Source organism: Bradyrhizobium sp. CCBAU 45389 (assembly GCF_028128625.1).
Lineage (GTDB): Bacteria > Pseudomonadota > Alphaproteobacteria > Rhizobiales > Xanthobacteraceae > Bradyrhizobium > Bradyrhizobium liaoningense_B.
The window spans coordinates 114804-229829 of sequence record NZ_LBIY01000096.1 but is presented as its reverse complement, the minus strand read 5'-3'; the positions used below and the strand labels follow the sequence as shown (position 1 = coordinate 229829).

The following is a 115026-nucleotide window of genomic DNA, read 5'->3' as shown; positions in this document are numbered from 1 at the left end:
CCCGTTCCTGCTCGGCACCGACGAGCAAGGGCGCGACGTGTTCTCCGCCATCCTCTACGGCATGCGCATCTCGCTCGCCGTGGGCGTCGCCGGCGTGATCTTCGCCGGCGCACTCGGCATCGCGCTCGGCCTGATCGCCGGCTATTTCGGTGGCGCCGTCGACGGCGTCATCATGCGGATCGCCGACGTGCAGCTCACCTTCCCCGCCATCCTGATCGCGCTGCTGGTCAACGGCATCGCGAAATCGATCCTCGGCAACCGGCTGGACGCCACCAGCATGCTATTCGTGCTGGTGATCTCGATCGGCCTGAGCTTCTGGGTCGGCTATGCGCGGACCGTTCGCGGCTCGGTGATGGTCGAGAAGAACAAGGACTACGTCGCCGCCGCGCAGCTCATCGGCCTGCCCGCGCCGAAGATCATGCTGCGGCACGTGCTGCCGAACACGATGGGCCCGATCCTGGTCATCGCCACGATCAACCTCGCGCTCGCCATCATCACCGAGGCGACGCTGTCCTTCCTCGGCGTCGGCCTGCCCGACACCATGCCCTCGCTCGGCACGCTGATCCGGATCGGCAACAATTATCTGTTCGCCGGCGAATGGTGGATCGTCGCCTTCCCTGGGCTCGCGCTGGCCGCGCTGATCCTGTCGATCAACCTGCTCGGCGACTGGCTGCGCGACGCGCTCAACCCGAAGCTTCGATGAGTACGCCTCGCCCATGACCGAACCCGTTCTCTCCGTGCGTAACCTTCAGGTCGAGTTCGCCTCCCGCCGCGGCACGCTGCGCGCCATCAACGACGTCTCCTTCGACATCGCCAAGGGCGAGGTGCTCGGGGTGGTCGGCGAATCCGGCGCCGGCAAATCCGTCACCGGCCTTGCGGTCATCGGCCTGATCGATCCGCCCGGCCGCATCTCCGGCGGCGAGATCCGCCTCGCGGGCACGCGTATCGACAACCTGCCGCCCGAGGAGATGCGCCGTATCAGGGGCAAGCGCATCGGGATGATCTTCCAGGATCCCCTGACATCGCTCAATCCGCTGTACAAGGTCGGCGACCAGATCGTCGAGACGATCCGCACCCACCTCAATCTGTCTGAATCTGCTGCGCGCCGCCGCGCCATCGACCTGCTCGCCGAGGTCGGTATCCCCGCACCGGAAAAGCGCATCGACGGCTATCCGCACGAATTCTCCGGCGGCATGCGCCAGCGCGTGGTGATTGCGCTCGCGATCTGCGCCGAGCCGGAGCTGATCATCGCGGACGAACCGACCACCGCGCTCGACGTCTCCGTGCAGGCCCAGATCATCTCGCTGATCAAGCGGCTCGGACGCGACCACGGCACTGCCGTGATGCTGGTGACCCACGACATGGGCGTGATCGCCGAGACCTCGGACCGAGTCGCGGTGATGTATGCCGGCCGCGTCGCCGAGATCGGCCCGGTGCAGGACGTCGTGAAGAACCCGCTGCATCCCTATGCCAAGGGCTTGATGGGCGCGATCCCTACGCTTGCCGGCGAGGACAAGCGCCTGGTGCAGATTCCCGGCTCGATGCCGCGCCTGTCGGCGATTCCACGCGGCTGCTCGTTCAATCCGCGCTGCGCCTTCGCTTTCGATCGTTGCCGCGTCGAGCGGCCGGAGCCGCTGCCGCGCGGCGCGCAATCGGTCGCCTGCCATCTCTATGACACCGTGCCGGCGGAGAGCGCGGCATGAGCACGCCCTTCGTCCAGGCCACAAATCTGCGCCGCGTGTTCGACGTCTCGAAGCCATGGCTCAACCGCGTGCTCGAAGGCGGCCACCTCGAATACCTCAAGGCGGTCGATGGCGTCACCTTCGACATCAGGAAGGGCGAGACCTTTGCGCTGGTCGGCGAGTCCGGCTCGGGCAAGACCACGGTGGCGCGGATGGTGGTCGGTCTGCTGCCGCCGAGCTCCGGCGACGTGCTGATCGACGGAATCTCGATGGGCGATCCCAGGCAGGCACCCGCGCGGCGAAAGCTGCGCCGCCGCATCCAGATGATCTTCCAGGACCCCTATGCGAGCTTGAACCCGCGCTTCCGTGTCGATGCCATCATCTCCGAGCCGATCCGCGCCTTCGACCTGATCCAGGGCGAGCGCGATATCCAGGCCCGTGTCGGCGAGCTGCTCAGCCTCGTCGGCCTGCATCCCGACGACCGGCTGAAATTTCCGCACGAATTCTCCGGCGGCCAGCGCCAGCGCATCGCGATCGCACGCGCGCTCGCCTCCGACGCCGAATTCATCGTCTGCGACGAGCCGACCTCGGCGCTCGACGTCTCCGTGCAGGCGCAGATCCTCAATCTGATGCGCGACCTCCAGGACAAGTTCGGCCTGACCTACATGTTCATCAGCCACAACCTCGCCGTGGTCCGCCACATGGCGAGCCGCGTCGGCGTGATGTATCTCGGCCGCATCGTCGAGATCGCGGAGGGACGCGAGCTGTTTTCCCGCCCGCGCATGCCCTACACCAAGATGCTGCTGGGCGCCGTGCCGGATCTCGCGATGAGCGGCCGCCAGCGCATTCCGGTCAAGGGCGAGATCCCGAACCCGATCAATCCACCGCCCGGCTGCGCCTTCAATCCGCGCTGCCCGCTGGCGTTCGATCTCTGCCGCAAGGAAACGCCGGAACTGATCGACGGCGTCGCCTGCCACGCAGTCAACACCGCGCCGGTCCCGGCGTGACGCGCGCGTGCCATGCAGCCTGCGCATTGGCGGCACGGCATCGGCTGTGATCAATTGCGCGCGCCGCAAATAAGGTAGCGAAAGTCCGATGGCCAGCAACGTCAATCCCGATCCCTTCACGACGCGTCCCGAGATCGAGGGCACGTTCGGCGTCGTCGCCACCACGCACTGGATCGCGACGGCCGTGGGCATGGGCATTTTGGAAAAGGGCGGCAATGCCTTCGATGCCGGCGTTGCGACTGCCTTCACGCTTCAGGTCGTCGAGCCGCATCTGAACGGCCCCGGCGGCGACGTGCCAATCATCGTCCACGACGTCAAGCGCGGCCGCACCGAGGTGATCTGCGGCCAGGGCCCTGCGCCGGCGCGTGCGACCATCGCGCATTACAAGAGCGAAGGTCTCGACATGGTGCCGGGCACCGGCCTGCTCGCGGCCTGTGTTCCCGGGACCTTCGAATCCTGGATGATGCTGCTGCGCGATTACGGCACCATGCGCGTGCGCGACGTGCTGGAACCCGCGATCGCCTACGCCCGCGACGGCTATCCGCTGGTCGAGCGCGCCTGTGCCACCATCCAGACCGTCGAGCAGCTGTTCCGCAAGCACTGGCCGACCTCGGCCGCGGTCTATTTGCCAAACGGCGAGGTGCCGAAGCCCGGCACGCTGTTCACCAACAAGACGCTGGCGGCCACCTACGCCCGGATCCTGAACGAGGCCGAGAGCGGCGGCGGAGGCCGCGATGCCGAGATCGAGCGTGCGCGCAAGGCCTGGTCGCAAGGCTTCGTCGCCGAAGCGATCGACAAGTTCTGCCGCACGCAAGAGGTGATGGACGTCAGCGGCTCGCCGCATCGCGGCGTGCTCACAGCCGACGACATGGCGCGCTGGCAGCCGACGGTCGAGGCGCCGCTGACCTACGACTACGGCCGCTATACCGTCTGCAAGGCCGGCGTCTGGAGCCAGGGCCCGGTGACGCTGCAGCAGCTCGCGCTGCTGAAGGGCTTTGCGCTCGACGGGCTCGACCCGACCGGGCCCGAGTTCATCCATCTCCAGATCGAGTGCGCGAAACTCGCTTTCGCCGACCGCGAAAAATTCTACGGCGATCCCAAATTCAGCGAGATCCCGATCGCGACGCTGCTGTCGGATGCCTATAACAACGAGCGCCGCAAGCTAGTCACCGAGAAGGCTTCGCTCGATCTCCGGCCCGGCGCGGTCGAGGGCTTCGGCGGCGTGGTCAAGCTGCGCCGCGCTGAGGGCCAACGCGAGGCCGTTGGCGCACTCGGCGCCGGTGAACCAACCGTCGGGCGCTTCGGCGAGGTGCGCGGCGACACCGTGCATTTCGACATCATCGACAAGGCCGGCAACATGGTGTCCTCGACGCCTTCAGGGGGCTGGCTGCAATCCTCGCCTGTCATTCCCGAGCTGGGCTTCTGCCTCGGCAGCCGCGCACAAATGTTCGATTTGGAGGAGAACCAACCGGGCTCGCTCGCGCCGGGCAAGCGGCCGCGCACGACGCTGTCGCCGACCATGGCGCTGCGCGACGGCGAGCCCTACCTCGCCTGGGGTTCGCCCGGCGGCGATCAGCAGGACCAGTGGATCACGCAATTCTTCCTGCGCCACGTCCATTGCAATCTCAATCTCCAGGAGGCGATAGACGCGCCGGCCTGGCATTCCGAGCACTTCCCGATTTCGTTCTGGCCGCGCACCGCGCGCCCCGGCGTGCTCGTGGTCGAGAACCGCGTGCCGAAGGCGACGATCGAAAACTTGCGCGAGCGTGGGCATATCGTCGAGGTCGGCCCCGACTGGTCGGAAGGCCGCCTCACCGCGGCCTCGCGCGTCGGGGTACGCCGCCGCGCCGCCGCCAATCCGCGCGGCATGCAGGGCTACGCCGCGGGACGCTGAAGGCAGCACATGACCTGGTCGATCATCGCGCGAGACCCTGCCACCGGCCAGTTCGGCATCGCGGTTGCGACCCGCTTCTTCGCCGTCGGCGCGCGCGTGCCCTATATCGCGGCCGGGCTCGGCGCCATCGCGACCCAGGCCTTCGTCAATCCCTATTACGGCATCGACGGCGTCAAGCTGCTGCGTGAAGGCCTCAACGTCCACGACGTGCTCGCTGCGCTGCTCGCGACCGACGACGGCCGCGAGAGCCGCCAGGTCCACATCATGGACGCCAGCGGCGAAATCGCGGCGCATACCGGGCGTGACTGCGTCGACTGGTGCGGCCACATCGCGGGCAGCGGCTTCTCGATCGCCGGCAACATGCTCGCCGGCGCCGACGTGCTCGACGAGACCGCGAAGACCTACATCGCCAATGACAGCCTGCCCTTCCCGCGCCGCCTGCTTGCGGCGATGCGCGCAGGCGAAGCCGCCGGCGGCGACAAGCGCGGCAAGCAATCGGCTGCGCTGCTGATCCACGGCGAAGAGGAATGGCCGGCGCTGGATATTCGAGCCGACGACCATCCCGATCCGCTCGGCGAGCTCGAACGGCTCGAGCGCGTCAGCCACGAGCTCTGGGTTCACTTCCGCCCGTCCATGCCGACGCGGCAGAACCCGGCCGGCAACACCGATCGCAGCGTCATCGACGCCAGCATCGCAGCGGCACGGGCAAGCCAAGCATGAGCGCAAGTCCTCTCATCGAGATCAAGGACCTGCGCATCCGCTTCCACGGCGACGACGGCCGCATCACCCACGCCGTCGACAGCGTCGACCTCAGCGTCGCCAATGGCGCCACGCTCGGCCTCGTCGGCGAATCCGGCTGCGGCAAGAGTGTGACCTCGCTGGCAATCATGGGCCTGCTGCCGAAGCAGAGCGCGGAAATATCAGGCGCGATCCGCTTCGACGGTTTTGACCTGCTGAAGACCCCGGACCAGACGTTGCGCGATCTGCGCGGCAACCGGCTGGCGATGATCTTCCAGGAGCCGATGACCTCGCTCAATCCGAGTTTTACGATCGGCGACCAGATCATCGAGACGATCCTGCGTCACCGCGGCGGCTCACGAAAGAGCGCGCGGGAGCGGGCGATCGACCTCCTGCGCCGCGTCCACATCCCTTCGCCCGAGCGGCGCATCGACGAATACCCGCACAAGCTCTCCGGCGGCATGCGCCAGCGCGTGATGATCGCGATGGCGCTGGCCTGCGATCCGCGCCTCCTGATCGCGGACGAGCCGACCACCGCGCTTGATGTCACCCTGCAGGCCCAGATCCTGGAGCTGATGCGCGAGCTGAAGGCGGCGAGCGGCGCCGCCATCATCCTGATCACCCATGATCTCGGCGTCGTCGCCGAGGTCTGCGACGAGGTCGCGGTGATGTATGCCGGCGAGATCGTGGAGCGCGCGCCGGTGGATGAGCTGTTCTCCGCGCCACAGCATCCTTACACCGTGGGCCTGCTCGGCTCGATCCCGCGGCTCGACCACCGCGCCGAGCAGCTGGCGACGATCGAAGGCATGGTGCCGAACATGGCGCAGCCGCCCGCCGGCTGCCGCTTCGCCGCCCGCTGTCCCTTCGTGCTGGATGCCTGCACCAAGGCGCCGCCGCCGCTGGTCGAAATCAGCGTTGGTCACCTCTCGCGCTGCATCCGCGCGCCGCTCGAACTCCTGGTCTCGTGATGGCGCTCCTCGAAGTCGAAGGCCTGGTCAAGCATTTCGTCGCCGAGCGCTCGCTGTTCGGCCGGGCGCTGGCCCATGTCAAAGCCGTTGATGGTGTGTCCTTCTCGCTGGAAGCCGGCAAGACGCTGGCCCTGGTCGGCGAATCCGGCTGCGGCAAGTCCACCGTCAGCCGCCTCGTTCTGCGGCTGATCGAGCCCGATGCGGGCACAGTGCGCTTCAACGGTCGCGATCTCCTCTCGCTGGATGCCGACGCGCTCCGAAAATTCCGCCGCGAGGCGCAGATCATCTTCCAGGATCCCTACGCCTCGCTCAATCCGCGCATGACGGTCGGCCAGATCCTGACCGAGCCGCTGGCGCTGCACGATCTGGTGCCGCCCGCACAGCGGCGCGAGCGGGTTGCGGAAATCCTGCGGCTGGTCGGCCTCGAGCCGCGGCTCGAGCGGCGCTATCCGCATGAATTCTCCGGCGGCCAGCGCCAGCGCATCGCCATTGCCCGCGCGCTCGCGGTCGAACCGAAGCTCATCATCTGCGACGAGCCGGTCTCGGCGCTCGACGTCTCGATCCGCTCGCAGATCCTCAACCTGCTCCGCGAGCTCCAGGACCGGCTCGGCCTCGCCTACATCTTCGTCTCGCACGACCTCGCCGTGGTCAAGCACATCGCCGACCACGTCGCGGTGATGAATCTCGGCCAGATCGTCGAGACTGCGGAGGCCGACGCGCTGTTCGCCGCGCCGCGCCACCCCTATAGCCGCGCGCTGCTGTCCGCGATCCCCGTGCCCAAACCGCGGGCAAAGCGCAGCCGGATTGTGCTGCAGGGAGAGATTCCCAGCGCGCTCAATCCACCGCCGGGATGCCGCTTCCACACCCGCTGCCCCTATGTGGTCGACCGCTGCCGCAGCGAAATGCCTCAGCTCGTTGCGGATGGCATCGGACATGCAACGGCCTGCCACCGAACGTCGGACCTGCCGTCCTCGGCGGCGATCGTGCCGACGGACGGCGGCTTCTCGCCGGCTCTTGAAAAATTGGTCGCCGCCTTCAGCGGCGGCCCGGAAGCAGCACGCAGCGGCGGGGTTAGTTCGTAAAGGACGAGACCCGGCAGCCATAAAACAGAGGTTGAGAGCGATGAGCTTCATGCGTTTGACCATCCTGGCGTCGGCCCTGCTGACGTCGCTCGTGGGCACGGCCCAAAGCCAGGTCCAAGCCCAGACCACGCTTCGCATCGGGATCGCCGAAGACCCCGATATTCTCGATCCCAGCATCGGCCGCACCTATGTCGGCCGCATCGTGTTCTCGGCCTTCTGCGACAAGCTGTTCGACATCGACGAGAAGCTCAACATCGTGCCGCAGCTCGCGCTGTCCCACGAGACGTCGGCCGACGGCAAGGAGATGACGATCAAGCTCCGGCCGGGGGTCAAATTCCACGACGGCGAACCGCTGGATGCGGAAGCTGCAAAGTTCTCCCTCGAGCGCCACATGACGCTGCCGACCTCGTTCCGCAAGTCGGAGCTCGCCAGCGTCGACCACGTCGAGGTGGTCGATCCCCTCACCATCAAGCTGGTGCTGAAGACTCCCTACTCGCCCCTGATCGCCCAGCTCACCGACCGTTCCGGCATGATGGTCTCGCCGAAGGCGGCCAAGGAAGCCGGCGACAAGTTCGGCCTGCATCCGGTCTGCGCCGGCCCCTACAAGTTCGTCGAGCGCGTCCAGCAGGACCGCATGGTCTTCGAGAAATTCGCCGACTACTGGAACAAGGACAACATCCATATCGACCGCGTCGTGTTCCAGCCGATCATCGACTCGACCGTGCGGCTTGCCAACCTGAAATCCGGTGCGCTCGACCTGATTGAACGCGTGCTCGCGACCGACATCAAGGACGTTCGCGCCGATCCCAAGCTGGTGCTGTCGACGGCCCCCGAGCTCGGCTATCAAGGCCTGACCATCAACATCGGCAACGACAAGGCCAAGGGGCCGCTCAGCCAATCGGCGAAGGTGCGCCAGGCGCTCAGCCTGTCGATCGATCGCGAGGCGATCAACCAGGTCGTGTTCAACGGCGAGTTCACGCCGGGCAATCAGTGGGTCAGCCCGACGCACCCCTATTATCAGAAAGCGTTTCCCATTCAGGGCCGCGACATCGCCAAGGCCAAGGCGCTGCTGAAGGAAGCCGGCGTCAGCCTGCCCATCACCGTCGACTACATGGTCCCCAAGGGCACCGAATATGAGGCCGTCGCCCAGGTCGTGCAGTCCATGGCCGCGGAAGCCGGTTTCGACATCAAGATTCGCGCCGTCGAATTCGCGACCACCTTCAAGCAGGCACAGGCCGGCGAATTCCAGGTGTTCCAGATCAACTGGAGCGGCCGCATCGATCCCGATGGCAACTCCTACATCTTCATGCGCAGCAAGGCGCCGCAGAACGACGGAGGCTATTCGAACCCCGAGGCCGACAAGCTGCTGGAAGAAGGACGCGCGACATCCAACGTCGAGGAACGCGAGGCGATCTACGCCAAGCTGACCAAGACCCTGCTCGACGACCTTCCTATCATCTACATCTATCACCGCACGCTGTTGATCGCGCACACCAAGAAGCTGGAGGGCTACCGGCAGATGCCCGACGGACTGGTCCGCGTGGTCGGGTTGAAGTTCAAGTGATCCCGACAGCGCCCACGAAACGATCGGCATCATGCTGAACTTCCTCGCCCGCCGCATCGCGCAGATCGTGCCGACACTGTTCTTCGTGTCGGTGCTGATCTTCTCGCTGCAGCAATTGCTGCCGGGCGATCCCGCGCTGGTGATGGCCGGCGAGGAGCGCGATCCCGCCGTGATCGAGCAGATCCGCCAGCAATACAAGCTCGATCAGCCAATCCCCGTGCAATACGTCTATTGGCTCAAGGGCGTGCTGACAGGCAATTTCGGCGAGTCGCTGCGCAACAAGATGCCGGTGCGCGAGCTGATCGCGCAGAAGCTGCCGGTGACGCTGCAGCTCGGCTCGATGGCGATCCTGATCGCGTTCTGCATCGGCATTCCCGCGGGCATCGTCTCCGCGGTGAAGAAAGGCACGGCCTGGGACTATGGCGCCAATCTGTTCGCGCTGTGGGGCATCTCGACGCCGAACTTCTGGCTCGGGATCATGCTGATCTTCCTGTTCTCGATCGAGCTCGGCTGGCTGCCGCCCTCGGGCTACGTGCCGCTCACTGAGAACTGGCGCGCGAGCTTGGCTGCCACCATCATGCCGGCCTTCGTTCTCGGCAACGCGATCTCCGCGATCCTGATGCGGCATACCCGCAGCGCGATGCTCCAGGTGCTGGAAAGCGACTATGTCCGCACCGCGCGTGCCAAGGGCCTGTCGGAGCGCTCCGTCATCCTCAAGCACGCGATGCGCAATGCGCTGACGCCCGTGATCACGCTCGGCGCTCTCGAGCTCGGCACGCTCTTGTCGGGCGCCGTGCTGACCGAGCAGATCTTCTCCATTCCCGGCTTCGGCAAGCTGATCGTCGACGCCGTCTTCAATCGCGACTATGCGGTCGTGCAGGGAGTCGTGCTCGTTACGGCCACCGTCTACATCACGCTGAACCTCGTTGCCGACGTCGCCTATGTCCTCGTCAATCCGCGGCTGCGGGGCTAGCGCCATGACCGACGCCGCGCTGCCCACTGCCCCCTCCACCACGCAAGCCTATGAGCTCGACAGCCCGGCGCGCCGCGCGCGGCGGCGGCTGTTCAAGCGCAAGGCCGCCGTGTTCGGGCTTGTCGTGATCACGATGTTCATCGCGCTCGCAGTGCTTGCGCCCATCGTCGTGCCCTACGACCCCATCGCGACGAGCTGGAGCCTGGTGCGCAAGCCACCGACCGCGGCGCACTGGTTCGGCACCGACGAGCTCGGCCGCGACATCCTCAGCCGCGTCGTCTACGGCGCGCGCGCCTCCCTGCTCGCAGGCCTGATCTCGGTCGCGATCGCGCTCGGCATCGGCGTGCCGCTCGGGCTCCTTGCCGGCTATCGCGGCGGCTTCACCGACGCGCTGATCAGCCGCATCACCGATGCGATGCTGGCCTGCCCGTTCCTGATCCTGGCGATCGCACTCGCCGCGTTCCTCGGTCCGAGCCTCGGCAATGCCATGATTGCGATCGGCATCTCGGCAACCCCGATCTTCATCCGGCTGACCCGCGGCCAGGTGCTGAGCGTCAAGGCCGAAGATTATGTCGAGGCCGCACGTGCGCTCGGCAACCCGCCCTGGCGGATCGCGTTCTCGCACATCCTGCCGAACATCCTGCCCTCGCTGCTGGTGCAGGCGACACTGTCGATCGCCGCCGCCATCATCGCCGAGGCCGCGCTGTCGTTCCTCGGCCTCGGCCAGCAGCCGCCGGCGCCGTCCTGGGGCAGCATGCTCAATGCGGCACAACGCTTCCTGACCCAGGCGCCGTGGATGGCGATCTGGCCGGGGCTTGCGATCTTCCTCGTGGTTCTGTCGCTGAACCTGCTCGGCGACGGTCTGCGCGACGCCCTCGACCCAAGGCAGCGCTAGATCACCACCTCTCGCAACACCCTTCGGCAATCCATCTCGTATTCGAGATCGACCACCGGCGGCCGGGCGAAATGCCAGGTCAGGCCGGAGCGCAGCGCGCCGCGGCGGACGAGCTCGTCGACCAGCGCGTGGTGGAAGTCGTGCACGGAATAGGCCTGCACGCCGGTCGTGTCCTTCCAGCTGAAGCCGAAGGCCGCCATCCGGTTTTCCATCTGCGACGTCGTGGTGAAGCGCACCTTCTCGCGTAGGCCCCCCGGACTGAGGTCACGATAGCGCACCGTGCGCTCGACATAGGTGCCACTGCCCTCGCGCGCCTCGGCACCGCCGGCGATGACGAAGCTCGGCGCGTTCGACCGCGTCGGGCGCGTGAACGAGAACGCGTAGAACGACGGCTCGGTTGGCGGATCGATCTCGGGACAGACATTGCTGCGCGCCACGGGATTGGTGGTGCCGTCGAAGATGCCCCATTCGGACAACGTCTTCACATAGTGCAGATTGAACGCGCGAAAGCCCTCTTCGCTAAAGGCGGCGGGCGAGCGCAGCTCGCAGGCACAGAACGCCGTCAACGGACGCCCCGCCTCCTGGATGAACTTCGCCGCAAGTGCAAATCCTTCCGCCAGCGGCACCAGGCGATCGAACCGGACGCGCTCGATCTCATAGCCCTCGTCCGCGGCCACACCGGCCGAATACTGGAACACGGACGGGATGAAACGATAATTGCCGGCGGAGAATTCGCGCGTCATGACGGGCTCCTATTCCAGTTGCATGCGAATGCCCTTGGCGCCGTTGAGCAGGCGCTTCAGGTGAAAACCGGCCAGCGGATCGTCGGCATGCATGCCGACCAGCGCCGCAAAGGCCGGCATCGCGGCGGCATCGCCGGCCTCCATCTTGGCGAAGGCCTCGGAATATTGCGCCGTCGCCGGCGCTTCGAACCTTTGCTGCGGCAGCGGTTCGAACGCACGCAGCGGCTCGCTGCGTCCGCGCAGCATCAGCTCCCCCACCGGACGGCCATGGAAATTTTCGGCTTCCTTCGCCACGCTGGCACTGACGCAGATGCGCGTTCCCAGATGCTTGTTCGCAGCCTCCAGGCGCGCCGCTATATTGATCGTATCGCCATAGGCCGTGTAGTCGAAGAAGCGGTTGCCGCCGAAATTGCCGACCAGCGCCGGGCCGGCATGGGCCCCGATGCGGGTTGTCCCGAAATTCACGCCCTTCGCCCTCCAACGCGCGGAAAAATCCTCCGCCCAGGCGTCGAGATCATGCGCACAGGCGACTGCGCGCGTCGCATAGTCCGGCTGGTCACCGGGGGCATTGAACAGCACCTGGATCGCATCGCCAATGATCTTGGCGACCGTTCCTTCATGCGCGAAGACGATCTCGGTCATGCCGCCGACATATTCGTTGAGGAGCTGGCCGAGCGTCTGCGGAGGCGCCGTCTCGACCAGCGAAGTGAAGCCGGTGATGTCGGTGAAGAGGGTGGCGACATCGCGCCACTGCACCTCCATGCCGTCGCCTTCGACATCCGCCGCCAGGCGTCTTGCGATCTCCGGCGAGAAGAAGCGCGACAGCGAGGCGTGGGCGCGCTCGGCTTCCATTTGACGCCGCCGCACGTCGCGCAGCATCTCCACATGGCGGATGGTTTTCTGGATCGTGGTTTCCAGATCGGCGAAGTCGATGGGCTTGGTCAGGAAGTCGAACGCGCCGCGGTTCATCGCGGTACGGATGTTGCTCATATCGCCATAGGCCGAGACGATGATGGTCGACTTCTTCTCCTCGGCCTCCTGGAGCTTCGCCAGCAGCGAAAGACCGTCCATCCGCGGCATGTTGATATCGGAGACCACCATGTCGATGTGCGGATTCTGCTCCAGCGCCTCGAGCGCCTCGATGCCGTCGCGGGCGAACATGAGGGCGAGCTGCCCGTCGCGGATCTGCCTGCGGAATTTTTGCAGGATCAGCGCCTCGAGGTCCGGCTCGTCATCGACGAAGAGGATGGTCGCAGTCATGCGGCTTGCTCGAGCCTCGTATCGATCTCCTGGCGCAGCAGCGCAAAATCAATCGGCTTGGTGAGAAGCCCGTGGGCGCCCCTTTCGATCGCCTTGCGGCGCGTCTCGGCGTCGCCATAGGCGGTGATCATGATGACGGGAACGTGCGGATAGTCGGCACGCACCTTCGGCAGCAGGTCGAGCCCGCTCATGCCGGGCATGTTGATGTCGGACAGGATCAGGATCAGCGAGGGATCGCGGACCTCGGCGGCACGCCTCAGTGCGTCGGCCGCGGAGGGCGCAAACTCCATCTGGAAACGGCCGGCACGCAGATCGCGCCGGAAGTGCTGTCTGAACAGCGGCTCGACGTCGGGCTCGTCATCGACAACCAGGATATAAACGTTCAAGTCTTGCCTCCGGAAGTGTCGTCCGCTGCCATCGTCCGCGGCAGCGTGATGATGAATTCGGTGAATACACCGGGCTCGGTCCTCACGTCGATGGTGCCGCCGTGCTGTTTCACCACGATGTCGTGGCTCATGGACAGGCCGAGCCCGGTGCCTTCACCGGCCGGCTTGGTCGTGAAGAACGGGTTGAACAGCTTCTCCTTCACCTCGGGCGGAATTCCGGTGCCATTGTCGCGGATCCGGATCTCCACCTTGTCGCCGAGGCTTCGGGTCGCGGCGCTCAGGGTCGGCTCAAAACCTTGCGCCGCGCCCTCCTTGCGCTTGGCCGCGGCATAGAAGCCGTTCGAGATCAGGTTGAGGAAAACGCGCGTGATCTCCTGCGGATAGATGTCCACCATGCCAGCGGCGGGGTCGAACGCGCGTTCGAGCGTGACGTTGAAGGCTGGCCTTTCGGCGCGCGCGCCATGATAGGCAAGATTGAGGCTCTCCTCCACGACCGCATTGATATCGACGGGCCGATGTTCGCCAGATCCCTGGCGCGAATGCAGCAGCATGTTCCTGACGATGGAATCGGCGCGCTTGCCGTGCTGCACGACCTTCTCGAGATTGCCCTTGAGCATTGCAGTCAGCTCGTCGACCTCCTCCTTGATCTTGTCGTCGAGCGTAGCGGTTTGCAGAACCTCGTTGAGCTCGTCGATCAGCTCGGTCGACACTGATGAGAAATTATTGACGAAGTTGAGCGGGTTCTTGATCTCATGGGCAATGCCGGCCGTGAGCTGACCGAGCGAAGCCAACTTTTCGGTCTGGATCAGGCGGCCCTGCGCGGCGCGCAGGTCCTCGAGCGAACGCGACAGCTCATCCGTGCGGTCACGCAATTCGTTGAGCAGGCGCGCATTTTCCATGGCGATCACTGCCTGCGCCGCAAAATTCGTCACCAACTCGATTTGCTTGCTGGAGAAAGCAAGAGGCCGCTGACGGTAGATCAGAAGGGCACCGATCAGGTCCCCGTCCTTGAGCATGGGAACGCCAACCAGTGTCCGCGCTCCCGCGCGTAGCGCCAGTATTGGGCCGTCGTATCCGGGAGGCGTCTCGAAGAAGTCCGGCTCCATCCTCGTATCGACGACATGCACCGTTTCCCTGGTCCGAACGATGCGGCCAATGACGGTGTTCGGAGCCGGCCGTGTCGGCTTCTGGTAGATCTCGTCCTTCAGCTCGGCCGGGACGCCGTGCATCGCGATGGCGCGGAACGTGTCTCCCTCGCGCAGATAAAGCGACCCGAACTCAGCCTGGCAGATACGAGTGGCGTTCTCTAACATGATGCGAAATACCGGCTCCAGCTGTCCGGGGGAGATGGAGATGACCTGAAGCACTTCGGACGTTGCGGTCTGCTGTTGCAACGATTCGCTCAATTCCGCCGTGCGCTGCTCGACCTTCCTCTCCAAATCCGCATAGGATTCCTGCAGGCGCGCGCCCATGTCGTTGAACTGGTCCGCGAGTCCCTCGAGCTCGTCGCCGGTCTTGATCGAGATGCGTTGCGCGAAATCGCCGCTGCCGATCCGCTCGGCGCCGCTGCGCAGCGCCTGGATCGGCCCGACCATGCGGCGCGCCAGGAATATCCCGGCCAGCACCGCGAAGATCGACGCAGCGAGCAGCACGATCGCGAGCCGCTGCAACGCGGCATAGAGCGCCGCATAGGCTTCCTCGACCGGAAGCTCGACGAACATGGTCCAATGCAGCGGTGCGATCGGGGCCGACGCTGTCAGCACCTTCTGACCCTGGACGTTGCGCGCTTCGGATAGCGCGTCGGTGATGGCACCATCGCCGGCCAGCGCAGCCCGCACCTGAGCCAAGTTCGACATATCGGTGTTGCGCAGGACGAGGCTGATGTCGGGATGCGCGATCAGGCGCCCTTCCGGGCCGACCACATAGGCATGACCGTGCTCGCCGACCTTGATCTGGGACACGACGTCCCAGATCAGCTTGAGATTGACCTCCGCGATGCTGACGCCGGCATCCTTGCGGGCGCCGGCCAGCGCCAGCGTCATATAGGGCTCGGAGTCCCTGCGGAAATACACCGGCCCGTAATAGACCTTGCGCGCGACCGCCTCGGTGAATTTTGGATCGGCCGACAGGTCGAGCCCGCTGTCGATCGCGTCCATCGCCAGCCGCGAGACCCGCAATCGCTCCTTGCCGGTCGAATCCACCTGGGCGAGCTCGGTGATCGCAGGCACCTGGCGCAAGAGCCGCAGTGCGTCGAACCGGCGCTGCTCGATCGAGCCCGCAGACCAGGGCAGCTGCGTGGTCCAGCCGAGCTGGCTCTCGATCTCCTTGACGAACTGGCCGATCTTGGCCGCCGCCGCCTCGGCCTGCTCATGCTGAACCCGGATCAGCGAGGCCTTGTGCTCGCGATAATAGAAGAACACCTCGAACAGCCCGTTGGCCAGCAGCGCGACCGCGACGACCGCCACGAACAGCGCGACATATTTGGCGAACAGCCGGGTCCTGATCCCCCGCCCGGCCGCTTCGCCGGACACGACGCCATTCGAGGCCGCGGGCGGCGACATCCTGGCTTGCGGTGTGTCGGGATTGAGGGAGAGGGTCATCCCGCGGAAACTAGCAAGAAGACCCGACCTTGTCTCTCGCCTGCGCGGCCGAGGGCCCAGTCCAATGACTGCAGCCGCCTGACGGGGCCGGGCCGGGACCTAACGAAAAAGGGCGGCAGCGGACCCGCCGCTGCCGCCCTCCGATTTGGCTTGCTTGCGGCCTCAGGTCGGGCGCAGCGCCTTGGTCCCGAGGTCGATCTCGTTGACCTGCTTGTTCCGCTCGGAGTCGGCCGCCGCGCGATGGTCGGTCGCCAGCACCACGTAGACCGCGGGCAGCACGAACAGCGTGAACAGCGTGCCGATCGACATGCCGGCTACGACGACCAGACCGATCGAGAAGCGGCTGGCCGCACCGGCGCCGGTCGCGGTCAGCAGCGGAATCAGGCCGGTCACCATCGCGGCCGTGGTCATCAGGATCGGCCGCAGGCGGATGCGGGCCGACATCTCGATGGCCGAACGGCGATCGAGCCGCTCCTTGACCTGGAGCTCATTGGCGAACTCCACCATCAGGATGCCGTGCTTGGTGATCAGGCCGACCAGAGTCAGTAGACCGACCTGGGTGTAGATGTTCATGGTCGCCACGCCGAAGAACAGCGGGATCAGCGCGCCGACGATCGCCATCGGCACCGAGATCATGATCACGAACGGATCGCGCAGGCTCTCGAACTGCGCCGCCAGCACCAGGAAGATGATGATCAGCGCGAAACCGAAGGTGATCGCGAGCTGGTTACCCTCCTGCACGTACTGCCGGCTGTCAGCCAGATAGTCGTGGCTGAAGCCGGCTGGCAGCTTCTTGGCCTCGCCTTCGAGGAAGTCGACCGCTGCACCCACCGTCACGCCCGGCATCGGCACGGCCGAGAACGTCGCCGAGTTGAGCTGGTTGTAGTGCGTCAGCGAATTCGGGTCGGTCGTGGTCTTGATCGAGACCACCGTCGACAGCGGAAGCTGCTGGCCGGTGTTCGTCGTCACGTAATAGCCGCCGAGCGATTCCGGCGACAGCCGCTGGCCGCGCGGTACCTGCGGAATCACCTGGTAGGATCGGCCCTCGAGGTTGAAGCGGTTGATATAGTTGCCGCCGAGCAGCACCGCGAGCGTAGAGCCGAGGTTCTGCATGTTGACGCCGAGATCCTGCGCCTTGCTACGGTCGATCGTGATCTTCACGTTAGGCTGGTTGTAGGCGAGGTCGCTGTCGGAGACGATGAACATGCCGCTCTTGCGCGCAGAGTCCTTCAGCTTCTCCATCTGCTCAAAGACGGTCTGGTAGCTCGCAGTCGAGTTAATGACCATCTGCACCGGCAGACCGCCCGGACCACCCGGCAACGGCGGCAGGTTGAATGCAAAGGCCTGCACGCCCTCGATCTTGGAAAGCTCGGCCTGCACCAGCGGCTTCAAGGCGATCGACGAGCGCTTGCGCTCCTCCCACGGCTTGAGCAGCATGCCGGCGATGCCGCCCTGCGGGCCGTTGATGCCGTTCAGCACGAAGCGCAGGTCAGTCTCGGGGAATTTCTGGAATTCCTTGTCGAGCTTGTCGCCGTAATAATCGACATAGTCGATGTTGGCGTATTTCGGTGCCTTGGTCACCGCGAACACGATGCCCTGGTCTTCCTCCGGCGCCAGCTCCTTCGAGGTGTGCATATAGAGGAAGCCGACCAGGCCGAGGATCGTGATCGCGAACAGGCCGGTGATCGCCTTGTAGTCGAGCGAGCGGTCGAGCCTGCGGCCGTACCAGCGCGTCAGCGCGCCGAACACCTTGTTGACGAGCTTGGCGAAGCGGCCCTCCTCGGTGTTTTTCAGCAATACCGAGCACATCATCGGCGACAGCGTCAGCGCGATCACGCCCGACACGATCACCGAGCCGGCGAGCGTGAAAGCGAATTCGCGGAACAGCGAGCCGGTCAGGCCACCGAGGAAACCGATCGGGGCGTACACCGCGGCGAGCGTGATCGTCATCGAGATCACGGGGCCGACGATCTCGCGCGCGCCTTCCATCGCCGCCTGTACCGGTGTCTTCCCCTCTTCCAGATGGCGGTGGATGTTCTCCACCACCACGATGGCGTCGTCGACCACGAGGCCGATCGCGAGCACCATCGCGAGCAAGGTCAGCAGGTTGAAGCTGAAGCCCAGCGCCAGCATCAAGGTACAGACGCCGATCATCGACAGCGGAATGGTGACGACCGGGATGATGACCGAGCGCAGCGAGGCCAGGAACAGGAAGATCACCACGATCACGATGATCACGGCTTCGCCCAGCGTCTTCTCCACCTCGTCGATCGAGGATTGGATGAACTTGGTCGAGTCGTAGGCGACTTTCATCTTCATCGAGGGCGGCAGATTGCGCTCGAGCTCGGGGAACAGCGCCCGCACGCCCTTGACCAGCGTCAGCGGATTGCCTTGCGGCGTCGCGTTCACACCAATGAAGATCGCATGCTCGCCGTTGAAGGCGACGCTCGCGTCGGTACTTTGCGCGGCAAGCTCGACTGTCGCGATGTCCTCCATCCGCACAAAGCCACCGTCCTTGGCCTTGACGATCATCTTCCTGAACTGGTTGACGTCGGTGAGGCTGGTGTTGGTCGAGATGTTGGAAACGATCAGATAGCCCTTGGTCTGCCCCGCCGCGGACTGGAAGTTGTTGGCGGTGATCGCGGCCGCGACATCGGCCGGCGACACGTTGCGGCCGGCCATCTTCATGGGATCAAGCCACAGCCGCATCGCAAAGGTCTGGCCGCCGAGAATATCGGCGGAGGCCACGCCGTCGACCGTCGACAGCACCGGCTGCACCACGCGCGTCAGGTAATCCGAGATCGCCGAGCCCGACAGCTCCTCGGAGGAGAAGCCGAGATACATCACGGCCGTGGTCTGGCCCGTGGTCTTGGTAACGATCGGGTCGTTGGATTCCTTCGGGATCAGGTACTTGACCGAGTTCGTCTTCGCCAGCACCTCGGTGAGCGCCTGGTTCGGATCGAAGTTCAGCTTGATGTACACCTGGATCGTCGAGGTGCCGAGCACCGAGGACGAGGTCATGTAGTCCACGCCTTCGGCGGAGGCGACGGCCTGCTCGATCGGCGTGGTGATGAAGCCCTGGATCAGGTCGGCGGACGCGCCGGGATAGACGGTCGTGATGTTGATGACCGTGTTCGACAGTTTCGGATATTGCCGGATCGGCAGCACCATCGCCGCGCGCAGGCCGATCAGCAGGATCAGCAGGCTGACGACGACCGACAGAACCGGGCGCTTGATGAAAATATCGGTAAAGGCCATCGCGGCGATCTCGATTTCTTTGTCTCAAGATGCGTGATCCGGCCGGGCCGGATCACGCGAGGATGTTGTCAGTAGCGCGGCGGCTGCGCCGGGACCTGCGGAGCCGGGTCGGTCGAAATCGCGACCGCCGCGCCCGATTGCAGCTTCAGCTGGCCGACGGCGACGACCTTGTCGCCTGCCTTCAGGCCCTTGACGATCTCGACGCGACCTTCGACCCGGTTGCCGGTCTGCACGAAGGTGCGCACCGCGGACAGGCTGGTCTTGCCGTCCTCTTCCTTCTTCTCGGTGATCACGAACACTGAGTCGCCGTACAGCGTGTAGTCGACCGCCGTTTCCGGAACGGTGATCACCGCCGGCTTGTCCGGCAGCACCACCGTCGTGGTCACGAACATGCCAGGCTTCAGGATCTTCTCGGGATTGGCGATCGTCGCCTGCACCCGGATGTTGCGGGTGTCGGTCGCGATCTGCGGCTCGATCGTGGTGATCTTGCCTTCGAAGGTGCGGCCCGGATAGGCGTCGACCTTCAGCCGAACGGTCTGGCCGACCTTGAGGCTGCCGGAATCCTTTTCGGTCACCGTGAAGTTGGCCCACAGCTCCGACAGGTCGGTCAATGAGACGATCGCGGTGCCGGCCGTGAGATACTGGCCGACCTCGACCTTGCGGACGCCGAGATCGCCGGAGAACGGTGCGCGCACCAGCTTCTGCGAAATCAGCGCCTCGGTCTTGGCAATGCCCGCCTGCGCCTGGTCGTAAGCGGCCTGCGCCTGGTCGACGGTCGCCTGCGGACCGAACTGGCGCGAGGCGAGCTGCTTGGCGCGGTCGAGCGAGAGCTGCGCGACGGTCGCCTGCGCCTTGTAATTGGCGAGGTCGCCCTGCTCCGGCATATCGAAGAACTGCACCAGCGGCGTACCGGCTTCGACACGCGTACCCGGCTCGAACTTGATCTCGGTGACGCGACCGTTGACGTCGGCACTGACGTCGACCTGGTGCACGGCGACGAGGCTGCCCACCGCGGTGAGCAGGTTCGGCACCATCTCCGACTTCGCCTCGGCCGCGCTGACTGCCGTCGGCGGCGGCTTGTTGTTGGCGAAGAACTGCTTGATCATCTGGCCGCGGAAGTAATTGAACCAGACGAGACCACCGACGAGCGCGGCGAGCAGCGTGCCGACGATGATGAACCACAGCACCGGCCGGACCGGACGCTTGGGAGCCTTGTTATCGATCGGTTCGCCCGAAATCTTGTGTTCGGCTACGATGTTCATGTCATGCACTTTCTGCAATCGCCGTCTTGCCCGCATCCGCGGCCTGATCGCGGCTCAAATGCGAAGCAATTGCGGCGTCGTTAAGTCCGATACCTCTCAGGAGAAACTCACAGAGCTGCCGCTCCAGCTCGTTCGCCTTGCCATAAGCGAGACAGGGCGCAGCCGGCAGCCTGGTCAGTGCCGCCGTCATCACCGCATGATGTGCGAACCAGAACAGGTTGAGCGGATCACCGGCGCAGGGTCGAGCGTCACCGCTGGCCACCGCACGCTCGAGCGAGGCGAGGAAGACCGCCCCGATCAGCTTCTCGATTTTGGCATATAGCAGACGGGCGAATTCGCCATCGTCCAAATGGCTCGTGGCCATCAGTCGCAGGCGCTGCGCTTCTTCCTGGTCAGGACCGTCGGCGATGTGGAGGAAGTGCTGGACCATGCCGCGGATCAGCTCGACCAGGGTGGCCGTCGACGGTTCCCGCTCGAGCAACTCGATGAGCGCCGGGTCCGCCTCGCATTCGTCGCTGAGGATTTCGGCGTACAGCGCCGCCTTGGACGGGAAATGCTTGAACAGCAGCGCCTCGGAAATGGCAGCAGCGGCCGCCACGCTCTTCGTCGTGGTGCCGTTATATCCGTGGCGGGCAAAGCAGCGTTTCGCGGCACCGAGGATCAACTGACGCCTCAGGTCGCTCGTCATACGCAATGAGCTCATGATTAGTGAGTAAGCACTCACCCACGCAAAAGTCAAGCACTATGCTGCATCGCAACCTGCGTGCGGTGTGAAATTAGTGGAAATTGATCCAGCCTGCACGGATCGCGTGCAGGACCTCCGAAACGGGGGAATGGGCAGACCGCCTAGATCGGCTGGAAGCCGAGGTCTGCGCGGATCCGGTTGACAATGTAGGTCCCGTCCCGGGTCGGCAGAATTCGCTCCAGATTGGCGCTGTCGATCTTCACATTGGCAAATCGCGGGCCCGCCGACACGTCGTGAACGGCCCTCGCGAAGGCCTCGACTTCGGCCATGGTCGAGATCGACTGGCTGTCCTTGATGCCGCAGGCCCTGGCGACGCCGACGAGGTCGGCAGCGGCCGAGGTGTGGCTGGTCTGGCCGCCGGTCTCGCCATAAGCCTCGTTGTCGAGCACTGCGATCGAGAGATTGGCCGGCTTCTGCAGGCCGATGGTGGCAAGGCTGCCCAGGCCCATCAGCATCTCGCCGTCGCCGGTGATCACCAGCACCGGCAGCTTCGGCTGCGCCAGCGCCAGACCCAGCCCGATCATTGCGGCGCCGCCCATGCCGCCCCAGAGATAGAAGTTGCGGGCATGGTCGCCGGCCGCGCACATGTCGTTGGTGGAGGCGCCTAAGCCGCCGATCGCGACCACGTCCTTGCGGTCCGCAAGCAGGGTGGAGACCACCTGGCGGCGGTCGAGGAGGTTGGCCTTGCTCATTTGGTGAAAACCTTGGCGCCGATCAGGCGCTGCGACAGAAGGACGGCGGTGGGCGTGAGCGCGTTGTAGGCTTGTGAGGCGGCGGCTTCGAGCACTGCGGGAACTTCAGCCGCGTGCGAGGCGCGCAGCACCTGAACGCCCGAGAGCTCGAACACGCCCTGCGTGGTCGACCCCATCGGCACCTGCCACGGATTGAACTCGCCCCACTCGCCGCGCATGGTCACGAGCGTGAGGAAGGGAAAGCGCAGGATCGGGATCAGCGACAGCATGTTGATGCAATTGCCGACGCCGCTCGACTGCATCAGCAGCACGCCGCGCTGGCCTCCGGCCCAGGCGCCGGCGAGCAGCGCGACGCCCTCCTCCTCCGTCGTCAGCGCAATGCCGCGCATGGTGGAGGAGTCCAGCACGCGCTGGATCAGTTTCGAATGACCGGCATCGGGCACGTAAGGCACCTGCCGGACGTCGAAGCGTTGCAAGGTCGCGAAAATATCGTCGGGCCAGTTCGGCACCGTGTCGGCAGCGTCAGCGCGTGCGTGCATTTTCCTGTCCGGTCGGCTAGCAAGGTGCAAAGACTGTAGACGCATGCATGCGCCGACCAGAACAACAAAAACGGCATAACGGCTTTAACCGGCGAGTATAACGGGATGAACGCAGATGCGAAGGAGCTGGCGGCAAGCTTCGATCTCGAGAAGCTGACGCCTGAATTCTACGACAACCCCTATCCGACTTATCGTGCACTGCGGGAGAACGAGCCGGTCAAGCGCCTGCCGAACGGCACCGTGTTCCTGACCCGCTACGACGACCTCGTCACCACCTACAAGAACACGAAATCGTTCAGCTCGGACAAGAAGCGCGAGTTCGCACCGAAATACGGCGACACCCCGCTCTACGAGCACCACACCACCAGCCTCGTCTTCAACGATCCGCCCTCGCATACGCGCGTGCGCCGTCTGATCATGGGCGCGCTGTCGCCGCGCGCGATCGCGGGGATGGAGGGCGATCTCATCAAGCTGGTCGATGGCCTGCTCGATGCCATCGCCGCCAAGGGCGCTTGCGAGCTGATCGAGGACTTCGCCGCCTCGATTCCCATCGAGGTGATCGGCAATCTGCTCGACGTGCCCCATGACGAACGCGGGCCGCTGCGCGACTGGTCGCTGGCGATCCTGGGCGCACTCGAACCCGTGGTGTCGACGGACGCCGCCGCGCGCGGCAACAAGGCGGTGACGGACTTCCTCGCCTATCTCGAAACACTGGTGGCACGGCGGCGCGCAAAGCCGGGCAATCCCGAGCGCGACGTGCTGACGCGGCTGATCCAAGGAGAAGAAAACGGCGAGCGGCTGACCGAGAAGGAGCTGCTGCACAATTGCATCTTCCTGCTCAATGCCGGCCACGAGACCACGACCAACCTGATCGGCAACGGCCTCGTCGCGCTCGACCGCAATCCGGACCAGAAGCAGCGCCTGATCGACAATCCCGACATGATCAAGACCGGGGTCGAAGAGATGCTGCGCTACGAGAGCTCGAACCAGCTCGGCAACCGCATGACCACGGAAAAGGTCGAGCTCGGCGGCGTCATGCTCGAGGCCGGCACGTCGGTGACGCTGTGCATTGGTGCTGCCAACCGCGACCCCGCGCAGTTTCCCGACCCCGAGCGTTTCGACATCGCGCGGACGCCGAACCGGCATCTTGCTTTCGCCACCGGCGCGCATCAATGCGCCGGCATGGCGCTGGCGCGGCTGGAAGGGGCCATTGCGATCTCGCGCTTCCTGGCGCGCTTCCCGAACTATGCCGTCAGCGGCCAGCCGGTACGGGGCGGACGGGTGCGGTTCCGCGGCTTTTTGAGAGTGCCGTGCGCGCTTGGCTGAGGGCCCAAAACAAAAATGTCGAAAACAACCCCATGCACAGTAGAAGCCGGATCGGTGAACGACGCCCTGTGATTCCACAGAACCATCTGACGTTTCGGGCAAATCGGGCCGCGCCACGCCATCGGCGCAGGGAGGCTTCCAAGGCGGCCGGCTGATACCCAAATCAAGCTGAAGGCGGCCGGTGCAGTCGGACGACGCGCCCGCGCGCAGCAATGGAGTGACGGCAGATGAGCTCGTCGGTCATTGATTTCATCGCAACGGAAGCACGCTTTGGGGCCCAAAATTACGCACCGATCGGGGTCGTCCTGTCGCGCGGCGAAGGTGTCTGGGTCTGGGATACCGAAGGCAACCGTTATCTCGATTGCCTCTCGGCCTATTCGGCGGTCAGCCAGGGCCACTGCCACCCCAAGATCCTGGCGGCGATGGTCGAACAGGCACACAGGCTGACGCTTACCTCGAGGGCTTTCCACAACGACCAGCTCGCCTTGTTCTACGAGGAGATCGCGGCGCTCACCGGCTCCCACAAGGTGCTGCCGATGAACAGCGGCGCGGAGGCGGTCGAAAGCGCCATCAAGTCGGTCCGCAAATGGGGCTACGAGGTGAAGGGTGTGCCGGACGGCCAGGCCGAGATTATCGTCTGCGCCAACAATTTCCACGGACGCACGCTGGGCATCGTCGGCTTTTCGACCGACCCCGAGACACATGGACACTTTGGGCCGTTCGCGCCGGGCTTCAGGATCATCCCGTTCGGCGACGCCGCGGCGCTGGAGCAGGCCATCACGCCAAACACGGTCGCCTTCCTGGTCGAGCCGATCCAGGGCGAAGCCGGTGTCGTCATTCCTCCAGCCGGCTATTTCACGAAAGTGCGGGAGCTCTGCACCGCCAACAACGTGATGCTGGTGCTCGACGAGATCCAGACCGGGCTCGGCCGCACCGGCAAGCTGCTCGCCGAACAGCACGAGGGGATAGAGGCGGACGTGACGCTGCTCGGCAAGGCCCTGTCCGGCGGCTTCTATCCGGTGTCGGCCGTGCTCTCGAACAACGACGTGCTCGGGACTTTAAGACCCGGGCAGCATGGTTCGACCTTCGGCGGCAACCCGCTTGCCTGCGCGGTGGCGCGCGCGGCGATGCGCGTGCTGGTCGAGGAAGGCATGATAGAGAACGCGGCGAGGCAAGGCGCGCGCTTTCTGGACGGCTTGAAAGACATCCGCGCCAATACCATCCGCGAGGTGCGCGGGCGCGGCTTGATGCTGGCGGTCGAGCTGCATCCCGAGGCTGGCCGCGCCCGCCGCTACTGCGAGGCGCTTCAGGGCAAGGGCATCCTCGCCAAGGATACCCATGAGCAAACGATCCGCATCGCTCCGCCGCTGGTGATCTCCAGCGACCAGGTCGACTGGGCGCTGGAGCGGCTCGCCACCACCCTGACGCAGGATTTCTCCTGAAGCTGCCTGGTGCGTGGAACCTATCGGGACGACGGACGTTTTGGTCCGCGAATGAGCAGCGCCGTGCCCGGCGCAGCAAGCGCCGAGGCCGGAGGCGTTGAGCTGCGCGGATCGGGAGAAATGCTCATGAGACTCACTCTTTCAGTCATCAAAGCTGACGTTGGCTCCGTTGGCGGGCATACGAAACCGTCTTCACGCATGATCGCGACTGTCGAGGGCGAGGTTGCCAAGGCGATCTGCAATGGCCTGCTGATCGACGGCTTCATCTGCCACACCGGCGACGACATTGCGATCATCATGACGCACACACGGGGCGAAGGAAGCTCCGAGGTCCATCAACTCGCCTGGAAGACGTTCCTCGCGGCCACCTCGGTCGCGAAAACCTCCGGGCTCTATGGCGCTGGCCAGGATCTTCTCGCCGACGCGCCTTCCGGGAACATTCGCGGCGCCGGCCCAGGCGTCGCCGAGCTCAGCTTCGACCACAGCCTCTCCGGCGTGCGGCCTGCGGAGTCCTTCATGGTGTTCGCGGCCGACAAATGCGGCCCCGGCGCCTACAACCTGCCGCTCTATCTCGCCTTTGCCGACCCCATGTACTGCGCCGGGCTGATGCTGCCTCCGATGATCAAGGGATTCCGTTTCCATGTCATCGACATGGACAACACAGCCGGCGACAGCCTGATCGAGCTCGACGCACCCGCCGACAGCTACCACATTGCCGCCCTGCTTCGCGACAACGAGCGCTTCGGCATCGATCGCATCATTTCTCGAACCCATGGCGAGGTCGTCGCGGCCGTTTCGGCACAGCGCCTCCACGCGATCGCAGGCAAGTACACCGGCAAGGATGATCCAGTCGCGATCGTCAGGAACCAGGGGATTTTTCCCGCTCCGGAGGAAATAGTCTCACCGTTCGCCAAGGCGCACTTCGTCGGCGGCGATGCACGCGGCTCGCATGTGATGCCGCTCATGCCGGTGCCACTCAACACGCCCGTTACCGGCATGTACTGCCTGCCGATCGTTTCTTGCGTCGGCTTTTCGATCGACAGGGAAGGCCGCTTTGCCGAGTCCTACACCGATTTCTTCGACAACCCGGCGTGGGATGAGGTCCGCCGGCGCGCCCAGCGCAAGGCCATCGAGATGCGCAGCCAAGGCTGGTCTGGCGCCGCCATGCTACCCTATTCCGAACTGGAATATGGCGGCTTCCGCGACACCGTGTCCGGACTGCTGAAGCGTTTTAGACTGCGCGAGGACCGCAAGCCGGAAGCGGCCGAGTAGCGACCGCCTCCAATCAGAAGCTGGAGCGACGTTCACCGTTCAATCGACAGATGCAGGCGCTCTGACGACATGCCGATCCGGGAGGTGGATATGGCCAAAAAACGCATCGGCATTCTCACGGGCGGCGGCGACGTCGCCGGCCTCAATGCAGTCATCAAGAGCGTGACTTATCGCGGCAGTGAGGACGACATCGAGGTTGTCGGCCTGCGCCGTGGTTGGGAGGCCCTCACGCACCTGAACCTCGACGACCCAAACAGCAGGTCCCACTACGTCATCCCGCTGAACCGTGAAAACACTCGAACCATCGACCGGCGCGGCGGCACCGTGCTGCACTCGAGCCGCGTCAATCCCTCCAAAATACAAAAGCTGCCCGATCATCTCGTCGGCAATGATGTTCCAGTCACGCTGAGCACCAATGGCGGCATCGCGGCAAAGACGTGGGACCTCACCAGCCGGGTGCTCGCTAACCTTTCGGGACTTGGCATCGAACACCTGATCGCCATCGGCGGCGACGACACGCTCAGTTATGCGGCCAAGCTCAACGAACTCGGCGTCAAGATCATCGCCATCCCGAAGACGATGGATAATGACGTCCGCAACACCGAGTACTGCGTCGGCTTCTCGACCGCGATCACCCGCGCCAGCGATGCCATCCAGCGGCAGCGCACCACCGTCGGCTCGCATGAGCGAATTGGCATTTTCCGCGTCTTTGGCCGCGATGCCGGATTTACGGCACTCTACACCGCGTATGCGACCTCGATACGATGCGTCATACCCGAGTATAAGGTCGACCTCGACAAGCTGATCCAGTTGCTCATCGCGGACAAGCGCGCCAATCCAAGCAACTACGCGCTGATCGTGCTCAGCGAGGGAGCTCAGTGGGAAGGCTACAAGCTGCGGGAATACGGCGAGCCTGACGCCTACGGTCACCGCAAGAAGGCCAACGTGGCGGAATCGCTTGCCGACGAGATCAAGCAGCGCACCGGCGAGGAGACGATCATCTCCGATCTCACCTACGATCTGCGATCGGGCGATCCGGACTTCATCGACAAGCTTGTGGCCCTGACTTTCGGCAACATGGCCTATGATGCCATGCTGGAAGGCAAGACCGGCCTCATGTCGGCGCTGGTCGAGGGCCGCTACGACCTCGTGCCCATCCCCGACGCCAAGCTCGGGCCGCGCAAATTGGACGTTGCGAGCAGCTACAACACGGAGCGCTACCGCCCCATCTACGCCAACAAGCAGGGGCTGCCGATCTTTCTCAACCGCGCGTCCTAGCGTGCCGGACCGGGCGCGCCGGAGCGGCTCGCCACCACCTGACGCAGAATCTTTGAGGCCGCCTGCGTCGGAAGATCGCAAGGCCGGCCGTGGCCAACAACGAACGATTCCGCCAGCTGCGCGTTGAAATTCGTGGGCGATTACGAGCTGGGAGCTACGATCATGCTTCCGCGTGGCGTTTGCCTGACGGCTGTTTTAGTTGGTGCCTCGATGCTGACGGCGAGCATTGGTGTGCTCGCCCAGGGACCCGGCCAGGGACATGGAAGAGGCGGGCCACCCGGCCCAGCCGCAGCGCCGGCGGCACGTCCGGCAGCACCACCGGCCATGGCCCGTCCGGCGGCGCCGCCACCGATGGCACGTCCCGCCGCGCCACCCGCCATGGCACGTCCGGCGGCGCCGCCACCCATGGCACGTCCCGCGCCGCACATTGCCTCACCGCCACCGCGCCCGACCCCACATTTCGCTGCACCGCCACCGCGGGCGGCCCCGCACGTGGCAGCGCCGCGGCCTGAATTCCATCGGGCGCCGGCAGCACCACAACGCCCGGCCATGGCACCCCGGCCGACGCCACACATCGCCGCCCCCTCGGCCGCCCCCTCGCGGCCCGGCGGACCGCCGGCCGCGAGCGAGCGGCTGTCGCGGCGGGATCAGATCGAACAGCGCGCACAACAGCGCCAGCAGCAAGTCCAGCAGCGCCAGGAGATGGTACAGCAGCGGCAGCGCGAGATGCTGTCGCGGCAGACCACGGAACGCCAGACCCGCATCGATCGCCTGCAGCAGCGCGTGCAGCAAGTCCAGGCGCAGAAACCGGAAGGCGCGCGGGCGTTGCGCGAGCAGCAACGGACGCTCCAGACGCAGAACCGCTTGCTCGCACGTGAGCAGCGCGCGCAGCAAAGCGACCTGGCGCGCCAGCAGCGGCTTGGTCTCCTGGCTCCGGCCGGGCGGACGGCAGCCGTTGCGGCCGCTGCCCAGGCCGCCCAGCGCGGGCGGTTTGCCGAGCGCTTCCGCGAGCAGGCCCCTGCGCAAGCCCAGGCGGCGCTCACCACCCGCCAGAGCGGCTGGGCTCCCCGGCAGGCCTGGCGTCACCGCCATCGCGCGGTGTTCGTGGCCTGGCTTGGGCCGGTGTTCTGGCCTTATGCCTATTCCGACATTTTCGACTACACGTTCTGGTCCTATGCCTACGAGCCCGGCTATTGGGCGTACGCGTATGACGACTTCGTCGACACCGTGTTCTGGGGTGGTGACGGCGCTTATTCCGCCTACGCCAGCATCAACCCGTATGACTACCCGCAAGCCGGCGGCGGCCGCGTTCGCCAGCGCGCCGGCGCGAGTCCGCAAACGCTGCAGCAATTGTGCGGCACACCGGACAAGGGCGTGACGGCCTGGCCGCTGGCTGACATCGCGCGGGCCGTACGGCCGACACCGGAGCAACGCGCCCTGCTCGACGAATTGAAGACCGCTGCGACCAACGCTGCCGGTGTGTTCAAGGATTCCTGTGCGGAGACCTATGCACTGACCCCGCCCGGCCGCCTGCGCGCGATGATGAACCGCGTCAGCGCGACGCTGGAGGCCGTCAAGATCGTGCGGCCGGCGCTGGAGAATTTTTACAACTCGCTCAGTGACGAGCAGCAGGCCAGCTTCAACGCGCTCGGTCCCAATGTCGGCGAGCGCTCGCCGCAGCAGCAAGCCAGTGCCCAAGCCAATGCCGACGGCTGTGGCGATCCGAAATCCGGCCTGACCCAGCTGCCGATCCAGAGGATCGACGCTGTGCTCCACCCCGCCGGCAAGCAGAAGGAGGCGCTCGACCGCCTCAGTGAAGCGACAGCCAAGGGCGTCGAAGGCCTGCAGGCGGCCTGCCCGAACGATGTGCCGCTGACGCCGGTGGGACGGCTGGAGGCGATGCAGCACCGGCTCGAGGCGATGCTGACGGCCGCCAAGCTGGTTGAGCCCGCGCTGGACGAGTTCTATGCCACGCTGAGCAGCGAGCAGAAGGCGCGCTTCAACACGCTGCAACAGGTCGCAGGACCGTGAGGACGTGGCGTTCTCTCGTTGCAATTTGCGCAGCGGTCGAACGAAACGGGGTGACTAAGACCTCCAGTTCGTGACGCGCCAGTAGCAAAATACGCGATTAGAACAGGAGGATGGCGCACCCTGCGCCCGGAACTTGATTTAGCGCAAGAAGCTGAGGCGAATTCGGGGCTAAGCTTTCAAAGCTTCTCAATCGGTCACTTTGTGGGTCACAGCAATGATCATTGAGCGCTTAAGCCAAGAGCACCGCAATATCGAGAAACTGCTCGCCATCCTTGAGCGGGAGCTTCAGGTTTTCGACCTGGGCGACCGCCCCGATTATGAGGTTATTGGCGCGGTCATTAGCTATTTCGAACTTTACCCCGAGGTCTACCACCATCCTCAGGAAGACCTGGTCTTCGCCAAGTTGAAAATTCGCGATCCCGGTGCGGCTGCGAAGATCGGTGATCTCGCTCGCGAACACCAGAAAGGGGCCGAACTTTTGCGCCGCGTCGCTCGTGAGATTGACAATGTTCTTGCGGGCCGCGAACTCCTTCGGCAAGACGTGCATGCCATCGTTCACGATTTCATCGAGCACGAGCGACGCCACATCACCATGGAAGATCGCGATTTCTTTCCCGCTGCCGTGAAGGCTCTCGAGCCTCAAGATTGGACGGAGATCGCTTCGGCTATGTCCAATCCTGAGGATCCGCTGTTTAGCGAGGCAGCCGAAGAGACGTTCGACGCGCTACGGGTACGCATCCTGCAGTTGGAACAAGAAGCCGAAGCCGAACGGCACTAATCAAGCTCATCCGCATTGTGCTGATCGGATTCAATGTCCGAAAGGTCAAAACGTCGCTCCAATCGCCGCTTGGTCACTTCCGGTGTACCAGACGGGCCGGCCCCGCAACCATGAGCGTAGGGTTGGAATACCAGGAGAAGTCAATGATGACTGACGATCAAGTCAATCTCGTCGTTCGGCACCTCTGCGCGCAATTGCATTTGGCGCTCCGATTGAAGGACAGCGAGGCCCATCCACCAAACGCCAAGGATATTGGATTCAATCCTGCCTCTGTAAGAACCATATTGCTGACTGGATTGCGTTCGGCGGGTGTCACGATCAACCACGAGGTAGTCGCGGCGGGCGAAGAGCCGCCGTGGTCCTAAACGCAGAATGCGAGACAGAAGTTCGCGCCAACGTCTGAGTTGGTCAAAAGCGCCACTGTTTTGGCCCCTACTCCTATCGCGCCCGCAATCGAGTTGGACGTTCTTCAACAGGATCAAGCAATGTCGTCGGGTGGCGACGCGTTATGACAAGCTTGCCGCCAATCATCTCGCCTTCGTCCAACTCGCTTCGATCAGACTATGGCTCGGCGCTAATGAGTCACGCCTTAGTCGTCCTGCTTCAAGGCTCGACGAGACCATGCATGTCTCTCCCGCGCACTCTCTGTAAGGGTGCAGCGGCACGCAACCCAAACGACAGCCTCGTTTCTGACGTCACACGGAAATCGTCGTCGGCCCAGCATCATTCGTGTTTGTGGTCGCGTTGCATTGCTGGAAGTGAGACGACAACGCAAGATCGGCCAGATGCTCCCAGTATTCTGCTTCCGCGAGCAGCTTCCACTTGTTCATGCTGTTGTACGCGGCCTGTTGGCGGCACAGTGAGCTCATCGCACGCAAGCGTCGCACCTTATCCACTGCGAACCTCCCTTTGCGCTTGCTTGCTTGCAAGCGCATTTGTGTTGTCACAGCTTCGCAGATCGAATTGGCGAGTGATAGCCCGGTGTTTGACGGTAAATCGATGATAGCGCAATCGTCTGACTTTTCACCGAACAGTCCAGCCCGAAAAAATTTGACCTCGAAACTAGTTTGGCCGGCACATTGAATTGCAGGATCGTCCCCGGCGCACCGCAATAAACGCGCCGGTGACTTCGGCGAAGCTCGCCAGCCTTGTCACGCCGATCACAGCAATGGCCCCGACGGTTGCACGTCGGGGCCATTCAAGATCAACAGGTATGGGTACATCCGCCGTGCCTGCTGATCGTTGATGCCGCTGATTACCGCATCCGATCTGGCACAGACTGTGGCGCGGCTGCGGCATCGGAATGATGATATTCTGCCTGAAAGCTGATGGCAGTCCACCTCATCATTGGTGGTACTCCCACCAGCTCGCTGCTTCGCCAGCGTCGTCGAGGGGCCATAGGGCCGCAGCCGTGGTAACGCTACACCACCGTCCTGTGACGCGCGATGCAGGTGCGCAGCACATCGTCCATCGGCTTGCCCCACCAGTCGTTGGAGAAGATCTCGATCTCCGAATAGCCGGCAAAGCCCTGCGCTTCGACCGCCTTGCGCGCCGATTTGATGTCGATGACGCCGTCGCCCATCATGCCGCGGTCGTTGAGAATGTCCTTCGTCGGCACCAGCCAGTCGCAGACATGGAACGCAAGCAGGCGATCCTTGCCGGCGCGCTCGATCTGGCCCATCAGCTCCGGGTCCCACCAGATGTGATAGACGTCGAGCGCGACGCCGAGCATGCCGCTGCGGCCGGGATCGAGCCGGTCGCAGATGTCGAGTGCCTGCTTTGTCGTGTTCACGCAGGCGCGGTCGGCGGCATAGGCCGGATGCAACGGCTCGATGGCCAGCGGCAGCTTTGCCTGCCTCGCGTAGTCGAGCATCTCGGCGAGCGCTTCCTCGACCTGCCCGCGCGCAGCCACGATGTCCTTCGACGCCTCGCTGCCGGGCCGCGAATATTGCGGCAGGCCACCGACAACGAGAACGATGCAAGGCGCGCCCAGCGCCTTGGCCTCATCGACGCAGCGCCGGTTGTCGTCACGCACCTCGCTCCGGCGCGAGGTATCAGAGGTGAACATGCCGCCGCGGCAATAGCCTGAGAGATCGAGACCGGCCTCGCGCACCGCGCGCGCGGCGCGATCGAGGCCGACGGCGGCGACCTGGTCGCGCCAGGGATCGATGGCGCGGATGCCGTGCCTTGCACAGGCGTCGATGATCTCGACGAGGTCACCCTGCTTGCGGACGGTCGCCGTGTTCAGCGACAGCCAGCGATGGTCGGACGAGAAATCGCGCATCAGGATTCGATACCGTGGGTGGCGAGCACGGTCTTCATCCGCTGCGTCGCGAGTTCGGGATTGGCGAGCAGGCCGGCCTTGTCGGCGAGGCGGAACAGCTCGGCCAGATGCAACGTGGAGCGCGTGCTCTCCTGACCGCCGACCATGGTGAAATGATCCTGGTGGCCGTTGAGATACGCCATGAACACCACGCCGGTTTTGTAGAAGCGCGTCGGCGCCTTGAAGATGTGGCGCGACAGCGGCACCGTCGGCCCCAGCACGTCGTGGAAGCCGGCTTCGTCGCCGGCAGCTAACCGCGACAGCGCATAGGACGCCGCCGGCGCGATCGCATCGAAGATGCCGAGCAGCGCGTGCGAAAAACCTTCTTCGTCGCCGGCGATCAGCTCCGCATAGTTGAAGTCGTCGCCGGTATACATCTTGATGCGCTTGTCGAGGCGACGGCGCATGTCGATCTCGCGCTGTTTGTCGAGCAGCGAGACTTTTACGCCGTCGACCTTGGCGGCGTTGCCGTTGATGATGGCGACAGCCGTGTCCATCGCCTTGTCGAGATCCTTGGTGCCCCAATAGCCCGTCAGCGCCGGATCGAACATGTCGCCCAGCCAGTGGATGATCACGGGCTGCGCTACCCCCGACAGCACGCGGTCATAGACTTTTGCGTAGTCATCGGCATTGCGGCCGAGCTTGGCGAGCGCGCGCGAGGCCATCAGGATGATGCGGCCGCCGACCTTCTCGACCGCCGAGACCTGCTCCTCATAGGCGCGGATCACGTCGTCGAGGTTCCTGGCATCCTCGACCGCGAGATGATCCGTGCCTGCGCCGGAGAACACCAGCGCGTTGCGCCGCTTTGCGGCGGCGACCGAACGCGTGATCAGCTCCAGCGAGGTCGGCCAGTCCAGCCCCATGCCGCGCTGCGCAGTGTCCATGGCTTCGGCAACGCCAAGGCCGAGGTCCCAGACGTGTTCGCGGAAGGCGATGGTCTTGTCCCAGTCGACGGCGACCGAAAGCCAGGGATCGTTGTCCGCGAAGGGATCGGCCACCGTATGCACGGCCGAGAAGGCGATGCGGTTCAGCGGGCCCTCGAGCTTTGCAGGAAACGTGCGCGAAGCCGCGAGCCGATAGGTCTCGATCGAGCGATCGGCCTTCGGCAGCTTGAGCGACAATGACGATATCGGCTGGACGGGCTTGTTCATTTTAGACCTCTCCCCGTCATTGCGAGGAGCGAAGCGACGAAGCGATCCAGAGTCTTTCCGCAGAGACAGCCTGGATTGCTTCGCTTCGCTCGCAATGACGAAATCGTAAGCATCGAATTCTCAGACCTTGATCGGGGCGACGTCGATCCAGCGGCGCTCCTTCCAGCTCTTCAGCGCGCATTCGGCGAGCTGCACGCCCTTGGCGCCTTCGAGCAGGGTGAACTTGTAGGGCGCATCCTCGTAGACGTGGCGGATGAACATCTCCCACTGCTCCTTGAAGCCGTTGTCGTAGGTGACGTTATCGGGCAGTTTCTGCCAGTCGCCGTAGAAATCATGCAGCCGCTTCTCGTCGGGATTCCACACCGGCCTCGGGGTCGCCTGCCGCGCCTGGATCATGCAGTCGGTGAGGCCCGCGACCGCCGAGCCGAGCGTGCCGTCGACCTGGAAGGTGACGAGATCGTCGCGATAGACGCGCGTCACCCAGGACATGTTGATGTGAGCGATGATGCCGCCTTCGAGCTGGAAGGTCGCGTAGGCGGAATCGTCCGCGGTCGCCTTGTACTTCTTGTTCTGCTCGTCAAAGCGTTCGGGAATGTCGGTGTTGCCGATGCAGACCACGCTCTGGACATTGCCGAACAGGTTGTCGAGCACGTAGCGCCAGTGGCAGACCATATCGAGGATGATGCCGCCGCCGTCCTCGTCGCGATAGTTCCAGGACGGCCGCTGCGCTTCCTGCCAGCCGCCTTCGAACACCCAATAGCCGAACTCACCGCGCACCGAGAGGATGCGGCCGAAGAAACCGGAGTCGCGCAGGAAGGCGATCTTCTTCAGGCCGGGCAGGAACAGCTTGTCCTGCACCGTGCCGTGCTTGACGCCCTTGGCATTGGCGAGCTTCACGACCTCGACGGCTTCCTCGAAATTCGTCGCGATCGGCTTCTCGCAATAGACGTGCTTGCCGGCATTGATGGCCTGGGTCAGCAGGCCCGGGCGGGCCTGCGTGGTCGCGGCGTCGAAGAACATGGTGTCGTTCTTGTCGGCGAGCGCGGCGTCGAGATCGGTGGTCCAGCGCGTGATGTTGTAGCGCTTGGCGAGCGCCTCGACCTTTTCGGCGCTGCGGCCGACCAGGATCGGATCAGGCATGATGCGGTCGCCATTCTTCAGGCGGACGCCGCCCTGGTCGCGGATCGCGACGATCGAGCGGATCAGATGCTGGTTGAGCCCCATGCGGCCGGTGACGCCGTTCATGATGAGGCCGAGGCGTTGGGTGGTCATGCCAGATACTCCTGAAGTGATGTTGGCTGTTCGAGCGGGCGGAGCGCCGACCAGTCCGGATGGACCGACGTCGCAAAGCCCACTGTGTTGAGCGATCCCGTCAGGAGATCGCCGTTGTGAATCCTGAGGCGGATGCCCTGCCCGGCATCAGCATAGAGATCGGGATGCGCGGCGGCGAAGGCCGCAGCTTCGGCGGCCGGCGTGTCGCCAAAACCGTCGACATAGTGGTGGCCGTTGCGCTCGGCATGCGTGACGCCAATGAAGGCGCCGAGCGCCAGATCCTGCTGCAGGGCGAGCCCGGGCTGACAAGTCAGGTCTTCGCCCGTGACGAAGCACTCCGCTCCGTCATCGTCCAGCTTGGCGATGCGGGTGAAGTTCACGATCGACTTATAGATGCCTTTGCAGGATTTCGAGGAGACGCCGCTGTAACCCAGCTTGTAGGCGGCCGGCCAGGCATCATAGGAATCGTCCGCCTCGTCGATGATCAAACCGCGCCGACGCAAGGCTTCGCCAAGCGGCGATTGACGCGTCACGTCGCGCGGCATGGGCTGCTCGATATAGAGCAGTTTGCGAAAGATCGGCGCCAGGGCGTTGTCGCGCTCCAGCCGGTTGGCCAGCGCAGCAAGCGCCGTCAGGTCCGCATATTGCTCATTGCCGTCAAGCGTGACCTTGTAGTCGTAAGGGAGCGTCGCCAGCTCCCGGCCGATACGGATCAGCCGGGTGGCATCCGCCTCGGGATCGCCGCCGAGCTTCAGCTTGAAATAGCGCGCACCGGCATTTTCCTTCGGATCGGCCAGGCCACCGTCTCCCTCGACCTTGTCGTCGAGGCCGACGGTGTGGCGAATCGCAACGCGTTCCGACCGATACTGATTGGCGAGACCGAGAAATCGCGTGATATCGCCATCATTCAAGTCAGGCGACAGCCGCGCATCGATGCCGGCGATGTTGCCGGCCATGCCGTCAAAGAAATTGGTCTCGGCGGCGCGGAGCAGCGCATCGAGGATCGCCTTGTCGATTTCCGCGGGACCATAAGCGGCGGCAAGCGGCGGAATGTTGTTTTTTGCGCAAGCCGCGACCTGGGCGCCGATGCATGAAGCGTGCAGACCGAACGCCGTCTGGAATCCGCTTTGCGCCAGATAAAGCCCGCGCGCAATCTGAAGCGACCGTCGCAAGCCGTCGACCGTCTGCGCCGGCGACAGCTCCGGCCGCTTGTCGAACCATTTCGGCACCAGCAGCTCGGCGCTGGCACCGACCGCAACGTCCCTGCCCTCGACCTCGATCTCGACCCGCACGAACAGCTGCGGCGTCGCGTTGATCGTGACAGCACCAAAGCGGAACGGCCGCGCGAAATGCACGGGACGTTCGAAGAAGGCGATGTCTCGCAGCTTCAGGCGCGGCGCCATGGTTCTAGTCCAGCGAACCTTGCGAGAAGAAATGCTTGCGGATGCGTTGCACCAGCTCGGTGAAGACAGGATCGGCCATCACGTCGAGCGAGCGCGGGCGCGGCAGCGGCACGTCGTAGATCGCGGCGACCGCGCCGGGCCGCTCGGTCATGACCAGCACGCGGTCGGCGAGGAACACGGCCTCGGGAATCGAGTGCGTGATCAGCAGCACTGTCTTCTTCGTCTCACGCTGGATCCGCATCAATTCGACGTTCATGCGCTCGCGCGTCAACGCATCGAGCGCGCCGAACGGCTCGTCCATCAGCATGATCCTGGGGTCATGCACCAGCGCGCGGCAGATCGAGGCCCGCTGCTGCATGCCGCCGGAAAGCTGCCAGGGCAGCTTCTTCTCGAAGCCTTCGAGGCCGACCAGTTTCAACAGCTGCTTGGCACGATCGAGATATTCCTGCCGCGGCAGCCGCTTCATGTCGATCGGCAGCATCACGTTGTTGAGGATGTTGCGCCAGGGCAAGAGCAGCGCGTTCTGGAACACGATGCCGACATTGCCGTGCGGCGTCGTCACCTTCTCGCCCTCGACCAGGATCTCGCCCGATGTCGGCGGCAACAGGCCCGAGATCAGCTTGAGCAGCGTGGACTTGCCGCAGCCGCTTGGGCCGACCACGACGAAGAACTCGCCGTCATTGATGTGGAAATCGAGCGGCCGCAGCGACGGCACGTCGCCGTCGCGCGTCCGGTAGGTTTTCGACACGCCTGACAGCTTGATGCCCGACGCATCGCCGGCCCGGTCGCTCACCAGTCTCAGATGCGCGGCCGGCTGCACGGTTTCGCTCACGACTTTCGCTGGTTTCACGAGCCACTCTTCGGCAGATAGTCGTTGGTGTAGAAGGCCTTCGGGTTCTCCTTGGCCTTGGCGTCGAGCCCGCCATATTCGACCAGCAGATTGACCGTCTCGGTCATGTTCTGGTCGGTGACCTGGAACGGCCGCTTGGCCTTGGTCTCCGCGGTCCGGTATAGCGGAATGGTCAGCTCAAAGCCCTGCGTCAGCGTGTCGATCTTGCCGCCCTTCGGGTTGGCATCGAGGATCGATTGCGCAGCCGCCTTCGGCTCCTTCTCGGCGGCCTCGACCGCCTTGGTCGTTGCCGACATGAAGCGGCGGACGAGGTCGGCATTGGCCTTCACGTAGTCGGCGTTGGCGATGATGCCCGAGGAGACCATGTTGATGCCGTAGTCGGCGAACTTGATCGGGTAGACGTCCTTGCCGGTGGCGTCCTTGATCTTCATCGACTGGTCCATGACGTAGCCGAGCAGCAGATCAGCCTGGCCATTGATGACGGCGTTGAGCTTGGTCTGGCCGTCGCCGGCCACGGTCTGGAAGTCGCTCTCCTTGAGGCCGGTCTTCTTCAGGAACAACGGCCAGATCTGGGTCATGGAATCGGCCGGCGTGATCGCCACCGTCTTGCCCTTGATGTCCTCGGGCTTCTTGATGTTCTTGTCGACGAAGCCCATCGCGGACATCGGGCTCGTTTGCAACAGCACACCGGTCGCGACCACCGGCGCGCCCTTGATGGCGGCGCGCATCATGGTGGGCACGTCGACATAGCCGAAATCGGCGGTCTTGGCGGCCACCGCCTGCGTGGTCGCAGCCGAGCCGCGGCCCTCCTGGATCTCGAGGTCGATGCCCTCGGCCGCGTAGATGCCCTTGGCCTTGCCGTAATAGAACGGCGCGTGCTCGCCATAGACGTACCAGTTCAGCATCAGCACGACCTTGTCGGCTGCCTGCGCCGGCATGGCCGCGAATACCATCAGCGCCGCTGAGACAGCCCCAATCAACCTCTTCATCGTCACTCTCCCTTGCCTTTGTTGCGTCGGCCTTTGTTGGCCGTTCGTTGCTTTGGTTATGCTGCGAAAATCACGTCCTCGCGCTGGCTGACATGCCAGGGAATGACCAGCTTCTCTATCCTGTCGACGATCCAGAACAGGATCACGCCGAGCAGTGCGAGGATCACCAGCGCGGCGAACATCGTCGGCAGGTCGAACGTGCCGATCGAGCGCTGCATCACGTAGCCGATGCCGGAATTGGACCCGACGAACTCGCCAACGACGGCGCCGACCACGGCGAGCGTCACGGAGACTTTCAGGCCCGAGAAGATCGCCGGCAGCGCATGCGGCAGGTTCACCGCGCGGAACACCTGCAGGCGGCTGCCCTGCATGGCGCGGGCGAGATCGACCATGTCGGGGTCGACCGACTTGAAGCCCTGCACGGCGGAGACGACCACCGGGAAGAAGCCGAGCAGGAAGGCGGAAATGACTTTGGGAATGATGCCGAAGCCGAACCACACCACGAACAGCGGCGCGATCGCGATCTTCGGCACGGATTGCGAGAACACCAGCAGCGGATAGACGTAGCTCTCCACCGTCTTCGAGCCCGCGATCAGCATCGCGACGGGGATGCCGAACAGCGCCGACAGCAGGAAGCCGCAGACGGTCGCGTAGGTTGTCGGCCAGGACTGGCGCAGCAGCTCCGGCCATTCGGTGCGCAGCACGGCGAGAACATCGCCCGGCGACGGGATCTGGTAGGCGGGAATCCTGAACAGCCGGATTGCGAGATCCCAGGCGACAACGATGAAGACGAGGAACAAGAACGGCCGAACCCAGGCCGCATTCAGCAATTTGGAGATCGCATTCTGTGGCTTCGGCTCGGCCAATTTTCACTCCCGGCAGTCTTCTTCGTTGTGGGGAGAAATTAACTCGTTGGATAAATACTGTCTAGGGGTTTCCCTGTGACGTTTTGCGCCGGGGGCTCGGGGATCGGGTCGGGAACACGGAGCGTAATGTCTCGTGTCCCGGACGCGACGCAGCGCGCAGCGGTGCGGCGCAGAGCCGGGACCCAGAGGCCGCATGCTCTGCAGTTGCATGGGCCCCGGCTCTGCAGCGCATCACTTACGTGCTGCGCTGCGTCCGGGGCACGAGACCGCTACACCGCCTGCACCACCGCGCTGCGCGACTTCGGCGCCTTGGCGATCTCGAACAGCTCCGCGGAACGTCCCGTCAGTGCGGCGAGCACGAGGCCCCCCATGTGCGCGAGACGCTCGTCCTTGGCCTTCTTGTCCAGCAGGTCGCGGCCGAAGATCACGCTGAGGGTCGCCGAGTTCGAGAGATAGAAGAAGCTGAGCGCCGCAATGGAGATGTAGAGCTGCACCGGATCGACCGCGACCTGGAAGTCGCCGGACTCGACGCCGCGCCGCACCACGGTGCGGATCATCTCGACGAAGGGCGAGTGCATCGACTTGACCTTGGTCGATTTCTTCAGGTGCTTTGCGCGCGCGAGGTTCTCGGTCTGGAGCAGCGACAGGAACTCGGGATTGCGCAGGAAGTAATTCCAGGTGAACTCGATCAGGCGCCGGATCGCCTCGGGCGGCTCGAGATGTTCGAGATCGAGCCCGCGTTCCTCGCTGCGGATCTTGTCATAGGCGCCTTCGAGCACCGCCAGATAGAGCTCGTCCTTGTTGCCGACGTGATAGTACAGCATGCGCTTGTTGGCGCCGGCCTTGGCCGCGATGCGGTCGACACGGGCGCCGGCGAGCCCGTGGGCGGAAAACTCCTGCTTGGCGGCTTCGAGAATGCGCAGCCGCATCCCCTCGGGATCGCGCTGCCATTTCAGAGTTCGCTTTGCCTTTGCCAAACCGGGTGCTCGCTGGGTGCTGTCGGTATGCCATGTACCACGCGGGTGGGCGTTTGAGAATGTCTCGTGCCCCGGACGCAGCGCAGCGCTACTTCAGCGGTGCGCTGCAGAGCCGGGGCCCATGTCTCCAAGCGAGAAGTCGCCGCCTTCTGGGTCCCGGCTCTGCGGAGCGTCACTGCGTGCCGCACCGCGTCCGGGACACGAGAGCTTCGTAGGGTGGGCAAAGGCGCGCTTGCGCCGTGCCCACGTCTTCCCATCAAATAGGCAAGACGTGGGCACGCTTCCGCCTTCGCTCTTCGAGCTACGGCGGACAAGTCGCTTTGCCCACCCTACGGGAGTCTTCGAGAGGAGAGAACGGCGTCCTCAATCCACCGGCTTGGGCGAACGCTCCAGCAGCACGGTCTGGATCCCGCAGGTGCCGTTCCGCACCGTCATGATCCGCGTGCCCGGTTTGCGGCCGTTGCGGACCTCGGTGACGTCGAGGCCGGCCGCGATCAGGCGGGCGCGGGTGGCGTCGATGTCGGGGACGCGCCAGCTCAGGCCCCAGAGGCGATCGTGCGCGGCATCGCCGCCCGCGACGGGCCGGCGTACCACCTCGACGATGAGGTCGCCGCAGCGGAAGAACATCAGCTGGCCCCAATCCTGGTGGGAGCGGTCGAGCGCGAGGCCGAGCCCGAGCCGTGCGCCGTAGAGCGCGGCGGCGCGCTCGGAATCCTCCGTGGTGATCACGACATGGTCGAGCCCGTCGATCGGCGCGACGTCGGTCGCAACCGATTTTGGGCGCTCCTCGGCGAGCTCGAGGAAGAACATGCGCACGCCGCGCGTCAGCTCCGTCGCGGCCCGGGTGCGCTTCCAGTGCAGGACGGCATCGGTCGCGGCATCGCTGCTTTCGACCTCGGCGACCGGATCGGGCCTCAAGGCCACCCGCTCCAGCCGCCGGTGCATCTTGGCCATGTCCGCGACACGAAAGCACAGGCTGGCGAGCACGCCCTCCTGGTCGTCGAGCAGCGCACGCATGCGGTCGGCGGTGACGCTGAAGCCGTTCGGCGCCATCAGCTCGATCGTCATGTTTTCGAGCGTGAACAGCACCCGGTCCGCACCGTCACCCGAGTTCTGCCAGGCCGGCGCACGGGCGAGCAGCGTCTGATACGCCGCCCTGGCCGCACCGATATCCCTGACCAGAACGACGATGTGATCGAGGCCGGTGATCATGTTCCCTCCTCCGCAACGGGCCGGAACCGAAACGCCCAAGATAAAGACCTTGGAGGTCGTTGGCTCCGCCCGGGCAGCTCGCCCAGCCACGGTCGTATTCCGCCCCCAGGCCGACCTCAAGCGTCTATCGCCATGACTTTGCGAATATTTTGGCTCCCGCGGAAGCGGTGCTAAGGTAAGCAGCCGGTCGGGACCACACAGCGCATCACGGACAACCAATGCAGGCTCTCTTTATCGGACAGACCTATATCGACGTCGTCTTCATCACCGACCACATGCCGACCGGCGACGAGAAGCACGTGGCGACCGACTACGCGGTTTCCTTCGGCGGCAATGCCGTGACGGCGGCGTTCTGCTGCGCCAAGCTCGGCATCGTGCCGGATCTGATCGCGACCGCCGCCAATGACTGGCTGGGGCGCATGTTCCAGGACATGTGCGCGAAATACGCGATCTCGCTGCATGCGCGGAAGGTGAACCAGTCCTCGCTGTCCTTCATCATGCCCAAGGACGGCAAGCGCGCCATCGTCCGCTGCCGCGACGATTCCCACATCCATCCCTTCCCGATCCTCAACCTCGGCAATTGCCGGGCGCTGCATATCGACGGCCATCAGCCCGATGCCGCGATCCACTACGCAAAAGTCTGCCGCGAGGCCGGCATCCTGACCTCGCTCGACGGCGGCGGCCTGCGCACCAACACGCATGAGCTGCTGGAATTCATCGACGTCGCCATCGTCGCCGAGCGGCTGTGCGAGCAGATGGACCTGACGCCGGAGAAGATGCTGGATTATTTGAAGAGCCGCGGCTGCAAGATCGGCGGCGTCACCATGGGTGAGAAGGGCTTGCTCTGGTACAACGAGACGGGCGCGGTGGAGATCATGCCGGCGATGCCGATCCCGCGCGAGCGCGTGATCGACACCAACGGCGCCGGCGACGTGTTCCACGGCGCCTACGTCTATTCCTACCTCGCCCATCCCGGCAAAAGCTGGCGCGAGCACTTCGATTTCGCGCGCGCCGCCTCGACCTACAAGATCCAGCGCCTCGGCAACGAGGCGGGCCTGCCGACACTCGTCGACATCGCCAAGGTCAGGCACGAGTTCGAGGTCAGGGTCTAGACTCACATGGGGCGCGTCTTCGTCGCCGGCAGCATCAACATGGACGTGGTGGCGACGGCCGATCGCCACCCACGCGTCGGCGAGACCGTCGCAGGGCGTCAGGTGCTGTATTTTCCGGGCGGCAAGGGAGCGAACCAGGCGGTCGCGGCATCGCGGTTAGGGGCGCGGACGACGCTGATCGGGCGGCTGGGCAAGGATGCGTTCGGCGCGGAGCTGAGGGCCTTCCTCGGCGCTCAGGGCATCGACCTCGGCTATATCAAGGAGACGGCGGAGGCCCACACCGGCACCGCCATCATCACGGTGGCGGACGCCGATAACACCATCGTCGTCATCCCCGGCAGCAATGCCCTGGTCGGCGCGGATGACGTCAGCGTCGTGCCGCTATTGAAAGGCGACGTCGCGGTCAGCCAGTTCGAGATCCCGCTGCCGACCATCGCCGCCTTCTTCCGGCGCGCGCGCGACGCGGGCGCCGTGACCGTGCTCAACCCGGCGCCGGCACAGAAGATGTCGAGCGAGCTGCTGGCGCTGGTCGATATTCTCGTGCTGAACGAGACCGAGCTCGGCTTCCTCGCCGGCGCGGAGCTGTCCGAGAGTGACGAGGCCGCGCGCATCATCGAGGTTGCGCGAAAACTTCAGGCGCGCGCGGACCAGATCATCTGCGTCACACTCGGCAAGCGCGGCGTGCTGGCGCTGGCGGGACGCGAGGAGATTGCGGTGCCCGGCCGCGCGGTGAAGGCGATCGACACGACCGGCGCCGGCGATTGCTTTGTGGGCGCGCTGGCGGCGCAGCTCGCCGAGGGCACGGCCTTGAGAGCCGCCCTCACCTTCGCCAACGCCGCAGCCTCGATCAGCGTGCAGCGCATGGGCGCCGGGCCGTCGATGCCGACGGCCGCGGAGGTTGCGGCGGCTTTATAGGGCGAGGCGCTTCCTTCGCCTCTCCCCGCCTGCGGCAGGGCTATCGCAGATGGCTTCTTGGTGACGGCCAGAGCAAGCGCCTCGTCCTTCGAGACGACCGCTTCGCGGTCTCCTCAGGATGAGGCTAGGCAGCATTGCCCCCGTTGAAATTGCTGCCGCGCACTCCGCCCTCATCCTGAGGGCCCGCCATCGGCGGGCGTCTCGAAGGATGCGCTGCGGGCGAGCTATCCGCCACGCATCTTCATATGCGATAGCCCTGCCGCAAGCGGGGCGAGGGAGAAGAACGTCACGCCAGCGCGCTCTTCAGGTCGAAGCTTTCGTCCGCGGCCTGCTCCGGCGTGATCGAGCGATCCATCGCCTGCAGCCGGCGGCCGAACATGTGATCGCCGGCGCGGTTGATGGACTCGATGCCGAGCAGCCTGTCGCCGTGATAGCAGAACGCGGAAAACGCCTTCTTCGCGGGATCGCCGCGCAGCACGACGCGGTCATAGCCGGTGGTGAGGCCGGCGATCTGGAGCTTGTCGTCGCCCTGGTCGCTCCAGAACCAGGGATGGCTGTCGTACGGTTTCTTGTCGCCGGTCAGCCGCGCGGCGAGGCAGCGGGCGTGGTCGGTGGCGTTCTGCACCGATTCCAGCCGCAGCGAGCTACCGAAGCGAGGACTTGCGAACAGCGCGCAGTCGCCGATCGCTGAGATATCGGGGTCAACCGTCGACAGATATTCGTCGACGATGATGCCGGCGGCGACGGGGAGCCCCGCTTCGGCCGCGAGCTCGATATTCGGCAGCACGCCGACGCCGACCACGACGAGGTCGGCGGGCAGATGCCGGCCGTCGCTCAAGGACACGCCGGTGACCTTGCCGCCCTCCGCTTCGATGGAGGTCGCCTGCACGCCCAGATGGATGCGGATGCCGGCCTCGCGATGGCGTTCCTGGAAATATTCCGAGACCTCGGCCGTTACCGCGCGCGCCATCACGCGCGGGGCGAGCTCGAGCACATCGACCTCGAGACCCTTGATCCGCGCGGTGGAGGCGAATTCGAGGCCGATGAAACCGGCACCGATGATCACCACCCGCTTTTTCGACGGCATGATCTGCCTGAGTGACTCGCTGTCGTCGAGGATGCGCAGATATTTCACATCGGGCAGATTGGCGTTGGGCAGATCGAGCAGCCGGTTGCGCGCGCCGGTGGCCAGCACGATGTGGCCGTAAGGCAACGTTTCGCCGGACGCGAGCAGCACCTTGTGCCCGGCGCGGTCGATCGACACCGCGCGGCCCGCGACCAGCTCGATCTTCTGGTCCTGGTAGAATTTTTCGGGGCGGAACATCAGGCTCTCCGGCCCGGCCGAGCCCTTGATGTAGCCCTTGGACAGCGGCGGCCGCTGGTAAGGCAGATGCGCCTCGTCATTGATCAGGCAGATGCGCTCGGAAAAGCCCGCCTGGCGCAGGGATGCCGCGACCTGGTAGCCGCCATGGCCGGCACCGACGATGATCACCGGGCCAGTCATCGGAGCAGCCCATTTCCGGAGACACGAGCGTGACCCATGTCGTCTCCTCTCTTGCTGATTTTGGTTTGCTGGCCTTTCGAGGAGCCGGCGCTCGTGTCCGTCCCTTGGCGAAGGCGGGGCCATTTGAGCCTATCGTTCCGCCCGGCGCAAGAGCGGCCGGGGATTGTCTCCCCTCGCCTTCTGCGATTTAGTCGCACGAACCACCTCATGCCGGGGATATTCCAGATGCCAGCACCCGTCTCAAAGCCCGACGATCCCGCCCTGCTGCGGATCGACGGCCCGATTGCAACCATCACGCTCAACCGCCCCACAGCGTTCAACTCGATCAACCTTCCGATCGCGCAGAAGCTCGAGCAGCTCGCGGCCTATGTCGAAGGCGACGACGCCATCCGGGTTCTGGTGATCGAGGGCGAAGGCCGCGCCTTCTCGGCGGGTGGCGATCTGCAGACGATTGGCGCCGCGGCCGAGGCCAACACGGTGACACCCGTCGTCGGCGAGCTGCTCAAGCACTATCACGCCTTCATCGAGATCATCAGGCGCATGCCGAAGATCTCATTGTCCAGCGTCCACGGCTCGGCCGCCGGTGCCGGCATGGGCCTCGCCTTCGTCACCGACCTCTGCATCGCCGCCGACGACGCCAAGTTCACGCCGGCCTATGCCAAGATCGGCGTGTCGCCGGATGGCGGCTCTACGGTCGGGATCGTCGGCACGGTCGGCTCGCGCCGTGCGCTGCAGATCTTTCTCGCCGAGGACAATTTTACCGCGCAGCAGGCCTATGAATGGGGCCTCGTCGCCAAGACCGTTCCTGCAACCGAGCTGAAGGCGGCCACGCGACAGCTCGCCGAGCGGCTGGCGCAGAACCCGCCGGCGGCCATCGCCGGCACTAAGTCGCTGGTCTATGCGGCCGCTACCACGCCCGTAAAACAGCAGCTCGATGCCGAGGAGCACAAGATCATCATGGCGATGAACACGGAGGCGTTCCGCACTGCCGTGAAGAAGTTCACGAGCAAGTCGAAGTGACGACGCCCGCGCGCACGTTCTACGGCCTTCGCCACGGGGCGACCGACTGGAATCGCGAGGGACGCTTCCAGGGTCGCACCGACAATCCGCTGAATGAGGACGGCCTGCGGCAGGCGCACGAAGCCGTGGAGATGCTGCGCGGGGCCGGCATCAGCCGGATCGTCGCAAGCCCGCTGGTCCGCGCGGCGCGAACGGCCGAGATCATCGCGGCCGCGATCGCGGTGCCGCTCGCAATCGACGACGGCATCATCGAGTTCGATTTCGGCAGCTTCGAGGGCCTTCCCGTCCGCGACCTCATGATCAAGCACGGCGTCAAATCGGCGACGGGCCTCGTCTCGATCCTGCCGGCCGACGGCGAAAACTGGGACGCCATGGCCAGACGCTCGCTGGCCTGTGTCTCGGCGTGGCTCGCGCGTCATCCTGACGACAACCTCCTGTTCGTCTGCCACGACGCCGTGATGCAGGGCATGGCGAACGTGCTGTGCGGCAGCTACTTCAAGAATAGCCACGGCATACCGTTCCGCTACGTGCACGAAAACGAGCGATGGCGCGTCGAACAAGTCGCTATTGCGGACAGATATAGCCCGTCCCCGCCGGCGACTTGAAGCAGCCGACCGATTCCGGGAGCACGTGCCGCGGCAGCCACAGCACCACGCTCGGGAAATAGATCGCAAACGCGATCGTCGCCAGGAACACCACATAGATCGGCAAGGCCGCGCGCAGCGCCTTGGCAAAGCTGATGCCGACGAATTTCGAGGCCATCAGCAAGACGAGCCCATAGGGCGGCGTGATCAGGCCGAAGGCGAGCGTTGCGATCAGCACCACGCCCATGTGCACGGCGTTGATGTCACCGGCCTCCGTCAGCGCGTTGACCAGCGGCATGAAGATGATGATGGTCGGGACCGGCTCGATGAAGTCGCCGACCACGGTGAACAACAGCACCATCAGCAGCATGATCAGATGCGGATCGTTGCCGGCGATGGAGGTGATCCACTCGGCGATATAGGTCGCGCCGCGCAAGTACGCGAGCATCCAGCCGAACGCATTGGCGGCGCCGATCGTGATCAGCGGCAGCGAGAAGATCAGGCCGGCGAGGCAGAAATCGTACGGGATCTTCCTGAAGTGACCGCGGTTGAGCGCGGGGATCACGACCAGGATGATCCAGACCACGGCGACGACGCCGGCTTCCGTCGGCGTGAACCAGCCGGTGAGGATGCCGCCCAGCAGGATCACCGGGATCATCAGCGGCAGGGCCGCATCGCCCGCCGCGAACACCACCTGCCGGAGCGGCGCGCGCGGCTTGCGCAGGCCGGACGGGCCGAAGAAATAGCAATAGATCATCAGGCCGAAGCCAATCATCAGGCCGGGCACGACACCCGCCATGAACAGACCGGCGATCGAGACGTTGCCGACGGCACCGTAGACCACCGCCGTGATGCTCGGCGGCACCAGCGCCGCGATGGTCGAGGCGGAGGCGATGATGGCGGCGATGAAGGCGGGCTCGTAGCCCTCGCGCTTCATCGGGCCGCCCAGCGCGCGGCTCATCACCGCGACGTCGGCGGTGGTCGAGCCCGACATCTCCGAGAAGAACATGCTGAAGACGACCACGACCTGCGACAGCCCGCCCCTGATGTGCCCGACCAGCGACACCGACAGGTTCGCGATCCGCACCACCACATTGGCCGAGCTCATGAGCTCGCCGACCAAGAGGAAGAACGGGATCGCCAGCAGCGCCTCGGAATCGACGCCGTCGAAGATCTTCTGGATGATCGCGGCGAGCGAGACATCGGACAGGATCGCGCCGATGAAGACGCCGGCCATCAGCGAGAACGGCACGGGCACGCCGAGATAGCCGAACGACAGGAAGCAGATCGACATCAATGCCAGGACGACGGGTGCGCTCACGGCTGCGCCCTCATCTGTGCCTCGGAGAGACCCGGCGCAGCATCTTCCTCGGGCGGCTCGGGGTGGTCAAAGCCGTTGCGCAGGCCGTTGACGAGCTGCTCGATGGTAAACAGCCCGATCAGCACGCCCGAGAGCGGGATGATCGCATAAAGCGAGGCGATCGGCGTGCCCGACGGCAGACGGAAGCTGCCGAAGCCACGCAGATAGTTCTGGTAGCCGTACCAGATCAGGCAGAAGGCGACGCCGAGCACGACGAGGCGGATGATGACCTCGACGATCAGCCGCGGCCTTCCGTGCATCGCCTCGGAGATCGCGGTGAGATAGAGGTGGTCGTTGCGCCGGGTCGCCGCCGCCGTGCCGATGAAGATCGCGTAGATGAAGAGCGTCGAGGTGACTTCCTGCAGCCATAGCCAGGGATGGCCGATGGTGCGGGTGACGATGTCGGCGGTGACCGACAGCGAGAAGCCGAAGCACAGCACGCCGCAGAGGATCATCAGCGCAAGCTCGAGCCAATCGAGCGCGCGCCATTTCAGGTGGCGTTGCCGTTGAACCAACAGTTTGTCGGAAATCGACATTCAATTCCCCCGTCGTCCCAAAGCTATCGGACGCGACAGCTGGGAAGCTGCCGATCGTGCTCGGCCTGCATGGTTCGAGACGCCCGCTTTGGCGGGCTCCTCACCATGAGGGTTTAGAATCTCGCCGCGAAGCACGACCTCATCCTGAGGGCCCGCCGCAGGCGGGCGTCTCGAAGGATGGCCGCGGGCGGCCCTAGTTGATCGACCGGATCAGATTCTTGATCTTCTCGGCGTGCGGGCCGAGATCCTTGGCGAGCTTGTCGAGATAGGGATCGGCGACCGCCGTAAAGCTCTTCTTGTCGACGTTGTCGACGATCTTCACGCCCATCTTCTTCAGCTTCTCGGCCGCGGTGCGTTCGAGCTCGAACGCCTTGGCCGGCTCCTTGGAGCTGATCTCGTTGGCCGCGGTCTGCACCCACTGCTTCTGCTCGGCCGAGAGGCTCTGCCAGAGCTTGTCGGAGATGAACACCAGCGCGTTGTTGGCCTCGTGCTCGGTGATGTTGAGCACAGGCGCGACCTCGTAATGCTTGTTGACGAGGTAGACGTTGATGCTGTTCTCGGCGACGTCGACGACGCCGGTCTGCAGGCTGGTGTAGACGCTGCCGAACGGCATGTGCACGGTCTGGGCACCATAGGCCGGGAACATGGTGTCCTCGGTCGCGGTCGCCTGCACGCGGACCTTCAGGCTCTTGACGTCGCCGACATTGTGGATCTCCTTCTTGGAGTACATGTGGCGCACGCCCTGCGAGCCGGTCGCGATGACGTGCAGGCCCTGCGTGGTCTCGTCGATCATGGTCTTGAGCGCTTCGAACACTTTCGGATCGGCCAGCCCCTTGATCACATGGTTCTCGTCGCGGAACAGGAAGTGCAGCGACATCACGCCGGCCTGCGGCGAGATGGTCGCGGTGTTGGCTGAGGAGATGATGGCGAACTCGACATCGCCGGCCTTCACGAGCTGAAGCACCTGCGGCTCCTGCCCGAGCTGTGCGCCGGGATACTGGTCGATGATCATGGTGCCCTTGCTCAATTCCTTGAGCTTGTCGGCGAAGAGGTCACCGGCGATGGAATAGCCGGTGTTGCGCGGCTGGTCGTAGGCGAAGCGATAATGCTTCACCTCCTGCGCCCCCGCTCCCGTGACGAACAGCACGGCGGCCGCACCCGCCAACCCATGTAAGAATCTTGGCATGGATCGCGCAATCATCGTTTCCCCCTGTTTTATCGCCCGCCGCTTGTGCGGTCTGAGCGTTCGTTCGCTTGCTATCAGCCCTTCTCGGCCTTCCCAGTCCTCTGCATGAAATCGAAGTCGCAGCCCTCGTCGGCCTGCATGATGGTCTCGTTGAACAGCCAGGCGTAGCCGCGCCGTGCCTCCTCGGGCGCAGCGGCCGGCTTCGAGGCGGCGCGCCGACGCTCCAGCTCGGCGGCGTCGACCAGCAGCTCGATGCTGCGCTTGGCAACATCGAGGCGGATCATGTCGCCGTTCTTCACCAGCGCCAGCGGTCCGCCGACGGCGGATTCCGGGGTGATGTGCAGCACGATGGTGCCGAACGCGGTGCCGCTCATGCGCGCATCCGAAATGCGCACCATGTCCTTGGTGCCGCCGCGCGCGAGCTTCTTCGGGATCGGCAGATAGCCCGCCTCGGGCATGCCGGGCGCGCCCTTCGGGCCGGCATTGCGCAGCACCAGCACGTCGTCGGCGGTGACGTCGAGGTAGGGATCGTCGACCCGCAAGGTCATGTCCTCGACGGATTCGAACACCACCGCGCGCCCGGTGTGCTGCAGCAGTTTTGGACTCGCGGCCGATTGCTTGATGACCGCGCCGCGCGGCGCGAGATTGCCGTGCAGGATGGCAAGGCCGCCTTCCTTCTTGATCGGATTGTCGCGCGGACGGATGGCGTCCTGGCCGGGCACGTCCTCGGCATTCGCCGCGACCTCGCGCAGCGTCTGGCCGGAGATGGTCTTCGCATCGAGATCAATGAGGTCGCCGAGCTGCGCGAGCAGCTTCGGCACGCCACCGGCGTGATGGAAATGCTCCATATAGTGCTCGCCTGACGGCTTGAGGTCGACCAGCACCGGCACCTCGCGGCCGATCTGGTCGAACGCGCCGAGATCGAGCCGGTGCGGCGAGCGATGCGCCATCGCGGTCAGATGGATCAGGCCGTTGGTCGAGCCGCCGATGGCCTGGAGCACGACCTGTGCGTTCTTGAAGGACGCCGGCGTCAGGAGTTCGCTCGGCTTCGGCCCCTTGGTCTTGGCCATCTCGGCGGCGACCTTGCCACTGGCTTCAGCCAATCGAAAACGCTCGGCATGCGGCGCGGGGATCGTCGCGCTCATCGGCAGCGACAGGCCCATCGCTTCGATCATGCAGGCCATGGTCGAAGCCGTGCCCATCACCATGCAGGTGCCGACGGATGGCGCGAGACGCCCGTTCACCGCCTCGATCTCGGCATCGTCCATGTCGCCGGCGCGATATTTCGCCCAGAGACGGCGGCAATCGGTGCAGGCCCCCAGCACCTCGCCCTTGTGATGGCCGACCACCATCGGCCCGACGGGGATCACCACCGTCGGCAGGTCCGCGCTGATCGCCGCCATCACCTGCGCGGGAAGCGTCTTGTCGCAGCCGCCGATCACGATCACCGCATCCATCGGCTGGGCCCGGATCATCTCCTCGGTATCCATCGCCATCAGGTTGCGCAGATACATCGAGGTCGGATGCGCAAAGCTCTCGGCGATCGAGATGGTCGGGAACACGAACGGCATGGCGCCCGACAGCATCACGCCGCGCTTGGCGGCCTCGATGATCTGCGGGACGTTGCCGTGACAGGGATTGTAGTCGCTATAGGTGTTGGTGATGCCGACGATCGGACGCTCCAGCGCATCGTCGGAATAGCCCATGGCCTTGATGAACGCCTTGCGCAGGAACAGCGAGAAGCCGGCATCGCCGTAGCTCGTCAGACCCTTGCGCAACCCACTCGTCATCACGTCACTCCTTCCAGGTTACCATTGTGGTACAGCCTGCCCTCCGATTGTCAATAAGATTGGTCCAGATTGTCGCAGTTTCAGCCTGAGAGCCCTGCATGCGGCACAAATTATTGACAATCCATCGCCTCCCTGCTCCACAGGACGGACCGGCCATGCGCCGGGAGGCTGAGGGCATGTCCGACATTCGCACCGCAGACGCCATGACGGTCCGGCGCGACGACCTTGATGACGTCGTCGCACGGCTGGAGGAGGACATCATCTTCGGCCGCCTCGCGCCCGGCGCGCGCCTCACCGAGGACGCGCTGATGTCGCGCTACGGCACGTCAAGGCACTTCGTGCGGCAGGCGCTGGTGGATGCGGAGCGGCGCGGCATCGTCCGCCGCGAGAAGAATGTCGGCGCCACCGTACGGTTCTACTCGGCCGAGGAGGTGCGGCAGATCTACGAGGTCAGGGAGATGCTGACCCGTCAGGCCGCGCTGATGATCCCCCTGCCCGCTCCTCAAGGTCTGATTGATGAGCTGACCGCGCTGCAACGGCAATATTGCGCCAAGGCCGACGTACAGGACCTGCGCGGCATCCACGAGGCGAACGACGCGTTCCACCTCGCGCTGTTCTCGGCCTGCGGCAATCCCTATCTGGTACGCTCGCTGCAGGACTACATGAACCTGACGCTGCCGATGCGCGCGAAGAACCTCGCCGACCGCGAGGGCCTCGCGCAATCGCGCCGCCAGCACGAGCTGATGATCGAGCTGTTGAAGGGCCGCGACAGCTGGGCGCTCGCGCAGCTCTGCGTCGATCACATGCAGTTCAGCAAGTCGGATTATCTGGCGCGGATTGCTGGCGACAGCTAGCGCTGGCGCATGCGCCTGTTGGCCCGCCGGCCCTGCAACGGCCGATGCGGAGAAGAATGAACCACGCGTGAGCGACGGAACCCGGCGGAACTCATCCAATATAATCTTCTGGTAGATGAAGACCAATCACGCAACCAATTAACGGGTTGTTAGAGGACTCTATTTCAAATGGTTTCTGAAACACATAACAACCATGCCGGGTTCCATTTCCCGGAACAGTCCGATGAATGTACCTGGTTTCCTGATCGCAGTGGCCTTCGGCGCAGCATTCTTCGCGGCGGAGTATGCGTGGTACTACCAGCCCGATTTCATCAACCCGGACGCCCTGATCAGCATGTTCTCCTCGGAACATATGAAAGCGCGCGCAGCCGTCAAACATGCGCTGATCGATCCGGACTCGGCCAAATTCAGTACATTGCATTCAGTCGAGGCCGGCGCGGCGAGGTATGTTTGCGGCGGCGTCAAGGCGAGGGACAAGTTCGGCCAGTCTGTCGATGTCGCTTTCGTCTATACCGTGGCCATTGATTTTGCCCGCATCGATGACGACGGACGGATCACGCATCAGCGTTCGGGATACAGACCCTGTCCCACCGAAGAGGACAAGGTCGCGCAGCAGCGGCCGGGTGTGTCGCCCGGCGTGGCGGCGGTCGTCAAAACCATTCAGAAGGCCGCCCCCGACGTGCAGACGTCGGTTGCCCCCGCCCTGACGAAGCCTGCAGCTTCAGCGGGCGGATCGTCATCCGGCGGCACGATAGAGCAGCAGGTCCGCGAGCTCGCCGCCAAGACCGTTCCGCCTGATGCTGCAAATGGACAGCCAAATTCGCCCGCGAACCGAGGGGCTGCCAAGGAGAGCGAGTGGCAAGCCGATCGGCCGCCGGCCGCGTGGCCCACATTCCCTCCGGATCACGCATTGGCGAGATCAACCCGGAAACGAAGCCCGTCGGAAGCACTGGCCCTGGCGAAGGACGTCGAGGACCGCTGGAAGAAGGCGGAGTCATCGGCCGACAGCTCGGCGCGTCCGTCACCGGAAGACATCAACGAGGCCTGCCGCGCACTGCTCACGATCGATTCGAAGCACGCCGACTATCCAAAAGCGTGGGCTGCGTTTGCGCGACTGCAAAAGATGAGTCGTGACATCGCCCGCGGCTGATGTCGGCCGACGCGCTTCGCTCGCCGGGCGCGCAAAGGACCGTTCAATACCGTCTCAGCAGCCCGCGCTCCACGCTGTTATCGCCATAGTCGGCGCAGGCCTGCTCCGGATTCCTGATCAAGTCGGTCCGCACCTGCCTGAATGTCCTTCTGGCGGCCTCGGCCACCTCTGGGCGGAATTTTCCGGGATCGTAGCTCTCGCCATCAAAGGCCTTGATGGCCGCAGCATAGGCATCGATCATCGCCATCGCGGCATCCGGGCTGCCGAGAAGCCGGGCGCCGAGTTGAACGCTGCCGGCACCATCGACCTCATAGCCGGTGCATCGCTGCTCCAGCACCGCGGATGCCGTGACGAGCTGATCGAGAAACGTCGCTTCGGCCTGGCTGAGCGCTGCGGCTTGCGCCGGCGCTGATACCAGCAATGCGACAGCTGGCAGTTTGATTTTCATGCTCGGCCGATCATGTGGATCGATCAGGCCCGCCCCTGACGACCCATGACAAGGCCGTACACAAACAGGAGGATGATTGCACCGACCACGCTTCCGATGAAGCCGGCGCCCTCCCCGAACCGGTACCATCCCACGGCCTGACCGAGCCAGGTCGCAACGAACGCGCCCACAATTCCCAGGACCGTCGTCAAAATGAACCCTGTGGGCTCGGATTTGTCGCCGGGCATGATGAACTTCGCGACCAATCCTACGATAAATCCGATGATGATCGTCCAAAGGATACCCATGTCCATCGCTCCATTCGGTCAATTCGAAACATCAAACGTCTGAAGGAATGTCGTTTGATGGGCCAGACGACGCCGGGAATGACGTTGATCTAGATCAATGGGCGGAAGCGGCCGAGCCGAAAGCTGCAGGCCGCTCTTGCTGTGTGAGACGGCGCTCGACGAGCGCTGCAACGCGAAACGGGTCAGTGCATGGCGATCATCGGCGAGATCACGCACACGACGACCTATCGCTATGCAAAGCCGGTGACGTTCGGCACGCACCGGGCCATGTTCTTGCCGCGGCGCGGCGCCTCGACCCGGCTGCTTCGCTGGTCCGCTTCGACCAGTCTGCCATCAAAGGTGCATTGGGTGACCGACGCCCGCTCCAATGCCGTCACCGTGATGGACTTCAGCGAGCCCGGCAGCGAGCTGACCTTCACGTTCAAGGTTCGCGGCATCTATTTCGGCATCAAGGGGCTGGAGACGTTTCCGCTGGAGCCGCGGGCCGAGGAAGTCCCCGTGCAGTACACGCCGGATGAGTGGACCGATCTTGCAGGATATTTGCGTCCGCATGCCGACGATCCAGACGGCAGCCATGCGGCATGGACCAAGAGCTTCGTTGCCGGCGATCAGGACCGGACCGCCGACCTGCTGCGCCGGATGCTGGGCCTGTTTCGCAGCGAGTTCAGCTATCGCGGAAGAGAGGCGGAAGGCACCCAGTCCCCTGGCGAGACGCTGCGCACGAAATCCGGCACCTGCCGCGACTTTGCCTGGCTCATGATCGAGACGTTGCGCCGACTCGGCTTTGCCGCGCGCTTCGTCAGCGGCTATCTCTATGACGCATCGCTCGACGGCAGCGCAGTGGGGATGACCGGCTCCGGCGCCACCCATGCATGGGTGCAGGTGTTCCTGCCCGGCGCCGGCTGGCTCGATTACGATCCGACCAACAGCCTGAGCGCCGGCTTCGACCTCATCCCGGTGGCCATAGCGCGGCATCCAGGGCAGGCCGTGCCGCTGGCCGGCTCGTGGTTCGGCGATTCCGGCGACTACCTCGGCATGTCGATCAATGTCGCCGTTCGCAAGCTCGGCGAAATGCTCGATCCTTCGGACGGATAGGCCGCAGGCGCGGCGGTCGCTGACCATGGTGTCTCATCGCAACAACACAAAGGGACATGGGCTGCTCGGCGCCGTTGCCGTCCCATTCGAGATTCTGAAAGACAGGGTCAGGCAGCTTTACGAGGGCGACACATTCGGCTGCATCAGATTTCGCTACGCCTTGCTCACGCTCGATATCGTCACGGTTCTGTTCATCATCGCGACCTCGTTCCTGCCTCGCAACAGGACCGTCGAGGCGCTCGATGTCGTGTTCGGCCTGCTGATCCTTGCGGATTTCTCGGCACGGATGATCATCAGCCGTCAGCCGCTGCGCGAGCTCACGCGGCTTTCGACCTGGACCGACATCGTCGTCATCATTTCGTTCCTCGCGCCGCTCGCCGGAGAAGCCGGCGGATTCCTGCGTGCGTTCCGGACATTGCGGCTGTTGCGCGACTACCAGATGGTGGCGCGGCTGAGGGCCGACAGCGCCTTCTTTCGACGGAACGAGGAAGTGGTCTTTGCGGTCGCGAATCTCGGCGTGTTCATTTTCGTGATGACCGGGGTCGTCTACGAGACCCAGAGGTCCCACAACCAGCAGATCGCCAACTATGCCGACGCACTCTACTTCACGGTCACCGCGCTGACCACGACCGGTTTCGGCGACATCACCCTGCCCGGCACGGTCGGGCGACTGATCACCGTCGTCATCATGATCTTCGGCGTGACCCTGTTCCTGAATCTCGCCAAGGCCCTGCTCGCGCCCTCCAAGGTGCGCTTTCCCTGCCCGGTCTGCGCCCTGCAGCGCCATGACGTCGATGCGGTACATTGCAAGGCCTGCGGGACCATCCTGAATATTCCCGACGAAGGCATGGACTAGGCACCGCATGACGGCGCGCTGAAGCGCGCGCCATGGATGCAGCAGGCCGAGAAGGATCGGCCGCCGCACCCCGCCTGCGAAGACTGAGGACGTCTCGTCTCAGTGAGAGAACACGCGCGTGCCGGGAGTCCAGGCCCGCGGGCTTCCGATCGGACTGGCTCCGATTTCCCAGCCCGCGCCACCCCACAGGGCGTCAACCACGCCAAGGTCGCCCGCGCCATCGCGGACAAAGAAGAGGTTCGGAGCGGAGCCGGTCTGCAGCGCCCCGCTTTCGCCGTTGGCCTGCAGCTTCAGGAGACACCAGATATCGGCAAGTTTGCTCTCGGCACGAGCGCCCAGCTCATCGACGATCCGCGCGGCATTTGCAGGATTGTTCAAGGCATGAGTCTGCAGAGACGTGTCGTCCGCGGTCTCGACCTTGACGGCGAAGCGGCGTGCGAAGCTCGCGCCGAGCCACGAAATCTTGACGGGCGCGGTCGGCGCAATGTCCTCCTTGAAATGCTTGCTCGCAACGAAGGATTCGGTAGATGGGATGGCGGCCGTCGACGGGGGATCGAGGGGTTCACCGGGCTTGCGCTTGAGCGAGCATTCGATCTTCGCACGCGGAGCGAGCGAGGCCGAGCTGCCGCCATCGGCCTTGTTCGCGTCGGCGTACGCGCTGAAACCCGATGCCGCCAGAACAATCACGAGACATGGGTTGAGCGCAAAGCGGCGCATTTGTTGGCGTCCTTGAATGACCGATTCAAGAACAAGGTAAACTGTAGATTGCAGCTGTAAATCGAGGATTAGGTTTCTGGTTAAGCTTAAAGCAAGGAACTCATTTGAGAGAAATGCGAGCTATCTCCGGAACCATCTGCGTCCCTCTGGCACAGCGCGTGATGCAACACTTCAACCAGAAACCAGATAGCCACGCGGCCCTTCTATTTGCTTGCCAAGCGCGCGATCGCCTGACTGGCCGGAGGAACCTGCGAGCCCGGTTCGGATATCGGCTGCGGCGTGGCCCGGCAGCATCTTGCCTGTGCGTGAAGCGGATCGTTCCACGTCCAGCGCACACTCCAGGCAGGATTGTGGGCGTAGACCGGGATGCGCCAGAACCAGATGGTTTCGTAGACATTGTCCCCGAATCGCTCCACATCCGGACGCGGCGTTGGCCAGGATACCGCCGCGACGAGGGCGACGGTCAACACCGCGGCCCCTGAGAGAACCATCTTGCGCATTTTGCTTTTCCACAATCGCTAGAATGAAAAGGCGGTCACGTCCGCGCGACGCAATGGATAGAAGAAACGCTCACGTGTTCCGACAATAGAACGCCTATTTCCGAAAACGGAAATCCGGAACTCTACGGTGTGCACTCAGACGTTAGACGGAGGGGGCCGTTCAAGACCTCTGCCGTCATCGCGATCGTGCGCCCCTCCCGCCCCGCAAGCCGAGCCGGGAGGGCGCATCTGCATTCCTGACGTCGACGCTAGCGCTTCTTCCAGTCGATGATGCGGCTCGGGTCGGCGTCGAACTCCATGCTGCAGAACGTGCCGCCCTGGAAATAATCGCCGACCGGATCGGGCTTCAGCTTGGCCTGCTCGGCCATCGCGTGCTCGCGGAAATCTTCGGCGCGGCCCGTCGGGCGGTAGCCGAACTCGTAGGCGCGATGGTTGTCCCACCAGGCGCGCTCGTTGAGGGAGGCGCCGTAGAAGACTTCGAAGTGGATGTCGGGATGTTCGAGCCCGATGCGGCAGAGCTGCACGAGGTCGTCGGGCTTGAGCCAGATCGCGAGCCGGCGCTGGTCGAGCGGCATGTCGCCAAAATTGCCGATGCGCAGGCAAGTCACCTTCAGCCCGTGCTTGTCGGCGTAGAGCGCGCCGACCGCTTCGCCGAACACCTTGCTGACGCCGTAGCGCCCGTCGGGGCGCGGGGTGACGTCGGTGCCGATCTTGTGGTGACGCGGATAGAAGCCGACGGCGTGGTTCGACGAGGCGAACACGACGCGCTTGACGCCCTTGCGGTACGCGGCCTCGAACAGATTGTAGCCGCCGATGATGTTGGCCTGAAGGATTTGATCCCAGCTGCCTTCGACCGAATAGCCGCCGAAATGGATGATGCCGTCGACCCCCTCGCAGATCGCCTCGCACTGCGCGAGATCGGCGAGGTCCGCCGCCTTGAATTTCTCGTTCGCGCCGAGATCGGCCGGCGGCTTGATGTCGGAGAGCAGGAGATCCGGATAGATCGGCGGCAGCAGTTTTCGCAGGCTCGTGCCGATTCCGCCCGAAGCTCCCGTCATCAAAATACGCGGCATGTTGTCCCTCGCCGTTAGTGACCGATTTGCGGTCACGTGTCTCTAATGATAGCAGAATTGTCCAGAGGGAACGAAACGAGAGAACCGACATGAATGAGGCATCGTCCCACTCCCAGGAGCGGCCAGGCTGGCGGCCGGCGAGCTATTATCCGGATCCGGCGATCCGCGCGCTCGATCCCCGCTTCGAAAAATACTGGCTGAAGCTGTCGGCCGTGGAGCGGCTGGCGACCGGGCTGCGCTGGGCCGAGGGGCCGGTCTGGTTCGGCGACGGGCGCTATCTCCTGTGCAGCGATATCCCGAACCAGCGCATCATCAAATGGGAAGAAGAGACCGGTGCGGTCTCGAACTTCCGAAAGCCCTCGAATTTCGCCAATGGCAACACCAGGGATCGCCAAGGCCGGCTGGTGACTTGCGAGCACGGCGGCCGTCGCGTGACCCGCACTGAGCATGACGGCGAGATCACCGTGCTGATGGATCAATTCAATGGCAAGCGGTTGAACTCGCCGAACGATGTCGTTGTTAAATCGGACGGCTCAATCTGGTTCACCGATCCGACCTTCGGCCTGCTCGGCAATTACGAGGGCTACAAGGCCGAGCCCGAGATCGATCCGAATGTCTACCGGCTCGATCCCCAGACCGGCAAGGCGACCATCGTCGCCGAGGGCGTGCTCGGGCCGAACGGGCTGTGCTTCTCGCCGGACGAGAAGATTCTTTACGTCGTGGAATCGCGCGGCGTGCCCAACCGAAAAATCCTCGCCTATGACGTTTCGCCCGAGGGCACCACGATTTCGAAGAAGCGCGTCCACATCGATGCGGGTCCGGGCACGCCGGACGGCATGCGCTGCGACATCGACGGCAATCTCTGGTGCGGCTGGGGCATGGGCGATCCCGAGCTCGACGGCGTGGTCGTGTTCGCGCCCGACGGCGTCATGATCGGCCGCATCGCGCTGCCCGAGCGCTGCGCCAATCTCTGCTTCGGCGGCGTCAAGCGCAACCGCCTGTTCATGGCCGCGAGCCAGTCGATCTACGCGCTGTATGTGAACACGCAGGGCGCGTTGGGGGGATAGGCTCTCTCCGCAGTGACAGTCTCGTAGGGTGGGCAAAGCGAAGCGTGCCCACCATTTCTTGCTCGGCTCGCAATGGTGGGCACGTCGCGCGAAGAGCGCGCCTTTGCCCACCCTACGAGACCTCGTGTTGTCGAAACACATTGGCCAAAAAGAAAAGCGCCGGAGCGGGTTCCCGCTCCGGCGCTTTGTTCATTCAGGCGCTGAAATTTACGCCGCGTTGAAGCCGGCGACCGCCTTCACTTCGAGGAAGTCCTCGAGGCCGTACTTGCCCCACTCGCGGCCGTTGCCCGACTGCTTGTAGCCGCCGAACGGCGCGGTGCGGTCGTTGGGCACGCCCTGGAGGTTGACGTTGCCGGCGCGGATCTGGCGGCCGACGCGCTTGGCGTCCTCGACCGTCGCGCCCGAGACGTAGCCGGCAAGACCGTACGGCGTGTCGTTGGCGATCTGCACGGCGTCGGCTTCGTCCTTGGCGCCGATGATGGTCAGCACCGGTCCGAAGATCTCTTCGCGCGCGATCGTCATCTCGGGAGTGACGTCGGCGAAGATGGTCGGACGGACATAGAAGCCCTTGTTGACGCCTTCAGGCAGGCCCGGGCCGCCGGCGACGAGCGTTGCGCCCTCGTCGATGCCCTTCTTGATCAGCGCCTGGATCTTGTCCCACTGGCCGCGATTGACGACCGGGCCGATGGTGGTGCCTTCGCCGCGCGGATCGCCGGCCTTGGTCTTGTCGGCGACGGCCTTCGCGATCGCTGAGACTTCCTTCATCTTCGAGGCCGGTACAATCATGCGCGAGGGCGCGTTGCAGGACTGGCCGGAGTTGTTGAACATGTGCATCACGCCGCCGGTCACCGCCTTGGTGAGGTCGGCACCTTCGAGGATGACGTTCGGCGACTTGCCGCCGAGCTCCTGGCTGACGCGCTTCACGGTCGGCGCGGCGCGCTTCGCCACATCGATGCCGGCGCGGGTCGAGCCGGTGAAGGAAATCATGTCGATGTCGGGGTGCTCGCTCATGGCGGCGCCGACCTCGGGGCCGAGACCGTTGACGAGGTTGAACACGCCCTTCGGCACGCCGGCTTCATGGAGGATCTCCGCGAAGATCAGCGCCGAGGTCGGGGTGAACTCCGAGGGCTTCAGGATCATGGTGCAGCCGGCGGCGAGCGCAGGCGCGACCTTGCAGGCGATCTGGTTGAGCGGCCAGTTCCAGGGCGTGATCATGCCGACCACGCCGACCGGCTCGCGCAGCACCATGGCGGTGCCGACCGGCTCCTCGAAATGATAGTTCTTGAGCACGTCGAGCGTGGTCATGAGATGGCCGAGGCCGGCGCCGGCCTGCAGCTTCTCCGCCATCGGCAGCGGCGCGCCCATCTCGTCGGAGACGGCGGCGCCGATCTCCTTGAGACGGCCCTTGTAGACCTCGATGACTTTGGTGAGCAGCGCGACGCGCTCCTCGCGGCTGGTCTGGGAGAACGTTGCAAAGGCGCGCTTGGCGGCGGCAACGGCCTTGTCGACATCGGCCTTCGAGCCGAGCGCAACCTCGTACATCGCCTCTTCCGTCGCGGGATTGACCACGGCGGTGGACTTCTTGACGGCGGGATCGACCCAGGCGCCGTCGATGTAGAATTGCATGCGATTGACCATCGTTAACCTCTTCTTGGGGGCTTGGAGGGGGCGTTTCGGCAGGCATCCTTGCACGAAAGCGCCGGCAATTGAACCCGCCATATGCGGGGCCAGCGTTGCGGCGGACACGCGGAATATGGGACGCGATTTGAAGCGAGGCAAGCGGCCATGGGTCCCGGCTCTGCGCCGCGACATTTCATGTCGCGCCGCGTCCGGGACACGAGATTGTAACGAGTCTAGATAGTCTCGTGCCCCGGACGCAGCGCAGCGCTTCCCCGGCGATGCGAAGCATCGTCCGGCGCAGCGGTGCGCTGCTGAGCCGGGGCCCATGCGGCCGGTTACCTCGACTACACCGCCATCTTCCGGTGCAGCACCGGCGCGCCGGTGGTGAGGCTTTCGGCCGCATCGATGATCGCATTCGCATCGATGCCGTAGTGCCGATAAAGGTCCGCGATGCTGCCGGTCTGGCCAAACTGCTCGACGCCGAGCGCCTCGACGCGGTGGCCGCGGACGCTGCCGAGCCAGCCGAGCGCGGAGGGATGGCCGTCGATCACGGTCACGAGGCCGCAGTCGCGCGGCAGCGGCGCCAGCAGCTTTTCGATGTGGCTGAGGTGCTGCACGCCGCGGCGGTCGCGCCGCAATTTCCGCGCGGCGGTCCAGCCCGCGTGGAGGCGGTCGGCCGAGGTGATCGCGAGCAGGCCGACGTCGCGGCGGCTCTCGCCGATGAAGCCGGTGGCCTCGATCGCCTCGGGCGCGACCGCGCCGGTATAGGCGATCACGACCTCGGCATTCGGGCCCGGCTTGCGCAGCCAGTAGGCGCCGTCCGTGATGCCCTGCTGCAGCTCCGGCGTCATGATCCGCTGCGCCTGCTCGATGCTGCGCGTCGAGAGCCGCAGGTAGACGGAACCGCCCTCGCCCGGATCGCGCTGCATGTGGTCAAAACCCCAGCCCATGATCACGGCGAGTTCGTCGACGAAGGCCGGCTCGAACGAAGCGAGCCCGTCCTGCGCCATGCCGATCAGGGGCGTTGCGATCGACTGGTGCGCGCCGCCTTCCGGCGCGAGCGTGATGCCGGACGGCGTCGCCGCCACCATGAAGCGCGCATCCTGGTAGCAGGCATAGTTCAGCGCATCGAGGCCGCGCTCGATGAAGGGATCGTAGAGCGTGCCGACCGGCAACAGCCGCTCGCCATTGATCTGGTGCGACAGGCCGAGCGCCGAGAGCATGATGAACAGGTTCATCTCGGCAATGCCGAGCTCGAGATGCTGACCCTTGGGCGAGAAGTCCCAATTGAATGTGGACGGAATTTTCTCGCTGCGGAATAAATCCGCCTTCTCGCCCCGCGCGAACAGGCCGCGGCGGTTCACCCAGGGCCCGAGATTGGTCGAGACGGTGACGTCGGGCGAGGTCGTGACGATTCGCTTTGCCAGCTCGCTGTCGCCGCGCGCGATCTCGTTCAGCACCAAGCCAAAGCCCTGCTGGGTCGACATCTGCGGCGACGGCTTGAAGCTGAGCTGCGCGGGCACCTCGATGACAGGCGCGGTCAGCCGGCGACCGTCCTGGTTGAACGGCACGCGCGCAAGGAACGCGTCGAGCTCGGCAGCGGATTGCGCGAGGCCCTCGTACTTGTCCCATTCGTGGCCGGGACGGATGTTCTGGCTCTCGCGATATTTCTCCATCTGCGCGACCGTCATCAGGCCGGCATGGTTGTCCTTGTGGCCCTGGAACGGCAGGCCGACGCCCTTGATGGTGTAGGCGATGAAGCAGACCGGGCGGTCGTGATCGACGGACTCGAACGCCTCCAGCATGCTCGCCATGTCGTGGCCGCCGAGATTCGACATCAGTGCCAGCAGCTCCTCGTCGCTGCGCTTGTCGATCAGTTTTGTGATCGGCCCCTGATCGCCGATCTCGTCATGCAGATGTTTTCTGAAGGCCGCACCGCCCTGGAAGCACAGCGCCGCATAGAGCGCATTCGGGCAATTGTCGATCCAGCGCTTGAGCGCCTCGCCGCCGGGCTCGGCAAAGGCCTCGCGCATCAGGCGTCCGTATTTGACGATCACCACGTCCCAGCCGAAATTGCGGAACATGGTCTCGAACTTTTCCCACAGACCTTCGCGCACGACGGCGTCGAGCGACTGGCGGTTATAGTCGACCACCCACCAGGTGTTGCGCAGGCCGTGCTTCCAGCCCTCTGCCAGGGCTTCAAAGATGTTGCCCTCGTCCATCTCGGCGTCGCCGACGAGTGCGATCATCCGCCCCTCGCGGCGGTCCTTCATCCAGCCATGCGCCTTGACGTAGTCCTGCACCAGCGAAGAGAACAGCGTCTGCGCGACGCCGAGGCCGACCGAGCCGGTGGAGAAATCGACGTCGTCGACGTCCTTGGTCCGCGAGGGATAGGACTGCGCGCCCTTGAAGCCGCGAAAATTCTCCAGCTTCTCGCGACTCTGCCGGCCGAACAGGTACTGGATGGCGTGGAACACCGGGCTCGCATGCGGCTTCACCGCGACGCGGTCCTCTGGGCGCAGCACATGGAAATACAGCGCGGACATGATGGTCGCGAGGGAGGCGGACGAGGCCTGGTGGCCGCCGACCTTGAGTCCATCCGCATTGGCGCGGATGTGGTTGGCGTGGTGGATGGTCCAGGACGACAGCCACAGTGCCTTGCGGCTGAGAGCGGTCAACGTGTCGAGGCGAGCGGAATCGACGGGCATGGCGATGCTCCGGAAATCTGATTCCGGGATCATACGCCTGCGGGCGGGGCCAAACTTCTCAATTTTTCGCGCCATACCCGCCGAAATTGGGATATTTTACCAATGAAATGCCATCCGATACAGGTTCCATCCCAATGCCCGAGCTCGACGCCATCGACCGCAAGATCCTCAGCTACCTCCAGAACGACAGCCGCCTGACCATGCAGGAGCTCGCCGACAAGGTCGGGCTCTCGGTCTCGCCCTGCCACCGCCGGGTCAAGCTGCTCGAGGAGCGCGGCGTCATCTCGCGCTATGTGGCAACCGTCGACCAGAAGGCGCTCGGCCTCCACGTCAGCGTCTTCATCTCGATCAAGCTGGCGCGGCAGAAGGAGGAGGACCTCAACCGCTTCGCCCGCGCGATCTCGAAATGGGATGAGGTGCTGGAATGCTACCTGATGACCGGCAACCGCGACTATCTCCTGCGCGTCGTGGCGGCCGACCTCGCCTCCTACGAGACCTTCCTGAAGACCAAGCTGACCCGGCTCGACGGCATCGCCTCGATCGAGTCCAGCTTCGCACTGAGCCAGGTGAAGTACTCGATCGCACTGCCGGTGTGATCGCGGCTGTCACATGGGCGCAACAAACCACGCCGATGGTCGTGGCCCACTCGCAGCCAGCCGAGAGAAGGACCCATGACCGACCGCACCTCCCAGACCGCCAAGCGCGAGCGCATCATCCAGGAGATGGCCGACGATCTCGACGAAGAGCTGGAGATGGAGCTGGATGACGCCCGTCTCGACGAGCTCCTGGACGAGACCGATACGCTGAACCCGACGGTCGACCGAAAACTCTATTTCCGGGAGCTGCTCCGCCTCCAGGGCGAACTGGTCAAGCTGCAGGACTGGGTGCAGAACGAGAAGAAGAAGGTGGTCGTGCTGTTCGAGGGCCGCGATTCCGCCGGCAAGGGCGGCGTCATCAAGCGCATCACGCAGCGCCTCAATCCGCGCGTCTGCCGCGTCGCCGCGCTTCCCGCGCCGAGCGAGCGCGAGCGGTCGCAATGGTACTTCCAGCGCTACGTGGCGCACCTGCCGGCCGGCGGCGAAATCGTGCTGTTCGACCGCAGCTGGTACAACCGCGCCGGCGTCGAGCGCGTGATGGGCTTCTGCACCGAGGAGCAATACCAGGAGTTCTTCAAGACAGTGCCGGAATTCGAGCGGATGCTAATCCGCTCCGGCATCATCCTGGTCAAGTACTGGTTCTCGATCACCGACGACGAGCAGCAGTTCCGCTTCTCCATGCGCATCAAGGATCCGCTGAAGCAGTGGAAGCTGAGCCCGATGGACGTCGAGGCGCGCAGCCGCTGGGAGGCGTACACCAAGGCCAAGGAGACGATGCTGGAGCACACCCACCTACAGGACTCGCCGTGGTGGATCGTCGATGCCGTCGACAAGAAGCGCGCGCGGCTCAACTGCATCTCGCATCTGTTGAGCCAGATTCCGTACCAGGAGGTCGCGCGCGTCCCGGTGGTACTGCCGGCGCGCGTGCGCAACCCGGACTATCACCGCGGCCCGGTCCCGCCGGAGATGTATGTGCCGGCGAAGTATTGAGGGAGGTCTTGTAGGGTGGGTTAGCTGGGCAGGTGCGCGAAGCGCATCTGCACGGCGTAACCCACCTCTTCTGTAACCGCGGCAAGGAAAGTGGTGGGTTACGCCATGCGGACTGCGCTTCGCGCAGCCGCAGGGCTAACCCACCCTACGGCACCGTCAACGCCACGGCTGCACGATGATCTTGGTGTGGACTTCCGGATTGGCCAAATCCGCGAACGCCTTTGCCACGCCGTCGATGCCGACTTCCGCCGTCACCATGGCCGCGGCATCCACCTGCCCTTCGGCAATCAACCGAAGCGACGCCGCAAACTCCTCCGGCGTGTAGCCGAGCACGTACTGGACATTGAGCTCCTTCATGATGCCGAGCATGGGCTCGCTTTTATCGCTCTCCATGCAGACGCCGACCACGACGATGCGCGCATCGCGCGGGGCACCTTCGAACACCTGCTGCAACAGACCGGGCACGCCGACGCATTCGAAGATGATCGCCGGCTTGAGCGCCGGCAGCATGGCCTGGAACGGCGGCCGCGCCGCCTTCTCCGCCTCCGACATCTGCGCATGCTCGGCCCAGGTCGCATAGGGCTGCGACACCCTGGGATCGACGACGATGTCGGCGCCAAGTTTCGCCGCGAGCGCGCGACGCGCCGGGGAATAGTCGGCGGCGACGATCGGATGCAGGCCCCTGATCTTCAGCGCGGCGATCACCGCAAGCCCGACCGGCCCGCAGCCGATCACCAGCGGCACCTCGCCACCGCGAATGCCGGCTTTCGCCACGGCGTGAACGCCGACCGCCAGCGGCTCGGTGAGCGCGGCGTGTTCCGGCGCAAGGCCGTTGGGCACCTCGAGCAACAACGGCTCGCTCAGCAGCATCGCTTCCGCATAGCCGCCGACAAATTCGTTGGAATAACCGATGCCCTTGATGCCCTCCGGCGTCAGCAGCGCGGGCAGCGAGCAGACATGCGTCCCCGGCTTGAGCCGACGTTCGGTGCCCGGGCCGTAATCGACGATCTCGCAGCAGAACTCGTGACCGAACACGACATCGCGCGACAAATCCATCGGCGTGCGACCGGTCTTCTTCGCCATCTCCACCATGCGGGGAGCGTGCTGACGCGCATGCAGGTCGGAGCCGCAGATGCCGCAGGCGAGCGTCTTGACCAGCACCTGGCCCGCGCCCGGTTTCGGCTCGGCCATCTCGCCAACGACAATCTCACCGTCCCTGAAAATCGCGGCGCGCATCCGGCTCCTCCCGTGTTGTTGGAGCCGTTGATAGCACGAAGCGGGAGCTGCGATATTGCGTCAGGCGTTCGGGGAACGCTCGGCCTGCACCAGGAGCGAGGCGCGGCGGACGCGTTCGCGGTGGGCGATGTAGAGACCGCTGGCGACGATGAAGGCCGCCCCGACGATGGTCCAGATGCTCGGCACCTCGCCGAAGATGAAGAAGCCGAGAACGCTGACCCACAACAATTGCGAGTAGGAGAAAGGCGCCAGCACCGAGGCATCGCCGTAGCGATAGGCCAGCACGACGATCCACTGGCCCGCAGTCGAGGCGATGCCGATGAAAATGCCGAGCGCGATCGCGGTCCAGGACGGCGTCACCCAGACGAACGGCACGATCGCGGTGAGGATCGCAAGGCCGGTCAGCGAGGAATAGGCCATGGTGGTGACGACGGCTTCGCGGCCGCTCATCATGCGCGTCAGGATCAGCGTACCGGCCCAGCAGGCCGCCGAGACGACGGGGAAGAACGCCGCCGGATGAAACGCGCTGGTGCCCGGCCGCAGGATGATCAGCACGCCGATGAGGCCGAGCGCGGTCGCGAACCAGCGGCGCATGCCGACCTTCTCGCCGAGGAAGACGATCGAGAGCGCGGTGACGAACAGCGGCGCGACGAAGCCGGTGGCGGACGCCTCCGCGATCGGGAGGAAGCCGAGGCCGGTGATGAAGAACAGCGAGGAGCCGAGCAGCACCGCGCCGCGCATCACGTGCAATCCGAGACGCTCGGTGCGCATCGCGTAATACGGCGAGGACCGCAGCATCACCGGCGTGAAGATCAGCGCGAAGGTGAGAAAGCGGATCCAGGTGATCTCGATCGAGGGCAGGCTGGTCGACAGATATTTCGCGGCGGTGTCGGAGCAGCCGAGGAACACCGTCGACAGCAGGATCAGCGCGATGCCCTTGAAGGGATGATCGACGCGCGCAGGTGCGCGGCGACCAACATGCTTCTTCTCGGGCATGGGCACGGAAATACTGTCGAGCCTTGCGGCTGCGGCTGGCGGCGGGGTCACGGCTGGAACTCGGGAAAAATGCGAATCGAGTGCGTTCTTAAAAAACGACAAATGCGCCGCTTTCACAACTTCCGAAAACAGGATGCCGATATGCGCTGATCGCCGCGCGCGTCAATATTCCATTAAGAATAGGCCTTTGCTGCACTACAGCATGGGCAGTCCACGCGGCTTCGGGCCGCGCGGAAACGCCGCATCGAGCGCCGAAATCTCCTCTTTCGTCAGCACGAGATTACCAGCCGCCGCATTTTCGCTGGCGTGTTCCGCGGATGAGGCCTTCGGAATCGCGAACACCGTAGTCGCACGGGTGAGGAAGCTCAGCGCGACCTGACGCGGTGTTGCACGAAGCGCCTCCGCGATGCGCGCGAGCACGGCGCCGCCCTTGCTGTTGCTCGCCGGGAAGTCGTCGTGACCGAACGGCGAATAGGCGACGACGGCAACATCATGCTTCTCGCACCACGGGATCACCGCATGCTCGATGGCGCGTTCCTTGAGATGATAGAGCACCTGATTGCAGGCGATGCGCCCTTCGCCCGAGACATCGAGAATCTCGTCGAGATCGTCGGCATCGAAATTGGAGACGCCCCAGGACTTGATCTTGCCAGCCTTCACCAGTTCCTCGAACGCTGCGACGGTGTCCTCGAGCGGATAGGAACCGCGCCAATGCAAGAGATAGCAGTCGAGCCGATCGGTCTTCAGCCGCTTCAGCGAGCGCTCGCACGCGGTGATGGTGCCACGGCGCGAGGCGTTGCTCGGCAGCACCTTGGACACGAGGAACACCTCGTCGCGCCGGCCCGCGATCGCATCGGCAATGACGAGCTCGGCATCGCCATACATCTCGGCGGTGTCGACATGGGTCATGCCGAGATCGAGCCCGCGCTGAAGCGCCGCGATCGCGCGCTTGCGATCGCCATGGTCGAGATACCAGGTGCCCTGCCCGATCACGGATACGTTGGTGCTGGTTTTGCCGAAGGGTTTTGTGTTCATGCTTGTTCCTTCAGATGCTCTAGAGACCGCCGATATCCGCGACCAGCACGCTGCCGGTCGCAGACTCCGTGATATAGAGCCGATCCCGGTTTTCGCCACCGATGGCGACATTGGTGCAGTTGGGTCCCGCACAGGACTTGATCCGCGCGATCAGTTCCCCGTTGGGCGCGAACACGAAGACATGCCCCAGCGACGCATGGCCGACGAACAAACGCCCCTTCGCATCCATGGTCATGCCGTCGGGGCCGCTGGTGCCGAACAGCGAGCAGAAGCGGCCGACCTTCGACACGCTGCTATCCTTCATGAACGGCAGCCGCCACACCGCATTGTCGCGCGTCATCGCGACGAACAACACGGTCTCGGTTGGATCGAGCACGAGACCATTCGGGCTGATGCCGGTGTCGATCAGGCAATCGAGCCGGCCATTTGCTGCGAGACGATAGACCCGACCGCTCGGATCGTGCAGGCCGGTCTGGCCCTGATCGGTGAAATAGATGTCGCCGCTGGAGGCGAGATGCAAATCGTTGCAGCCGCGGAACGATTCCGAATTGCGCGCGGTCAGAACGGGCTTGATGCACCCGGCCTTCGCGTCGAGCTCCATGATGCCATGCCTATAGTCCGCGACCAGGATGCGACCGTCGGCTGCGATCTTCAGTCCGTTCGGCCAGCCCTCATATTCGATCACCAGCGACCATTCGCCGCCGGGCGCGATGCGGAAGATGCGGCCGAACGGAATGTCGACGATGTAGAGATGGCCGTCCCTGTCGAATGAGGGCCCTTCGATGAAGGAGTCCGTTGGCACGCCCGGGCGGTTGGCGTCAGCCCAATCGGTCCGCTCGCCCTTGCGGCGGAATTTGTCGGGCATCGCGGAGAACAGCCTGGTCTCGATCAGGCGCGGCGGCGTTTCCAGGTACATCATGTTTTTTTGATTGTTGAGGGTGAGCGCGTGGCAGCATAGGCGACAATCGACGTCGCGTCGATTGGGCGGAGGGCATGGCTGCGTCCCCACCTCTCTCGTGTCCCGGACGCGCTGCAGCGTGAAACGCTGCTGCGCAGAGCCGGGACCCAGAAAAGCCAAACGCTCCGCTGTTAGATGGGCCCCGGCTCTGCAGCGCATCGTCGAAGAGACGCCGCGCTGCGTCCGGGGCACGAGACCATGGCTTTTGGCGCACCTGCATCAACACCGTCATTGCGAGCGCAGCGAAGCAATCCAGAATCCCTCTGCGGAAAGACTCTGGATTGCTTCGCTACGCTCGCAATGACGATGGAAAGAGTCGGGCCTACCCCGCTGCGCCCGCGACCTTCGCCTGCTTCGCCGGCGCCACTTCCGTCGTCGCGATCAGACGCTTCAACTCCGGGATGCAGGAGCCGCAATTGGTGCCGGCCTTGAGTTTTGCACCGATCTCGGTGGCGGTGCGCGCGCCACCAGCGATGGCATCGCAGATGGTGCCGCGGCCGACACCGAAGCAGGCGCAGACGATGGGACCGGTCGAGCCGGCGCCTTCGCTGGACTTGCCCGACAGCAGCATGCGGCGCTGATCGTCGGTGACCTGGTCGGCCACGAACAGGCTCTTCACCACCTCCCAATCGCCCGCGTCATGCGCGGGTCCGACGAACAGGCAGGTCTCGATGCGATCGCCTGCGAAAGACGCTGCACGATAGACGCCGCCGCCAAAGTCGCGGTACTCGGCGACGTCCTCGCCGACAACACCCTCGAGCCAGGCCGGCCAGCGGGCGAGATCCGCATTGTCGGCGAAGAGATAGCCGAAGCCGCCGCTGACCGTGACGCGGGTCCACAATAGATTCTGCGGCAGGTCGAGCTGTTTGCGCGAGAGCGCGAAGCCGCGGAAGACGAATTCATAAGGCGCAATCGCGGCCGGCGTGGCCTTCGCTTCCGGCTGCCCCGAAAACGGATCGGTGAAGGACTGCACCAGCGCACCGACGCGGCCGTGCGAGGTGTTCATCGCGCTCCAGTGGATCGGCACGAACAGGGTGCCGCGCTGCTGACCTTCGCTGACGACGGCCTTCAGGATGCACTGGCCGTAATCGGTGGTGATGCGGGCATAGCTGTCGTGGGCGATGCCGTATTTGCCGGCGTCATCGGGATGGATCTCGACGAACGGCTCGGGCAGATGCGCGCCCAGCCGCTGGCTGAGGCCCGTGCGGGTCATGGTGTGCCACTGGTCGCGGATGCGCCCGGTATTGAGCCGTAAGGGACGCGACGGACCGGTCTCGCCGCGCAGCGCCGGCACCTCCGGCGCAATGAAGCGGCCCTTGCCGTCATTGGTGAAGAAGCCGCCTTGCGCAAAGAAACGCTCGCCCGGCTCAGCGCCTTCGCGCGCCGGCCATTGCACAGGCTTCAAGGCGTCGAAGGCTTCGTCGGACAGAGAAGTGAGCGCGCTGATATCGAAATCGCGACTACCATCATTCTCGAAGGCCGAGAGCGCGGCATGCTCGCGGAAAATGTCAGCCGCGGATTTGTAATTAAAGCTGTCGCCGAAGCCGAGGCGCTTTGCGGTCTCGCTCAGGATCCACCAATCGGGGCGCGCCTCGCCCGGCGCGGGCAGGAACGAACGCTGGCGCGAGATGCGCCGCTCGGAATTGGTCACCGTGCCCGACTTCTCGCCCCAGGCTAGCGCCGGCAGCAGCACATGCGGGCCGGCTTCCACGGTGTCGTTGGAGAGCACGTTCTCGGAGACCACGAACAGCTCGAGCTTCTTCAACGCCTCGCGCACGAAGTCGGCATCGGGCAGCGACACCGCAGGGTTGGTGCCCATCACCCAGAGCGCCTTGACCTCGCCGCGGTTGATCGCCTCGAACAGCTGCACTGCCTTCAGGCCTTCATGCGTGGCGATGCGCGGCGCCTTCCAGAACCGCCTGACGCGGTCGATGTCCGGCGGCGTGAAGCCCATATGGGCGGCGAGCATATTGGCGAGGCCGCCGACCTCGCGGCCGCCCATCGCGTTGGGCTGCCCGGTGAGCGAGAATGGCGAAGCACCCGGCTTGCCGATGCGGCCCGTGGCGAGATGGCAGTTCAGGATCGCGTTGACCTTGTCGGTGCCCTGCGCCGACTGGTTGACCCCTTGCGAATAGAGCGTGACGACCTTCTCGGTGTCGCGGAACATCTTGAAGAAGGCGGCGACGTCCTGCTCGGACAAGCCCGTGGCGAGCGCGGTCGCGCCGACGCTGCCGGCGATGTTGCGCGCGCGCGCCAGCGCATCGTCGAAACCGCTGGTATTCTCAGCGATGTAGTCCTGGTCCAACACGCCGTTGTCGGCGAGATGCACGAACAGGCCCGAGAACAGCGCGGTGTCGGTGCCGGGCTTGAGGCCGAGGAACAGATCGACGTCGCTCGCGGTATCGGTGCGGCGCGGATCGATTACGATCATGCGCGCGCCGCGCTCCCCGCGGTTCTTCAGCATGCGCTGGAACAGCACGGGATGGCACCAGGCTGCGTTCGAGCCGACGAAGATCAAGAGATCAGCCTGGTCGAGATCCTCGTAGCAGCCGGGCACGGTGTCGGCGCCGAAGGCGCGACGGTGACCGGCAACCGAGGACGACATGCAGAGCCGCGAATTGGTGTCGACGTTCGCCGTACCGACAAAGCCCTTCATCAGCTTGTTGGCGACGTAATAGTCCTCGGTGAGGAGCTGACCGGAGAGATAGAACGCGACCGCGTCGGCGCCGTCGCGGGCCACGATGTGCTGCATGCGATGGGCGACGTGGTCGAGCGCATCGCTCCAGGCGACGCGCTCCAGCACGCCCTTGCAGCGGATCATGGGATAGAGCAGCCGGCTCTCGAGCCCCACGGTCTCGCCGAGCGCCGAGCCCTTCGAGCACAGCCGGCCGAAATTGGCGGGATGATCCGGATCGCCCGCGATCGCCGCGCCGCCCTTGCCGTCCGGTGTCGCCAGCACGCCACAGCCGACGCCGCAATAGGGGCAAGTCGTTCGGGTAGCACGGAGGTTCGGGTCGATCGCCGTCATATCAAGCCGCCTTGTCAGCCGCCTTGGAAGGACGCGCAAGTGCGCGGCCGAACATCATGTCCGTACGGATCGCCGCGACCTTGTCGCGGGTGCGGATCAATTCGAGATACCAGAGCGCATCGACGGTATCGCCGATCAGCACCGCGCCGGTGAGCCGGCCGTCGGCGATGACGAGCTTCTTGTAGGTGCCGCGGCGGCGGTCGGTCAGCACGAGGCTCTCGCTGCCCTCCCCGCCCATGAAGTCGCCGGCCGAGAACACGCTGACGCCGGAGACCTTCAGATTGGTCGAGACCACGCTGCCCTGATAGGCGGCGGGCCGGCCGGCCAGATGCCGCGCCAGCACGCGCGCCTGCTCATAGGCGGGCTCGACAAGGCCATAGCAGGTGCCGCGATGCTCGGCGCATTCGCCGAGCGCGAAAATGTCGGACGAGGAGGTCTGCATCACATCGTTGACGACGACGCCGCGATTGACCGCAATCCCCGCCTCCTTCGCCAGCGCGACGTTCGGCTTGATGCCGGCGGCGAAAATCACCGCATCGGCTTCGATCCGGCTGCCGTCGGCAAGCTCGACGGCCTCGACGTGGCCGTCGCCATGGATGCACTTCGTGCTGGCATTGAGCAGGATGCGGATGCCCTTGCGCTCGACCAGCGTCTTGAGCAGGTCGGCCGCGGGCGCGTCGAGCTGGCGCTCCATCAGCCGGTCCATCAGATGCAGCAGCGTCACCGGCGCGCCGGCCTTGGCGAGGCCGTATGCGGCCTCCAAGCCGAGCAGGCCGCCGCCGACCACGACGACGCGCTTCTTCGCCGCCGCCAGCGTCAGCAGCAGGTCGACATCGCGCGTATCGCGGAACGTGTGCACGCCGGAAAGATCGGCGCCCGGCACGTTGAGCCGCAGCGGCGTCGAGCCGGTCGCAAGCACGAGCTTGGAATATTCCATGCTCTCTTCGCCGGCGATCTTGAGCTCGCGGCGGCCGGTGTCGATCTCGGTGACGCGATAGCCGTAGCGCACCGTGACGCCGCGATGGCGCCACCAGTCGGCCGGCCGCAGCTCGATCTCGTGCGAGCCGGTCTCGCCGGCCAGCACGGAGGAGAGCAGCACGCGATTGTAAGCGAGCCGCGGTTCTTCGCCGATCACAGCGACCGCGTAGCGGCCGAGCGCGGTCTTGGCGAGCTCGTCGACCAGACGCGCGGCCGCCATACCGTTACCGACGATGACCAGCGGTTCACTCACAAGGCATCTCCTATTCGGCGGCCTGCGCCTGTGCGCCGTAGGCCTCGGACATCATGTAGCCGGACAGCACGCCATAGGCGTCGGTCCAGGCCGTGGCGAGTTCGGGCGTCCAGGCTTCGCCAAGACCCTTCTCGAGGGTCCACAGCAAGGTCGCACCGACCACGGGGTAGTGCTCGGCCTTGGCGCCATAGGCGACGTGACGCTTGGCGAGCGCCGAGGCCGCGGGAAGAATCGTCTCGAGGTTCGACAGGCCGCCGACCACGGCGGCGAGCATGCCCATCAGCTTCTTGCGCTGCTCGGTCATGTCTTCAGGGAACATCGCGCGCACCGGCGGCGCCACCTCGAACAGGCGATCGTAGAACAGCACCGCAGCCTGCTCCGAGATCGGAGCGACCTTGGCGAAGCTCTGTTGAATGAGGGTCACTTGTTCGGGCGTCATGATGTTCTCCTGTCTGTTTCGGTCTGCCTTTGTCCGCGCCGTTGCGGACAAGGTTCATGGGTCAAACGTCATCAGAGAGTCTTCTCCCCGCGTACGGGGAGAAGCGAGATTCGTACCAAGTGTCACACGCGTGCCTCCGCGAGGCCTGGCGCGCCTTCGCCTTGCGGGCTGCGACGCAGATAGAACCACCAGGTCAAAGCCAGGCACGAGGCGTAGAAGCCGAGATAGATCGCGAGCGCGAGCTGCGGACCGCCGGTCAGGGCGATCGACTTGCCGAAACCGCTCGGGATCAGGTAGCCGCCGACGGCACCGATCGCGCCGATGAAGCCGACTGCCGCGCCGCTCTCGATGCTCGCGGCCTTCAGGGCAGCGCTACGTGCCGCATCGCCCTGGCCGCGTACCTTGAACAGGTTCTGCTCGCGGAAGATCGAGGGGATCATGCGGTAGGTGGAGCCGTTGCCGATGCCGGTCGTCACGAACAGGATCAGGAACATCGACAGGAAGCCGATGAAGTCCTTGTGCCCGACGAAATAGAGCGCACCGACCGTCGCCGCCGCCATCGCGATGAAATTCCAGAACGTGATCACCGAGCCGCCGATCCTGTCGGCGAGCCAGCCGCCGAACGGGCGCGACAGCGAACCGACCAGCGGACCGAGGAAGGCGATCGAGATCGTCACCGACGGAAACTGCGTCTTGAGCAGCAGCGGGAACGCCGCGGAGTAGCCGATGAAAGACCCGAACGTGCCGATGTAGAGATACGCCATGATCCAGGTGTGCTTGCGCTTCACCACCGCGAGCTGGTTCTTGATCGACGACTTCGCCGTGGTCAGGTTGTTCATGAAGAACACCGCGCCGAACACCGCGATCGCGATCGGCAGCACCCACATCAGGCCGGCATTCTGCAGGAAGATGCCGTCGACGGGGCTTGCCTGGAACAGGTTGATGACGGCGAGCGTCATCAGGATCGGGGTCAAGAGCTGCACGCTGGAGACGCCGATATTGCCGCCGGCGGCATTGAGGCCCAGCGCCCATCCCTTCATCCGGTCGGGGAAGAAGAAGGAGATGTTGGTCATGCTGGAGGCGAAGTTGCCGCCACCAAGACCGGCGGTCGAGGCGACCAGCAGCATCAGCCAGAACGGCGTGTCGGGCTGGCTGACGAAATAGGCAAGGGACAGCGTCGGGATGAACAGGATCGCCGCGCTGAAGATGGTCCAGTTGCGGCCGCCGAAGGTCGTCACCGCGAAGGTGTAGGGAAAGCGCATGAAGGCGCCGATCAGGCCCGGCACCGCGACGAGCTGGAACAGCTGGTCCGTGGTGTAGTGGAAGCCCGCCATCGGCAGCTTGGTGGTGACGATGCTCCAGATCAGCCACACCGAGAAGCCGATATGTTCGGCGACGATCGACCAGATCAGGTTACGCCGGGCGATGGTCTTGCCGCCCGCATTCCAGAACGCCTCATCTTCGGGGCGCCAGTCAGAAATCCACGTCGAATTCTTGGTCATACATTATCCCTTCCAGGCTCACCGCTGCGTCGTTGCAGGCTCTGCCTCCGGTCACGAAGGCGCGCTCCGGGGCTTCACCCCGGTGGCGAGTTCACGATGCTGATTGATGATGTTGAGGGACGTCGTCGTTGGCGTCGCGCAAAGACACTTCAATTTCCGTGCCAATTGCGCGCGTACTGGAAATACAGGGATTTCAGGATCTTATTCGCATTGCCCGAAGTTTTTGCAAGGCATTTTCGCACGCTAAATTTGCGATTCGCTCAATCCTTGTGCGGCGCACAAGGATTGAGCTTGATGTCAATTATTTAGGCGCGCGCATCCTCCGCGTTAAACCTTGGTTTACGCGGCTTCTACGAAGCGATGACGCTCGTAGAGGAATTCGAGCACACGCTGCCGGCACTTCAGATAGGTGGTGTTGGTCGCGAGCTCGAGCCGCTTGCGGGGACGCGCCAGCGGTACCTCCAGCACCTCGCCGATGCGCGCACTCGGCCCGTTCGTCATCATGACGATGCGGTCGGACAAGAGCACGGCCTCGTCGACGTCGTGGGTGATCATCAGGATGGTGTTGCCGAGCTTCTGATGTAGCGCCATCACCGAGTCCTGCAAGTGCGCGCGGGTCAGCGCGTCGAGGGCGCCGAACGGCTCGTCCAGCAGCAGCACCTTCGGCTCCATCGCCAGCGCCCGCGCGATGCCGACGCGCTGCTTCATGCCGCCGGAGATTTCCGAGGGGCGCTTGTCCCTGGCATGAGCCATCTGCACCAGGTTGAGATTGTGCATCACCCAGGCGTCGCGCTCGGCCCTCGTCTTGGTCCTCGCAAACACCTTGTCCACGCCGAGCCGGACGTTCTCGTAGACGGTGAGCCACGGCAGCAGGCTGTGGTTCTGGAACACAACGGCGCGATCGGGGCCCGGCGAGTTGACCTCGCGGTTCTCCAGCAGCACGCCACCGGTGGTGGCGGTCGTGAGTCCTGCGATGATGTTGAGCAGGGTCGACTTGCCGCAGCCGGAATGACCGATGATCGAGACGTACTGCCCCTTCTCGATGGTCAGGTTGATGTCCTTCAGCACCTCGGTCGTCGCAGCGCCGCGGGTAAAAATCTTGTCGATGTGGTCGAGCTTCAGATAGGCGGTCATGTGTCCCTTCCCCCTTAGCTTGTGGCGGTGCCGCGGGTGACGATCTTGCCGAGGCCTGCGATCAGGCGATCGAGCACGAACCCGACGATGCCGACATAGAACAGCGCCAGGATGATCTCGCTGATATGCGAGGAGTTCCAGGCGTCCCAGATGAAGAAGCCGATGCCGACGCCGCCGATCAGCATTTCCGCGGCGACGATCGCGAGCCAGGACAGGCCGATGCCGATGCGCAGGCCCGTGAAGATGTAGGGCGCGGCCGCCGGGATCATGATCTTGGAGAAGAATTCGAGCGGGTTGAGCTGCACCACCGCGGCGACGTTGCGGTAGTCCTGCGGGATGTTGCGGATGCCGACCGCGGTGTTGATGATGATCGGCCAGATCGAGGTGATGAAGATGACGAAGATCGCCGAGGGCTGGCCGTCGCGGAACGCGGCGAGCGAGAGCGGCAGCCAGGCGAGCGGCGGAATGGTGCGCAGCACCTGGAACAGCGGATCGAGCCCGCGCATCGCCCAGACCGATTGCCCGACCAGCACGCCGAGCGCTATGCCGGCGATCGCCGAGAGCGAATAGCCGAGCGCAACGCGCTGGAGACTGGCGGAGAGATGCCAGAACAGGCCCTTGTCGATGCCGCCGTGGTCGAAGAACGGATCGAGGATCAGCTCCTTGGTGTCCTTGAAGACTTTTGACGGCGGCGGCAGTGCCGAACCGGCGCGGCGGCAGACGAGCTCCCACACCAGCGTCAGCAGCGCGAGTACGACAAGCGGCGGGATGACGCGCACGGCGGTTTCCCTTGCCATGCGTGCATAGGCCTCACTGCGGGGCGGGCGCTTCGGCGTCATCGCAACGACAGGTGCGGCAACAGCCGCGGGCGTCGCGGTCTCGACCTCAATCTTCGTGGCAGGCATGTTCATCGCAATATCTCTCCGGCTGCAAAAGAGGATGCGGCCGCCCGGGGGCGGCCGCTGGCTCCATCAGACTTCGACGCGCTTGATCGCGAGCGACTTCAGATAGGCAGCCGGATTTTCGGGGTCGAACACCTTGCCGTCGAAGAAGGTCTCCTTGCCGCGCGAGGTGGAGGTCGGAATTTCCGCGGCAGCAACGCCCAGCGTCTTCGCCGCATCCTTCCAGAGGTCTTCACGATTGACCTTGGCGATCAGCGCCTTGGTGTCGAAATTCGCCTCATACTTGCCCCAGCGGATGTCCTCGGTGAGGAACCAGAGATCGTGGCTCTGGAAGGGATAGGAGGCGAAGTCGCGCCAGTACTTCATGATGTGCGGCGAGTTCTCGACCACCTTGCCGTTGCCATAGTCGAACTTGCCGGCGGTGCGGTCGTAGACGTCCTCAACCGGGCAGTTGATCCACTGCCGCTTGGCCATGATGGTGGCAAGCTCCTGCTTGTTCTCGGCCTTGTCGGCCCACTGCTGGGCCTCGAGCACCGCCATCAGGATCGCTTTGGTCGCCTTGGGATATTTGTCGACGAAGGCTGCACGCATGCCGAAAGATTTCTCCGGATGTTTGTTCCAGATCTCGCCGGTGTTGACCGCGGTGTAACCGATGTCCTGGTGGACGAGCTGCAGGTTCCAGGGCTCGCCGACACAGAAGCAGTCCATGGTGCCGACCTTCATGTTGGCCACCATCTGCGGCGGCGGCACCACGATGGTCTCGATGTCCTTGTCGGGATCGATGCCGCCGGCGGCGAGCCAGTAGCGGATCCAGAGGTCATGGGTGCCGCCCGGGAAGGTCATGGCGGCCTTCACCGCCTTGCCGGAGGCCTTTTTCCTCTCCAGCGCCGCCTTGAACGGCGCCGCATCGGTGCCGAGCTTGAGGTCGGCATATTCCTTGGCGACCGAGATGCACTGCGCATCGAGATTGAGCCGCGCCAGGATGTACATCGGCGTCGGCTGGTTGTTCTGCGTCACCTTGCCCGCCGAGATCAGGTACGGCATGGGGGTGAGGATATGCGCGCCGTCGATGCCATTGCCTTCGGAGCCGAGCACGAGGTTGTCGCGCGTGGTGCCCCAGGAGGCCTGCTTCTGCACGTCAGTGTCAGGCACGCCGTATTTGGCGAACAGACCCTTGTCCTTGGCGACGAACAGCGGCCCGGCGTCGCTCAGCGCAATGAAGCCGAGCTTGGCGCCCTTGACCTCGGGACCTGAATCCTGCGCGAAGGCGCCGGCGGGGAAATTGAGTTTGGCGGCGGCGAGAAGGGCAGCAGTAGAGCCGGCGGCTTTCAACAATTGACGGCGGCTGAGGCCAGTCTCGAAGGGCCGGCGAATGCGCTTGGTCATGTGTAGTGTCGTCCTTTGCGTCGTTGCAGAATTTGATGGCGTCAGTGCACACGAGCAGCCCGTCCGTCCGGCGGCGCCGTCTTTGGCGCATGCGAACGCACGACGGGGGAGACCCCCGTCTGGTGGCGTCAGCAAATCGGATGAGAAGTCTCGCGGGACGGCTTCAATGGCGTCGCTTGGAACTATTCAAGCTTCATGCCAAGCTCGGCATCGCCAAAACACCAAGATATTGAGTAGCTTAGCCGTCCCGCGCCAGACTGTCGCAGGCTGATCCCGCTTGCGAAATTTGCGCACTGCCCAATCCTTGTGCGGCGCACAAAGCTTGTGCAGTCGCTTAAGCAGGAGGCTGCCAAGCGCCTCGGACCGAAATCGGCGAGAGGCGCATCAGTTTGATATGACTTCATTTTTCCTGCGCGCCTCGGCGGCACGCAACTTGCTTCTTCATTCGCGTCAACGAAGACTGCGGCTTGCCGCATCGTTGCAGCCTCTGGCGGCTGCATCCCGGAAGCTCATCTGCTTCGCGGCCCTCCCGGCTCAGTCCTCGTGACGCGATTCCCAAAGCTTCCAGACATTCCATAGCCCTCGTGCGCGGCCGGCCAGCCCGCACGGCCAATGACGTTCAGCCGCGTCCTCTGAGGGGGCGTGTCGATCTCACTTACGAAGCAAAGGAACCATTGATGTCGTATCTCGCGCCTTCGGAATTCGTCACCAAGATGGTGGATGCGGGCGAGTCCAAGATCTTCATGTCCACCCGGGATACCATCATCCGGGCCTATATGGCCGGCGCGATCCTCGCCCTCGCCGCCTGGTTCGCCGTCACCATCAACGTGAACACGGGCCAGCCGCTGGTTGGCGCGCTGCTGTTCCCGGTCGGCTTCGTCATGCTCTATCTCTTGGGCTTCGACCTCCTGACCGGCGTGTTCGTGCTCTCCCCGCTCGCCTTGATCGACAAGCGCCCGGGCGTCACCCTTGGCGGCGTGCTGCGCAACTGGGGCCTCGTCTTCGTCGGCAACTTCGCCGGCGCCTTCACGGTGGCCTTCATGATGGCCTTCGTCACGACCTTCGGCTTTACCCAGGCCCCCGACAAGGTCGGCGCGGCGATCGGCAATATCGGCGAAGGCCGAACGCTGGGCTACGCCGCGCATGGCGCGGCCGGCATGGCGACGCTGTTCCTGCGCGGCATGCTCTGCAACTGGATGGTCTCGACCGGCGTCGTCGGCGCCATGATCTCAACCTCGGTCCCTGGCAAGGTCATCGCGATGTGGATGCCGATCCTGGTGTTCTTCTACATGGTGTTCGAGCATTCCGTGGTGAACATGTTCCTGTTCCCGTCGGGCCTCATGCTCCATGCGAAGTTCTCGATCATGGACTACCTGATCTGGAACGAGATTCCGACCGTGCTCGGCAACCTCGTCGGCGGCCTCGCCTTCACCGGCATGACCCTCTACGCCACGCACGTCATGACCCTGCCGAAGCGTCAGGCCGACAAGGCTGCGAAGCCCCGCGTCGCGGCCTGATCGAATACGTCTCGACAGGGGAGCCTCGCCCAAGCAGGGTGAGGCTCCCCTCTCCTGGTGATGACGATGTCCCGCGGACTCCAGATCTCGGTCGGCCAGCACTCGGACAGGGGTCGCAAGCCCGTCAACCAGGATTTTCACGGCGTCCTGATTCCGGAGGAGCCGCTGCTCAGCCTGAAGGGCATCGCGGCGGTTCTCGCCGACGGCATCTCCAGCAGCAGCGTCAGCCAGATCGCCAGCGAGTCGGCGGTCAAGAGCTTCCTGATAGACTATTACTGCACGTCGGAATCCTGGACGGTGAAGACCTCCGCCCGCCGTGTGCTGGAGGCGACCAATTCCTGGCTGCATGCGCAGACGCGCAAGAGCCAATATGCCTATGACCGCGACAAGGGCTATGTCTGCACCCTCAGCGCCATGGTCATCAAGGCGGCCACCGCGCACATCTTCCATGTCGGCGACTGCCGCGTCTATCGCGTGGCCGGCAAGGCGCTGGAGCAGCTGACCGACGATCACCGCATCATCGTGTCGTCGGAGCAGACCTATCTCGGCCGCGCGCTCGGCATCAATCCGCAGCTCGAGATCGACTACCAGACGGTCGAGATCCAGGCGGGCGACACCTTCCTGCTGGCGACCGACGGTGCGTATGAATTCGTCGAGCCGCGTTTCGTCACGAGCGCAATCATCGAGCATGCGGCCGAGCTCGACGGCGCGGCAAAGGCGATCGTCGAGGAAGCCTATCGCCGCGGCAGCGACGACAACATTACCGTCCAGATCCTGCGCATCGATGCGGTGCCGGAGGAAGCGGGCGTTTTCGATCAGAGTTCGGCACTGCCCCTGCCGCCTCTGCTGGAGCCGCGGGCGATGTTCGACGGATACCGGATCATCCGGGAGATCCACGGCAGCAGCCGCAGCCACATCTATCTCGCCGTCGATGCGGACACCGAGGAAACGGTCGCACTCAAGATTCCGTCGATCGACCTGCGCGACAACCAGGCTTATCTGAAACGTTTCCTGATGGAGGAATGGATCGCGCGGCGGATCGACAGTCCGTACGTGCTCAAGCCGCGATCGCGATCGACGCGGCGCAACTATCTCTACGTCGCGACCGAGTTCGTCGAGGGGCAGACGCTGCGGCAGTGGATGCTCGACAATCCCCGTCCCGATCTGGAGACGGTGCGCAGGATCATCGAGCAGATCGCGATAGGGCTTCGCGCCTTCCACCGCATGGAGATGCTGCATCAGGATCTCAGGCCCGACAATATCCTGATCGACAAGACCGGCACCGCAAAGATCATCGACTTCGGATCGGTCAGGGTTGCGGGCGTCGCCGAAGCGGCGCCGAGATCGGCCGACGCGGAGATTCTCGGCACGGTCCAGTACACGGCACCGGAGTATTTCCTCGGCGAGGGCGGATCGCCCCGGTCCGACATGTTCTCACTGGCCGCCATCTGCTACCAGATGCTCACCGGACATCTGCCCTACGGCGCCCAGCTTGCCAAAATCCGGGGACGATCGGACGCGTGGAAACTGAGATACCGCCCCGCGGTCGATGCCGAGCGGGGCATTCCCGGCTGGATCGACGGCGCGCTGAGGAAGGCGCTGCATCCCGATCCCTACAAGCGCCACGAAGACCTCTCCGAGTTCGTGTTCGAGCTCAGAAATCCCAATCCGGCCTATCTCGCCACGCGGACCACGCCACTTCTGGAGCGCAATCCGCTGCTGTTCTGGAAGCTGACCACGGCGATCCTGGCCTGCGCGGTCATCGTGCTGCTCGCAGCGCTACGGCTGCGATAAGGGACGAGGCCGTCACGCCGGCTCCGCCGCCTTCGTCCCCAGCGGCTTCGGCGCCATGCCGCCGCCCGGCTTGAGGTGGAATTCGTAGCTCATCAGGTGCCACCGCCCGCTCGCCTTGGCGCCGTCAGGCATCTCAGGATCGTTGCGCGGCTCGACCTTGGCGACGAGGTCGTCCTTGACCCCGAACACCACGTCGGAATCGAGATATTTGTCCCCATCCATGAACACGTGCGTGATCAGCGGCTCGTAGCCCTTGGCATTGACCAGGAAGTGCACATGCGCGGGACGCATCGGGTGGCGATTGGTCTGCACGATCATCTCGCCGACCGGACCGTCGGTCGGGATCGGGTAGCTGCACGGCAAAATGGTGCGGAAGAAGAAGCGGCCGTCGTCATCGGTGATGAAGCGCGCGCGCGCCGAGGCGCCGACCTCGTCATAATTCGGCTTCTGTGAATCGTAGAAGCCGTCATCGTCGGCATGCCAGACGTCGACGGGAACGTTCGCAAGCGGCTTGCCCTTGAGATCGGTGACGCGGCTCTGCACGAACATCCGCTCGCCCGTCTGGTTGTTCGGCGAGATGTCGGTGCCATGCGCGGTCACCTTGTGCTCGCCGACATAGAACGGCCCGAGCACCGTCGTCTGGGTCGCGCCCTCGCGATCCCTGTGGTTGACGGCGTCGACCAGCATGGAGACGCCAAGCACGTCGGACAGCAGGATGAATTCCTGGCGGGTGTCGGTGCATTTCTGCCCCGTCCGGGTCAGAAAATCGATGGCGTATTCCCATTCCTCGAAGGTGAGACCGGTCTTGCTCACGTAATCGTGCAGCGACTTCACCAATTCCTGGAGCAGGAATTTCGTGCGCGTATCAGGCGTCCGGTCGAAGCTCTTGACGACGGCTTCGGTGAGTTCGGTCTCGTTGAACTGGGTCATGGTGCGTTTGCCCTCGCGTTTTTTGTTGGCCCGGGCGGGCTCCCTGGAGGCGTTCCAGGCTGGAGACTACACCAGTCGGCGGCCCCGCGTTAAGCGCGACCGGCTTGGAATGGGCCCGCCATTTGGCTATCACGGTCGTCGAGAAACTGCCCGGAGGAACTGATGCTTGCCCCCACCCCCGCCTCGCCCGAATCCGTCGGCATGTCCAAGGCTGCGCTCGACCGCGTCGATGCGCATCTGAAGAAGCGATACATCGATGCCGGCCGGTTCCCGGGCACGCAGCTCCTGGTCTATCGCCGCGGCAAGATCGCCCACAGCTCCGTGCAGGGCCTCGCCGATGTCGAGCGCCAGGTGCCGGTGAAGGACGACACCATCTACCGCATCTATTCCATGACCAAGCCGCTCACCAGCGTCGCCTTCATGATGCTGGTCGAGGAAGGCCTCGTCGCGATCGACGAGCCCGTCGCCAAATACATTCCGGAATGGAAGGATCTCGGCGTGTTCGTCGCCGGCACCGCGCCGGCCTTCCTGACCCGGCCGCCGTCGCGGCCGATGCTGATCGTCGACCTCTTGCGCCACACCTCCGGCCTCACCTACGGCTTCCAGCAGCGCTCCAATGTCGATGCCGCCTATCGCACCGAGAAGATCGGCGAGGTCGAGAAATCGGGCACGCTCCAGACCATGATCGAGGGGCTGGCGAAAATCCCGCTGGAATTCTCACCGGGCGAGTCCTGGAACTATTCGGTCGCGACCGACGTGATCGGCTACCTCATCGGCAAGATCTCAGGGATACCGTTCGAGCAATTCCTGAAGCAGCGCATCCTCGATCCGCTCGGCATGACCGACACCGATTTCCACGTGCCGGCTTCCAAGGCGCACCGCTTCGCGGCCTGCTATTCGGCGGACCCGGGCGGCGGCATGACCTTCCATGCCGGCCAGCGCCGCGAGGGGCTGACGCTCCAGGACGATCCGACGACGAGCTCGTTCCTGTCGCCGCCCTCCTTCATCTCCGGCGGCGGCGGATTGTGCTCGACCGCCGCCGACTATCTCACCTTCTGCCGCGCGCTGCTCAATGGCGGCGAGCTCGGCGGCGTCAGGCTGATCGGGCCGAAGACGCTGGCGCTGATGACGACTAACCACATTCCGGGCGGCCGCGCGCTGCCGGAAGTGTCGCGCTCGCTGTTCTCGGAAGCCACCTATAACGGCATCGGCTTCGGCCTCGGCTTCGCCGTGACCATGCGCCCGGCCGAGACGCTAATCGCCGGCAGCCCCGGCGAGTACAATTGGGGCGGCGCGGCAACGACCTCGTTCTGGATCGACCCGGCCGAGGAGCTGATCACGATCTTCATGACGCAGGTTCTGCCGTCGAGCGCCTATCCGCTCCGCCGCGAGCTGCGCAGCATGGTCTACGCCGCGATCACCGAGAGCAATCTGTGACCCATTGAATTGATCCCGCGGCCGGCGGCCGCGGGATCGCACGATCAGACGCTCATTTCAGCATCTCCGGCACGATCAGGCGCGGCAGGAACAGCGACACGCTCGGCCAGATGATGAGCGCCGCCAGCACGAGCAGCATCGGAACCAGCATGATCGCGGTGTCCTTCAGGGCATAGCGCAGCCGCACGCCGGCGACCGAGCAGGCGATCATCAGACATAAGCCGTAAGGCGGCGTGACCAGTCCGAAGGCCAGCGACACGATCGATATGATCGCGAACTGGACCGGATGCAGGTCGACGGACTTGGCCAGCGGCTCCAGCACGGTGCCGACGATGATGATAGCCGGGATGGCGTCGAGGAAGCAGCCCACCACCAGGAAGCAGAAGCAGATGAAGAAGCCGGCCGCGACGGTGCCCATGCCCCATGCCGAGACGTTGGCCAGCAGCTCCTGCGGAATCCTGTAATAGGCGAGCAGCCAGCCAAACGCGCTTGCGGTGCCGACACAAAACAGCGCGACGCCGGCAAGACGCCCGGTGTCGAGAAAGGCCTTGTACAATTCGCGTGGACCCGTCTCGCGGTAGAAGAAGGCCGAGAGCGCCACGGAATAGAGCACCGCGACGCAGGCGGACTCGGTCGCGGTGAACCACCCGAGCAGAATGCCGCCGACGATGATGAACGGCGTCATCAGGGCCGGTATCGACTGCCAGATGGCGCATCGCATCTCGACCCAGGTCGCCTTCGGATAGGTCGGGTAGCCGCGGCGCACCGCGTAGATGTGCACCGTCGCCATCTGCGCGCCCGCTATCAGCAGACCCGGCACGATGCCGGCCAGATACATCGCCGCGATCGAGGTCGAGATCAGCCCGCCCCATACGATCATCAGGATCGACGGCGGGATGATGACCGCCAGAACCGCCGACACCGCCGTGATGGCGATGGAAAACGAGAGGTCGTAGCCCTCCTTGGTCTGCGCATCGATGAAGATCTTTGACTGGCTCGCCGCGTCGGCGGTCGAGGAGCCCGAGATGCCGGCAAAGAACACCGACAGCACGACGTTGATCTGCGCCAGCGATCCCGGCCAGTGCCCGACCATCGAGCGCGACAACGCCACCAGGCGGTCGGTGATGCCGCCGATGCTCATCAGGTTCGCCGTCAGCAGGAAGAACGGCACCGCCAGCAGGATGAATGAATTGTACGCATTGAAGGTCTCCTGCGCGAGCGTCATCAGCGACAGACGCGGCTCGATCAGCAGGATCGGCACGCAGGCGAGGCCGAGCGCGAAGGCGACCGGCACGCGCACGATGAGCAGGCCGATGAAGACCCCGAACAGCACCATCGCAGCCTGTCCGGCAGAGAGTACATTGCCGCTCATCGCCGTGCCCCGAGCAAAACGCGCATTTCATCGACGATCTGTTCGCCCGCAAAGACGATCCACGTCGCGCCGGTCACGGGCCAGGCGACGTGGATCAGCCAGAGCGGCAGATCGGCCAGCTCCGAAGTCCTGTTCCAGGCAAAGCGGGTGAACTCGAGACCGGCCGACACGAACACCAGCGCGAGCGCCAGCACGCCTAGTCGCGCGAGAATCCGCACCGCGGCCTCCGACCGCCGCGACAGGTCCGGCCACACGTCGACCTCGAAATGCTGCGCTTCCCGCACGCCCACCATGGCGCCGATCATGATCGTCCAGACGAACAGGAATCGGGCCATTTCCTCCGTCCAGATGTAGGACGGGATGAAGGGGGTGTAGCGCGAGACGATCTGCAGCGTCACCGGGATGATGATGATGCCGACGCAGGCCGCGAGCAGGATCTCCAGCAATTTCGCATAGGCCGCCGTGACGCGACGCCACAGCGACGGTGTGGACGGGACGGGCATGTCAGACATTGGGACTCCCAGCGGCAGCTCATCCACCACGGCCGGGCAAGAAGCGGGGCTTGCCCGGACATGCCGTCGGCGGATGCAACGAGCTCAGGCGACGTTGATCTTCTCGAAGATGCCCTCTGCGCCGATCTCCTTGGCGTAGGTGGCCATCACGGGGTCGGCGAGCTTCTTCATGGCGTCCCGCTCCTCGAACGGAACGCGCTTGAGCTTGCCGGCCTTCTCGAGCGTGTCGAGCTTGACGACCTCTTCGCTCGATTCCAGCTGACGGCCGTAGTCGCCGGCCTCCTTGCCGGCCTTCATGATCGCGTCCTGCAAATCCTTCGGCAAGGTCTTCAGCGTCTTCACCGAGAAGCAGATCGGCCGGATCGATACGGCGTGCTGGGTCAGGCTGAGATGCGGGGCGACTTCGTAGAACTTCATCGCCTCGACGCCGGCCGCCTCGTTCTCGCCGGCCGATATCACGCCGTTCTGGATCGCATTGTAGATCTCGTTATAGGCGATCACCGTCGGGCTCATGCCGACGGCCGCAAAGGTCTTCGACCAGATCGGGGCGCCCTGCACGCGAACCTTGAGGCCTTTGAGATCGGCGAGATTCTTGAGCGGCTTGTTGGCGAAGATGTTGCGGATGCCGCCGCCGGAATAGCCGATCAGAACGACTTCCGCCTTCGTCGCGACCTCGTCGGCGATCGGCGCCAGGATGTTGGCTTCGACGACCTTGTTCATGTGCTCGATGCCCTTGAACACGAAGGGCGCATCGATGAACGGAGCCGCCTTGGCGAAGGTCGACATGTGGGCCGGCGAGACGATGCCGTAATCGACCGCCTTGCCCTGCGACATGTACTCGAAATACTGCTTCTCGAGGCCGAGCGAGGAGTTCTTGTGCAGCGTGAAATTGACCGGCTTGCCGTAATATTTCTTCACCAGCTCCTCGAACCGGATCAGCGCCCGGTTGAAGGCATGGTCGTCGTTGAATTGCACAGCGCCGTTCAGCGTGATCGGCGCCTGCGCCCTGAGGATCGACGGCATGCCAATCGTGGCCGCCGCAGTGGTCGCACCGATACCAGCGAGAAATGACCGTCGCTTCATCGTCTCCCCTCCCTTTGATGCTCCGGCCCCGTCGCCGGGCCGTGCGTGCAGCCGGTATGCGGCTTGCGAGAGGGAGCGTATGAAAAACTCCGGCGGGACGGAAGTCATTTCGCGCGCGCTGGAGGTCTTCTTCGTCGCAGGACTTGCTCCTGCATGACCTGTTGCACTGCAACTCGCACTCCTGCTGGCGCGCGGCACGCCGCATCAGCGACCCCTCACTCCCTGGGACACGGGAAGACGCGCGGAGCTGTGCGTTGCACGCACAGACCCGCGCGTCTTCCACGACTGACCTAGTGCATATGACCAATCAGATAGATGCCGCCGCCGATCACGATGATCGCCGGCACAGCCCAGAGAATGAGTACTGGCATAATGCCCTCCTCAATTGGATGTGCAGACCTTGACGGTCTTCATGCCGCTCTCGGCTTCGGTGCGCGTCTTGTAGATCGTGCCCGACGGGCTTACGACGGTCATGGACGCGTCCATCGGCTTCTTGTCGACGATGGTGCACTTCTTGGTCTTGACGTCCTGGACCACGTAGAACTCGTCGGCTGCGAACGCCGGCAGGGAAAACGCAGCAACCATCAGTGCTGCAGTCGCCATCTTCAACTTCATTTCGTCTCCTCCTCCAATTGCCGGAATTCGCTCCGGTCGATCTGGAAACGGGAAAAAATGGTATTTTGTTCCTATCCTCGGGGAACGTCGCGCGCGGCGGGAGGTTGTTGCCGCGCTTATTTCTACGAGGAGGATAAGATGAAGAAACTGTTCCTGCTTTCCGCCGCGGCCGTTCTGATCTCGACCGGCGCATTCGCACAGTCCACCGTGACCACGACCGGAACCGGTCACGCCGCGGTCGTTCAGATCGAGCCGGAATACCGCACAAAGATCAAATCCTACGTCACCGAGCACCGCGTGCGCCCGATCACGACGAAGGAGAAGATCATCGTCGGCGCAACGGTACCGAGCGACGTCGAGCTCGAAGCGGTTCCGGCCGATTGGGGCCCGTCCCTCACCAGATATCGCTACGTCTATTCCGGCGAACGCGTGATGCTGGTGGATCCCGGCACGCGGACCGTCGTTCAGGAAATCGATTGATCAGGACTGGCGGACGAGCGGCCGCCGCGACGGCGGCCGCCTGCCGGAGTGAAGGCATGAAGCCGCATCGAGAGGCGCGCATCGCCGGGCTCAGTCTGGCGGCCATCTATGCCATGTGTCTGCTGCTGACCGCGATCAGCATGAGCTGAGGCGCAGGGCTCCCCCACTGCGCTGCAAAATCTGTCCGGACAGCGCGGCGCATGCGAAAATCGTGGCGCGATGCAGGTCCTGCCCGTATGGTTCTCGCCAAAATCATAATCCGGCGCCGCCGCGCCGGAATCGGGACGCCCGCGTTTGTCAAAGCTCACCCTGCCGGTCCGGCTCGCTCTCCTGGTCGCGGGAACGACGCTGCCGATGATCGTCTTCGCGGTCGGCCTCGCCTTCTACCATTACAAGCAGGACCGCAGCGATGCGGCCCGCCGCGTGCTGGAGAACGTGCGCAGCATGCGCCTTGTGCTGGATTCCGAGGTGCAGCGCATGACCGGCAGCTTGCAGGTGCTGGCGCTGACGAACTCGCTGCGCAACGACGACTTCCAGAACTTTCGCCGCATCGCGCTCGGCTTCCTCGACCAGTACGGCAAGGGCGGCCTGTTGCTGATCTCCGACCGCAAGGGCCGGCTGCTGTTCTCCTCGTCGACGGAGGACACCGCGAGCCTGCCGTCACGCGGCAATCTCGGTATCGTCGAGAAGGTGTTCGCGACCAGGACGCCGCAATATTCCGACCTGTTCACCGGCGCGATCAACGGGCGCCAGGTTCTGACGGTCGAGGTGCCGGTATCGCGCAACGGCGAAGTGATCTACGACCTCTGCTTCAGCCCGCCGGTCAGCATCTTCCAGGAGCTGGTCGAGAAGCAGCGGCCCGACCAGCAATGGACGGTGTCTCTGCTCGACACCAAGGGCACGGTGTTTGCCCGCGTGCCAAACCCGGGTGAAAACTTCGGCAAGCGCGCTTCGCCCTCGCTGTACGCGGAAATGTTTCGCGCACCCGAGGCGACGCTGTCCTCGGTCTCGCTGGACGGCGTCGCGCTCGCCTCCGCCTACACAAGATCTCAGCTCACGGGATGGACCGTGGCCGCGGGCGTCCCCGAGAGCTCGTTGATCGCGCCGCTCTGGCGCAACATCGCGATCACCAGCCTGATCGGCGGCATCCTGCTCTTGATCGGCCTCACCTTTGCGGTGCGGATGGCAACCACGATCGCGCGCGGCGAGATGCTGCACAATCTCCTGATCGAGGAGCTCAACCACCGCGTCAAGAACACGCTGGCCCTGATGCAGGCGATCGCGGTGCAGACCTTCCGCAGCGCCAGCCGGGACGAGCGGGCCAAGTTCGAGGGACGGCTCGGCGCGCTCGCCGAGGCCCATAATCTGCTCAGCCAGGAGAAATGGGCGGGCTCGGAGCTGAGGGACGTGATCGCCCGTGCGCTTCGGCCGTTCCTGTTGAGCAGTCCGGACCGCATCCGCATGGCGGGCCCCGCGGTGCCGCTGTCGCCGCGGCTTGCCGTGGTGCTGTCGATGATCGTGCACGAGATCGCCACCAACGCGGCGAAATACGGCGCGCTGTCGAACGAAACCGGCCGGGTGACGCTCGATTGGGAGGTCATCGCCGATACACCGAAGCCGCGGCTGCGCCTGATCTGGACCGAGATCGGCGGACCGCCGGTGACCGCGCCGGTGCGGCGCGGCTTCGGCTCGCGCCTGATCGAGCGTAGCGCGCGCGACCAGCTCGGCGGCGAGGCAACCGTCGACTTCCTGCCGCGCGGCGTCGTCTGCACCGTGACTTGCACGCTGGACGAGGCGCGGTAGCGATCTACTTGCGACACGCCGCGGCGGCGAGCCCCTCGATCCATTCCTGATGGGCGTTCAGCATCGGATTGGGCCTGGTCTGCGCCAGGTCCCTCGCCGGCTGGCCGGTCTGGGTCTCCTGCGTGAGAATGCGGACGCGGCCGCCGGGGAGATCCTCGATCAGCCAGGCGTGGTGGACGTCGAGCCGCGTCGCGGCATCGCCCTCGACCCAGCCGTGCCAGGCGACACGCGCCGGCTTGCCCGGCGCCGGCGGCTCGTATTCGGTCACTTCGGCCTCCACCGGAAAGCTGAAGGTGGTGAAGCGGAAGCGTGCCCCCAGACGCAGTGCGGGGCCCTTGCCGTCGTGGAAGCGGATATCCGAGACGTTGCTGTAATAGCTCGGCCAGGCCGTGGTATCGTTGAGCTGCGGCCAGACCTGGTCGGCACGCAGGCCCTTCACGATGATCTCGTTCGAGACGTAGTTGTCGGTCGTACCCGGCAGGTACTGATCGGGCCAGATGATATCGCTCATTGCAGGGAAATCCTTCGTTCGGATCGGATTGGCGTTCTCGCCATTGGACTTTCCGACAGATGGGGGTTACGTCCGGACAGCGCCAATCGCCATTTCCGATCACGATCATCAGCATGCGCGATATCAGAACCCTCGACCTCAACCTACTGAAGGCCTTCAATGCGCTGATCGAGGAGCGCCACGTCACGCGCGCCGCGGCGCGGCTGGCGCTGACTCAGCCCGCGATGAGCGGAACCCTGACGCGCCTGCGCGACAGTTTCGGCGATCCGCTGTTCGTCCGCACCCAGCGCGGCATCGTGCCGACCTCGCGCGCATTGGAGCTCGCAGATCCCGTCAAGCGGGTGCTGCAAGAGGTCGAGGCGCTCTTGAGGCCGCGCGCGTTCGAGCCGGCGGCCGCGAACTTCACGCTGTCGCTGGCGGCCACCGACTATGCCTTGCGGGCCGTCGTCGTCCCCTTCCTCGCAGCGCTGCGAACACGCGCCCCGCATATTCGCGTGGCGGTGCGCCAGATCGACGACGACCGGCTGCGCAGCCAGTTCGAGCGCGGCGATCTCGACCTTGCGCTGCTCACGCCGGAAACGACGCCCCCGGACCTGCATGTCCGCCGCCTGTTCGATGAGCAGTATGTCTGCGCGCTGCGCCGTGATCATCCCGACGCGAAGCGCAGGACGCTGTCGCTCGAACGCTTCTGCGCGCTCGACCACGCGCTGGTCTCCTATGCCGGCGACAGTTTTACCGGCACGACCGACACGGCTCTGGCAAAACTCGGGCACCGGCGGCGCGTCAGCCTGTCGGTGGCGAGCTTCCTCGTTCTCCCCGAAGTGCTGCGCGCAAGCGACCTCATCGCCGTCGTGCCCCGGCGTCTGGTCGCCGGGATCGACGGGCTGACCCTGCTCAAGCCGCCGCTGGACATCCCCGGCTTTGCCAAGATCGCCGCCTGGCACGATCGCACCCATCGCGACCCCGGCCACCGCTGGATCCGCGCGTTGCTGTTCGAGACGTCGGGCGTGAAAACGAGAAGGGAGAAGACCCCATGAAGATCACGAGCGTTCGCACCCACATCCTCGAGGCAAAGCTTTCGCAGCCTTTCGCCTATTCGCGCGCCTGGTACGACACCCGCACCGCAATGCTGGTCGAGATCGAGACCGACGCGGGGCTCACCGGCTGGGGCGAATGCTACGGACCTGCGCGGATCACGGCGGCCGTCGTGCAGACCATCGCGCCGTGGCTGATCGGCGAAGACCCGCTCTGCACCGACGTGTTGTGGCAGACGGTCTATGCGCGCCTGCGCGATCACGGCCAGAAGGGCGTCGTGATCCAGGGCCTGAGCGGCATCGACATCGCGCTGTGGGACATCAAAGGCAAGCATTTCGGTGTCCCCGCGTATCAGCTTCTCGGCGGCGCTTCGCGTCAAGAGGTGCAGGCCTACGCGACCGGGCTCTACCGGCGCAAGACAGGCGATCCGCTCGAATACCTGCCGGAGGAAGCAGCCGGCTATGTCGCGGAAGGTTTTCGCGCCGTGAAGCTGAAGGTCGGCTTCGGCATCGCGGAGGATGCCGCCGTCACGCGCGCGGTGCGCGAGGCGATCGGCCCCGATGTTGCGCTGATGGTGGATGCGAACCACGCCTATGACGCGGTCGCGGCGATCCGTCTCGGCCGCCTGATCGAGCGTCATGACATCGGCTGGTTCGAGGAGCCGGTGCCGCCGGAGGACATCGCCGGATATCGCGCGGTGAAGTCCGCGCTGTCCATTCCGGTCGCCGGCGGCGAATGCGAATTTACGCGCTTCGGCTTCCGCGACCTGTTCGCCTCGCATGCGCTCGACATCGCCCAGCCCGACACCTGCGCCGCCGGCGGCCTCACCGAATGCAAGAAGATCGCCGACATGAGCGAGGCCTTCGGCATTCGCTACAATCCGCATGTCTGGGGCACCGGGATTGCGATCGCAGCCTCGCTCCAGCTGCTCGCCGTGCTGCCGTCGCATACGCCGACGTCGCTCGCACCACTCGAGCCGATGCTCGAGTTCGACCGCACCGAACATCCGATCCGGCAGGCGATCCTGAAAGAGCCGATCGCGCACGCGAACGGCGTCGTGCGCGTCCCCGACGGACCGGGACTCGGGATCGAGATCGACCGTGAGGCGCTCGGGCGCTTTGCCGCGCGCTGAGGCGTGTCGTCGACAATCGAGCAGCGGTGCCGACCTGCTCGCGCTCCTCGTCGCAAGCCGTCTTTCACAAGCGATTTCAACGGCTTTTGACGCCTTTTCGCGCGATCTCCGTTCAACACAGCGACGCCGCCCGGCGTGCGTTTGCGAAAACGCGCACCTGCCCTGAGCAGGATCGGACAAAGCACGGCCGCTTCAGGAAAGACGCTGTTCCGTAACGCGCCTAGAACGCGCACGACCCGTACAAATACGGACGACTGACGTGCAACCTGAGACGATCAGGAGGAGCCGCACAATGATCGGGAGCACCGCACTCATGCGCAATCCCCCGCCCAAGGGCTTGCCACCCACATCCCTTACGAAGCCGGACAATGGCGCGATTTCCGAGCTGCGCGCTGCCGATGCGGAGATGGCGCGCGTGCTCAAGACGAGGCCGCTTCGCATGGCCTCCGATTCCCAGAGCGGCACCATTGCCTATTGGAAGCACGAGCCGCTGCACGACGTGGTCGAACCCATGGTCGATCACGTCATCATGGCCTATCCCGCCGGCTCACAGGCGCTGGAGCGGCGCAGCGGAAAATCGGCTGCGATCAGCACGGCGCGCCCCGGCGTCGTCACGATCATTCCGGCCGGTTCGACCTCGCGATGGGACATTCACCGGTCCATGCATGTGGTTCAACTCTATCTTCCGCAGCGGACGCTGTTGCGGATCGCCGACGAGGCCAGCACGGCAAGCGCCGGCGACCTCCTGGAAAGAACCGGGCATCCCGACGCCATCACCTCCCGCCTGCTGCTGAGCGCAGCCGACTCGCTCGAAGGCAGCGCCACGCTCGACACGCTGTTCAGGCAGCAACTGACCGATCTCCTCGCCACGCGCGTGCTCGCCGCCCATGCCGGCGTGCCGGCCGCGCCGCAACCGATCGTCGGCGGCCTCTCGCCTTCAGTGCTGCGCCGGGCCATCGAACGCCTGCGCTCCGACAGCGACGCTGACGTCTCGCTCTCGGCGCTCGCGTCCGACGCCGGTCTGTCGCGCTTCCATTTCTGCCGGTCCTTCAAGGAGAGCACCGGACTCTCGCCGCACGCCTGGCTGCGCCAGCACCGGCTCGAGCAGGCCATGAACATGCTGCGCGAGAGCAACGAATCGGTCGTCTCGATCGCAGCTGCGCTCGGCTATTCCTCGCAGACCGCCTTCGCCGCGGCGTTCAAGAAGCTGACAGGTGAAACGCCGAGCGATTGGCGCAGACGGACGCGGTAGCAGCAATCCCGCGACAGGGACGGCAATCGCTCTGGGGCAGTCGGATATCTGGTTCGCTAGACATCGCAGCAACAGACCACGCGGACGGAGACGCACAATGGACTGGAAACGCCTTGCAATCGCACCGCGCCGCAAAGCCATCGCAACGGCGCTCCTGTACGGGCTCTCACTGACCGTGCGTTTCACCTCGCCGACGGCCGAAGAGGCGCCGGCGCAGAACGCCAGTCTCCTGACGTCAATCCTGATCAATCATGATTGGCCGAGGAAAGCTTCAGTGCCGGTCGCCCTGCGCGGCTGGCCATCGAGCCCGAGAGGCTGCCAGGCGGCCTGTGGCAGCCCCGCGCTGCTGTCGTCACTGCCGAGCTGCACTGCCCCGTAAGGCCGCAGCGTCCACCGTTTCACCTCTTCGCGTCATCGCCGATCGCAGCAGGTTCCGCCGACCTTTGGCGGCCGCGACGACGCACGTCTGTCCCGATCACCAAAACTTAGGAGTGAACCACATGCGACTGCTCATCATCGGCGCCGGCTTTGCCGGCATGTATGCCGCCCTCTCCGCCGCCCGCCTGCGCGACATCCAGGGCGCTTCCCCTGACGATCTCGAGATCGCGCTGATCGCGCCTGAGCCGACGCTGGTGGTTCGCCCGCGGCTCTATGAGCCGAAGCCGGAAACGCTGACGGCCCCGCTGCTCGACGTCCTCAAGGCGATCGACGTCGATTACATCCAGGGCAATGCCGAGACCGTCAACACCGAGGCGCGGACGGTGCAGATCACGACGTCCCGGGACACGCGCAAGACCCTGTCCTACGACCGCCTGGTGGTCGCGACCGGCAGCCGCCTGTTCCGCCCCGACATCCCCGGCCTTGCCGAGCACGGTTTCAGCGTCGACTCGCTCGATGACGCCGTCGCACTGGACAAGCATCTGCATGGGCTTGCCGACCGGCCGGCCGTCAACGGACGCGATACGGTCGTCGTCGCCGGCGGCGGCTTCACGGGCATCGAGGCCGCAACCGAGCTGCCCGCACGCCTGCGCAAGATCCTCGGCAAGGATTCGAAGACACGCGTGATCATCGTCGAGCGCAACGGTGCGATCGCTCCCGATATGGGTGAAGGCCCCCGTCCGCTCATCGAGGATGCGCTGCGCAAGCTCGGCGTCGAGAGCCGCCTCGGGGCCTGCGTCGCCTCGCTCGACAGATCCGGCGTGACGCTGTCGACCGGCGAGCACATCGAAACCGAGACGGTGGTCTGGGCCGCCGGCATCCGTGCGGCGCCGCTGACCGCGCAGATTCCTGCCGAGCGCGACAATTTCGGCCGGCTGCTGGTGGATCGCGATCTGCGCGTACCCGGTGTCGCCGGCGTCTTCGCCACCGGCGATGCCGCGCGGGCCGCCTGCGACGACGAGGGCAATTACGCGCTGATGTCGTGCCAGCACGCCACGCGCATGGGCGCCTTTGCCGGCAACAATGCCGCCGCCGAGCTGCTCGGCGTTCCGACCAGGCCCTACCACCAGAAGCCCTATGTCACCTGCCTCGATCTCGGCGAGGCCGGCGCGCTGTTCACGCGCGGCTGGGAGCGCAAGGTCGAGATGGTCGGCGACGTCGCCAAGAAGACAAAGCGGGAGATCAACACCGTCTGGATCTATCCGCCGAAGGCCGAGCGCGCCGCTGCGCTCGCCTCGGCCGATCCCGAACGTGTGACCGATCTCTAGGCGCCGCGAAGCGATGGCGGCCGCGTCCTGGCTGCGCGGACCGTTCAACCAAGACCAGCCAGAAGCCTTCCATGAAACAGGAGACGAACATGAATCTGCACAACACCTCATATCCCCAGTCATCGGGCCCCGAAGAGCTCGTGCCGTCGCGCTACGCGCTCAAGATCGGCGAGATCGACGTGCTGGTGGTCAGCGACGGCGTGCTGCCGCTGCCGACCACGATGCTGGCGCACAACGCCGCCCCGGCCGAGCGTGCGGCCTGGCTGCACGACATGTTCCTGCCGCAGGACGCGTTCGACTGGGCGCTGAATGCGGTCATGGTGCGCAGCGGTGGCAAGACCATCCTGATCGACGCCGGCCTCGGCTCCGACCCGAACTTGCACCTGCCGCGGGCCGGGCAGTTGATCAAGCGGCTGGAAGCTGCCGGAATCGATCTTGCGTCCGTGACCGACCTGGTGCTGACCCATCTGCACATGGACCACATCGGCGGCCTGCTCGTCGACGGCGTGAAGGAGCGGCTGCGCAAGGACCTGCGCATCCACGTCGCGGCCGCCGAGGTCAAGTTCTGGGAGGCGCCCGATTTCTCGCACACCAACATGCCGCAGGGATTCCCGGACGCGCTTCGGGCCACCGCCAAGCGGTTCGTGAAGGAGTACGGCAGTCAGCTGCGGACATTCGATGAGACGCAGGAGATTGCGCCCGGCGTCGTCGCCCGTCGCACCGGCGGCCACACCCCCGGACACAGCGTGGTTCGCATCGCCTCCGGCGGTGACGCGCTGACATTCGCCGGCGATGCCGTGTTTGCCGTCGGCTTCGAGCAGCCCGACTGGCACAACGGTTTCGAACACGACCCCGAAGAAGCGGCGCGCGTTCGTATCCGTCTGCTGCGAGAGCTTGCCGAGACCGGCGAGATGCTGGTCGCCACCCACCTGCCGTTCCCGTCCGTGGGCCGGGTGGCGGTTGATGGCGACGCCTATCGTTGGGTGCCGGTGTTCTGGGACTACTGAGTAGCTACGCTTGTGCGAACTGGGCCGCTTCGCGGCCCAGCCTCGCTCGTGTCGCCAAGCACCTAGACGGTCGAGATGCCGTCGATCGGGCTGATATCCCCGACGAAGCGCAACAGGTCGGCCATGGTGAATTCACCCGGCACCTGCGACGGAAGTGTCGGCTTCCAGTTCTTGCCCTTGACCCAAAGGTACGACTGGTGATCGCCATGGACGAGGCCGACAAAGACCTCGGCGAGCAACGTCGCGCCGACCGGCCCCAGCCTTTCACCGCCGCCGCGCTGCTCCGCCTCCTTGAGGATGTAGTACCAGAGCGGGGTGTGCTCGTGCAGGCCATGCTTCTTCGCCACCGCACCGTCGCTCCCCTTCGAGATTTCGGCCGGCGTCAGCGGATTCTTGATCTTCATGGCCTTGGCCACATCCTGGCCGGACGGCAATCCCAGCAGCACGCCACGCTTGAGGTTGCGGAACGGCAGGCTGCCGCCATCACCCGGCAAGGTGTGGAGTTGCGGCACGACGAACGGATCGATCTTGCGGGATGAATTCAGTGCCACACCCGGCGGATTGGACGGCAGGACCGCATAGAAGCGCCGCCAGTCGATGATCCAGTTGCTCGAAAGCACCGGAAGAGGAAGCGGCGGCTGGATCGGATTGGGTGCGAGATCTCCGATGATTCCGCCAGAGAGCCCGGTAAACCTGAACAGCAGGTCGAGCGTCGCGGGCGTAAGGCCGCCCGGCCCGGGCGTGAAGATTCTGTTGTGGCTGTAGACCTGGCGAACCATGCTGTGGCCGAGACGATAGACGGCCGCGGAAAACTCGACCGGCATATAGGGCGTCTTCTTGAAGCGGTAGAAGCGCCGCCCCTGCTCCAGAATCTTCGCAACCAGCCCCTTCTCGGTGATCCGCTCGACAAAATCGTGCAGGACGATCCATTGATAGTGCCAGGTCACGATCCGGCGCGCCTCCTCGAATATCTCTCCGGGCGGCTTGCCTGACGCCGCAAGCTGATCGCAGACCTTGTTGTGAAATTTGAGCATCGCAAGATGGGTTTGCGCGACGAGCAGGTTCTCGTCGTTGCGATGATCGCCGATCAGGGCAAAGCCCTCGGGACTGCGCGGCAGATCGTTGCGATGATCTCCCGTGAGGCTGTCGACGTTGACGGTCTTGCCGATCAGGAGTTTCGGACCCGGGGTCTTGCCGTTGTCGCTCGCCGAGTTGCGCGCGTAGAGGTGACGGCTTCCGTCCGGACCAAGACCGTACACGCTGTCGAGATCGAGCGCCGGTGTACGAAAATTCTCAACAGCCATCGGGTCGGCCTCCTTGTCGCCAAAGGAGGTCAGATCCAGAGTGATGTCGTGATCGACGAATTGCCCGAGATAGGTAAAGCCTGCGGGTACGTTGGCATTGTTTCCCGCGGGGTCACCGGGGACCGGGTCCTTCATCGCATCGGCGAGTTCATGAAGCGGACCGTCATCGACCGCGAGCGGCTCGAGGGTCGGAAACATCCGACCAAACATGCCCGGATCGTCGTGTCCGGAAAGCGTATCCAGAAATTGTCGCGTCGGCTGACGTCCGGCTTTGCCGTGACCGGGCTGAACGTTCACGTCGGTTCCCATCGCTTGCTCCTTGAAATGCTGAAAAGGGAGAGGGGCGAGGAAGTCTGTCGATTGTTCCAAAATACTCGTGTCAGTATAGGTTTTCGAAAATTGCCCCTCTGGGTGCAGTAACACGAAATATTACCACAGATTGTATTTCGCAGAGAGCTTCATCAGCGAGGCGTTTTGCCCCACCCGAACACGCGCTGTTGATTGAATGCTAGCGCTTCGCGGCGAACCGCGCCCAGATCTCGGAGTCCGTATAAAAGTCGACGCCGCCGTCCAGATCCCGCACGAGCCACTCGCCGAGATAGACGATCTGCGTGCCGCTGCGTCGCTCGTGCCGAAGCTCGAACTTTCCCTCGGCATCCTTCTGAAGCGAACAGATCGACTGCACCCAGCTCGGCCATTCCTGCAACGGCTGACCGACGAATTGCCAGGCGACCAAAGCCGCGTTGTTCGACAGGGGCTCTAAGCGCAGTGTCTTGGTCACGTGATCTCCACCATGCGGTTGTCCCTAACTCCAACGTCCCGGGACTAAAAAGGTTGTTATCCAGCACGCTCCGCAGCGTGAGCATGACCGGCGATCCGTTCGGGTTCCATCCGTGAAAACCCGGTCTTCGCCTGCCGGATGGTTGCGCCCTACCCGATCGTCTGCAGCGCCGGAAACGTCTCGAGCAGCCAAATGCTCACATTCGAAACCGCGCCGGTGAGAAAGCCGATGCCGGTGATCACCATCAACACGCCCATGGCGCGCTCGACATTGACGAGCTGGCCCTTCATGCGCGCGAACAGCGTCGAGAACTGTTCGATCATCAGCGCGGCGATCAGGAAGGGAATGCCGAGGCCGGCCGAATAGACTGCGAGCAGACCTGCGCCCTTCGTCACCGTGGCCTCGGCCGCGGCGATCGAGAGGATCGCAGCCAGGATCGGACCGATGCAGGGCGTCCAGCCGAACGCAAAGGCGAGCCCCATGATGTAGGCGCCCCAGAGCCCGACGGGTTTTGGGATCGGCAGCCGACCCTCGCGCATCAACAGGCCGATGCGCGTCAGGCCGAGGAAGTGCAGGCCCATGATGATGATGACGATGCCGGCGAGGATCGACAGCTCGGCCGACCAGGCCCGGATCAGCCCGCCGATCAGCGAGGCGCTGGCGCCGAGCGCCACGAACACCGTGGAGAAGCCGAGCACGAACAGCAGCGCCGACATCATGATCGCGCGCTTGGAAGCCGAGGCCGGCTCCTCGCTCTCGACATGCTCGATCGTCGCGCCCGTGAGATAGATCAGGTAGGGCGGAACCAGCGGCAGGACGCAAGGAGAGAGGAAGCTGACGAGGCCGGCAATCAGCGCCGCCGGGATCGAAACATTTTGCATGATGCAGTCGGAGCCATCTCAGGCCCCAGCGCGGCGCGCGATGAATGCGCGCGGCCCGGAGCACCGGCTCTGGTGTAGCCGATGCCGGAGAATGCGCAACAGAGGCGCACAAAACCAGGGCTCCTCCCGATGCCGTCCGTGATCACAGATGCGGCATCGGGACGCGCACAAACCTCGCCAAAAAGCGAGACTCGGCGGCGTGGCTACTTCACCACGCGGAGCAGCGGACGCCGGGGCTGGTCCTGCGTCTGCTTGGAAGGGGGCTGCGGTTCGCTTCCGGCGTTCCGCAGCATTTCGTCGCACAGCGCCTTGAGATCGGCGCTATCAATTCCTTTGAGTTTCATCCGCACGTCGAGGATGACAATCGACAGCAGCTCGGCCGACTCACGACTGTTCATCTCGTTGAGCGCCCTGCGGCACTCCTCGAGCGTTTCCAGCACGGACTGCAACTGTTCGTCTGAATGCGACACCGGTCGTTCTTTCCGTTAATTCGGCCTGCGAGACGTAGTAGCGACGACCCCTTTGGCCCCCATGGGAGACCAAGGATAACACGAGGCCGCTACGCCTCTGAACATGATTTCAATGTGTTTCTGCGCTGAATCTGCGGTTCCGGCGAACATCGGCCCGCCGCACCGTTGGCTATCGTCGAAGCAGCCAGGGACAGAACGCCCGCTGCGCTGTAATTGATCCATTCCGGGAGTTGGAAGCGCCACTTGCGCAAGGACGTCCATTGCGGACAGCGCCGACAATCCCGCAGCCATCTCAAGGCTCGCAACGGAACTCACGCGACACCCCTCAGTTCAGGCGATCGTCTGCCCGATTCCCAGCCCGTGGCCGCACCTGAATACCACTCGCGAGGCAGTAAGGATGACGTTCAAAACTCGTCACCCCGCAACCCGCCGTGGTTGTGGTTTGCGCCAGATTCTGCCAGTTTAGCCACCTGAAGGGACTTGTATGCACTCCTTGGCGGAAAGGGGCGTTCCTCCAGAGGAACGCCTAAAAGCAAATCTCAGCGGCCTCTCCGATTGGGATGCGGCGCGCATCTTCCTGGAGGTCGTTCGCTGCGGAAGTTTCCGCTCGGCAGCCGAACGGCTGTCGCTGTCGATCAACGCTGTCCGCCGCCGCATTGATGATTTCGAGCGCCAGACCGGCACGACTCTGTTCACCCGCGACGTCCACGGCACTCATCTGACCGACGAGGGCGCGCTCGTCGTCTCCGCGGTCGAGCGGATGGAAGCAGCCGCGTTCGACGTGTTGCGCACCAGCGATTCGACCGGCAATGCGCTGTCCGGCGAGGTCCGCGTCGCCGTCACCGAGGGTCTCGGCACGTTCTGGCTCGCCCCGCGCCTGGTCGAATTTCAGCAGGCCTATCCGAAGATCCTGGTCGACCTGCATTGCGCGATGCGCTCGGCCGACGTCTCGCGCCACGAGGCCGACGTCGCCATCCATCTGTCCCGGCCTTCTGCGCTCGACGTCAAGCTGGTGCGGCTCGGCCGCATGCATCTGATGTTCTGGGCTTCGGAGAAATACCTCGAGAAATACGGCACGCCGCGCTCGGCCCATGAATTGATCAAGCACCGCCTGGTGCTGCAATTCGCCGACCAGCTCGCCGCCAAGGAGACTTTTGAGAGCTTCTTCCCGGGCGTTCAGGAACGTGACCTTCTGGTCATGAAGACCAACGTCTCAAGCGCCAATTACTGGGCGGTCGCGAATGGCGCCGGAATCGGCGTATTCCCGAGTTACGCCATTGCGCTTGGCGGGAAGTTGATTCCACTGGAGGTCGAATTGAACCGACCGCTGGATATCTGGTTGTCTTACCATCCCGGTAGCGGCCGCATCCCGCGCGTACGGCACATGATTGACTGGCTGATCGAGGCTTTCAATCCGGCTCGCTTCCCGTGGTTTAAGGAAGAGTTCGTGCACCCGCATGAATTCAAGGACTCGTATATGGGCGAACCCCTGACCCAGCTCTTCGGGGGATTTTCAACCGAAGAACGGTGAGAAACGACGATGAAAACAGCGGCGAAAAGAATGAAGCAGCGCAGTGCCGGCAAGCCGGACATCGAGCTTGGCAAGCGGATCCGTCTGCGGCGCGTCGAGATGAAGATCTCGCAGGCCGAGCTCGGCGAAAAGCTCGGCGTGAGCTTCCAGCAGGTCCAGAAATACGAGAAGGGCGTCAATCGCGTCGGCGCAGCCCGCCTGCAGCAGATCGCCTCCGCCCTCGACGTGCCCGTGACCTTCTTCTATGACGGCGACAACAAGGCGCGCGAAGTCGAAAGCCTGCTCTTCCTCGATTCGGCTTTCAGCCTCCGCCTGCTGCGCGCCTACAGCAAGATCAAGGACCAGACGGTGCAGCGTCAGCTCGTCTCGCTGATGGAATCGATCGCGGCCAACGAAAGCTGAGCGATCGGCGGCCTGGCCTTGACGGCCAACGTTCAATCCGCCGCGTCGCGGGGGCGCGGCCGGATTGGACGAGATCGGCTGGATCAGATCTTCTGAACCAGATTTGGCGTGCGCCATCCGCGCGCAGCCTTCGTTTTTCGGGGCGGCCTGACCGCCCCTTTTTCTTGTGCCTTTTTCTTGCCCTTTCCCCTTCCCCATCGCGGTTTTCGCGAACCCATCCCGGCCCTGCCGCGACCCAATCGAGAGACTCCGCAGCGGACGCGCGGAGCTTTCGACGGCCGTGCTTAATGGGACCTCAACACCGGTGGCCTAATTTTCCGCCGATTTCACCAATCGGCGCACGCGGCACGACGACCGAAAATTGCCAATGCGAGCGCCCGTCCGGGCCTCGCTCTCATGGGGAAAATGGGACACATGTCGAAACGCCATGCGATGATCATTGCCGTCGGCGTGCTCGCCAGCGCCTCGGCGCTCGCGCAAACCGAGACCGTTGGACAGGCCACGCCCAAGCCGGCAACGGCCGGGACAGTGCCGGCCGCGGCCACCCCCTCCCACACAGCTGCGCCGAAAACCGCCACGACGCCCGCCTCGACGCCGGAAAGCCGTTCGGCCGCGGCGCTCGCGCTGACGCACGAGCCGACCTATGACGAAGGCTCTGCCCAGCGTATCAAGGAGGCCGCGTTCAGCTATTCCGCGCTCGCCGTGCGCGGCGGCTGGCCGACGATCCCCGCGGATGCCAAATTCGCGCTCGGCGTCCAGGGCACGAGCGACGATCTCCTGCGCAAGCGGCTGATCCTCTCCGGCGATCTTTCCGCCGACAAGACCAGCGGCGCGTTCGACCAGGATCTCGCCGACGCGGTGAAGCGCTTCCAGGCACGCCATGGCCTCGCGCCGACCGGCACGGTGACGCCGCGCACGCTGGCGGCGATGAACGTCTCCGTGCAGAAGCGCATCCGCCAGTTGGAGGCCTCGCTCGAGCGGCTCGAGAACATGAACTTCGGTTTCGGCCAGCGCTATGTCGTGGTCAACATCCCCGCCGCCTTTGCCGAAGCAGTCGAGAACGACGTCGTGGTGCGGCGCTATCGCGTCATCGTCGGCAAGACCGAAAAGCCCTCGCCGACGCTGACGGCCCAGATCACCAGCGTCGTCCTCAACCCGACCTGGACGGTGCCGTCTTCGATCGCCAAGACCGAGATCTCGGCGCATATGCGGAAAGATCCGACCTATCTGTCGCGCATGCATATGGAGGTGCTCGACGCCCACGACAATCCGATCGATCCGCATTCGGTCGACTGGTCCGGCACGCGCACGCCGAACTTCACGGTGCGTCAGCACAACGGCACCTTCAACGCGCTCGGCGCCGTCAAGATCGACATGCCGAATTCCTATTCGGTCTACATGCACGACACCAACCAGCGCAATTTGTTCAGCGACGACTACCGCTTCGATTCCCACGGCTGCTCGCGCGTCGACAATGTGCGCGACCTCGCCGCCTGGTTGCTCAAGGACCAGCCGAAATGGGGCCGCGCCGCGATCGACGCGGAGATCGCCAGCGGCCAGCACCTCGAGGTCGCCATGGCGAAGAAGGTGCCGGTGGCCTGGATCTATCTCACGGCATGGATGACCAAGGACCAGACCATCCAGTTCCGCAACGACGTCTATAACCAGGACGAGCAGCTGCTGGAGGCGACCGCCGAGGAGGCGGCGTTCTTCGGCAGGGCCGCCGGCCATCCGCTGACCGCGCACATGCATGTGACGCAATAGGCGCTTGGCGCCATGCAATCGCGGCACAGGCTCGTGCAAAGCCCCTCGCCCTGCCGCGGTTGACCCCGGCCTCAGCCCGGCCGCACATTGCGCCTCGCCAACAACACGCGAGCGCGCGATGCCCGAGATTTCCAACGAAAAATCCTACGCCGACGGCAATATCCTCCAGCACGCCACCGATGGCGTCGGCGTGATCACCTTCAACAATCCCGACAAGCGCAATGCGATGTCACTGGAGATGTGGGAGGGCTTTGGCGAGGCGCTCACGGCCCTGCGCGACGACGAGGCCGTGCGCGTCGTGATCCTGCGCGGCGCCGGCGGCAAGGCGTTCGTCTCGGGCGCCGACATCAGCCAGTTCGAGAAGACGCGCCACAACGCCGCCGCGTCCGAGGAATATGCCAGGCGCAGCGTCGCCCAGCGCGCGCTGCTCGCCGACTATCCCAAGCCGACCATCGCCTGCATCCAGGGTTTTTGCCTCGGCGGCGGCATGCAGGTCGCGATGCTCGCCGACATCCGCCTCGCTGCACATGGCAGCCAGTTCGGCATCCCCGCGGCCAGGCTCGGCATCGCCTATGGCTATGACGGCCTGAAGCACCTGGTGTCGCTGGTCGGCCCGTCCTGGGCGCGGCTTCTGATGTACACGGGCATGCGCATCGATTCCACCGAGGCGCGGCGCATCGGCCTCGTCGAGCGCGTGTTTCCGGACGACCAGCTCTGGGGCGAGACCATGGCGATTGCCGAGACGATCTCGCAGAACGCCCCGCTCGCGATCAAGGCCGCCAAGATCACCATCGCGCAGGTCTTGAAGGACGAGAGCGCGCGCGACATGGACGCGATCAAGGCGATCGGCACCGCATGCATGGACAGCGCGGATTTCCGCGAGGGCCGGCAGGCCTTCATGGAGAAGCGCAAGCCGCGGTTCCAGGGGAAGTAAAGCTGAACCTTCATTCAGGAAGATTAAATTCCTCGTCCGCTCGCACCGCGGTAGCAACCAATTGATCCGTCGCAGGTTCTTCCGCCACCAATGAGGGAGAGCGCGATGAAACTCAAATTTGCTGTTCTTGGTCTGGCTGCCCTGGGCGGCGCGGCGCTGGCGTCAGGGCAAGCGCTCGCGGCGATGCCGAACGGCATTCCGCAAGCCGACCGGATCGCGAGCGGTCCGGCTGCGGACGTCGATCAGGTCCGCATGGTCTGCAATGCCTGGGGCCGCTGCTGGTGGCGACCGAACTATTACGGTGCCTATGGCTATTACGGCGCGCGCCGCTTCTACGGGCCACGGCCATATGGCTATTACGGCCACCGCCACTGGCGTCGCTGGTAATCGACGAAGGGGCCCCGAGGGCCCCTTTTTCACGCGCGCACGTTGACTACAGCGCCCCCAGCACCGCCTTCGTAATGTCGGCTGTGCCATTGCTGCCGCCGAACTCCATCGGCTTGATGCCGCCGGCATAGACCTGATCCACCGCGCGCTCGATTTGCTCGCCCGCTTCCGCCGCACTCTCCACGCCATGCTTCTCGGCGAGCCAGTCCAGCATCATCGCGGCCGACAGGATCATGCCGGTGGGGTTGGCCTTGCCCTGTCCCATGATGTCGGGCGCGGTGCCGTGGCAGGGCTGGAACACGGCATATTTGTCGCCGATGTCGGCGGACGGCGCCATGCCGAGGCCGCCGATCAGGCTCGCGGTGATGTCGGAGACGATGTCGCCGAACATGTTCTCCATCACCATCACGTCGAAATCCCAGGGACGCTTGACCAGCATCGCCGAGCAGGCATCGACATAGAGCCGGTCGGTCTTCACACCAGGATGCTTCTTCTCGATCTCGTCGAAGATGCCGCGGAAGAACGCAAAGGCCTTGAACACGTTCGCCTTGTCGACGCAGGTCAATGCGCCCGGCTTGCCGCGCGCCTTGCGCCGCTCGGCGAGGCGGAACGAGAACTCGAACAGACGCTCGGACGTCCGGCGCGTGATCACCATGGTCTCGCGCGCATCGTCGTGGGTGACGACGCCCTTGCCCATCGAGGCGAACAGGCCCTCGGTGGACTCGCGGATGACGACGAGATCGATGCCGCGCTTGTCCGCGCCGACGATCGGGCTGGGCACGCCCGGAATGAGCCGCGCCGGCCGCACGCCGGCATAGAGATCGAAGATGAAGCGCAGCTCGATCTGCGGCGCGATCTCGGTATTGTCGGGATAGCGCACCGACGGCAGGCCGCAGGCGCCCAGCAGGATCGCATCCGCCTCCTCGCACAGCTTGATCGTGGTATCAGGCATCGACTTGCCGGTGGCGAGATAGTTGTTGGCGCCGGCCGGCGCCTCGGTGAAGCGGAAGCCGAGGCCGGACTTTTCGCCGACCTTGCGCAGCACCTCGAGCGCCGGCGCCATGACTTCGGGACCGATGCCGTCACCGGCGAGCACGGCAATGTGGAAGGCGTTGTTTGCGGACATTGGGGTTCCTGAAGGAGAAGGTGTCATTCCGGGCGATGCAACGCATCGACCCGGAATCTCGAGATTCCGGGTTCGGTCCTTCGGACCGCCCCGGAATGACGGAGGGCACTACGGCGTCAGCACGGTGCGGCCGACCACCGCGCCCTGCTGCAATTGCACCAGCGCGTCGTTGGCCTTGGCGAGCGGGGCCGTCGTCACCGGGATCGGCGGCACCTTCTTGGTGCGGACGAGATCGAGCAACTCCTGCGTTTCGCGCAGGTTTCCGACATAGCTCCCCTGGATCGTCACCGCCTTGATCGGAATCAGCGGCAGCGCCCAGGTCGCGCCGCCGCCAAACAGGCCGACGATGATGAGCTTGCCGCCCTTGGTCAGGCAGTCGAAGCCGAGTTGGGTCGTGGCGGAGTTGCCGACGAGGTCGATCACGGCACGGATCGGTCCGCCCGCCTTCTTCGCAAGCTGCTCCAGCACATCTGGCGCCTTGGGATCGACGGTCGCGAGCGCGCCGGCCTTCTCGGCCGCTTCGCGCTTCCTCGCGTCGATGTCGACCATGATCGCCCCCTTGCCGCCCATCGCTTTCAGCAGCGACAGCGCCATCAGGCCGAGGCCCCCGGCGCCGAACATCACGATCGGTGTGTCGAAATGCTGCTCGACCTTCTTCAGCGCGCTGTAGGTGGTGACGCCCGAGCAGGCATAGGGCGCGGTCGTCGCGGGATCGAGGCCCTTCAGATTGAGCAGATAGCGCGGATGCGGCACCAGCATGTGGTCGGAATAGCCGCCGTCGCAATAGACGCCGAGCGAGCGCGGCGTCAGGCACATGTTCTCGTCACCGCCGAGACACGTCGCGCATTTGCCGCAGCCGATCCAGGGATAGACCAGGCCGACATCGCCGAGCTTGAGATCGCCCTGGTCGGTCGGCTTCACGTCCGGCCCGAAGGCGAGGACTTCGCCGACCGTCTCGTGCCCCATCGTCAGCGGCAGGTTGATGCCGCGATCCTTCAGCGACAGCGGCTTGCGGCCGTGGCCGAGATCATAGCCGCCTTCCCAGATGTGGAGGTCGCTGTGGCATACGCCGGCGGCCTTGACCTTGATCAGCACCTGCGTGCCCGAGGGCTGCGGCGTCGCCTCGTCGAACTCCTGCAGCGGCGCCTTGAAATCGGCAACCTTGAAACTCTTCATCGGAATCCTCCCGGCATGCTTGTCGTTCTCGGCCTCACCATGCCATGGCCGGCGAGGTCAGACAAACCGGTCTTAGTTCAGGCCAGCGGATGGTGGCAAGCGGCGAACTGGCCGGGTGCGACTTCGCGCAACTCCGGTATCTCCGCGCTGCATCGCTGATCGGCGCGCGGGCAGCGGGTGCGGAAGCGGCAGCCGGACGGCGGTGCAATCGGCGATGGCGGCTCGCCCGTCGCCACACTCTCCGCGGGACGCACATCCGGATCGGGCACCGGGATCGCCTGCAGCAACAGGCCGGTGTAGGGATGCGCAGGCCTTGCGAACAATTGCTCCGAGGGCCCGACCTCGCAGAGCCGGCCGAGATACATCACTGCGACGCGGTCGCTGACTGCTTTGACCACCGCGAGGTCATGCGCGATGAACAGCAGCGTCAGGCCGAAGCGCGCCTTCATCTCCTCCAGCAGGTTGAGGATCTGCGCGCGGATGGAGACGTCGAGCGCCGAGACCGGCTCGTCGCAGACGATGAATTCGGGGTTGAGCACCAGCGACCGCGCGATGCAGATGCGCTGGCACTGGCCGCCGGAGAATTCGTGCGGCAGGCGGTGCACGACGAGATCAGGATCGAGCCCGACCGCAGCGAGCACGTCATGCACGCGCCGCTTGCGCTCGGCGGCATCCTTGACGCCGGCAATGATCAGCGGCTCCGCCACGATATCACCGATGCGCCGGCGCGGATTGAGCGAGGCGATCGGATCCTGGAAGATCAGCTGCACCCGCCGGCGCATTTTTCGTAGCGCCTCGCCCTCCATTGCGGTGAGGTCCTCGCCGTCGAACATCACCCGCCCGGATTTGGCGCGGCGCAATTGCAGCACCGCGCGCCCCAGCGTCGACTTGCCGCAGCCGGATTCGCCGACCAGGCCCAGCGTCTCGCCGCGCGCGACCTGAAGGCTGACGCCGGAGACGGCATGCACCGTCTTGTTGCCGAGGCCATATTCGACGACGAGATTGTCGACGTTGAGGAGCGGCTTGTCGCGCACGGCCAGCTGCATCATGCACCGACCCCTTCCGTCATCTGGATCGGGTGGAAGCACGCATAGAGATGCCCGGGCATCTCCGCGCCCTTCAGCTCGGGCTTGGTTTCGTGACAGCGCCCGGCGGCATATCGGCAGCGCGGCGCAAAGGAGCAGCCGCGAAGCGGCCGGGTCGGATCGGGCGGACGACCGGAGATCGCGGGCAACGGCGTATGCGGCGCGGTCTCCAGCTTCGGGATCGCCGCCAGCAGCGCCTCTGTGTAGGGCATGTGCATGCGCTTGAACAGCGCCTGGGTCGGCGCGCGCTCCACCACCCTGCCCGCATACATCACCGCGACCTCGTCGGCGCGGCCGGCGACGACGCCGAGATCGTGGGTGATGATGATCATCGCCATGTGGCGGCGGCGCTGCTCGCGCGCGAGCAGATCGAGGATCTGCGCCTGGATGGTGACGTCGAGCGCGGTGGTCGGCTCGTCCGCGATCAACAGCTTCGGCTCGCAGGACAGCGCGATCGCGATCGCGATGCGCTGGCGCATGCCGCCGGAGCATTGATGCGGATATTGCGCGAGCCGCTGCTCCGGCGCGGGAATGCCGACGGCCGCCAGCAGCTCGATGCTGCGCGCCTTCGCGGCGGGCGCATCGAGCTCGAGATGCTCCTGGATCGTCTCCATCAACTGGGTGCCGATGGTGAGCACCGGATTGAGCGAGGTCATGGGATCCTGGAACACAACCGCAAGATCGCGCCCGCGCAGCTGGCGCAGGCGCTCGGAATCAAGCCGCACCAGATCCTCGCCGTCGAACATGACGCGGCCCGTCAGCTTCGCCTTCTTCGGCAGCAGCTGCAGCACCGCGCGCGACAACATGGTCTTGCCGCAGCCGGATTCGCCGACGATGCCGAGCGTGCGCCCGGCTTCGAGCGAGAGATCGACATGATCGACGGCGCGCAAGTTTCCGCGCGGGGTCGGCAGCTCGACCGCGACATCCTCGATGGTCAGGAGCGGCATGCTCACAACGCCCCCTGACGCGGGTCGGTCAGCGCCCGCAAGGTGTCGCCGACGAGGTTGAAGGCCAGCACGGTCAGGAACAGGCCCGCCGCAGGCAGGAAGGCGAGCCGCGGCGCGACGTCGAGGCTGTCGCGCCCCTCGCCGATCATGCTGCCCCAGCTCGCCATCGGCGGCGGCACACCGAGGCCGAGGAAGGACAGCGCGCCCTCGACCACGATGGTGACGGCGACGCCGAGCAGGAAGAAGGCCAGCAGCGGCAGGATCACGTTCGGCAGCAATTCGCGCAGGAGGATGCGCGCGTGGCTCGCGCCCAGCGCCTCGGCCGCGATCACGAACTCGCGCCGCGCCAGCGTCAGCGTCGCCGCGCGTGCCACCCGCATGAAGGCGGGAACGCCGAGCACGCCGAGGATCACGGTGAGATTGGGAATGGACTGGCCGAGATAGGCGGTCACTGCGAGCGCGAAGATCAGCGGCGGAAAGGCCAGCAGCACGTCCATGCTGCCGACCACCAGCGTCTCGAACCGTCCCCGGAAATAGCCGGCGAGCAGGCCGAGCGCGCCACCGAACACGAGGCCGATCATCGGCGCGATCAGCCCGACTGTCAGAGAGACGCGCGCGCCAAAGATCAGGCGGGCAAGCTCGTCGCGGCCGAGCCCGTCGGTGCCGAGCCAGTGCTCACTGGAGAACGCGGCGCGGCGCTCCAGCATGTCCATGTCGACAGGGTTCTGCAGCGGCAGTACCGGCGCCAGGATCGCCAGTGTCAGGATGATCGCGAGCCAGGCACTCGCGAGCCAGAACAACACCCCGAGCTTGCGCTTGCGCCGAACCGGTTCGGATACCGCCTCGTTCTGGATAGACAGCTCAAGCGTGGCCATGGCGGATCCTCGGATCGAGCACGGCGTAGAGCATGTCGACGATGAAGTTGACGATGACGAAGCCGCAGGCGACCAGCAGCACCACGCCCTGGAGGATGACGAGGTCGCGGGTGTAGATCGCGCCGACCAGCAGCCGGCCGATGCCGGGCAGCGCGAAGATCGATTCCACGATCAGCGTGCCGCCGAGCAGGCGGCCGATATTGATGCCCGTCACCGTCACCAGCGTCAGCGACGAGGGTTTCAGCGCATGCACGAACAGGATGCGCGCCGGCTTGAGCCCCTTGGCCTTGGCCAGCGCGATATAGTCCTCCTGCAAGGTCGCGATCATGTCGGAGCGGAGCACCCGCATGATTCCAGGCCATTCGGCGAGCGCCAGCGTCAGCGCCGGCAGCACGAAGAAGCGCAAATTGGCCAGCGGCTCCTCGGTGAACGGCACATAGCCGGTCGCCGGCAGCCAGTGCAGCTCGACCGCGAACAGATAGATCAAGAGGATCGCCATCAGGAAGGACGGCATCGACAGCATCGCGAACGCGCTGCCGGTCATGAAGCGGTCGAAGGCGCCGCCGGCGCGCGCGGCGCAGGCGATCGCGACGGGAACGCCGATCAGCAGCCCGATGAACTCGGCCATCAGCATCAGCTGGAGCGAGACCGGAATGCGCTCGGCGACCGCCTGCAGCACGGTCTGACCGGTGCGGAACGATCGGCCGAGATCGCCCTGCAGGACGTGGCCGAGCCAGCTCAGGTAACGCCACCACAGCGGCTGGTCGAGCCCCATGTCACGGCGCAGCGCCGCGACATTCTCCGGCGTCGCCTGATCGCCGAGGATGACGAAGGCGAGATCGCCCGGCAATAGCGAGGCGATCAGGAAGGTGAGCAGCGAGACGGCAAGCAGAACCGGCAGAATGGCAAGCAGCCGCCGAACGACGAAGTTCAGCATCGCGCTTTCATTCCAGCCAAGTGGTCGAGACGTCGATCACGCCGTTGTAGATCTTTGGGAAGCCCTTCAGCCTGGCGCTCGACAGCGCGTAATAGGTGTTCTGGAAGGTCCAGAACCAGATCGCTTCCTTGTTGATCAGGCGGCTGATGGCGCAATAGTCCTCCGTGCGCTGGCCGAGGTCGGCGGTAACGCGCGCGTGGTCCAGCAGCTTGTCGAGTTCGGGATTTGACAAGCCGGAGAGCGCCAGCGGGCTGCCGCTGCGGAAATTCGCGTACATCTGCGGATCGGGATCAGCGAGGTCGACGATGCGCCACGGCGTCAGCTGGAATTGGCGGGTGAAGGCGCGCGACGGAATGGTCGCCTGGTCGACCTGCTCGAGCTCCATGTTGGCGCCGACGCGCTTCCAGAACTGCTGGAGCACCTGGCCGATCATGCGGCCGCGCGGCGTCGCGGTCACCATCATCTTGAACTCGACCGGCTTGCCATAATCCTTGAGCAGCGCCTTGGCCTTCTCGACGTCGAACGGCAGCGCGCCGTCGTCCTTGCACTTGACCCAGGAGCCGTCGCCGTAAGGGTTGGTCGCGGGCCGGCTCAGGCCGTTGCTGATCGCCTGCGACATCTTCGGACGGTCGATCGCCATCACCAGCGCCTGGCGGACGCGGACGTCGTCGAACGGCGCCACCTTGGTGTTGAAGGCGTAGACCTGCGCGCCCGAACCCTTGTAGGTGTGCACGGTGAGCTTGGGGTCCTTCTGCGCCTTCATGATGTTGTCGGCGTCGTTCTCGTCGTCCCAGATGATGTCGGCCTCGCCCGATTGCAGCGAGGCGAAGCGCGACTGCGCGTCGGGCAGCGGCTTCAGGATGATGCGATCGAGATAGGGACGGCCCTTGTCCCAGTAGTTGGGATTCTTCTCCAGCACCATGCGGTCGCCGGCGGTCCATGATTTCAGGACGTAGGGACCGGTGCCGACGGGATTGCGATTGTAGTCGTCACCCTTGGTCTTCCAGGCCGTCGGCGAATGCACCGCATTGTTCTGGCTCTGGATGGTGATCACCGCCGGCAGGTTCACGGAAGGATCGGTGAGCTTGTAGACGACGGTGTATTCGTCCGGCGCCAGCACCTCCTTGACGTTGGTGATGTAGAAGGCGCAGCGACACTTGTTGGCGGGATCCTTCTGCCGGTCGAAATTCTCCTTGAAGGCTTGCGCATTGAACGGCGTGCCGTCGTGGAATTTCACGCCCTCGCGCAGCTTGAAGGTCCAGGTCATGTAGTCGTCGGAATGTGTCCACGACACCGCGAGCTTTGGCGCGGCCTCGCCCTTGTCGTCGAGCGTGGTCAGCGTGTCGAAGATCGCGGCGGCCGCGGTGAAGGTCGAGGTGTCGTAGACGCCGACCTTGAGCGGATCGAAGCCGGGAATGTCGAGCTCCTGGCCGACGGTGATGCTGCCGCCCGATTTTTGTGCCTGCGCAGGCGAGACAAGCGCAAATGCCGCAACAAGGAAAATCGGCGCATGCTTGCGCGCCGCGGCAGCAATCTTCGTCATGGTTCCTCCCGGGATCCTCGTCCGATGTTTCGGATCGTTGAATGACTCGGAAAGCGAGCTTGGCGACAAATGCTCGCCACGGCAAGAGGAACACACGAGAGATCAAACGCCGCATGCGCGGCGTCATGTTGCTCAGGATGTCGCGGCTGTTTTGCCTGACGGAATTGGAGCATCGCTCGCAAGGCCGATCGCCTCGCGCAATGCCTCCGTGTGCGCGCCGAGCGCGGACACCGTCCTGGCCGGCGTCGTGTCGGCCCCCGACATCCGGAACGGCAGGTTGAGCACCCTAAACGAGCCGCCCTCGTCCCGCACTTCGGAGAGCGCCTGGCGATGCGCAAGCTGCGGATCGGCCAATGCCTCGGACACGGTGCGATAAGCCGAGGCCGGGACGCCGGCAGCGCCAAGCGCGAGGAGGCATGCATCGGTTGAAAGCTGCCGCGACCAGACCTCGACGCCGTCCATCAACGCCGCCCAGTTCTCGCGGCGCGGGGCGTAGGTGGCGAAGCGTGGATCGGAGACCCATTCGGGGCGGCCGATCACTCCCATCAGGGCCTGGAAGGTCTTCTCACTGGCGACGGTGATCATGACATAGCCGCTGGCTGTCTCGGTCGGCCCGAACATCGGACGCGGCGGCGGCGCCACCGCGAATTGCGAGCTCTGCAACTCGGTCAGGGTCAAGCTCAGCATCGATTCCAGCATGGAGACATCGATGTGCTGGCCGAGCCCGGTCACGGTGCGCTGATAGAGCGCGGACGCAATCGCGCCAAAACCGTAGGTGCCGGTGACGACGTCGGCGTGATAGATGCCGCAATAGTCGGGCCTGTGACGGCCGGGCTGGTAGGCGAGATGCGCCATGTCGTAGCCGGAGGCGGCGTGGATCACCGGCGCATAGGCCGGCAGCTCGGCCGAGGGGCCGGTCTGGCCGTAGCCGGAGATCGAGCAGTAGATCAGCTTCGGGTTGACTTGACGCAGCCTGTCATAGTCGAGCCGCAGCCGGTGCATCACGCCGGGACGGAAGTTCTCGACCAGGATGTCGGCGGTCGCGGCCAGCCGGCGGACCGCCTCCCTGCCGTCCTCGGACTTGAGGTCGAGCACGATGCTCTTCTTGCCGACATTGAGCTGGCCGAACGCGGTGCTGCAGCCCTTGCGCAGGGGCGGCCGGGTCCGCATCGTCTCCCCACTGTCGGTCTCGATCTTGATGACCTCGGCGCCCATGTCGGCTAGCATGCGCGCGCAGTGGGGACCGGCGATCGTGGTCGAAAAATCCAGGACCCGCAGGCCCGCGAAAGCCTTTGTCGTCGTCCCCTCATGCCTGTCTGTTAGCTGCATGCGTGCCGCGTCTCCCTGGGGCTCCGTTAGGAACCGTGGATGTTCTCTCTTGTTGCTGCGGCGACCCTAGAGGGCGGCGGCTGAGTAGGAAAGTC

104 protein-coding genes and 1 pseudogene (1 of these 105 cut by a window edge) are annotated in these 115026 nt (G+C 64.6%); 45 read left to right on the top strand and 60 right to left on the bottom strand.

Annotation, left to right across the window (positions count from 1 at the left end; translation table 11 throughout):
- The 10 genes from XH79_RS30935 to XH79_RS30890 all read left to right on the top strand — a co-directional run.
- A protein-coding gene (locus XH79_RS30935) for an ABC transporter permease (RefSeq protein WP_271584089.1) crosses the window boundary here: on the top strand, window positions 1–703 show its 3' portion. The gene continues 266 nt to the left of window position 1, outside the view; the window shows 703 of its 969 coding nt (coding positions 267–969); the start codon falls outside the window, past its left edge; the stop codon is at window positions 701–703.
- 13 nt (window positions 704–716) lie between these two features.
- Window positions 717–1703, top strand: a complete 987-nt coding sequence (locus tag XH79_RS30930; RefSeq protein ID WP_271584088.1) for an ABC transporter ATP-binding protein — start codon at window positions 717–719, stop codon at window positions 1701–1703.
- A complete protein-coding gene (locus XH79_RS30925) occupies window positions 1700–2689 on the top strand; it encodes an ABC transporter ATP-binding protein (protein ID WP_271584087.1) in 990 nt (329 codons plus the stop codon). The genes XH79_RS30930 and XH79_RS30925 overlap by 4 nt, the downstream gene beginning before the upstream one ends.
- Window positions 2690–2777: 88 nt before the next feature.
- Complete coding sequence (locus XH79_RS30920) at window positions 2778–4583, top strand: gamma-glutamyltransferase family protein (RefSeq protein WP_271584086.1); 1806 nt, start codon at window positions 2778–2780, stop codon at window positions 4581–4583.
- A 9-nt stretch (window positions 4584–4592) separates the two neighbouring features.
- Complete coding sequence (locus XH79_RS30915; RefSeq protein WP_271584085.1) at window positions 4593–5303, top strand: DUF1028 domain-containing protein; 711 nt, start codon at window positions 4593–4595, stop codon at window positions 5301–5303.
- Window positions 5300–6289, top strand: coding sequence for an ABC transporter ATP-binding protein (locus tag XH79_RS30910; protein ID WP_271584084.1), 990 nt, complete (start codon window positions 5300–5302; stop codon window positions 6287–6289). Before XH79_RS30915 ends, XH79_RS30910 begins: the two co-directional genes overlap by 4 nt.
- Window positions 6289–7371 carry an ABC transporter ATP-binding protein gene (locus tag XH79_RS30905; RefSeq protein WP_271584083.1) on the top strand — a complete coding sequence of 361 codons (1083 nt, stop codon included), beginning with the start codon at window positions 6289–6291 and terminating at the stop codon, window positions 7369–7371. Before XH79_RS30910 ends, XH79_RS30905 begins: the two co-directional genes overlap by 1 nt.
- A 40-nt stretch (window positions 7372–7411) precedes the next feature.
- The gene (locus XH79_RS30900) at window positions 7412–8935 is read left to right on the top strand and encodes an ABC transporter substrate-binding protein (RefSeq protein ID WP_271584082.1); all 1524 of its coding nucleotides are present in this window, start codon (window positions 7412–7414) and stop codon (window positions 8933–8935) included.
- Between the two features lie 31 nt (window positions 8936–8966).
- On the top strand, window positions 8967–9908 hold the full coding sequence (locus XH79_RS30895) for an ABC transporter permease (protein WP_271584081.1): 942 nt from the start codon (window positions 8967–8969) through the stop codon (window positions 9906–9908).
- Window positions 9909–9912: 4 nt separating this feature from the next.
- A complete protein-coding gene (locus XH79_RS30890) occupies window positions 9913–10803 on the top strand; it encodes an ABC transporter permease (protein ID WP_271584080.1) in 891 nt (296 codons plus the stop codon).
- On the opposite strand, the gene cnbZ is transcribed toward XH79_RS30890, so the two are convergent.
- The 9 genes from cnbZ to XH79_RS30845 form a co-directional block, all read right to left on the bottom strand.
- Window positions 10800–11546 (bottom strand): 2-amino-5-chloromuconate deaminase CnbZ, encoded by a 747-nt coding sequence (cnbZ, locus tag XH79_RS30885; protein ID WP_271584079.1) that lies wholly within the window; start codon window positions 11544–11546, stop codon window positions 10800–10802. The two genes, XH79_RS30890 and cnbZ, sit on opposite strands and share 4 nt — an antisense overlap.
- A gap of 9 nt (window positions 11547–11555) precedes the next feature.
- On the bottom strand, window positions 11556–12806 hold the full coding sequence (locus XH79_RS30880) for an adenylate/guanylate cyclase domain-containing protein (RefSeq protein ID WP_212343571.1): 1251 nt from the start codon (window positions 12804–12806) through the stop codon (window positions 11556–11558).
- Entirely contained in the window at window positions 12803–13192 is a 390-nt protein-coding gene (locus XH79_RS30875) for a response regulator (RefSeq protein WP_018648152.1), read from the bottom strand. The genes XH79_RS30880 and XH79_RS30875 overlap by 4 nt, the downstream gene beginning before the upstream one ends.
- Complete coding sequence (locus tag XH79_RS30870; protein ID WP_271584078.1) at window positions 13189–15792, bottom strand: ATP-binding protein; 2604 nt, start codon at window positions 15790–15792, stop codon at window positions 13189–13191. Before XH79_RS30870 ends, XH79_RS30875 begins: the two co-directional genes overlap by 4 nt.
- Before the next feature lie 162 nt (window positions 15793–15954).
- The gene (locus XH79_RS30865) at window positions 15955–19050 is read right to left on the bottom strand and encodes a MexW/MexI family multidrug efflux RND transporter permease subunit (protein ID WP_212343569.1); all 3096 of its coding nucleotides are present in this window, start codon (window positions 19048–19050) and stop codon (window positions 15955–15957) included.
- 68 nt (window positions 19051–19118) lie between these two features.
- Window positions 19119–20312 carry an efflux RND transporter periplasmic adaptor subunit gene (locus tag XH79_RS30860; RefSeq protein WP_212343568.1) on the bottom strand — a complete coding sequence of 398 codons (1194 nt, stop codon included), beginning with the start codon at window positions 20310–20312 and terminating at the stop codon, window positions 19119–19121.
- 1 nt (window position 20313) lies between these two features.
- Window positions 20314–21015: a TetR/AcrR family transcriptional regulator gene (locus tag XH79_RS30855; RefSeq protein ID WP_212343567.1), complete on the bottom strand. Its 702-nt coding sequence runs from the start codon at window positions 21013–21015 to the stop codon at window positions 20314–20316.
- A 143-nt stretch (window positions 21016–21158) separates the two neighbouring features.
- Window positions 21159–21749: a thiamine pyrophosphate-dependent enzyme gene (locus tag XH79_RS30850; protein WP_271584077.1), complete on the bottom strand. Its 591-nt coding sequence runs from the start codon at window positions 21747–21749 to the stop codon at window positions 21159–21161.
- Complete coding sequence (locus tag XH79_RS30845) at window positions 21746–22288, bottom strand: phosphonopyruvate decarboxylase (RefSeq protein WP_183245564.1); 543 nt, start codon at window positions 22286–22288, stop codon at window positions 21746–21748. The genes XH79_RS30850 and XH79_RS30845 overlap by 4 nt, the downstream gene beginning before the upstream one ends.
- A gap of 105 nt (window positions 22289–22393) precedes the next feature.
- On the opposite strand from XH79_RS30845, the gene XH79_RS30840 reads away from it, so the two are divergent.
- The 8 genes and pseudogenes from XH79_RS30840 to XH79_RS30805 form a co-directional block, all read left to right on the top strand.
- Window positions 22394–23614, top strand: a complete 1221-nt coding sequence (locus tag XH79_RS30840; RefSeq protein ID WP_271584076.1) for a cytochrome P450 — start codon at window positions 22394–22396, stop codon at window positions 23612–23614.
- Window positions 23615–23841: 227 nt separating this feature from the next.
- Entirely contained in the window at window positions 23842–25056 is a 1215-nt protein-coding gene (gene rocD, locus XH79_RS30835) for an ornithine--oxo-acid transaminase (RefSeq protein WP_271584075.1), read from the top strand.
- A gap of 120 nt (window positions 25057–25176) precedes the next feature.
- Window positions 25177–26328, top strand: coding sequence for a fructose-1,6-bisphosphatase (locus XH79_RS30830; RefSeq protein WP_333938909.1), 1152 nt, complete (start codon window positions 25177–25179; stop codon window positions 26326–26328).
- Between the two features lie 90 nt (window positions 26329–26418).
- A complete protein-coding gene (locus XH79_RS30825; protein WP_271584074.1) occupies window positions 26419–27606 on the top strand; it encodes a 6-phosphofructokinase in 1188 nt (395 codons plus the stop codon).
- Window positions 27607–28155: 549 nt separating this feature from the next.
- Window positions 28156–29637: a Spy/CpxP family protein refolding chaperone gene (locus XH79_RS30820; RefSeq protein ID WP_271584073.1), complete on the top strand. Its 1482-nt coding sequence runs from the start codon at window positions 28156–28158 to the stop codon at window positions 29635–29637.
- 214 nt (window positions 29638–29851) lie between these two features.
- Window positions 29852–30415, top strand: a complete 564-nt coding sequence (locus XH79_RS30815; RefSeq protein ID WP_271584072.1) for a hemerythrin domain-containing protein — start codon at window positions 29852–29854, stop codon at window positions 30413–30415.
- Between the two features lie 143 nt (window positions 30416–30558).
- Complete coding sequence (locus XH79_RS30810; protein ID WP_271584071.1) at window positions 30559–30780, top strand: hypothetical protein; 222 nt, start codon at window positions 30559–30561, stop codon at window positions 30778–30780.
- A 74-nt stretch (window positions 30781–30854) separates the two neighbouring features.
- Window positions 30855–31066, top strand: a pseudogene (locus XH79_RS30805) (hypothetical protein); the annotation flags it as partial.
- 44 nt (window positions 31067–31110) lie between these two features.
- Here the strand turns inward: XH79_RS30805 and XH79_RS30800 are convergent.
- The 10 genes from XH79_RS30800 to XH79_RS30755 form a co-directional block, all read right to left on the bottom strand.
- Window positions 31111–31311, bottom strand: coding sequence for a hypothetical protein (locus XH79_RS30800; RefSeq protein WP_212343558.1), 201 nt, complete (start codon window positions 31309–31311; stop codon window positions 31111–31113).
- 524 nt (window positions 31312–31835) lie between these two features.
- Window positions 31836–32699, bottom strand: coding sequence for a sugar phosphate isomerase/epimerase family protein (locus XH79_RS30795; protein ID WP_271584070.1), 864 nt, complete (start codon window positions 32697–32699; stop codon window positions 31836–31838).
- Window positions 32699–33889, bottom strand: coding sequence for a dihydrodipicolinate synthase family protein (locus tag XH79_RS30790; protein ID WP_271584069.1), 1191 nt, complete (start codon window positions 33887–33889; stop codon window positions 32699–32701). The genes XH79_RS30795 and XH79_RS30790 overlap by 1 nt, the downstream gene beginning before the upstream one ends.
- Before the next feature lie 120 nt (window positions 33890–34009).
- Window positions 34010–35161 (bottom strand): Gfo/Idh/MocA family protein, encoded by a 1152-nt coding sequence (locus XH79_RS30785; RefSeq protein WP_212343555.1) that lies wholly within the window; start codon window positions 35159–35161, stop codon window positions 34010–34012.
- Complete coding sequence (locus XH79_RS30780; protein WP_271584068.1) at window positions 35158–36564, bottom strand: hypothetical protein; 1407 nt, start codon at window positions 36562–36564, stop codon at window positions 35158–35160. The genes XH79_RS30785 and XH79_RS30780 overlap by 4 nt, the downstream gene beginning before the upstream one ends.
- 4 nt (window positions 36565–36568) lie before the next feature.
- A complete protein-coding gene (locus XH79_RS30775; protein ID WP_271584067.1) occupies window positions 36569–37414 on the bottom strand; it encodes an ABC transporter ATP-binding protein in 846 nt (281 codons plus the stop codon).
- Window positions 37411–38403, bottom strand: coding sequence for an ABC transporter substrate-binding protein (locus XH79_RS30770; protein WP_271584066.1), 993 nt, complete (start codon window positions 38401–38403; stop codon window positions 37411–37413). The genes XH79_RS30775 and XH79_RS30770 overlap by 4 nt, the downstream gene beginning before the upstream one ends.
- Before the next feature lie 56 nt (window positions 38404–38459).
- Window positions 38460–39269 carry an ABC transporter permease gene (locus tag XH79_RS30765; protein WP_271584065.1) on the bottom strand — a complete coding sequence of 270 codons (810 nt, stop codon included), beginning with the start codon at window positions 39267–39269 and terminating at the stop codon, window positions 38460–38462.
- A 269-nt stretch (window positions 39270–39538) separates the two neighbouring features.
- Window positions 39539–40246 carry a TetR/AcrR family transcriptional regulator gene (locus tag XH79_RS30760; protein WP_271584064.1) on the bottom strand — a complete coding sequence of 236 codons (708 nt, stop codon included), beginning with the start codon at window positions 40244–40246 and terminating at the stop codon, window positions 39539–39541.
- 363 nt (window positions 40247–40609) lie between these two features.
- On the bottom strand, window positions 40610–41458 hold the full coding sequence (locus XH79_RS30755; RefSeq protein WP_271584063.1) for a VOC family protein: 849 nt from the start codon (window positions 41456–41458) through the stop codon (window positions 40610–40612).
- Between the two features lie 218 nt (window positions 41459–41676).
- Between XH79_RS30755 and XH79_RS30750 the strand changes: the two genes are divergently transcribed.
- Both XH79_RS30750 and rbsK read left to right on the top strand, forming a co-directional pair.
- Window positions 41677–42570 (top strand): sugar kinase, encoded by an 894-nt coding sequence (locus XH79_RS30750; RefSeq protein ID WP_211414976.1) that lies wholly within the window; start codon window positions 41677–41679, stop codon window positions 42568–42570.
- A 6-nt stretch (window positions 42571–42576) separates the two neighbouring features.
- Window positions 42577–43485: a ribokinase gene (gene rbsK / locus XH79_RS30745; protein ID WP_271584062.1), complete on the top strand. Its 909-nt coding sequence runs from the start codon at window positions 42577–42579 to the stop codon at window positions 43483–43485.
- Window positions 43486–43771: 286 nt separating this feature from the next.
- Here the strand turns inward: rbsK and XH79_RS30740 are convergent, their stop codons facing one another.
- Window positions 43772–44989 carry an NAD(P)/FAD-dependent oxidoreductase gene (locus XH79_RS30740; RefSeq protein ID WP_271584061.1) on the bottom strand — a complete coding sequence of 406 codons (1218 nt, stop codon included), beginning with the start codon at window positions 44987–44989 and terminating at the stop codon, window positions 43772–43774.
- Window positions 44990–45214: 225 nt separating this feature from the next.
- Here XH79_RS30740 and XH79_RS30735 point away from each other — a divergent pair, with 225 nt between their 5' ends.
- Entirely contained in the window at window positions 45215–46009 is a 795-nt protein-coding gene (locus XH79_RS30735; protein ID WP_271584060.1) for an enoyl-CoA hydratase/isomerase family protein, read from the top strand.
- Complete coding sequence (locus tag XH79_RS30730; protein ID WP_271584059.1) at window positions 46006–46614, top strand: histidine phosphatase family protein; 609 nt, start codon at window positions 46006–46008, stop codon at window positions 46612–46614. Before XH79_RS30735 ends, XH79_RS30730 begins: the two co-directional genes overlap by 4 nt.
- Here the strand turns inward: XH79_RS30730 and XH79_RS30725 are convergent.
- The 4 genes from XH79_RS30725 to XH79_RS30710 form a co-directional block, all read right to left on the bottom strand.
- Window positions 46574–47914: a TRAP transporter large permease gene (locus XH79_RS30725; protein ID WP_212343543.1), complete on the bottom strand. Its 1341-nt coding sequence runs from the start codon at window positions 47912–47914 to the stop codon at window positions 46574–46576. The genes XH79_RS30730 and XH79_RS30725 overlap by 41 nt on opposite strands.
- Entirely contained in the window at window positions 47911–48489 is a 579-nt protein-coding gene (locus XH79_RS30720) for a TRAP transporter small permease (protein WP_271584058.1), read from the bottom strand. The genes XH79_RS30725 and XH79_RS30720 overlap by 4 nt, the downstream gene beginning before the upstream one ends.
- A gap of 193 nt (window positions 48490–48682) precedes the next feature.
- Window positions 48683–49690, bottom strand: a complete 1008-nt coding sequence (locus tag XH79_RS30715; RefSeq protein ID WP_271584057.1) for a TRAP transporter substrate-binding protein — start codon at window positions 49688–49690, stop codon at window positions 48683–48685.
- Between the two features lie 59 nt (window positions 49691–49749).
- The gene (locus tag XH79_RS30710) at window positions 49750–51465 is read right to left on the bottom strand and encodes an IlvD/Edd family dehydratase (protein ID WP_271584056.1); all 1716 of its coding nucleotides are present in this window, start codon (window positions 51463–51465) and stop codon (window positions 49750–49752) included.
- Between the two features lie 176 nt (window positions 51466–51641).
- Between XH79_RS30710 and XH79_RS30705 the strand changes: the two genes are divergently transcribed.
- Window positions 51642–52319 carry a GntR family transcriptional regulator gene (locus XH79_RS30705; RefSeq protein ID WP_271584055.1) on the top strand — a complete coding sequence of 226 codons (678 nt, stop codon included), beginning with the start codon at window positions 51642–51644 and terminating at the stop codon, window positions 52317–52319.
- A 223-nt stretch (window positions 52320–52542) separates the two neighbouring features.
- The gene (locus tag XH79_RS30700) at window positions 52543–53469 is read left to right on the top strand and encodes a hypothetical protein (protein ID WP_271584054.1); all 927 of its coding nucleotides are present in this window, start codon (window positions 52543–52545) and stop codon (window positions 53467–53469) included.
- 43 nt (window positions 53470–53512) lie between these two features.
- Here the strand turns inward: XH79_RS30700 and XH79_RS30695 are convergent, their stop codons facing one another.
- Complete coding sequence (locus XH79_RS30695; RefSeq protein WP_212343537.1) at window positions 53513–53917, bottom strand: hypothetical protein; 405 nt, start codon at window positions 53915–53917, stop codon at window positions 53513–53515.
- Window positions 53918–53940: 23 nt separating this feature from the next.
- Complete coding sequence (locus XH79_RS30690) at window positions 53941–54204, bottom strand: GlsB/YeaQ/YmgE family stress response membrane protein (protein ID WP_212343875.1); 264 nt, start codon at window positions 54202–54204, stop codon at window positions 53941–53943.
- A gap of 189 nt (window positions 54205–54393) precedes the next feature.
- On the opposite strand from XH79_RS30690, the gene XH79_RS30685 reads away from it, so the two are divergent.
- Both XH79_RS30685 and XH79_RS30680 read left to right on the top strand, forming a co-directional pair.
- Window positions 54394–55299 carry a transglutaminase family protein gene (locus XH79_RS30685; RefSeq protein WP_271584053.1) on the top strand — a complete coding sequence of 302 codons (906 nt, stop codon included), beginning with the start codon at window positions 54394–54396 and terminating at the stop codon, window positions 55297–55299.
- A gap of 25 nt (window positions 55300–55324) precedes the next feature.
- Window positions 55325–56155, top strand: coding sequence for a potassium channel family protein (locus XH79_RS30680; protein ID WP_271584052.1), 831 nt, complete (start codon window positions 55325–55327; stop codon window positions 56153–56155).
- Window positions 56156–56254: 99 nt separating this feature from the next.
- Here XH79_RS30680 and XH79_RS30675 read toward each other — a convergent pair whose 3' ends face one another.
- The 3 genes from XH79_RS30675 to XH79_RS30665 form a co-directional block, all read right to left on the bottom strand.
- Window positions 56255–56872: a hypothetical protein gene (locus XH79_RS30675; RefSeq protein ID WP_212343534.1), complete on the bottom strand. Its 618-nt coding sequence runs from the start codon at window positions 56870–56872 to the stop codon at window positions 56255–56257.
- Between the two features lie 203 nt (window positions 56873–57075).
- The gene (locus XH79_RS30670; RefSeq protein ID WP_271584051.1) at window positions 57076–57372 is read right to left on the bottom strand and encodes a hypothetical protein; all 297 of its coding nucleotides are present in this window, start codon (window positions 57370–57372) and stop codon (window positions 57076–57078) included.
- Window positions 57373–57620: 248 nt separating this feature from the next.
- The gene (locus tag XH79_RS30665) at window positions 57621–58445 is read right to left on the bottom strand and encodes an NAD-dependent epimerase/dehydratase family protein (RefSeq protein WP_212343532.1); all 825 of its coding nucleotides are present in this window, start codon (window positions 58443–58445) and stop codon (window positions 57621–57623) included.
- Between the two features lie 89 nt (window positions 58446–58534).
- Here XH79_RS30665 and XH79_RS30660 point away from each other — a divergent pair, with 89 nt between their 5' ends.
- Window positions 58535–59512: an SMP-30/gluconolactonase/LRE family protein gene (locus XH79_RS30660; protein WP_271584050.1), complete on the top strand. Its 978-nt coding sequence runs from the start codon at window positions 58535–58537 to the stop codon at window positions 59510–59512.
- A gap of 207 nt (window positions 59513–59719) precedes the next feature.
- Here the strand turns inward: XH79_RS30660 and XH79_RS30655 are convergent, their stop codons facing one another.
- Window positions 59720–61150, bottom strand: a complete 1431-nt coding sequence (locus tag XH79_RS30655; RefSeq protein ID WP_212343530.1) for an aldehyde dehydrogenase family protein — start codon at window positions 61148–61150, stop codon at window positions 59720–59722.
- A 326-nt stretch (window positions 61151–61476) separates the two neighbouring features.
- The gene (locus tag XH79_RS30650) at window positions 61477–63840 is read right to left on the bottom strand and encodes a transketolase (RefSeq protein WP_271584049.1); all 2364 of its coding nucleotides are present in this window, start codon (window positions 63838–63840) and stop codon (window positions 61477–61479) included.
- Window positions 63841–63974: 134 nt separating this feature from the next.
- On the opposite strand from XH79_RS30650, the gene XH79_RS30645 reads away from it, so the two are divergent.
- A complete protein-coding gene (locus tag XH79_RS30645; protein ID WP_018648199.1) occupies window positions 63975–64436 on the top strand; it encodes an Lrp/AsnC family transcriptional regulator in 462 nt (153 codons plus the stop codon).
- A 75-nt stretch (window positions 64437–64511) separates the two neighbouring features.
- Window positions 64512–65426, top strand: coding sequence for a polyphosphate kinase 2 (gene ppk2 / locus XH79_RS30640; RefSeq protein ID WP_271584048.1), 915 nt, complete (start codon window positions 64512–64514; stop codon window positions 65424–65426).
- Between the two features lie 156 nt (window positions 65427–65582).
- On the opposite strand, the gene XH79_RS30635 is transcribed toward ppk2, so the two are convergent.
- From XH79_RS30635 to XH79_RS30585, 11 genes are all read right to left on the bottom strand, one after another.
- Window positions 65583–66662 carry a zinc-binding dehydrogenase gene (locus XH79_RS30635; RefSeq protein ID WP_271584047.1) on the bottom strand — a complete coding sequence of 360 codons (1080 nt, stop codon included), beginning with the start codon at window positions 66660–66662 and terminating at the stop codon, window positions 65583–65585.
- Between the two features lie 60 nt (window positions 66663–66722).
- Window positions 66723–67664, bottom strand: a complete 942-nt coding sequence (locus XH79_RS30630; protein ID WP_271584349.1) for a DMT family transporter — start codon at window positions 67662–67664, stop codon at window positions 66723–66725.
- 189 nt (window positions 67665–67853) lie between these two features.
- Window positions 67854–68693, bottom strand: coding sequence for an aldo/keto reductase (locus tag XH79_RS30625; RefSeq protein ID WP_271584046.1), 840 nt, complete (start codon window positions 68691–68693; stop codon window positions 67854–67856).
- 19 nt (window positions 68694–68712) lie between these two features.
- Window positions 68713–69609 (bottom strand): SMP-30/gluconolactonase/LRE family protein, encoded by an 897-nt coding sequence (locus tag XH79_RS30620; RefSeq protein WP_271584348.1) that lies wholly within the window; start codon window positions 69607–69609, stop codon window positions 68713–68715.
- Window positions 69610–69973: 364 nt separating this feature from the next.
- Complete coding sequence (locus XH79_RS30615) at window positions 69974–72679, bottom strand: nitrate reductase (protein ID WP_271584045.1); 2706 nt, start codon at window positions 72677–72679, stop codon at window positions 69974–69976.
- 1 nt (window position 72680) lies between these two features.
- Entirely contained in the window at window positions 72681–73910 is a 1230-nt protein-coding gene (locus tag XH79_RS30610; RefSeq protein ID WP_271584044.1) for an NAD(P)/FAD-dependent oxidoreductase, read from the bottom strand.
- Window positions 73911–73920: 10 nt separating this feature from the next.
- Window positions 73921–74349: a globin family protein gene (locus tag XH79_RS30605; RefSeq protein ID WP_271584043.1), complete on the bottom strand. Its 429-nt coding sequence runs from the start codon at window positions 74347–74349 to the stop codon at window positions 73921–73923.
- A 122-nt stretch (window positions 74350–74471) separates the two neighbouring features.
- A complete protein-coding gene (locus XH79_RS30600; RefSeq protein WP_212343522.1) occupies window positions 74472–75851 on the bottom strand; it encodes an MFS transporter in 1380 nt (459 codons plus the stop codon).
- A gap of 339 nt (window positions 75852–76190) precedes the next feature.
- On the bottom strand, window positions 76191–76985 hold the full coding sequence (locus tag XH79_RS30595; RefSeq protein WP_018648209.1) for an ABC transporter ATP-binding protein: 795 nt from the start codon (window positions 76983–76985) through the stop codon (window positions 76191–76193).
- 14 nt (window positions 76986–76999) lie between these two features.
- The gene (gene ntrB, locus XH79_RS30590; protein WP_212343521.1) at window positions 77000–77896 is read right to left on the bottom strand and encodes a nitrate ABC transporter permease; all 897 of its coding nucleotides are present in this window, start codon (window positions 77894–77896) and stop codon (window positions 77000–77002) included.
- Between the two features lie 60 nt (window positions 77897–77956).
- Complete coding sequence (locus XH79_RS30585) at window positions 77957–79273, bottom strand: CmpA/NrtA family ABC transporter substrate-binding protein (RefSeq protein WP_271584042.1); 1317 nt, start codon at window positions 79271–79273, stop codon at window positions 77957–77959.
- 677 nt (window positions 79274–79950) lie between these two features.
- Here XH79_RS30585 and XH79_RS30580 point away from each other — a divergent pair.
- Together XH79_RS30580 and XH79_RS30575 are read left to right on the top strand one after the other, a co-directional pair.
- Entirely contained in the window at window positions 79951–80790 is an 840-nt protein-coding gene (locus XH79_RS30580; RefSeq protein WP_212343519.1) for a formate/nitrite transporter family protein, read from the top strand.
- A gap of 60 nt (window positions 80791–80850) precedes the next feature.
- Window positions 80851–82584: a bifunctional protein-serine/threonine kinase/phosphatase gene (locus XH79_RS30575; protein WP_271584347.1), complete on the top strand. Its 1734-nt coding sequence runs from the start codon at window positions 80851–80853 to the stop codon at window positions 82582–82584.
- 12 nt (window positions 82585–82596) lie between these two features.
- On the opposite strand, the gene XH79_RS30570 is transcribed toward XH79_RS30575, so the two are convergent.
- Window positions 82597–83514 (bottom strand): intradiol ring-cleavage dioxygenase, encoded by a 918-nt coding sequence (locus XH79_RS30570; RefSeq protein WP_271584041.1) that lies wholly within the window; start codon window positions 83512–83514, stop codon window positions 82597–82599.
- A gap of 162 nt (window positions 83515–83676) precedes the next feature.
- Here XH79_RS30570 and XH79_RS30565 point away from each other — a divergent pair, with 162 nt between their 5' ends.
- Window positions 83677–84951, top strand: a complete 1275-nt coding sequence (locus tag XH79_RS30565; RefSeq protein ID WP_271584040.1) for a serine hydrolase domain-containing protein — start codon at window positions 83677–83679, stop codon at window positions 84949–84951.
- A gap of 52 nt (window positions 84952–85003) precedes the next feature.
- Here the strand turns inward: XH79_RS30565 and XH79_RS30560 are convergent, their stop codons facing one another.
- The 4 genes from XH79_RS30560 to XH79_RS30545 all read right to left on the bottom strand — a co-directional run bounded on the left by XH79_RS30560 (window position 85004) and on the right by XH79_RS30545 (window position 88533).
- Window positions 85004–86323, bottom strand: coding sequence for a TRAP transporter large permease (locus XH79_RS30560; protein ID WP_271584039.1), 1320 nt, complete (start codon window positions 86321–86323; stop codon window positions 85004–85006).
- Window positions 86320–86835: a TRAP transporter small permease gene (locus XH79_RS30555; RefSeq protein ID WP_271584038.1), complete on the bottom strand. Its 516-nt coding sequence runs from the start codon at window positions 86833–86835 to the stop codon at window positions 86320–86322. The genes XH79_RS30560 and XH79_RS30555 overlap by 4 nt, the downstream gene beginning before the upstream one ends.
- An 84-nt stretch (window positions 86836–86919) precedes the next feature.
- On the bottom strand, window positions 86920–87918 hold the full coding sequence (locus tag XH79_RS30550; RefSeq protein WP_271584037.1) for a TRAP transporter substrate-binding protein: 999 nt from the start codon (window positions 87916–87918) through the stop codon (window positions 86920–86922).
- 381 nt (window positions 87919–88299) lie between these two features.
- On the bottom strand, window positions 88300–88533 hold the full coding sequence (locus tag XH79_RS30545; RefSeq protein ID WP_212343513.1) for a hypothetical protein: 234 nt from the start codon (window positions 88531–88533) through the stop codon (window positions 88300–88302).
- Between the two features lie 138 nt (window positions 88534–88671).
- Here XH79_RS30545 and XH79_RS30540 point away from each other — a divergent pair, with 138 nt between their 5' ends.
- Window positions 88672–89013 carry a DUF1236 domain-containing protein gene (locus XH79_RS30540; RefSeq protein ID WP_271584036.1) on the top strand — a complete coding sequence of 114 codons (342 nt, stop codon included), beginning with the start codon at window positions 88672–88674 and terminating at the stop codon, window positions 89011–89013.
- 294 nt (window positions 89014–89307) lie between these two features.
- Window positions 89308–90816 (top strand): sensor histidine kinase, encoded by a 1509-nt coding sequence (locus XH79_RS30535; protein WP_271584035.1) that lies wholly within the window; start codon window positions 89308–89310, stop codon window positions 90814–90816.
- A 4-nt stretch (window positions 90817–90820) separates the two neighbouring features.
- Here the strand turns inward: XH79_RS30535 and XH79_RS30530 are convergent, their stop codons facing one another.
- Window positions 90821–91327, bottom strand: coding sequence for an SRPBCC domain-containing protein (locus XH79_RS30530; RefSeq protein WP_271584034.1), 507 nt, complete (start codon window positions 91325–91327; stop codon window positions 90821–90823).
- 113 nt (window positions 91328–91440) lie between these two features.
- Here XH79_RS30530 and XH79_RS30525 point away from each other — a divergent pair, with 113 nt between their 5' ends.
- The 6 genes from XH79_RS30525 to XH79_RS30500 all read left to right on the top strand — a co-directional run bounded on the left by XH79_RS30525 (window position 91441) and on the right by XH79_RS30500 (window position 97459).
- Entirely contained in the window at window positions 91441–92364 is a 924-nt protein-coding gene (locus tag XH79_RS30525; protein WP_271584033.1) for a LysR family transcriptional regulator, read from the top strand.
- Window positions 92361–93494, top strand: coding sequence for a mandelate racemase/muconate lactonizing enzyme family protein (locus tag XH79_RS30520; protein WP_271584032.1), 1134 nt, complete (start codon window positions 92361–92363; stop codon window positions 93492–93494). Before XH79_RS30525 ends, XH79_RS30520 begins: the two co-directional genes overlap by 4 nt.
- A gap of 292 nt (window positions 93495–93786) precedes the next feature.
- Window positions 93787–94746: a helix-turn-helix transcriptional regulator gene (locus XH79_RS30515; protein ID WP_271584031.1), complete on the top strand. Its 960-nt coding sequence runs from the start codon at window positions 93787–93789 to the stop codon at window positions 94744–94746.
- A gap of 97 nt (window positions 94747–94843) precedes the next feature.
- Complete coding sequence (locus XH79_RS30510; RefSeq protein WP_212343506.1) at window positions 94844–95125, top strand: hypothetical protein; 282 nt, start codon at window positions 94844–94846, stop codon at window positions 95123–95125.
- A gap of 121 nt (window positions 95126–95246) precedes the next feature.
- Complete coding sequence (locus XH79_RS30505; protein ID WP_271584030.1) at window positions 95247–96452, top strand: NAD(P)/FAD-dependent oxidoreductase; 1206 nt, start codon at window positions 95247–95249, stop codon at window positions 96450–96452.
- An 89-nt stretch (window positions 96453–96541) separates the two neighbouring features.
- Window positions 96542–97459: an MBL fold metallo-hydrolase gene (locus XH79_RS30500; RefSeq protein ID WP_271584346.1), complete on the top strand. Its 918-nt coding sequence runs from the start codon at window positions 96542–96544 to the stop codon at window positions 97457–97459.
- A gap of 62 nt (window positions 97460–97521) precedes the next feature.
- Here the strand turns inward: XH79_RS30500 and XH79_RS30495 are convergent, their stop codons facing one another.
- The 4 genes from XH79_RS30495 to XH79_RS30480 form a co-directional block, all read right to left on the bottom strand.
- Entirely contained in the window at window positions 97522–99072 is a 1551-nt protein-coding gene (locus XH79_RS30495; RefSeq protein WP_271584029.1) for a peroxidase family protein, read from the bottom strand.
- Between the two features lie 199 nt (window positions 99073–99271).
- Window positions 99272–99544, bottom strand: a complete 273-nt coding sequence (locus XH79_RS30490; RefSeq protein WP_212343503.1) for a hypothetical protein — start codon at window positions 99542–99544, stop codon at window positions 99272–99274.
- A gap of 149 nt (window positions 99545–99693) precedes the next feature.
- A complete protein-coding gene (locus tag XH79_RS30485; RefSeq protein WP_212343502.1) occupies window positions 99694–100425 on the bottom strand; it encodes a cytochrome c biogenesis CcdA family protein in 732 nt (243 codons plus the stop codon).
- A gap of 203 nt (window positions 100426–100628) precedes the next feature.
- Window positions 100629–100895 carry a hypothetical protein gene (locus XH79_RS30480; RefSeq protein WP_211401495.1) on the bottom strand — a complete coding sequence of 89 codons (267 nt, stop codon included), beginning with the start codon at window positions 100893–100895 and terminating at the stop codon, window positions 100629–100631.
- 484 nt (window positions 100896–101379) lie between these two features.
- Between XH79_RS30480 and XH79_RS30475 the strand changes: the two genes are divergently transcribed.
- From XH79_RS30475 to XH79_RS30455, 5 genes are all read left to right on the top strand, one after another.
- A complete protein-coding gene (locus XH79_RS30475; protein ID WP_212343501.1) occupies window positions 101380–102426 on the top strand; it encodes a LysR family transcriptional regulator in 1047 nt (348 codons plus the stop codon).
- Between the two features lie 30 nt (window positions 102427–102456).
- Window positions 102457–102828: a helix-turn-helix domain-containing protein gene (locus XH79_RS30470; protein ID WP_020608151.1), complete on the top strand. Its 372-nt coding sequence runs from the start codon at window positions 102457–102459 to the stop codon at window positions 102826–102828.
- A 414-nt stretch (window positions 102829–103242) separates the two neighbouring features.
- Complete coding sequence (locus XH79_RS30465; RefSeq protein WP_271584028.1) at window positions 103243–104592, top strand: L,D-transpeptidase family protein; 1350 nt, start codon at window positions 103243–103245, stop codon at window positions 104590–104592.
- Between the two features lie 118 nt (window positions 104593–104710).
- Window positions 104711–105526, top strand: coding sequence for an enoyl-CoA hydratase (locus XH79_RS30460; protein WP_271584027.1), 816 nt, complete (start codon window positions 104711–104713; stop codon window positions 105524–105526).
- Window positions 105527–105631: 105 nt separating this feature from the next.
- On the top strand, window positions 105632–105913 hold the full coding sequence (locus tag XH79_RS30455) for a hypothetical protein (protein ID WP_212343498.1): 282 nt from the start codon (window positions 105632–105634) through the stop codon (window positions 105911–105913).
- 46 nt (window positions 105914–105959) lie between these two features.
- Here the strand turns inward: XH79_RS30455 and XH79_RS30450 are convergent, their stop codons facing one another.
- The 8 genes from XH79_RS30450 to XH79_RS30415 all read right to left on the bottom strand — a co-directional run bounded on the left by XH79_RS30450 (window position 105960) and on the right by XH79_RS30415 (window position 114931).
- Window positions 105960–107039 (bottom strand): isocitrate/isopropylmalate dehydrogenase family protein, encoded by a 1080-nt coding sequence (locus tag XH79_RS30450; protein WP_212343497.1) that lies wholly within the window; start codon window positions 107037–107039, stop codon window positions 105960–105962.
- A gap of 108 nt (window positions 107040–107147) precedes the next feature.
- Window positions 107148–108215 (bottom strand): alcohol dehydrogenase, encoded by a 1068-nt coding sequence (locus XH79_RS30445; RefSeq protein WP_271584026.1) that lies wholly within the window; start codon window positions 108213–108215, stop codon window positions 107148–107150.
- 77 nt (window positions 108216–108292) lie between these two features.
- The gene (locus XH79_RS30440) at window positions 108293–109264 is read right to left on the bottom strand and encodes an ABC transporter ATP-binding protein (protein ID WP_212343495.1); all 972 of its coding nucleotides are present in this window, start codon (window positions 109262–109264) and stop codon (window positions 108293–108295) included.
- Window positions 109261–110253, bottom strand: coding sequence for an ABC transporter ATP-binding protein (locus XH79_RS30435; RefSeq protein WP_442869979.1), 993 nt, complete (start codon window positions 110251–110253; stop codon window positions 109261–109263). The genes XH79_RS30440 and XH79_RS30435 overlap by 4 nt, the downstream gene beginning before the upstream one ends.
- Window positions 110250–111122 (bottom strand): ABC transporter permease, encoded by an 873-nt coding sequence (locus XH79_RS30430; RefSeq protein ID WP_271584024.1) that lies wholly within the window; start codon window positions 111120–111122, stop codon window positions 110250–110252. The genes XH79_RS30435 and XH79_RS30430 overlap by 4 nt, the downstream gene beginning before the upstream one ends.
- On the bottom strand, window positions 111109–112059 hold the full coding sequence (locus XH79_RS30425; RefSeq protein ID WP_212343492.1) for an ABC transporter permease: 951 nt from the start codon (window positions 112057–112059) through the stop codon (window positions 111109–111111). Before XH79_RS30425 ends, XH79_RS30430 begins: the two co-directional genes overlap by 14 nt.
- 7 nt (window positions 112060–112066) lie before the next feature.
- Entirely contained in the window at window positions 112067–113602 is a 1536-nt protein-coding gene (locus XH79_RS30420) for an ABC transporter substrate-binding protein (RefSeq protein ID WP_212343491.1), read from the bottom strand.
- 132 nt (window positions 113603–113734) lie between these two features.
- Complete coding sequence (locus XH79_RS30415; RefSeq protein WP_271584023.1) at window positions 113735–114931, bottom strand: CaiB/BaiF CoA transferase family protein; 1197 nt, start codon at window positions 114929–114931, stop codon at window positions 113735–113737.
- Window positions 114932–115026 lie beyond the last annotated feature (95 nt).

What these genes read in the sequence shown, in the direction of transcription:
- XH79_RS30930 (WP_271584088.1), top strand. Translation starts at nt 717, where the DNA reads ATGACCGAACCCGTTCTCTCCGTGCGTAACCTTCAGGTCGAGTTCGCC.
- XH79_RS30925 (WP_271584087.1), top strand. Translation starts at nt 1,700, where the DNA reads ATGAGCACGCCCTTCGTCCAGGCCACAAATCTGCGCCGCGTGTTCGAC.
- XH79_RS30920 (WP_271584086.1), top strand. Translation starts at nt 2,778, where the DNA reads ATGGCCAGCAACGTCAATCCCGATCCCTTCACGACGCGTCCCGAGATC.
- XH79_RS30915 (WP_271584085.1), top strand. Translation starts at nt 4,593, where the DNA reads ATGACCTGGTCGATCATCGCGCGAGACCCTGCCACCGGCCAGTTCGGC.
- XH79_RS30910 (WP_271584084.1), top strand. Translation starts at nt 5,300, where the DNA reads ATGAGCGCAAGTCCTCTCATCGAGATCAAGGACCTGCGCATCCGCTTC.
- XH79_RS30905 (WP_271584083.1), top strand. Translation starts at nt 6,289, where the DNA reads ATGGCGCTCCTCGAAGTCGAAGGCCTGGTCAAGCATTTCGTCGCCGAG.
- XH79_RS30900 (WP_271584082.1), top strand. Translation starts at nt 7,412, where the DNA reads ATGAGCTTCATGCGTTTGACCATCCTGGCGTCGGCCCTGCTGACGTCG.
- XH79_RS30895 (WP_271584081.1), top strand. Translation starts at nt 8,967, where the DNA reads ATGCTGAACTTCCTCGCCCGCCGCATCGCGCAGATCGTGCCGACACTG.
- XH79_RS30890 (WP_271584080.1), top strand. Translation starts at nt 9,913, where the DNA reads ATGACCGACGCCGCGCTGCCCACTGCCCCCTCCACCACGCAAGCCTAT.
- cnbZ (WP_271584079.1), bottom strand. Translation starts at nt 11,546, where the DNA reads ATGACGCGCGAATTCTCCGCCGGCAATTATCGTTTCATCCCGTCCGTG.
- XH79_RS30880 (WP_212343571.1), bottom strand. Translation starts at nt 12,806, where the DNA reads ATGACTGCGACCATCCTCTTCGTCGATGACGAGCCGGACCTCGAGGCG.
- XH79_RS30870 (WP_271584078.1), bottom strand. Translation starts at nt 15,792, where the DNA reads ATGACCCTCTCCCTCAATCCCGACACACCGCAAGCCAGGATGTCGCCG.
- XH79_RS30865 (WP_212343569.1), bottom strand. Translation starts at nt 19,050, where the DNA reads ATGGCCTTTACCGATATTTTCATCAAGCGCCCGGTTCTGTCGGTCGTC.
- XH79_RS30860 (WP_212343568.1), bottom strand. Translation starts at nt 20,312, where the DNA reads ATGAACATCGTAGCCGAACACAAGATTTCGGGCGAACCGATCGATAAC.
- XH79_RS30855 (WP_212343567.1), bottom strand. Translation starts at nt 21,015, where the DNA reads ATGAGCTCATTGCGTATGACGAGCGACCTGAGGCGTCAGTTGATCCTC.
- XH79_RS30850 (WP_271584077.1), bottom strand. Translation starts at nt 21,749, where the DNA reads ATGAGCAAGGCCAACCTCCTCGACCGCCGCCAGGTGGTCTCCACCCTG.
- XH79_RS30845 (WP_183245564.1), bottom strand. Translation starts at nt 22,288, where the DNA reads ATGCACGCACGCGCTGACGCTGCCGACACGGTGCCGAACTGGCCCGAC.
- XH79_RS30840 (WP_271584076.1), top strand. Translation starts at nt 22,394, where the DNA reads ATGAACGCAGATGCGAAGGAGCTGGCGGCAAGCTTCGATCTCGAGAAG.
- rocD (WP_271584075.1), top strand. Translation starts at nt 23,842, where the DNA reads ATGAGCTCGTCGGTCATTGATTTCATCGCAACGGAAGCACGCTTTGGG.
- XH79_RS30830 (WP_333938909.1), top strand. Translation starts at nt 25,177, where the DNA reads ATGCTCATGAGACTCACTCTTTCAGTCATCAAAGCTGACGTTGGCTCC.
- XH79_RS30825 (WP_271584074.1), top strand. Translation starts at nt 26,419, where the DNA reads ATGGCCAAAAAACGCATCGGCATTCTCACGGGCGGCGGCGACGTCGCC.
- XH79_RS30820 (WP_271584073.1), top strand. Translation starts at nt 28,156, where the DNA reads ATGGCACCCCGGCCGACGCCACACATCGCCGCCCCCTCGGCCGCCCCC.
- XH79_RS30815 (WP_271584072.1), top strand. Translation starts at nt 29,852, where the DNA reads ATGATCATTGAGCGCTTAAGCCAAGAGCACCGCAATATCGAGAAACTG.
- XH79_RS30810 (WP_271584071.1), top strand. Translation starts at nt 30,559, where the DNA reads ATGATGACTGACGATCAAGTCAATCTCGTCGTTCGGCACCTCTGCGCG.
- XH79_RS30795 (WP_271584070.1), bottom strand. Translation starts at nt 32,699, where the DNA reads ATGCGCGATTTCTCGTCCGACCATCGCTGGCTGTCGCTGAACACGGCG.
- XH79_RS30790 (WP_271584069.1), bottom strand. Translation starts at nt 33,889, where the DNA reads ATGAACAAGCCCGTCCAGCCGATATCGTCATTGTCGCTCAAGCTGCCG.
- XH79_RS30785 (WP_212343555.1), bottom strand. Translation starts at nt 35,161, where the DNA reads ATGACCACCCAACGCCTCGGCCTCATCATGAACGGCGTCACCGGCCGC.
- XH79_RS30780 (WP_271584068.1), bottom strand. Translation starts at nt 36,564, where the DNA reads ATGGCGCCGCGCCTGAAGCTGCGAGACATCGCCTTCTTCGAACGTCCC.
- XH79_RS30770 (WP_271584066.1), bottom strand. Translation starts at nt 38,403, where the DNA reads ATGAAGAGGTTGATTGGGGCTGTCTCAGCGGCGCTGATGGTATTCGCG.
- XH79_RS30755 (WP_271584063.1), bottom strand. Translation starts at nt 41,458, where the DNA reads ATGATCACCGGCCTCGATCACATCGTCGTTCTGGTCAGGGATATCGGT.
- XH79_RS30750 (WP_211414976.1), top strand. Translation starts at nt 41,677, where the DNA reads ATGCAGGCTCTCTTTATCGGACAGACCTATATCGACGTCGTCTTCATC.
- rbsK (WP_271584062.1), top strand. Translation starts at nt 42,577, where the DNA reads ATGGGGCGCGTCTTCGTCGCCGGCAGCATCAACATGGACGTGGTGGCG.
- XH79_RS30740 (WP_271584061.1), bottom strand. Translation starts at nt 44,989, where the DNA reads ATGACTGGCCCGGTGATCATCGTCGGTGCCGGCCATGGCGGCTACCAG.
- XH79_RS30735 (WP_271584060.1), top strand. Translation starts at nt 45,215, where the DNA reads ATGCCAGCACCCGTCTCAAAGCCCGACGATCCCGCCCTGCTGCGGATC.
- XH79_RS30720 (WP_271584058.1), bottom strand. Translation starts at nt 48,489, where the DNA reads ATGTCGATTTCCGACAAACTGTTGGTTCAACGGCAACGCCACCTGAAA.
- XH79_RS30715 (WP_271584057.1), bottom strand. Translation starts at nt 49,690, where the DNA reads ATGATTGCGCGATCCATGCCAAGATTCTTACATGGGTTGGCGGGTGCG.
- XH79_RS30710 (WP_271584056.1), bottom strand. Translation starts at nt 51,465, where the DNA reads ATGACGAGTGGGTTGCGCAAGGGTCTGACGAGCTACGGCGATGCCGGC.
- XH79_RS30705 (WP_271584055.1), top strand. Translation starts at nt 51,642, where the DNA reads ATGTCCGACATTCGCACCGCAGACGCCATGACGGTCCGGCGCGACGAC.
- XH79_RS30700 (WP_271584054.1), top strand. Translation starts at nt 52,543, where the DNA reads ATGAATGTACCTGGTTTCCTGATCGCAGTGGCCTTCGGCGCAGCATTC.
- XH79_RS30695 (WP_212343537.1), bottom strand. Translation starts at nt 53,917, where the DNA reads ATGAAAATCAAACTGCCAGCTGTCGCATTGCTGGTATCAGCGCCGGCG.
- XH79_RS30690 (WP_212343875.1), bottom strand. Translation starts at nt 54,204, where the DNA reads ATGGGTATCCTTTGGACGATCATCATCGGATTTATCGTAGGATTGGTC.
- XH79_RS30685 (WP_271584053.1), top strand. Translation starts at nt 54,394, where the DNA reads ATGGCGATCATCGGCGAGATCACGCACACGACGACCTATCGCTATGCA.
- XH79_RS30680 (WP_271584052.1), top strand. Translation starts at nt 55,325, where the DNA reads ATGGTGTCTCATCGCAACAACACAAAGGGACATGGGCTGCTCGGCGCC.
- XH79_RS30675 (WP_212343534.1), bottom strand. Translation starts at nt 56,872, where the DNA reads ATGCGCCGCTTTGCGCTCAACCCATGTCTCGTGATTGTTCTGGCGGCA.
- XH79_RS30670 (WP_271584051.1), bottom strand. Translation starts at nt 57,372, where the DNA reads ATGCGCAAGATGGTTCTCTCAGGGGCCGCGGTGTTGACCGTCGCCCTC.
- XH79_RS30665 (WP_212343532.1), bottom strand. Translation starts at nt 58,445, where the DNA reads ATGCCGCGTATTTTGATGACGGGAGCTTCGGGCGGAATCGGCACGAGC.
- XH79_RS30660 (WP_271584050.1), top strand. Translation starts at nt 58,535, where the DNA reads ATGAATGAGGCATCGTCCCACTCCCAGGAGCGGCCAGGCTGGCGGCCG.
- XH79_RS30655 (WP_212343530.1), bottom strand. Translation starts at nt 61,150, where the DNA reads ATGGTCAATCGCATGCAATTCTACATCGACGGCGCCTGGGTCGATCCC.
- XH79_RS30650 (WP_271584049.1), bottom strand. Translation starts at nt 63,840, where the DNA reads ATGCCCGTCGATTCCGCTCGCCTCGACACGTTGACCGCTCTCAGCCGC.
- XH79_RS30645 (WP_018648199.1), top strand. Translation starts at nt 63,975, where the DNA reads ATGCCCGAGCTCGACGCCATCGACCGCAAGATCCTCAGCTACCTCCAG.
- ppk2 (WP_271584048.1), top strand. Translation starts at nt 64,512, where the DNA reads ATGACCGACCGCACCTCCCAGACCGCCAAGCGCGAGCGCATCATCCAG.
- XH79_RS30635 (WP_271584047.1), bottom strand. Translation starts at nt 66,662, where the DNA reads ATGCGCGCCGCGATTTTCAGGGACGGTGAGATTGTCGTTGGCGAGATG.
- XH79_RS30625 (WP_271584046.1), bottom strand. Translation starts at nt 68,693, where the DNA reads ATGAACACAAAACCCTTCGGCAAAACCAGCACCAACGTATCCGTGATC.
- XH79_RS30620 (WP_271584348.1), bottom strand. Translation starts at nt 69,609, where the DNA reads ATGTACCTGGAAACGCCGCCGCGCCTGATCGAGACCAGGCTGTTCTCC.
- XH79_RS30615 (WP_271584045.1), bottom strand. Translation starts at nt 72,679, where the DNA reads ATGACGGCGATCGACCCGAACCTCCGTGCTACCCGAACGACTTGCCCC.
- XH79_RS30605 (WP_271584043.1), bottom strand. Translation starts at nt 74,349, where the DNA reads ATGACGCCCGAACAAGTGACCCTCATTCAACAGAGCTTCGCCAAGGTC.
- XH79_RS30600 (WP_212343522.1), bottom strand. Translation starts at nt 75,851, where the DNA reads ATGACCAAGAATTCGACGTGGATTTCTGACTGGCGCCCCGAAGATGAG.
- XH79_RS30595 (WP_018648209.1), bottom strand. Translation starts at nt 76,985, where the DNA reads ATGACCGCCTATCTGAAGCTCGACCACATCGACAAGATTTTTACCCGC.
- ntrB (WP_212343521.1), bottom strand. Translation starts at nt 77,896, where the DNA reads ATGAACATGCCTGCCACGAAGATTGAGGTCGAGACCGCGACGCCCGCG.
- XH79_RS30585 (WP_271584042.1), bottom strand. Translation starts at nt 79,273, where the DNA reads ATGACCAAGCGCATTCGCCGGCCCTTCGAGACTGGCCTCAGCCGCCGT.
- XH79_RS30580 (WP_212343519.1), top strand. Translation starts at nt 79,951, where the DNA reads ATGTCGTATCTCGCGCCTTCGGAATTCGTCACCAAGATGGTGGATGCG.
- XH79_RS30575 (WP_271584347.1), top strand. Translation starts at nt 80,851, where the DNA reads ATGACGATGTCCCGCGGACTCCAGATCTCGGTCGGCCAGCACTCGGAC.
- XH79_RS30570 (WP_271584041.1), bottom strand. Translation starts at nt 83,514, where the DNA reads ATGACCCAGTTCAACGAGACCGAACTCACCGAAGCCGTCGTCAAGAGC.
- XH79_RS30565 (WP_271584040.1), top strand. Translation starts at nt 83,677, where the DNA reads ATGCTTGCCCCCACCCCCGCCTCGCCCGAATCCGTCGGCATGTCCAAG.
- XH79_RS30560 (WP_271584039.1), bottom strand. Translation starts at nt 86,323, where the DNA reads ATGAGCGGCAATGTACTCTCTGCCGGACAGGCTGCGATGGTGCTGTTC.
- XH79_RS30555 (WP_271584038.1), bottom strand. Translation starts at nt 86,835, where the DNA reads ATGTCTGACATGCCCGTCCCGTCCACACCGTCGCTGTGGCGTCGCGTC.
- XH79_RS30550 (WP_271584037.1), bottom strand. Translation starts at nt 87,918, where the DNA reads ATGAAGCGACGGTCATTTCTCGCTGGTATCGGTGCGACCACTGCGGCG.
- XH79_RS30545 (WP_212343513.1), bottom strand. Translation starts at nt 88,533, where the DNA reads ATGAAGTTGAAGATGGCGACTGCAGCACTGATGGTTGCTGCGTTTTCC.
- XH79_RS30540 (WP_271584036.1), top strand. Translation starts at nt 88,672, where the DNA reads ATGAAGAAACTGTTCCTGCTTTCCGCCGCGGCCGTTCTGATCTCGACC.
- XH79_RS30530 (WP_271584034.1), bottom strand. Translation starts at nt 91,327, where the DNA reads ATGAGCGATATCATCTGGCCCGATCAGTACCTGCCGGGTACGACCGAC.
- XH79_RS30525 (WP_271584033.1), top strand. Translation starts at nt 91,441, where the DNA reads ATGCGCGATATCAGAACCCTCGACCTCAACCTACTGAAGGCCTTCAAT.
- XH79_RS30520 (WP_271584032.1), top strand. Translation starts at nt 92,361, where the DNA reads ATGAAGATCACGAGCGTTCGCACCCACATCCTCGAGGCAAAGCTTTCG.
- XH79_RS30515 (WP_271584031.1), top strand. Translation starts at nt 93,787, where the DNA reads ATGATCGGGAGCACCGCACTCATGCGCAATCCCCCGCCCAAGGGCTTG.
- XH79_RS30510 (WP_212343506.1), top strand. Translation starts at nt 94,844, where the DNA reads ATGGACTGGAAACGCCTTGCAATCGCACCGCGCCGCAAAGCCATCGCA.
- XH79_RS30505 (WP_271584030.1), top strand. Translation starts at nt 95,247, where the DNA reads ATGCGACTGCTCATCATCGGCGCCGGCTTTGCCGGCATGTATGCCGCC.
- XH79_RS30500 (WP_271584346.1), top strand. Translation starts at nt 96,542, where the DNA reads ATGAATCTGCACAACACCTCATATCCCCAGTCATCGGGCCCCGAAGAG.
- XH79_RS30495 (WP_271584029.1), bottom strand. Translation starts at nt 99,072, where the DNA reads ATGGGAACCGACGTGAACGTTCAGCCCGGTCACGGCAAAGCCGGACGT.
- XH79_RS30485 (WP_212343502.1), bottom strand. Translation starts at nt 100,425, where the DNA reads ATGCAAAATGTTTCGATCCCGGCGGCGCTGATTGCCGGCCTCGTCAGC.
- XH79_RS30475 (WP_212343501.1), top strand. Translation starts at nt 101,380, where the DNA reads ATGCACTCCTTGGCGGAAAGGGGCGTTCCTCCAGAGGAACGCCTAAAA.
- XH79_RS30470 (WP_020608151.1), top strand. Translation starts at nt 102,457, where the DNA reads ATGAAGCAGCGCAGTGCCGGCAAGCCGGACATCGAGCTTGGCAAGCGG.
- XH79_RS30465 (WP_271584028.1), top strand. Translation starts at nt 103,243, where the DNA reads ATGTCGAAACGCCATGCGATGATCATTGCCGTCGGCGTGCTCGCCAGC.
- XH79_RS30460 (WP_271584027.1), top strand. Translation starts at nt 104,711, where the DNA reads ATGCCCGAGATTTCCAACGAAAAATCCTACGCCGACGGCAATATCCTC.
- XH79_RS30455 (WP_212343498.1), top strand. Translation starts at nt 105,632, where the DNA reads ATGAAACTCAAATTTGCTGTTCTTGGTCTGGCTGCCCTGGGCGGCGCG.
- XH79_RS30450 (WP_212343497.1), bottom strand. Translation starts at nt 107,039, where the DNA reads ATGTCCGCAAACAACGCCTTCCACATTGCCGTGCTCGCCGGTGACGGC.
- XH79_RS30445 (WP_271584026.1), bottom strand. Translation starts at nt 108,215, where the DNA reads ATGAAGAGTTTCAAGGTTGCCGATTTCAAGGCGCCGCTGCAGGAGTTC.
- XH79_RS30440 (WP_212343495.1), bottom strand. Translation starts at nt 109,264, where the DNA reads ATGATGCAGCTGGCCGTGCGCGACAAGCCGCTCCTCAACGTCGACAAT.
- XH79_RS30430 (WP_271584024.1), bottom strand. Translation starts at nt 111,122, where the DNA reads ATGGCCACGCTTGAGCTGTCTATCCAGAACGAGGCGGTATCCGAACCG.
- XH79_RS30425 (WP_212343492.1), bottom strand. Translation starts at nt 112,059, where the DNA reads ATGCTGAACTTCGTCGTTCGGCGGCTGCTTGCCATTCTGCCGGTTCTG.
- XH79_RS30420 (WP_212343491.1), bottom strand. Translation starts at nt 113,602, where the DNA reads ATGACGAAGATTGCTGCCGCGGCGCGCAAGCATGCGCCGATTTTCCTT.
- XH79_RS30415 (WP_271584023.1), bottom strand. Translation starts at nt 114,931, where the DNA reads ATGCAGCTAACAGACAGGCATGAGGGGACGACGACAAAGGCTTTCGCG.